Below are 115,343 nucleotides of genomic sequence, written 5' to 3'. Positions count from 1 at the left end.
GGCCGTGTAAAGCCATCTGCATCAACAGAATCTGGCGGGTGCGCCATGGCTGGGCGCCGGGGCTGACCCCGACAGCGTAGGCCTCATCGGACAGGGTGTAGCTGCTGTAGAGCTTGGCCGGCAGCCCCCGCACGCGGTGCAGCGGGAACGACAACGCGTAGAACACGTGCCGCGAGTTGACGATCAGCGTCGTCAGCGCCACGGTCGCGACGGGCGCCGCCGAGGCCGCCAGATGCACCATCAGGAATTCGAGAGACCCGGCGTAGATGACGGCGGCGAACACCGGAGCCCACCACCACGCCAGCCCCGCGTGTACGACGAGCAGGCCCAGCGCCGCGCCCAGCGGGATGAACGCCAACCCGACGGGCGCGGTGATCGCCAGGACGCGGCGGCTCGACCGGTCAGGCGGCAATGATCGACGTTGTTGTGCCCGCGACGATTCCGACGTCGTTGAAAGCCTTCTCGATCGCGGTGACCTGTGCGGCGGTGAAGTCGAGCGCCCGCGCGGTGTTGATCACCGCGACGCGTCCGTCGACGAACCGCGCGCCGGCACCGAGGCGGGCCAACGACTGGTAGAACTGCGCGGCCCACGTGTCATCGGCGATGCCGGCGGTCGCCGGATCAGTCATCATCCGGTAGGCGGCATGGCTGAAGATGGTGCTGTTGATGTGCTCGCCGTAGTCGTCAGCAGATCCGGTGTACCGGTCGTCGTAGTGTGCCCGATGCGGCCCGAGCGACGTACGGATCGAGCCCGGGTTGGCGAGATTGCGGATGGCCCCCAATTCGGAATCCTCCCCCATCAGCCACCGGTCCCGGCCCTGCTTACCCTCGATCAGCACCCCGAGGATGTCGGCGTAGGCTTCGTTGAGCGCCCCGGACTCCGCGAAATCGAGGACCGGTTCCCCGCCCCCGACGACGGAAGTCACGACTGCGTGGGCGAATTCGTGTGCGACGACGTCCAGTGCCGCCTGCAGGTAACCCTGGTTGCCGAACACGAACTGCGCCGCGATCGGATCCCAGAACGCGTTGGCGTAGCTGCGCGACAGCGCCGGCGCATATCTGACGCTGATCTCGATCGGCGCCCCGGCATCGTCGTATGAGGTGCGCCCCAGCACCGTAGCGAAGTAGTCGTAGACGACCGCGGCGTTGGCGTGCGCGGACACCGATCCTCTGTCCCAGCCGAACCAGCCCCGCTTGACGACGGTGCCGGGCAGGACCGGACCCAACAGCCCGAAGAAAGGATAGGACGTCCGGTAGGTCGTGATATTGCGCGCGTCGTCGAACAGTTCACGCACCTTGTACCAAGACACTTCACGGGTCTGGGTGGTGATGGCGCGGTAGTTGCCCAGCCAGTCCCTGGCGTAACCGGTTGCGCTGTAGGCCGATGCGCTGCCGGTGGTGACGATGACGTCACCCACGTACGGGCCGTCGGCATGAAACACCACCGTCGCAGCGGACGGGGCCAGCTCGCCGTTGTCGGGTCGTTCAACGACGACCCGCCATGCGAGCCGGGGGGTTTCGTCGTCGAGCGCGTAGACGATGAGATCGGCGTTCCGGAGCGAGTTGTCCGGGGACAGGGTGTAGACCGCTTGCCGGATCTCGTCGAGGTCGTCCAGCGTGACGTCGGGGGTAACGTCGAACGTGTCGTTCAGTGCCCGGTAGTTGTTGAACAGTCCCGTGACCGCGCCGTCGATGTCGGTAACCAGGATGATGTCGCTGCCGACGACCTCGACGCCGGCGACCGACTCGGTGAGGCGGTAAACGGTTTCGGCCGACGATCCGACACCCAGTCGCGTGGCGGTGATGGCCGACGGACGCGCGAACCCGCCCGCGATTCCCAGTGTCGCGGCCATCTCGTTGAGGACATCGGCGGCGTCGGCGGCGCTGGCGACCGTCCGGTCGGTGAAGCGTCCGTCGAGGGCTGCGACGCGGCCGCCGGAATCCTTGACGACGGTGACGTCGGACAGGTCGGTCGGTGCAGCCGACCCGGCTACGATCACCTCGACACGGGTCGGCCCGCTGCGCCCCAGCAGTCCCGCCAGGCCATGCACATGGAAGGGGTTGCCGACGGTGTCGTCGATGGCCACAGTGAAGCTGTCCGCGCGCCCCGATCCGTCCGGGGTGTAAGTGAACCCGCCGGCACCGTCCAGCACGACGGTGCCGTGTTCGGGCCCGGTGCGCAGCGTGTAGGTCAGGTCCGCGTCGTCATAGTCGACGGCGTTGAGATTGCCGGTGATCTCGCCGTCCGGACCGGGACCCGAAACGGTGACGTCGGCGCGGGGCCGCTGGTTGTTCCAGGTGTACTGGGTCTGACGCACTGCCAGCCACAGCGATTCCACGATCGAGGGCACCGGCGCCGCCGGCACCGGCAGGCCGTCGGTGAAACGTCCCAGCCCCACCCAGGTCAGCGTGTCGGTGAGGATGTCGGCCACGGTGACCGGACGTGCGCTGGCCACGGTGCGCAGCGTCACCGCACGGGTGGGCGCGATCGCTGCCGCAGCGCTGGTCTTCTCGGGTGCGGCGGGCTCCGGCGTCGCGGCGTCCGTGGTGAGTTCGGCGATGCGGGACTTCTCGGGCGCGGCACGCTTCGCGGGCGGCTCCGGTTCAGATTCCGCCGCGGTCGCGTCGACCATCTCCACGGGGTCGGCCTTCAGCTCGCGTGTGGGCGAACGCGACGGTTCCTCGCGGTCCGCCCCGCGCGCTGCCGCGCGGGCGCTTCTCCGGCGATCGATGCTGCGGGTGCCGTCGCTGACTCCGCGGTCCGCACGCGGCGTGCGCTCGGATCGCTCCGAGGCCCCTGAGGACTCGGACCCTGACGACTCGGATGCCGAGGACTCGGACGGCGACGCCGCCGCGGCCGGCGTGCCCGCGAGCACCGCTGCGCCGATACCTGCAGCGGCGAGGCCGGTGCTCCATGCCCGCCACGGATCACGCGGGTGTCGCACACCGCTGGCCACTCGTGACCCCCGTTCGCCGCGTCGCGCTCGTATGAAGAGTGCCGTAGCGAGGGAATCTACCTCAGGATTGGCCTCCCAGAAAGCGGCTACTCTGGATCGGTGAGTCTCCTTCTCGGGCCCGTCCTTCGCCACGTCGGCGACACCACCGCCACGATATGGGTCCAGACGGACGGCCCGGCTGAGGTGAGCGTGCTGGCTTGCTCGGCCCGCACGTTCGAGGTGCAGGGCCACCATTACGCGCTGGTGCCGGTGACCGGGTTGGCGCCCGACAGCACGACGGCCTACGAAGTTCTGATCGACGGTCAGAAATGCTGGCCTGCAGAGGATTCGGAGTTCCCCGCCAGTGTGATCAGGACCCGGGGCCCCGCCCGCGCGCACCGGTTGAAGATGGTGTTCGGGTCCTGCCGCTACCCGAAGACCGGCGATGCAAAGCTGGACAAGAAGCTCGGGCTCGACGCACTGGACTGCTTTGCCACCAGGCTCAACACCGCACCGGTCGACAAGTGGCCCGATGCGCTGCTGTTGCTCGGTGACCAGGTCTACGCCGACGAGCTGACCCCCGAAGCGCGGCGCCACCTGGCCGGCCGGCGCAGGAATCGTCGCCGCCCACCCGACGAAGTCGTCTCGTTCAGCGAGTACGAGGGCCTCTACCGTCACACCTGGGGCGACCCCGAGATCCGCTGGATCATGTCGACCATTCCGACCGCGATGATCTTCGACGACCATGACATCCGCGACGACTGGAACACCTCGGCGGCCTGGCGAGCCGAGGTCAACGCCAAGCCCTGGTGGCGCGACCGCATCCGCGCGGGGCTGAGCACGTACTGGGTCTACCAGCACCTCGGCAACCTCACTCCCGACGAACTCGCCGCCGACGAGGACTACCAGAAAGTACTGGCCGCCGAGGGTGACACCTGGAACCTGTTGGTGGAACTGGCCGACCGCGCCGACAGCGAGGTCGACGGCGAGAAGGGGCTGCGGTTCAGCTTCCGGTGGGACATCGGACGCACCCGCCTGATCATGGTCGACTCCCGCAACGCCAGGATCCTCGACGGCGGTGACCGCAAGATGGTCGGCGACTTGGAGTTCTCTTGGGTGGAGGACCAGGTCTCGCAGGATCTCGAGGACGTGGACCACGTGGTGATCGGCTCTTCGCTGCCGTGGCTGATGCCGCCGGTGATCGGCGACCTGCAGACCGTCAACGAGATCGCCGCCGAGAGACCCGGGTGGCGCGGACAGTTGGCCGAAAAGGTGCGCCAAGGCGTGGATTTCGAGCACTGGCCGGCATTCATGAACTCCTTCCTGCGGCTCAGCGAGATGATCCGGCGCACCGCGACCGGGCCCTCGCGTGGACCGGCGACGGTGTCGGTGCTCTCCGGCGACGTCCACCACAGCTATGCCGCGCGGGTGGACTTCGCCGAGCCGACCACCGCGCGGGTGCATCAGCTGGTCTGCTCACCGGTCCACAACTATGTGCCGTTCTTCGTCAAGCCGGTGTTCCAGTTGGGCTGGTCGACGCGGCTGGCCGCAGTGAGCCGGCGATGGGCCCGCCGTCAGGGTTCGCCTCCGGTGCCGGTGGGCTGGCGCAACCTGAGCGGACCGCTGTTCGGCAACACGATCGCCACGTTGTGCATGGACGGCCGGGACGCCGAGGTCTGCTTCGAGCAGCCCCGCGAAACCGGCGAGCTGACCGTCGCCGCGACCGTGCGCCTCACCGACTGAGCAGCCCGGCGCTTAGCCGGTGGCTTCCCGGGTGCCCGGAACCACGGTCAACAGGATCACCGAGTCCTCGAGCACCTCGAGGCTGTGGCGCTCCAGCGGAATCAGGATGTAGTCACCGGCGGACAGCTCGGCTGATCCCTGCTGTGCCTGCAGGCGGACCCGTCCGCGCAGCACCTGCAGCGTGGCCTCCCCCGGACTGGCGTGCTCGTCGAGCCCGTGACCGGCGGCCAGGGCCAGCAAAGTCTGCCGCAGGGAGTGTTCGTGGCCGCCGAAGACCGTGTGGCCGGACCGACCCGAGTTCGCCTTGCGCGCCTCCTCGAGTTGCTTGTCAGCGAGCTCGTTCAAAGAGATGACATCCACGTGCCGTTCCACCATCCTTCATCGTCGTTCCCTTGCCACCGGTGTCCTCACCGGTGTCACTGTGAGGCTGACCTGGCAGGCGCCTCCGCGCGGATCGGGAGTCACCTGGGCTTGATAGCTCCTCCCGAGCGCGTCTGCATTGATATCGATCACTTCCTGAATGAGTCCCTGCTGAATGCCGCGCACCACCTCCGGAGCGGTCGCTCCGATCTCGGCCAGCGGGCAGGTGCAGATCTCGATCATCACCTCACCGAACGAGGTCAGCACCGAGCTGACCTGAAATCCCAGCGCGTCGAGGGTGGCGAGCACCAGATCGACCACCGACGACCCGGGCCCCAGCCGGGGCAGGTGCACGCGGTGGGCGAGGTCGGCGCCGATGCGCAGCGAACGCTCTTCCCGCTCGCCGGCCGAGCCGCCGAGGTGTCGGGCGAACAGCGCGACGATATCGGCGTAGTCCAGCCGTGGCACCATCTCGTAGGTCACGCGGGGCCGGCCGGCGCCCTTCGCGCGGCGGTCACCACTGCGGCGGCGGACCAGCCCTCGGTCCTCGAGGGCGCCGAGGTGAAAGCGCGCCGTGGTGACGTGGATACCGAGAGTCGCCGCGACGCGCTGCGCGTCCAGAGGAGTTCCCGCCTCGCGCAGCAGCGTCAGGACCCGCTGCCGCTGCTGGCCCGCGGCGCGGTCCCGATCCGAGGTCGACGCGTCGGACTCGGTGCGGTGAAGTGGCACTCAACCCCCTCTGCGCGGCGCTGACGCGCGACGATGACGCGTCACCGTGTCACCTTATCGGTGACCGCGGGTACGACGCCCACAACCGCGACCGCGGCCAGCGAATCGCGGTGCCGCTGGAACACCGAACGCATCCCCAGGACGCGTTTGCGTGCCGCGGGATGGCGGATGACGTTGCCGACGATCTTCAGGGCCCCCAGCAGCCCTTCATCGGCGATCACCCGCTTCGGGTTGAGCAGCGCCATGTCGGCGTAGTCGACGTGCTCCACCTCGAAACCGGCCTCTGTGAGCAGCTGGGTCCACTCGGCGGCGGTCAGCGGCCGGGCATTGACCTTGATGGAGCGCGCAAGATTCTTGCGGATGTCGTCTTTGACGTCGACGGAGATGCTGTCGGGGCGCAGGCCGAGCTCGTGGATGGCGTAGCGGCCGCCGGGCCGTAGCACTCGGAACGCCTCCTCGACGATCGCGCGCTTGTTCTTATCGCCCTGCATGGTCAGCATCGCCTCACCGACCACGACGTCGGCGCTGTTGTCGGGCAGGCCGGTCTCGGCGGCGTTGGCGACCACCACGGTCCCGTTGACCGGTTCGACGACCTCCCGCACCGCCGCGGTCGCCGCGGCGGTGTCGTCGACACCGACGTAGCTGCGGGGCCGCAGCGCCACGATGTCGCGCGCGGTGCGACCCAGGCCGGGTCCGAGTTCGACGACGTCGGCGTCAGCGATGCGGGCCGCCCCCAGCAGCCGGGTCGTCAACTCCAGCCCGCCGGGACGCAGCACCCGCTTGCCCAGCCGGGCCAGCAGCCAGTGCCCGGGCAGGTCATCGAAAGACCTACTGGCCAGGGGAATTTCGTGTCCGGACATGTCAGTTCCTCCTCATCAGAACCGCAACCGTCAGCGGTGCGGTGAACAGTGCGCTGGCGTACAGCAGCGCGCCGTTGGGGCTCCAGGGCGGTTGCAGTGCGATGTCCTGCCCGGTGGCGTACACCGCGTTGAAGACAGGCAGATAGCGCTGCAAGGACGCGCCGTGCGGCAGGTAGCCCGCGGCGGTCTCGGCGACGAACGCCCACAGCAGGACCGCGGCGGTGGAGCCCACCGGCGTCGGGATCAGCGCCCCCACCCCGACGCCGGCCGCCGCGGCGAAGAACGCGTAGACCGGCACGGTCCACAGCAGGCGCACACCCACGGCATCGGTCAGCGAGACCGTGCCGTAGACCGTCGGGGCCACGGCGGGCAGCGCGACCACGACGACGACGAGCGCGACGACGCTGACGATCACCCCTAGCGTTCCGTAGAACATCCAGCGGCCCAACAGAACTGGAGCCCTACGGGATATCGCGAGCCGCACGTAGTCGCCGGTGCGGTAGCGGCCGTCGGCGGCCTGACCGTCCGCTGCGGCCACCGCGACGAGCACGACCGTGATGGTGATGACCCAGTAGGCACTGTTGGACGTCGAGACGGCCAGCACCGAGATCTGACCGGGGATGCGCGCGAAACGTTCGGCGATCGCAGCGATACCCAGAGTGATGACGACGGGTAGCAGCACCGCTGTCGGGATCAGCGCGATCCACAGCCTGCTCGCTCCGGAGGTGCGGATCAGTTCGGCGTGCGCGCTGCGGACCGGCGCCGGCCGTCGGGTCGCGGTCACGCCGCGGCCATCAACGTCTGCTCGAGCCACCGCTGGCGGTCGGTGTCGCCGGGCACCAGGTCGGCCAGCGAACCCGAGAACGCGATCCGGCCGTCGCGCAGGATGGTCGCCCGGTCGGCGGTGTGCACCACCTCGCCCAGCAGGTGGGTGGCCAGTACCACGCACCGGCCGTCATCGGCCAAGCAGCGCAACAGATCCCGGAACCACAGGATGCCGGGGACGTCGAGGCCGTTGAGCGGCTCGTCGAAGATCAGCGCGTCCGGGTCGCCGAGCAGGGCGCCGGCGATGGCGAGCCGTTGTCGCGCCCCGAGGGACAGATCGGCGATGCGCCGGTGCCGGTGGTCGAACATGCGGGCCTGCGTCAGAGCAGCGCGGACCGCGTCGGTGGGCAACCCGGTCAGCGCGGCGCGCCACGTCAGGTGACGCCAGACCGTGTGTCGCGGGTCCAGACCGGCGGGGTCGATGTGCACTCCGAGCGGCCCGGCGAGCGTCACCGTGCCGCGGTCGGGGCGCTCGAGCCCGGCGATCAGACGCAGCAGGGTGGTCTTTCCTGCACCGTTGAGTCCGAGCAGCGCGGTGACGGTGCCGGCCGGAAACGTGACGCTGATGTCGTCGACGGCGGGCCGGGTGCCGAAGCGCTTGCCGAGGCTACACACCTCGATCATCGGCGGTTCATTGGAAGTTGCACGGAATAGGCAGGCCGAGGGTGGAGATCCCGTTGCACAGCGATTTGTTGGCCAGCTTCCAGCGGCCGTCGATGCGCCGCCACTCCGCGACCACCTGGATCGTCGGTGAACCCTGACGGCTGGCGTTGATGACGGCGGTGTGGCGGTCGCCATCGTGGGTCTCGGGCCCGGTCACCTGGCTGTTGCCGCGCGGCGGGCGGAAGAAGCCGATGCGGTAGACCATCTTTGGCACGACGACCGCGCGGTCTCCACCTTCGAGCTGCGCGGCTTTGACGTGGTCGGGGGCCGGCGTACCGACCAGCAGCCGGATCTGCGAGTCGAGCTCCTCGAGGGTGGGCACGTCGGCGGTGATCGCGAAGTCCTGCTGAGCCTGGGCCGTCGGGGGTATCAGCACCGCGATCAGTGCCACCACACTGCCGGCTGCCAGGACACGCAGACGATTCGGCATGAAGCAGACTCCTAATTTAGAGGAAATGTGTCCGCTAATTTAGGAGGCTCACCTCATTTAGGCAAGGCTTACCGAGTTTGTGCTGGTGGTTGGCGGCGCGACGACGGGGTACCTCAGCGTGCAAAAGGAGGAATCCATGAACGTCCACTCGTTGCTCAGGTCCGCAGAATCGGTCCGTGCGCTGGACCCGCCGGCCGACCGCGCCGCCGAGACCGTCGAACGCGTCCTGGGCGGTCGCGCGGTCGGCAGGGCGTTGCGCGGGTCGTGGCTGGGCCACCCTGTGCACCCACTGCTGGTCTTTCTTCCACTGGGGTCGTGGATGACCGCGTTGCTGTTCGACATCGGCTTGCGCGACCGCACCACCGCCCGGCGCCTGCTGGCTGTCGGCTTGGCAGCGGCTCCGCCCACCGCGCTGGCCGGGTGGGCCGAGTTTCCCTTGCTCAACCGAGAGCAGCGCCGCGTCGGCTTGCTGCACGCCGTGGTCAACGGTGTGGCGATCGGGCTGTTCGCGCTGGCCTATCGCGCCCATGGAAAAGAGCACCATCGACGCGCCACGGTGCTGACAGTGCTCGCGCTGCTCATCGTCAGCGTCGGCGGTTCACTGGGCGGACACCTGTCGTACGCCCAGGGAGCGGGCGTGCATCGCTGGCAGGCCCCGCACCACGGCGGCGATCTGGCGTCCTACGCATTGGGCCGCGCGGCCTGACAACACAGAAACCGCCCCGCCGTGGCGGCGGGGCGGCTCCTGCTGCAACTCAGAGACGCACGAAGAGGTTGGCTTCGGCGTCCCAGACGCCCCAGGCATTGAGCTCGGGGTTCCAGACCACGGTCAGACCGTCAGCCCAGTCCGGCAGTTCGGGCAGCGGTGGTGCCCACTCCGGCGGGAGCACCGGCGTCAGCACCCAGCCCGGAACCTCGGGGAGGAAGATGCGGTCCTGCGGCATCGGGCCGCCATGTCCCGGAGGCGGCAGGTAGTTCAGCCCTGGAGGCGCCGGATTGCCCGGCTCACCGACGTTGACACCGGGTCCGGTGACCCAAGGCGGCCGGATCGTATCGCCATTGCCCGGGTTGCCATTGCCGTTACCGGGGTTGCCGTTGCCGTTGCCGGGGTTCGGCGAAGGCGGATCGGCCAGTGCGATCCCGGCGCCGAGGCCGAGTCCACCCATACCGAGCAGGCCCGCCGTGGCCGCACCTGCGGCGATCTTCTTGATATCCATAACGACCTCCTTCGTCGTTCGGCACTACGAGCCTTCGGCTACGCAGTGTCCGTACGTGCGGTGTGCACATGACCGTTGCCGCCATGTCGGCGCTCAACGATCCGACCCCCGTCGCTGACAATTATGGCCATCGATCTTGAGAGTTAAACGCCTCGGCGCCAATTGAATTCGTTAACCAAACTAGACAGTGCCGGCGCGGAAGCTGGCGCAGTGTGAATTTGCTGGACATTTCCCGAAACCTGTAACGATCTTGACCCGGCAATCGATAGGGGCCGCCGACAATAGAGCGCCGCCCGCACCCAGAGCGGGCGCGGGCGGCGACTGGGGAATTATCAGGCGCGACCCCTAGAGCTGACCGAGAATCCGGTTGAGCAGATTGACGATGTTCTGGACGACCCCGCTGAGGACTCCCTCAGGACCGGCCAGAGCGCACAGCAGTTGACCGAGCAGTCCATCGGCAGGAATCGCTGTGATGACCAGATCAACTTGATTCAGCTGGACCCTCAGGCCGAGCAGATTCAAGTCCAGCGGACCCAGCACCAGATTGAGCACCGAGCAGCTGGCCTGCTGGCTGGCCAACTGGAACTGGGCGTCTCCGGACGAGGACGAGGACGACGACGGCTGGGCCTCGGCCTGCGACGGGAACGTGATGGCGTTGACCGGCATCGCGAAGTTGTCGATGTTGACGTCCTGGGCGGCGCCCGGCGCACCGGCGGGCTGACCCCCGCCTGGGCTGACCAGCTTGCCCGTGAGGGTACCGACGAGGGCGACGCCGGTATTGGACGACGTCGCGCCGTTGTCGTCTGCCGTGGCCGGGCCGTCTTGCTTGGTGACCTCCTTGGCGCTGGTGGCCTGGAACTGCCCGTTGAATTTCACTCCGTCGGGCCCGGTGCCCTGCACCTGGACGACGTTGTCCTTGCCCACGCCCGGTGGCTGGGCAGAGGCGGTTCCGGTGACCAGTCCGAACAATCCGACCATCGCGACGCTGACTACCAAGGCTAGCAGTCTCGTAAGACGTGACGTCATGGGTTTTCTCCTTATTTGGTTCGGAAGAAGCAGTGTCCGGCCCCCGACATATCGGCCTGAGACGTCTACCCGGCGGCAGGATCCGCCTGCCTGACGTGACGCACGCCACTGTCTCCCGCCGCCAGGTTTTCCTCACCGAGCGAAGCTTGAAACCGTTCAGGGCTCATTAATTGTCGTCCGAGGCAAATACGCCCGCCGTAACGAGTTGGGCTAATTAGCTCTTCAGGTGGCTGGATAACCCCAGGACTGCTGCTGGCAGCTAATGCCCGCGGACCCGGGGCTGTGTCTGAGCGGTAACCACGCGTTGGACAGGGCGGGATCGGTCGTTGCGATCGCACACAAGTCTGTCGCCCGCGCGAGAACCAATCGGCGAGCGTGACCGCGATTCGCTGGGAACCACCGTTTCCGCACCAGAAGCAACGGCGAGCGTAGGGCCCGGCTGAGTGGGACACAGAACTCGACACGGTGGTCGGCGTCAACGCCGAAGCCCCATCTGGAGAACTCGGCCATGCCGCTGACGACAGTCGACGACGATCAGGAACCCGACCGAGGGACTCACCGCGAGTCGGAGAGCCCGCGTCTTCGGCCCCCGCCACTGGGAATCCGCCTCTGGCGAATTCCGTCGTGCGATTAGGGAAGCGTTGCCGCAGAATCCGATCGAAGGGTATTCGGCCATTCCCCGTGTTCACCGCTGACGCGAGGTAGATGCGGTGGGCCTACGAGCGCTGCGGCGTCAATTCCGCCGCTAGGAGTGGCGTTCGATGTAGTCGTCGGCATCAACGTCGTCGGTGCTGATGCCGGTGCCTGCCTGGTGCTCGGCGTAGAACCGCAACCACTGCATCCCCAACTCATGGCGCAATTGCAGGGATGCGCTCTTGATGAAGTCGGGCATGGCCTCGCGTTCTTCTTCGTCGAGGTGAGAGCCGTTCTCCTTGCGGGCGGCCAAGACGGCCTCGAACCACTCGTCGCTGCCCGGCTGATGCCGACGAGATCGGCGCACCGCATCACGGATCGCGTTGTGATCGGTGATGGCGTCCTCGGTTTCGTCCTCCGGGTCGCCTTCGGGATTGCCGGGATGCTCGCGCCCACCGTGCTTGAGCAGCACCGGATAGAAGACCGTCTCCTCAGCCTCGGCGTGGGTGTCCAGTCGTGCGCTCAGTACCTCCCAGATCGCCGCGAGCTCGCCGGGAGACGCTGCGTCGTCGAGGCGGAAGAACTGGCGTCGCAACCAGTCATGGTCGGCATAGATCAGCTCGATGATGTCGGCCATGATGCCAACCTACGCCTCGCGAATGCGGACACGAAGCCCCGACGGCCCTTTCGGCTCTCAACCGATACGGAGGGGCGGCGCTCGCACACAGCGGTTGGTACGCGCCCCACTTCTGGTCGAAGTCAGTCCCAGCCGAGCGAATCGAACAGCCGAGACGGCGTTCACAAATGTCGCGCCCTCGCCAAGATCGGGTGCTAGCGTTCCGCTCAACTGGGGGGATGCGGACGGGAGAATACGATGTCCACAACCGACCACGACTGGGCCAAACCCGCGATGATGGCCATCCCCAAAGAGGGATATTTCGAGCTCGAGCGTGGCCGGTATGGCCCCGTCTTCCCACGCACTCCGGCCTGCTACGGGTTCACCATCATCGCCAAGGTGAAGCCCGGCCAAGAAGAAGTGATTCGGCAGCACGGCCGCAATCTGGAAGCGGCGGTCACCGCTAATCCTGAAGTGCTGGCTCCGTTGAAACTGCACTATCTGCGATGGCAGTTGTTTCCCATCGGTTCGGATCTCTACTTCCAATACCAGGGCATCTTCGACACCGACTTCGACAAGTACACCGAGGACGCAGTCCAGCTGTTCAGTCAGACAGGCATCGACACGATTTTCACGACCCTCGAAGGGTTCCCGGAGGACTGGAAGGAGCGCCCAGAAGGCTTCGTGCAGTTCGTCCGGGAGCATCACGTCCCGAGCTTCGTCGAGTACGGCGAGTATCCCTACGTCACCGCCGATGAGATCAAGAAAGCTCTGCGGCTCAAAGCGGCGTTCTCCGACATGCTTGATCAAATGCAGTGACCGGTACCGAAGTCGGCGAACTCGAGTTCGACGATATCCAGCACATCCTCCTGACGCGTACGCCGGCGATCACCGGCCGATACGAGTTCCTGACCTTCGAGTCCGGCGAAGGCGGACGCACCTGGATCACCGCGCTGCTCGACAAGGTCCAGTCCGCCGCCGAGGTCCGCGCCACGGTGGATACCTCCGATCGCTGGGTCACGCTGGCCTTCACCTGGCACGGGTTACGCGCCCTGGGGGTGACCGAGGAGTCGCTGGCAACGTTTCCCGAGGCTTTCCGTGAGGGAATGGCCGCTCGCGCGGACATCCTCGGCGACACCGGCTCGGCGGCGCCGTCACACTGGCTCGGTCAGCTCGCCGGTGACGAGCTCCATGCCATCGCGATTCTGTTCGCCCGCAACGAAGAGCAGGCTCGTCTTTCCATCGCCAATCATGATGCTCTGCTCGCTCGCACCGACGGCGTCCGCAGCCTCTCGCACCTCGATCTGAATGCGAGCCCTCCGTTCAACTACGCCCACGACCACTTCGGTTTCCGAGACAGGCTGTCCCAACCGGTGATCAAAGGTTCCGGCGAGGACCCAACGCCCGGATCCGGGGAACCTCTCGCGCCCGGTGAGTTCATCCTCGGCTATCCCGATGAGAACGGCCCTGTCCCTGACCTCCCGCAGCCCGAAACCCTCTCCCGTAATGGCAGTTACATGGCCTATCGCCGCCTCGAGGAGCACGTCGGAGCGTTCCGGGACTATCTGCGGTCGAACTCGCAGAACGCAGAAGACGAGGAACTCCTGGCCGCCAAGTTCATGGGCCGCTGGCGCAGCGGCGCACCCCTGGTCCTCGCTCCCGACCGAGACGATCCAGAACTGGGCGCAGATCCGCAACGCAACAACGACTTCAACTACAAAGACATGGACCCGTTCGGCTACGCGTGCCCGCTGGGCTCACACGCCAGGCGACTCAACCCGCGCGACACCGCGCATTACATGAATCGGCGCCGGATGATCCGACGCGGCGCGACCTACGGTCCCGCGCTGCCCGAGGGAGCACCAGACGACGGTGTCGAGCGCGGCATCGCCGCCTTCATCATCTGCGCCGACCTGGTAAGGCAGTTCGAGTTCGCTCAAAACGTCTGGATCAACGACAGCACCTTCCACGAACTCCGTAACGAGCATGACCCCATCTGCGGAACGCAGGACGGCACCCTTGACTTCACGGTGCCCAAGCGACCGATACGAAAGGTTCACAAGGGCATACCGGCCTTCACGACTCTGCGCGGTGGGGCCTATTTCTTTCTTCCCGGCATCCGCGCCTTGAACTATTTGGCCACGCTGGGAGAAGCATCGTGAGCACCGCGGCTCGCACGTACAACCAAACGCACATCGGACGTGAGCACAACGGCCGGAGACGGGTCAGCATCTACTGGACGTGGAGCTACCCGTGGGAGGCTCAACGCAGCCCCGCCGAGATGTACAACCGTTTCTCGACCATCACTGAAGTCCGAAACGCGTTGTGGCCCGGCTACGAAAGCCGCGAGTACCACCAAGATCACTTCCTCCAGGGCATCGCGGGAACCTTGGAACTCTTCCACCGCTCGACGCTGGCGTTCCAGGACCTCGTGGGCGACGCGACCGGCCATCCGGTCGCGGTGTTCCAGCGCATCGATCAAGCCGGCTACCAACTGCCGATCGACGAGCGGATCCTCGAGGACACCGACACACTGATGGTCTTCGGCCTCGACCACCTCCTGTCCGACCAGCAGGCCACCAACGACGAAGTCGTGGCGATCAGGCAGTGGCTCCGGCGCGAGGGCACCTGTCTCCTGCTGGCGCCCCACCACGACGTCGGCTTCACCGACGACTTCGAGCAAAGGCAGATGGAGTACGCCCACCACGGCGATCCCCTGGTTCCGCGTCAGCAGCGGTTCGGCCAGTACACCCGATCGTTGATGACCGCGCTCGACGTCCCGGTGCACAACACCTGGGGGCTGCGTCCGGCCGTGGTGGAGGGGACGCGAGAGATCGCACCGCTGAACGGGTCGCGTGACCTCGACGCGATCGGACTGCTCGACAACGTGACCACCTTCAATTTTCACCCGCACCTCCCCCACTACGCATTGACGGCGCCGGAGAGCGGGTCACTGGTGGTGCTGGGCCGCCAACGGATCGATCCGAACCGGCCGCACCCGTTCACCAACGACGGCAACACCGAGTTCAACGCGCTCGTCTGGATGCCACCCGGCGGCGACCGGGCCGGCGACATCGTTCTCATCGACTCGACACACTTCACCACCCTTTTCGGCGGCACCGACAGCCTCCGAAACCTCTGGCACAACCTCGCCACGATGAGATGAGTCGCCACGCGGTGCGACGTACTTGCCCTCGGGACGGCCCAACGCAATATTGCCGCGACGCTGGTAGGAGGCGGCCAGAGCGTCGTCGTCATCGTGGTCGCCGTCGCGATCGTCGGTCTTCGACTTGCGGCATGTATTGCACCACACGATCCCTAGTGGGCTGTTTGGCTCCGGTTGATGCTTGACGGATCTGTTGCGGTTGATCCTTGACACTCGGTGTGTGGTTAAGGCTCTGCGCTGGTGCGCAGTGCCCGCTTGTTTCGTACCTCGCCGGCACTGGTACGCGCAGCAGTCTTGACCAGAATGTCGCCGATATAGAAACGCAGCAGCTCCCCGTCGACATGAACATCACACCGCGAACCGGCGTAGTGACGTCCCAGGCTGACCTGCTGCCAGGACACGCACACCACCCCGTTGGTGGTCACGCGGCGACTCACCCAGTCCACACCGGCGCGTTCCCCGCGCAATCCCTCCGGCGCCGGTGGCCGCGCCACCGGCCCGCCCGTGTCCGCGGCGACGGTGAACCGTGAGGCCGGGGTGCCCCATCTGAAGCGCCTGGTGTGGACGAGCAGTGTTGTAGAACGCCACCCATTCATCCAAAGCCTGCTGGGCAACCTTCAGATTCTCGAAAGGCGCTCTCCCGCTGAGGAACTCCGCTCGTAGGCTCCGATGAAAACGTTCGATCTTGCCGGTCGTGGTTGGTGACCGTGGCCGAGTCAACAAATGCTCAATACCGTGCTCGCGGCAGATCGCGTCAAAGAGCACCTCGACCGGCGGATGGTTGAACCGACCGGTGAACACCCTGCCGTTGTCGGTCAGGATCTGACTCGGCGCACCGAACGCCTCCAACGCGCCACGCAACCCGTCACACACTGAACCGCCCCGGCATGTCCGGAGACTCCACTTCTTGGGAAGGATGGAGTCATGTCAGGTGGTTCGTCGAGGAGGTATCCGCCGGAGCTTCGTGAGCGGGCGGTGCGCATGGTCGCCGAGATCAGCGATCAGCATGAGTCGGAGTGGGCAGCAATGGGCGAAGTCGCCCGGCTGCTCGGGATCGGCACAGCCGAGACCGTGCGTAAGTGGGTGCGCCAGGCCCAGGTCGATGCCGGCGCCCGGCCGGGGACCACGACCGAAGAGTCCGCTGAGCTCAAGAAGCTGCGCCGGGAGAACGCCGAGCTCAAGCGGGCCAACGCGATCTTGAAGACGGCGTCGGCTTTCTTCGCGGCCGAGCTGGACCGGCCACACCACTGATCTGTCGATTCATCGCTGAGCATCAGGGCCGCCGCGAGGGCCCTGATGGTCTGCGCTGGGGTGTCCAGTCGATCTGTAGCGAGCTCGTCGGGCTCGGTGTGCAGATCGCCCCCTCGACGTACTACGAGCATCTCGAGCGTGAGCCCACTCGTCGCGAGGTCCGCGACGAGGCGCTCAAAGCCCACGTCAACCGGGTGCACGGCGCGAACTACGGCGTCTACGGGGCGCGCAAGGTGTGGCTGGCGCTCAACCGGGAGGGCATTGAGGTGGCCCGCTGCACGGTGGAGCGGCTGATGGCCGAACTCGGTCTGCGCGGTGCGGTGCGCGGCAAGGCCATAGCCACCACGATCACTGACGCGGGCGCGGTGCGGCCGGCTGATCTGGTCGGGCGCCGCTTCGGCCCGGTCGCACCGAACCGGTTGTGGGTGGCTGATCTGACGTATGTGTCAACCTGGTCGGGGTTCGCCTACGTCGCGTTTGTCACCGATGCCTATGCCCGCCGAATCCTGGGCTGGCGGGTGGCATCGACGATGGCGACCACGATGGTGCTCGACTCGATCGAGCAGGCCATCTGGACACGTCAGCGAGACGGCATCCTCGATTTGAAAGATGTTGTCCACCATACGGATCGAGGATCACAATATACGTCCATCCGGTTCACCGAACGGCTCGCCGAGGCGCGTATTCAGCCGTCGGTCGGTGCGGTCGGAAGCTCCTATGACAACGCGCTCGCCGAGACCATCAACGGCCTCTACAAGACCGAGCTGATCAAACCAGGCAAGCCCTGGCGCACCGTCGAGGACGTCGAGCTGGCGACCGCCCGCTGGGTCGACTGGTTCAACCACCGCCGGCTCTACGAATACTGCGGCGACGTCCCACCAGCCGAGCTGGAGGCGGCCTACTACGCTCAACAAACGAGGCTAGCCGCCAGCTGAGTCGTCAAATCAAAAAGTCTCCGGACTCCCCGGGGCGGTTCACCACGCTCAACTCCCTCATCTAGGGAGTGTCAAGGATCAACCGAAGCAACTGACAAGCATCAGCCGAAACAACGTCAACCATCAGCCGGAGTAGAAAAGTCACCCATCAACCGAGGTAATACACCTCTCGAGGTGGGGCGGGCGGGGCTCGAACCCGCGACCAATGGATTATGAGTCCACGGCTCTAACCAACTGAGCTACCGCCCCAGCGCGTCAGCGCGGCACCCATGGTCGCATACGCACGCTGAAGCGGACGAGCACGAGGGCCTCAGCCGTCGACGATCAGCTAGCGGCGCCGGGACAGATACTCCTGGTACGCCTCGGCGGCGGTCGCCAACTCGGGGCGGGCGTCGAGCACGGGCTGCATCTTCTGGCGCGCCTGCTCTCGCTTGTACGGGAGGAACTCGGTCGGGAAATCACCGTCGTGCGGGGTGTAGTCGCGCAGTATGCGCCGAGCAACGGTGGCCTTGTGCACCTCGTCGACCCCGTCGGCGATCCCCATCGTCGGGGCACCCGCATACATTGCCTGGATCGGGGTGAGGTCTGTGGTGCCGAGCGAGCCGAGGATGTGCAGCGCGTTGAACGACACCTCACGCAGGACCTTGGCCATCGTGAACTTGACCGCGGCGATCTCGGTGCGCGTCTCCTGCGTCGACGTGTTGTCGATCTTCCACGCCGTCTCCAGCACGAACAGGCGCAGCATCCTGATCATCGCGTAGGACTCGGCGACCTTCTCCTGCACCATCTGGTGTTCGGCGATCACCTTGCCGTGCGATTGCCGGGACAACGCCCGCTCGCACATCATGTCGAACGCAAGGTTGCACTGGGCGATCGTGCGCATGGCGTGGTGGATGCGCCCGCCGCCGAGTCGCCGTTGCGCCAACACTTTTGCGCCGTTCTCCGGACCCAGCAGATGGTCGAGCGGGACCCGCACATCGCGGTAGACGATGTGATTGTGGTTGCGCGGCTCGGGCTTGATCTCGACGCCGCGCGTCTTGCGGGGGACGACGAACATTCCGTTGGTGCACATCACGAACAGGAGGTCGGCCACGCGACCGGCAGAGGTGAACCACTTCTCACCGTTGATCACCCATTCGTCGCCGTCGCGGACGGCGTGGGTCTTGAACAGATTCGGGTCGCTGCCACCCTGCGGCTCGGTCATCGAGTAGGCCGAGAAGATGTCCTGGTTGAGCAGCGGGGCGAGCCACCGTTGCTTCTGTTCCTCGGTGCCGTAGGCGGCCAGCATCTCCATGTTGCCGGTGTCGGGGGCCGACGCACCGAACATGTGCGGCGCGCCGGCGTAGCGCCCGATGATCTCGTTGAGGAGGCCCAGTTTGAGCTGCCCGTATCCCGGCCCGCCGAGCTGCTCGTCGAGAAAGATCGCCCACAGCCCCTGGTCCTTGACTTCCTGCTGGAGCTCACGGACGTAGGCCTTGACCGCCGGATCAGGCGAGCGGACCGCGTGCGGGAACACGTGGTCGAGTGGCTCGACTTTCTCCTCACAGAACTGCTGGACCCAGTCGAGCTTGCGCTGGAACTCCGGTTCGGTGCTGAAATCCCATGCCATGCTCGCAGTCTTTCACCGCACCGCCGACGCGACGGGGCAATGCCGATCTCGGTAACGCTCCCGTCTCGATCTGCGTCTGATGCTGCGCGCCGCGACCGGAACGGGTAATCAGGCGGTAAGAAGAGTGGGACATGATGATGCGTGCGCGACTTACTGCGCTGTTGATGGCCGTGGTCGGCTCGGTGTTGGCCGCACCGCCCGCTGCCGCCTCCCCTGAGGACGAGTTCTGCGGCAGTATGACCTCGATAGGTTTCACGGGTGACTGTGCGACCTTGACTCCCCTGGCCCGTGAGGTGTGCGCTCAATTCGAGCGCGGCGCTGACCCGAGCGCTGTGGCCGAGATGCTGGACATCGCGACGAGAGATCAAACACTCTCGAATTTCATCGTGGCCGGCGCCCGCCTGTACTTCTGTCCGCAGCCCGACGAAGCCTGAACCCCCGGGGCGCCCCGGTTCTCGGATTCAGGCTGCACCGGGATCGAGGCCCACGATGGTCCCCGGCCGCGGCTCAAAAGTTGGCTGCACCTCGGTGGCCGGCGGACCCACTACGGCCCCGGGCCGCGGCGTCGGTTGCGGTGCCGGCTCCACCACCGTCGCCGGTGGGCCCACCACCCCTTCTCGCGGCGGCGGTGTCGTCGGCAAGGGGGTACCGGGGTCGACCAGGTTGGTGTACGTATAGGTTCCATCGGTGTAGTGGTCGCAGTGCTGATTGTTATTCACGTCGCGATAGCAGCACCTCGAGTACCTCTTACCGTCGACAACAGTCGTGGTGTAGGTGCCGCCGGCTTCGTCGCATTCGGACTGGATGGTCGATTCCGGAATCGCGCTGCCCGGCGGCGCGGTCACCACCAGCGCCCCCACTGCGAGGGTGATCGCGAACACCGCGCGGACAGCAATGCGCAGCAGTCCTGCCGATGGGATGAATGCGGTACCTGTCATGGCAGTCCCATTCGCGTCTGGACCGAATACTCGGACCTGCGGACAGATCCGACCCCAATTGAACGCAGACTCCGATCTTCTCGCCTCGTGACCAGCAAGTCAACGCCCGGTCAAGCGAAGATGGTCTGGCCCGTCTCGTCGACTTCGTAGCGTTCGGTGCCCTCGGTGACCCGCGGAGCATCGGCGCCCAGCGACACCATGATCTTGTTCGCCGCATTGCGCATCACGTCGAGAGTGATCTCGAGCTGCTGGTCGCTGGTGAAGTGCGTGTGCATCCCGGCCACCACATCGTCGTCGATGCGCGAGGGCGACCAGACCAACGCGTCGACGTAGCGCAGGGCGGCCTTGTGCGCCTCCGACAGAGCATCGGCCGTCTCGAACTGTCCGATCTGGCCGTACAGCTCCTCGCTTCCGCCGGCGTCCAGCGCGTGCACCTCACGCAGCGACTTGCACAGCCGACAGTTGTGCGCGTCTGCTCCGCGCAGCCGCACCACTTCGGTGGTGACGGGATCCAGCGTGCGCAGTCGCGCGACCTCGGGCGCGAATTCGGCCAGCAGCACCGTGGCGGGGTCGGTGTCGGGCTCCCACGCCACGGTCGCCGTCGAGCCGGCCCGACCGATACCCAGCGCGTCGCAGCCCGCCCACACTCGCGGCACGAAATCGGCGATGAACACGGCGAGCACGAAGCGAAAAGCACTGTCGCCGAACGCCTCGAGGAATCGAGCTCGTTGGCCGTCACTGATGCCGGTGACGTCGACGCAGAATTGCTCGGCGAACGCCGCAAGCACCTGCTCGCGCTCGGTGAGCTCCTCGCCCACGTCGACCGGCATCGGCAGCGGCGGCAGCGCGAGAGTGCGTCCGCAGGTCAGACGGATCAGGGTGTCCGCGCGCCGGTCGCCCGACGACAGCGCGACGAGGCGGGCCAGCAACTCGGGCAATGCGGAGTCGATCACATGCCGATTATTGCGCCTGGCTGACCGAGGACATGTGGAAGTCGGGGATTCGCAACGTCGGCATCTGTGCGCGGGTGGCCCAGTCGCCCCACTCCCGGGGCAGCGTGACCTCACTGACACCGGCCTCGGTGGCACGGCGCAGCAGATCCAACGGGCTTTCGTTGAACCGGAAGTTGTTCACCGCCGCGGTCACCTCGCCGTCCTCGACCAGATACACCCCGTCGCGGGTCAGCCCGGTCATCAGCAGCACAGACGGATCGACCTCCCGCATGTACCAGAACGTGGTCAGCAGCAGGCCCCGCTCGGTGTTGGCGACCATGTCGGCCAGCGGGGCCGAGCCGCCGGTCATCAGCAGGTTGTCGGCTCCGACCGCGACCGGTGCGTCGAATTCCGCTGCGGCGGCGCGCGGATAGGCCAGCGCGTTGATCACCCCGTCGCGGATCCAGTCGACCCGCCCGATGTCCATACCGTTGTCGAACACCGAGGTCCGCTCCGAGGACGTCGGGACCGCGACGAACGGCGTGCACTCCAGACCGGCGGCCGTCGGGTCGGAGTACATGGTCAGCGGCAAGGAGGTGAGCTTCTCCCCCACCCGGGTACCGCCGCCCGGCGCCGACAGTGCCGTGCGGCCCTCCTCTGCTCCCCGGCCGCTCATGGTCCACGACAGGTAGATCATGATGTCGGCCACCGTCGACGGCGGCATGATCGTCTCGTACCGCCCGGCCGGCAGCTCGATGGTGCGCCGGGCCCAGGACAACCGGGTCGCGAGTTCGTCGAGCATCAGTTCCGTTGATACCCCGACGAAGTCGGGTGTGCTGCGGCCCACCCACGCGCTGGCGCCGTCACGTTTGGCGTTGATCTCCACCGAACCGGTGGGCTGGGTGTACCGGCGCCGGATTCCGGTGGAGGTGGCCACGAACGTGGTCTCCAGGATGTGCCGCGCATATCCGAAAAGGGCGTCAGCGCTGCGGAATCCACGCGCCAGTCCGTCGGCGACGCCGAGGAACACGTCGACCCCGGTGCGCGGGACAGGAGCGTCCCAGTCCACGGGCACATCGCCGCCGGGCAGCGGCGGCGCGGCGTCCCTGGCCGCGGTCGCGGTCGCGGCGGCCCGCTGTGAGGCCTCGACTAGCTCGTCGATCACCGACGGGGCCACCGCGCTCGATCGCACCGAACCGACATGCGCGTCGGCTCCACGGCGCACGACCGAGATGACGGTGATGGTCCGGCTGGTGGATTCGCCGTTGGTGGTCATGGTGTTGTTGGCCCAGCGCAGCGATGCGTCGATGCGGTCGGTGACCAGCACGATGGTCTCGTCGGCCTTCCCGCGCCGGCGCGCCGCGGCCAGCGCGAGGTCGACCACCTGCTGCGCGCCGATCATCGGCCGCCCTCTTCCCGGGTGTTGAGTACGTTGACACCGCGGAACAGCGCCGACGGGCAGCCGTGGCTGACCGGAGCGATCTGCCCGGGTTGGGCCTTGCCGCAGTTGAACGCGCCACCGAGGCGCCACGTGGACGGGCCACCGACGGCCTCGAGCGCACCCCAGAAATCCGTGGTGGTGGCCTGGTAGGCCACGTCACGCACCTGTCCCTCGAGCCTTCCGTTGCGGATCCGGAAAAAGCGCTGTCCGGTGAACTGGAAGTTGTACCGCTGCATGTCGATCGACCAGCTCTTGTCGCCGACGACATAGATGCCGTCGCCGACGCCGGCGATCAGGTCGTCGGTGGTGACCTCACCGGAGGCCGGCTGCAGGGACACGTTGGCCATCCGCTGAATCGGTACATGGTGGGCCGAGTCGGCGTAGGAACACCCGTTGGAGCGTTGCGCGCCCAACCGCGGCGCGAAGACCCGGTCGAGTTGGTATCCGACGAACAGTCCGTCGCGGACCAGGTCCCAGCTCTGCGCACGCACCCCCTCGTCGTCGAACCCGACTGTCGCCAAGCCGTGTTCGACAGTGCGGTCGGCGGTGACGTTCATCACCGGCGACCCGTAGCGCATGCTGCCGAGCTTGTCGGGGGTGGCGAAAGATGTTCCCGCGTAAGCTGCTTCGTACCCGATGGCCCGGTCGTATTCGGTGGCATGGCCGATCGACTCGTGAATGGTCAACCACAGGTTGGTCGGATCGATCACTAGGTCGGTCGGGCCCGCCACCACACTGGGCGCCTTGACCTTCTCGGCCAGCAGCGACGGCAGCTGGGCCAACTCGGCGCTCCAGTCCCACACGTCGTCTGCGGCGACGACCTCCCAACCGCGCGCCGACGGCGGGGCCAGCGTGCGCATGGTCTCGAATGTGCCGGCCGCGGCGTCCACCGCAACCGCCTCGATGGTGGGGTGGATGCGGACCCGCTGCTGGGTGATCGAGGATCCGAAGGTGTCGGCGTAGAACGTCTGCTCCTTGGCCGACTGGAATGCCGCCGTCACGTGGTCGACACCGTCGGAGGCCAGCAGGCGCCCCGAATACTCCTCCAGGACGGCGACCTTGTCCCCGCCGGGCACCCCGAATGGGTCGATCCGGTAGTCCGACACCCATGTCGCGTCCCGGTAGACAGGTTCGGCGGCCAACTCGATGCGCTCGGCGTTCAGCTGTGCCAGGGTCTTGGCCACCCGCACGGCCCGCCGGGCCGTGTCGGCCGCGGCGCCGGGGCTGAGTTCGGCGTGCGAGGCGAACCCCCAGGTGCCCTCGACGATCACCCGCACCGCGAGCCCGATCTCTCGGTCGACGACTGCGTTCTCCAGCGCACCGTCGCGCAGCTGCACGGTTTCGGTGGTGATCGCGTGCACGCGCAGGTCGGCGTATTCTGCTCCCGCTTGCTGCGCGGCGGTCAGCGCGGCATCGGCCAACGCGCTGCGTGGCACAGCCAGGAAGTCGGTGTCGATCGAGTGGGGGGCGCTCACGCACCCACCGTAACGGCTCGAGACCGGGTCAGCTCCGCATGCCGCTGGTGCCCAGCACAGTCAACTCCAGCGCCAGCGCGACCCCGCAAACCGCGATCACGACGGCGAACGCGCCCCAGTCGCGCCGCTGCGGACGCGACGGTGCCGCCGAGATCTGCCCGGCTCCGCCGCGGGCGGTGATCGCGTCGCCCATCTCGTCGGCGCGGCGCAGCGCCACAGTGATCGCTGCGGCCAGCAGGTCGATCAGTTCGGCCGCCCAGCGGCGCCATCGGGCGCGCCCGTCGCGGTCCACCTCGGGCGGCCGCAGACTTCGTGCCGCATAGAGCACCCGGAACTCGTCGATGAGCATCGGGAAGGCCCGCAGCGCCAACGCCAGTGTCACCGCCCAGTCGTTGACCGGGATGCGCAGCGGCCGCAGCGGACGGCCCAGCATCGCGACCGCGGGGGCGATCTCGGCGACGTTGGTCGTCCACGAGACCATCCCGCCCAACCCCAGCAGCACGATCGACAACGCGGTGATACGTAGGAAGTTCAGCAAGCCGCCCAGACCGAGCTCCACCGAGCCGACGCCCATCACCGGGTCACCGCCGGCGAACGCCGCGGTGACGCCACCGAGCACCAGCAGTACCCACAGCCAGCGCGGAATGGTGGGCAACACCCCACGCGGGATGCGGGCCAGCTTGGCGGCCATTACGATGAGCAGCGCCACCGCCGCGATCGGAACCCAGCCCGGATAGAAAGTCAGCAGCACGCCGATGCCGGCGACGATCAGCAGTTTCGAACCGGCCCACAGCTCGTGGATCACGGTGCGGCCCGGCACCGGTCGCAGCAGCACGATCTCGCGGCGCTGCTTGCGGGGCGCGGTCATGACATTCCCCCGGCGGAGGTGGGGGCCGGCGCGAGCATCCCGTCGGCCATGTGCAAGGTGCGCGGACACAGGTTCTCCAGCCCACCGAAGTCGTGGGAGATCACCACGACCGTCAGCCTCTTGCGCCGGCGCAGATCTTCGAGCAGCCCAACCAGGCCCTCCTGTGACTCGGCATCCAACCCGGCCAGCGGCTCGTCGAGGATCAGCGCCCGCGGGGAGCGGGCGAGCAGGCCGGCCAGCACCACGCGCCGCATCTGTCCACCGCTGAGCTGATCGATGCGCCGGGTCGCCAGCGCGGGATCCAGCCCGACCGTGCCCAGCGCCTCCTCGATGCGAGCGCGGTTGTGCCGGGAAAACCCTGCCGTGGAGGCGATCTCGTGGTCGACGCGGCTGCGCATCAGCTGCAGGCGGGCCGCCTGGAACGAGATCGCCACGGCGCCCACTTGATCGGAGACCGGTGCGCCGTCGAGCAGACACCTGCCGACGGTGGGGACCGTCAGCCCGGCCATGATCCAGGCCAGCGTCGACTTCCCCGACCCGTTGAGGCCGTGGATCAGGACGCCGTCACCCTCGTGCACGGCGAAGTCGATGCCGCTCAACGCCGTCTTGGCCCAGGGGGTTCCGCTGCCGTACTCGTGGCCGACGCCGACGAGCTCGAGCACCGGAGCCCCGCGCGGCGGCGCGGCGTCGGCCGGGACGGGCACCTCAGCGGTCTCCACCAGGTCCGGGCCGGCCTTCGCGGTCGCGGTGCCGCTCCCGCTCAGGTGCACGGTGCGGTCGGCGGCGTCGGCCTCGTCGTTGTAGTGGGTGATGTGCACCAGCGCGGTGCGGTGGCGCGTGGTCAGCCCGGACAGCACCGACATCAACGCGTCGCGGCCGTCCTGATCGACCATGCTGGTCACTTCGTCGGCGATCAACAAGGCCGGGTCGCGGGCCAGCGCCGCGGCCACCGACAGCCGCTGCAGTTCGCCACCGGACAGGCCGCCGGTGTCGCGCTCGGCCAGGCCGTCCAACCCGACCTCGGCCAGCAGCGCCTCGACGTCGATAGCTGCCCCCGGGGGCAACCCCCACACGACATCGTCGGCGACGCGCGTGCCCAGCACCTGACTTTCGGGGTGTTGCATAACCACCGCGGTGCCGCCCTGTTTACCGAGACCCACCGCGCCCGGCCGCTCGACCGTGCCCGACGTCGGTTCACGGCCCGCCAGCAGCAGCATCAACGTCGTCTTGCCCGACCCGTTGGCACCGGTGACCGCGACGTGCTCGCCCGGCTGCACCGACAACGACACCGGCCCGAGTGCGTCGTCGGTGGCCGACGGGTAGCGGAAGCGGACGTCGTGCAGCGTCAGCGGCACGGGGCCGATCTCACTGCTGTCGTCGGGGGTCTCCAGCTTGTGCACGTCGGGCACCCCGAGCAGCCGTGACATCACCCGGGACAGCGCCCACCAGCCGACGAGGCTGACCGAGGTGATGGAGAAGATGCCGGCGGCGAAGAACAGCAGCGGCCAGTAGTCCAGCACCGTGGCGAAGTCGCGGGTGAGACGGTCCGCGGCGCCCTCCATGCCAGGGATGCGGGAGAGCACGGCCGCGACGCCGTCGACGTTGGCCGTGACGGTGTCGAAGATCAGCATGCGCAGTCGGCTCAGGATCGTCAGCGCCACGACGATGACGGCGCCGAAGATCGCGCCGGCCACCAGCGCGGCGGCGATCACCGTCGGGGTGCCGCGACCGCGTCGTTTGACGGTGCCGGTCAGGCCGCCGATGTAGGCGCAGTTGACGACGGTCATGAAGCCGCCCATCCCGGCGATCAGGAACGCGATCAGACCGCCGGCCACCGTCGCGGTGAACAACACGCGCAGCCGATAGCGGTACGCCAACAGCGCCATCGGCACCGTGCCGAGAAAAGACAGCCCGGCCGCGAACGGCACCACGACCGCGATGATCGCGATGGCAGCGCACAGGGCCGCCATCACCGCCGCCTGCGCGAGTTCGACCGGTTGAAGAGAACCGGTCCGTCGCGAGGCGTTCGCCGGGCCGGCCGAGGTCATCTCACGATTCTGCCAGCCGCTCCGCCCACCGCTTCGGGCGCGGGCTGTGAGCAGCACCACCGCCGGCCGGATTGATATGCATAGTTTCTCTATGCAAATATGGCTGTCATGTCGTCCACACTCGGCGCCGACCTGCTCTCGGTCGTGGCCCGGCTCAACCGGCTGACCAATCAGCGCGTCCGGATGCCGCTGCCGTTCGCTCAGGCCCGGTTGCTCTCGACGATCGAAGACCAGGGCCAGGCCCGCATCTCCGACCTGGCCGCGTTGGACCACTGCTCCCAGCCGACGATGACCACCCAGGTGCGCCGGCTCGAGGACGCCGGCCTGGTCGCGCGCACCGGCGATCCCGAAGACGCCCGCGCGGTGCTGATCCGGATCACACCGGCCGGCGTGACGGCTCTGCAACAGGCCCGCGCCGACCGTGGCGCGGTCATCGACCCCTACCTCGAACGGCTCAGCGACCAGGACCGTGACTGCCTGGCCGCCGCGGTCGACGTGATGCGGCGGCTGATCGAGGACGCCAGCTCACCTCGCACCGCCTCTCGCTGACCCGTTCCCCCACCCGAAAGGAGTGTCACGTCCCATGTGGCGTCAACCCAAGGCCGTCTGGGCCGTCGCGTTCGCCTCGGTGGTCGCCTTCATGGGCATCGGCCTGGTCGACCCGATCCTCAAGCCGATCGCCGACAATCTCGACGCCACACCGTCGCAGGTGTCGCTGCTGTTCACCAGCTACATGGTCGTGATGGGCCTGGCCATGCTGATCACCGGCGTGGTCTCCAGCCGGATCGGCCCCAAACGAACGCTGTTGCTCGGACTGGTGATCATCATCGCCGGCGCCGGGCTGGCCGGGCTCAGCGAAACCGTCACCGAGATCGTGGGCTGGCGGGCGCTGTGGGGCTTGGGCAACGCCCTGTTCATCGCCACCGCGCTGGCCACCATCGTCAGCTCGGCCCGCGGATCGGTAGCCCAGGCCATCATCCTCTACGAGGCCGCACTCGGCGTCGGCATTGCGGTCGGACCGCTGGTCGGCGGCCTGCTCGGCTCGATCTCCTGGCGCGGGCCGTTCTTCGGGGTGTCGGCGCTGATGGTCGTCGCCGTGGTGGTGACGGCCGCGATGTTGCCGTCGACCCCGCCGGCGGCGCGGGCCACCACGCTGGCCGACCCGTTCCGCGCGCTGCGCCACCGCGGCCTGTTCGGCGTCGCACTCACCGCGCTGCTGTACAACTTCGGCTTCTTCACCCTGCTGGCGTTCACGCCGTTCCCGTTGGACATGAGCGCCTACGGGATCGGGCTGATCTTCTTCGGGTGGGGCGTGGCGCTGGCGTTCACCTCGGTATTCGCCGCCCCGCGGTTGCAGCGCCGCTTCGGCACCCTGCCCACGCTGATCGTGAACCTGCTGCTGATGACCGCGACACTGACCGCGATGGCAGTGTGGACCGATCACAAAGCGGTGCTGGCCGGCTGTGTCGTGGTGGCCGGCCTGTTCATCGGCGTGAACAACACGCTGATCACCGAGACGGTGATGAAGGCCGCTCCCGTCGAACGTGGAGTGGCTTCGGCGGCTTACAGTTTCGTGCGCTTCGGCGGTGCCGCGGTCGCGCCGTGGCTGGCCGGGTTCCTCGGCGAGCGGGTCAATGTGCACCTGCCGTTCTGGGTGGGCGCTGCGGCGGTGCTGCTGGCCGCGGTGGTTCTGCTGCGCACGCGTGCCCACCTGACGGGCATCGACGCCGAAGAGCCCGAACTCGACGAGCTCACCGACGAGGCCGTGCAGTCACCGCGGGCAACCAGAGCTGAGCGCTCAGGTCACCGAGACACCGATGAGATAACCCACGAGGTAGGTCACCGCGATCGCGACGCCTCCGAGCGCGAACTGGCGAAGTCCGCCAAGCAGCGGCGGCCGTTTGGTGAAGGTTGCCGCTACCCCGCCGACCAGAAGCAGACCCGCTCCGCCGCAAGCCAATCCGGCCCAGAGCGAGGCGTAGCCGAGTAGGTACGGGATGAGCGGGATGATCGCGCCGACCGCGAACAGCGCGAACGAGGACCCCGCTGCCAGCCACGGTGACGGCTTCTCCTCGGGGTGCACCCCCAGTTCCTGGACCAGGTGGAAGTTCAGGGCCTTGGCCTCGTCGCGGTGGATCTCCTCCGACGCCTTGGCGGCGGTGTCGGGGGAAAGGCCCATCTCGGTGAAGATGGCGACCAGTTCGGCCACTTCGGCGTCGGGCTGCCGGCGGAACGACTTCTTCTCGACGACCACTTCTGACTCGATCTGCTCGTTCGCGGTCGTCACCGACGTGTACTCCCCCAGCGCCATCGAGAACGCGCCGGCCAGCAGCCCGGCGACACCGCTGATCACCACGGTGTCGGCGCTGGCGGTGGCCGCAACGCCCGCGATCAGGGCGGTGTTGCTCACCAGGCCGTCCATGGCGCCGAAGGTCGCGGCGCGCAACCATCCGCCGGTGACATCGGCGTGCCGGTGGTTGCCGACATGGGGCAGCCCGGTGGGCGACAGCGGCGCATCACTTGACTCGGTCATGAGGCAATCTTGCGCCTGCGCTCTGAGACCGAATTATTAAGGATGTCCTCGGTTTGCCACATCACAGTTTGCACCGTCTTTTTGCGGGATACCGTCGTGGTATGACCACCACTGCCGAACATCTGCAGAACTCGTTGGACGGGCGCTTCCGCGACGTCAAGAACAGGATGCGGCACGAACTCGCCTCCGAGGTCTTCCGGCCCCACTACACGCCCAACACCGTCATCGCCCGCACCAAAGTGGCCGAGCAGATGCGGATCATGGCCGAGCGCGGTGCGGCCGAGGACGGCTTCAAGAAAGAACACGGCGGCAACGGTGACGTCGGTTCGGCCGTCACGCAGATCGAGATGCTGGCGATGAGCGACCTGTCGCTGATGGTCAAAGCCGGTGTGCAGTGGGGGTTGTTCGGCGGTGCGATCGAGAACCTGGGCACCGAGCGCCACCACGAGGCCTACGTCCAGAAGATCATCGACCTCGATCTGCTCGGCTGCTTCGCGATGACCGAGACCGGGCACGGCAGCGACGTGCAGTCGCTGGAGACCACCGCCACCTACGACCCAGAGGCCCAGGAGTTCGTCATCGACTCCCCGACGCCGACGTCGCGCAAGGACTACATCGGCGGTGCAGCCGAAACCGCCCGGGTGGCGGCGGTGTTCGCGCAGCTGATCACGCCCGACGGCGAAGGGCACGGCGTGCACTGCTTCGTCGTGCCGATCCGCGATGACGACGGCAACGACCTGCCCGGGGTGACCACATCAGACTGTCACTACAAGGGCGGGCTGCCGGGGGTGGACAACGGCCGCATCCAGTTCGACCACGTGCGGGTGCCGCGCGAGAATCTGCTCAACAAGTACGCCGACGTCGCACCCGACGGTACCTACAGCTCACCCATCGAGAACCAGAACCGCCGCTTCTTCACGATGCTCGGCACCCTGATCCGCGGTCGGGTCACCGTCGGCGGAAGCGCCGGCGCGGCCGCACGGGTGGCGCTCGACATCGCGACGCGGTATGCGTTGCAGCGCACGCAGTTCTCCGATCCCGACGGCGGCGAGGTGCTGCTGATGGACTACCTGGTCCACCAGCGTCGGCTGCTGCCGCTGATCGCGCGGTCCTACGCGCTGCAGTTCGCCCAGAACGAGTTGGTGGCCAAGTGCCACGAGCTGCAGACCGCCGACGACCCCGACCCGGAGGAGCAGCGCGAACTGGAATCCCGGGCGGCCGGACTCAAAGCCGCCAACACCTGGCATGCCACCCGGGCCATCCAGGAAGCCCGCGAGGCGTGCGGCGGTGCGGGCTACATGGCCGAGAACCGGCTGATCGCGCTGAAAGCCGACACCGACGTGTTCACCACCTTCGAGGGTGACAACCACGTGCTGACCCAGCTGGTCGCCAAGGAACTGCTGACCACCTACGCCGATGACATCAAGAGCATGAGCCCGGTCGAGTGGGTGCGCTTCGCGGCCAACTTCGCCGGCGAGCGCGTGCTCAAACGCACTGCGGCGCAAACGATCATGCAAACCATCCTCGACACCCGCCAGGACAACGAGGAAGAGGGCAGCCTGTTCAACCGCGGCACCCAGGTGAAGATGTTCGAGGACCGCGAGGAGTACATGCTGGCCTCGGTAGCGCGCCGGCTGCAGAGCAAGTCCAAGGAGGTCAGCGCGTTCGAGGCGTTCAACGAGGTGCAGGACCACGTGTTGCACACCGCGCAGGCGCACATCGACCGCATCATCCTGGAGGCGTTCGTGGCGGGCATCGACGCCTGCCCCGACGAAGAGACCTGCGAAATCCTCGGCATGGTGTGCGACCTGTATGCGTTGTCGGTGATCGAGGACGACAAGGCCTGGTTCGTCGAGCACCGCTTCCTGTCGACCGAGCGGGCCAAGGCGGTCACCCGGGGCATCAACGACCGGTGCCGGCGGCTACGCCCCTACGCCGAGTTGCTCGTCGACGGGTTCGGCATCCCCGAACAGCTGCGCTACGCCGAGATGCTGCACCCGGAGAACATCCCCGACGCCGACGAGCACACCCCGCAGAACGCCACCAGCGCAGGCGTGATCTAGGGCGGCGCTACGGCCCCGGGATCGGATCGAGCACCGTGAGCCGACCCTCCTCGAGGGTCACGCGCGCGCTGCCGATCCCGGTCGGGCAGCACGGCTGGTCCTGCTCCTGAAGCCACTGGTACTGCACCAGCGCGGTGTCGTTGCCCTGCGGGATCACCGTGATGTAGGGACGCGGTTCGGGCGTCGGTGACCCCACCGCCTCGGCGCCTCTGAAGAACAGCGCCTGCTGCGGGCTGCCGGGCGCCTGGCCATCGGTCACCACCACCCAGTACAGCGTGCAGTCCGGGGTGTTGCCACGGTCGGTGTCGCGCCACTGGCCGGGCGGCAGCATGGCGATCTCGGCGTCGATCGCCTCGGCGGCAGGGCCCGGGCCGCACGCCGCTGTGCTGGTGGGCGCCGGCCCCGAGGGGCTCCAGCCGCAGGCTGTCAGCACCGCGGCGAGCGCCAGTGCGGTGAACGGGGGTGCGACTCTTCGCCTGCCACCTCCCACGGGACCCTCCACCTCGACTCGGGCGCTTACCAGAACACGCTACTGTCCGCTGAGAGGATGAAGCCGTGTTCGCCACCAGTCTCGCAGCGTACGGTGTCGAATGCGGTGACCGCGCAGCTGCTGCCGATGATCTGCAACTGTTGTCCGACGGGCAGCACGTCGACGTCGGCCGTGAACGTGGCGGTGTCGGAGTAGCGATATTCGGCTGGGGCCCAGATGGCCACATAGGTCTGGTTGACATCCGGTGGGGCGTCGGCGGCCACCGCGTCGCAACCGACCGGGCCGCCATTCGCCGCCATGCCGCAGGACTTCCCGTCGGGCGTCGTGAAGTACATCCATCCGTAGCGGTCGGTGGTGTAGTCACCCTCGGCGATCGGATAGCTGTCGGTGTCCCCGGGTGGAGTGGAGCCCGGTGGCATCTCCGAATCGGTGGGGGGCACATCAGCTCCTGCCGGCCCGAACGGCAAACGGTCCTGCGCCAGTGACCACAATTGTTCTGCGACCGGTAGTGGATCGGCGGCACCACCGTACGTCGCGGCGTCGAACACCGTCGTTTCCACCGAGAACTGGTACTCGGGGTCATCGAACGAGCACCAGACGAATGACCGTTCGGACCACTTGTCGCCGGCCGGTCCTCGAGTCCAGGCGTCGTCTCCGTGAAATGTCGTGGCGACGACTCCTTCTTGGTTCGCCCACCACGGCGGACAACCGGCGAGGGAAGCCATGGCCGCCTTCAAGACCGTGCGTTTCAGCCCATCGTCGAACCGCACCGAGCATGACTCGTAGCCCTGGTCCGACACGATCGTGGACGAGCCCGAAACACCCGCCTGGTTGGCGGCGTCCAGCAGCAACGTCGCACATTCCCCCGCATCGTCGAACGCCGCGGCCTCGATGGGCGAGCCGACAACCGCCATCGAAGCGCCGACCGCAATGGCTGCGAGGATCGCCGCTCGGCGAACTGCTTGAGTGAACATTCTGCTGCGCCTCCACTGTCGGACCGGTCAAGAGCGTGACGGCATCTACCGCGGCCCTTGAGGATTCGGCGGCGGCCAGGCGAACGCGTCCACCCCGGTGTCGACCTGCCTGGCTGCGCGTCGGTCCACGTTCGTGACGATCAGGCGTCGTTGGGTGTCAAGGTAGGCCAGCGAATCGTCTGGCCCCCATACCGGCCCGGGGGCGTCGGCCGCCACATCGGCGAGCACCGTCCTCGGCGGTGCGGACGGTGTATCGAGAACCTTCAGCGTCTTCGACGCCCCGTCCGCACTGGTTTCGGTGTAGGCGATCGCGCCGGACTGCAAAGCCGCGACGTCGCCGAAGGCCGCCTGTCCGGTCACGAGGAGGCCCGGCATGGTCGGCGGCCCGGCGGGGCTGCCCTCGGGTGTGGCGACGGAATAGACGCCGCCGTCGCGTACAAGGAACGGGATCTCGGCGAACAGCGCGCCGGAGGCGTCGCCGTTGGCGAACAGGATCCTCTGTCCGTCCTCGCCGTAGGTCACCGAGGACGCGTGAGTGCCTGTGACGACGGCTGTCGTCGTGGTGTCTGTGACGTCGAGGACGTTCACGTCGATCGGGGACACGTCACTTCGTCCGCCGGTCCAGGCGATGTGTCTGCCGTCCGGCGCCCATGAGTACTCGGCGGCGAACACTCGTGGCTCGGGCGAGAGGATCCGACCGCTGTCGACGTCTGCGACGAAGAGAAACCCGCCCCCTTCTCCGGCTTGGAGGAAGGCGATCTGCTTCCCCGTCGGCGACCAGCGCGGCTGCAGGATCCGTCCGGGTCCATCCCCGAACTCGGAATCGCCGAACAGCGACGGAAGCGCAGCCGGTTCGATCAGGCGCCGCGGATCGCCCGCGGACCCGTGCTCGGCCGAGAGATTCACCACCCACAGCTCCCCGCCGTAGCTGGAGGCGTCCGGCTTCCGGATGTAGGCCACCCGGGTGAGGTCGGGTGAGGGGGCCGGTTCGGTGTCGGCCGGGCCGTCGGTGAGCTTGCGGCCCGGCGCGCCGGCAGGATCACTGGCGTAGAGCGCCCCGGCCTTGGTGTAGAAGAGCACCGGGAGGTTGTTCGCGACACCGGGCGCGGAGGTTGTCGTCGCGTCGGGGCTCGGCGACGGTGTGGAGGTGCACGCCGCCACCGTGCACACGGCGAGAAGAGCGGTGATCCAGCCAAAGGTGTTGTGCATCAGGTCATCTTCCCCTTGGCCCACTCGAACAGTCCGGCAGGGAACGCCTGGCCTTGATATCCGGTATAGGCCACACCGAGGAAGTGGTCAGCGTCATGGGTCCACGCCACGGCGCCGTCTCTGAGGAGCCAGTCAGCGCCGGTCCCGCGCCCGCACGCGATCCGGCCGTAGGGTTGCCCATCCGATCCCAGGACCACGACGGCGTCGGCCGACGGACTGCCCGGGCATGTGGTGGGCGCCCAGTCCGGACTCGCCAGTTGGGCGGTGAAAGCTGCGTGCATGCCGTAGTCGTCGGCGAAGAGCCAGTATGTCGCGAAAGTCGGACCGTCCGGTAGGGCGTTGTCCCGGCAGATGAGTGCGGCCAGCGCGCCGGCCGGATCGGCAGGTTCGCACGAGTCACTGTCGTATCCCGCCGGCAATTTGCTCAGCAGATCCGCCGACGGGTCGGCGACAGCCGGCGCAGCCGTACCGACGGCGGCAGTGACGAGGGCTGCGACGACCCGGGATGCGCGACGCACGCTAGTCAGCTTCCGCCCGCCGCGCCGATCGGTGTAGGGACTTTGGGCCTCCGCCAGCACGCCGGCGGGGAGGATGCCATGGCCGGCGCACACCCCCAGGGCGGCGGGATCGCAAAGAATCTGAGGCTCCCCCGGCTGGACTCGAACCAGCAACCCTTCGGTTAACAGCCGAATGCTCTGCCAATTGAGCTACAGGGGATTGCCCTCCCGCGACCACTGCGCCGCGGGCCAGAGAGCACTCTAGCCTACGTCCGAGCGCGGGTGCCAATGCGCTCCCGGCCCGGCGCGCACCGCGGGGTTTGAGGCAGGATGGACACTGACAGAACGTCCCCACCCCTCGGAAGGAGCCCCGTGATCGGGTATGCCGCCGTGCTGGCTGTCGGCTATGTGCTGGGCACCAAGGCCGGCCGACAACGCTACGAACAGCTCGCGGGAACCTACCGGGCGGTGACCGCCAGCCCGGCCGCCAAAGCCATGATCGACGCGGGACGTCGCAAGATCGCCGAGCGGGTCTCGCCGGACCCGTCGCTGGTACAGCTCACGCCGATCGACTCCGACACCGAGGTGCTGGAGCCGGAGATCAGGAAAACGCGCTAGCCGATGCCGCGCTGAATGGTCGTCCCGGGCAGCAGCGGCGGGGTCTGGACGTAGAAGCCGCCGTACCCGAGGCCGACCCGCGGCGTGCCGATGGTCGCCCCGCTGCCGTTGGAATACGACAGGCAGTTGCCGTCCTCGACGTTGCCGAACCACGCCAGGCACTTCGGACCCGCCGTCACCTTGGACGCATCAGTACTGGTCAACGAGGTATAGAGCGGGACGGCGACGGCCGCGGCCGCGAACACCCCGGCGATCAGCCGCGTTGCGTTGGTCCGCATCTTCTCCACCGGCATCTCCTGCTCGTTCTCTCCCCGACGAACCACATATCGTTCGAACGGGCTCAACTGTAACGCGGCCCGCCTGATCATGCAGTCATGTCGTTGCCGCTGGCCTGCTCGAGCAGGCTGCGCCGGTAGGCCTCCATCGCGACCAGGTCGCCGAACAGCGCGTGGTATTCGTCACCCTGCTCCACCGGCGACATGCGCTGCAGCTTCGATTTCACCTCGGCGATCTGCCGCCCGATCCACACCTCCTGCAGGCGGGCCAGCACACCGCCGATGTAGCGGGGCAGCTGCTCGTCCTCGGCGTTGATGGCGTCCACCCCGAGTTCGTTGACCAGGGTGGCCGACTCGGGCGTCGCCACCTGCGCGCGCACCGCCTCGATCCACTGCGCGCCGCCCAGCCCCGACGCGGTACCGCCCGCGGCCTCGATCGCCGCGCGCACCGCCGCGTAGCCGGGGTGGGTGAAGCTCTCTGCGGCCAGCGAGTCGAACACCGGCCCGGCCAGCGCCGGGTACTGCAGCGCAGATTTTAGCGCTTCGCGCTGCGGCCACAGCGTGGGATCGGCGGGGTCGGGCCGTGCCGGTGCAGTCGGTGCGGGGGTACCGCGCACGGCCTGCGGTCTGGCGGGCTCGGCCCGACGGCGCGATCGTTCCGGCATCCCGCGTTTGGTGGCTTCCTCCCGTACCCGGGTCAGCACCTGGGCCTCGTCGCGCCAGCCGGTCCACCCGGCCAGGCGCCGGGCGTACTCGTCCCGCAGGGCGTAGTCGCGGATCCGGGCGACCAACGGCACACACCGGCGCAGTGCGTCCACCTGCGCTGACGGGTCGTTGTCGAGGACGTCTCCGCTGGGGATCAGGCTGCGGATGGCGAACTCGAACATCGGGATGCGCCGGGCCACCAGGTCGCGCAACGCGCCGTCGCCCGATTTCAACCGCAGATCGCACGGGTCCATGCCGTCGGAGGCGATGGCCACGAACGACTTCCCGGCCACCTGCTGGTCGCCGTCGAACGCCTTGAGGGCCGCGGCCTGTCCGGCGGCGTCACCGTCGAAGACGAAGATCAGTTCACCGCGGTACCAGCTGTCGTCCATCATCAGCCGGCGCAGCAGCGCGAGGTGCCCGTCGCCGAACGCGGTGCCGCACGACGCCACGGCGGTGGTCTCGCCGGCCAGATGCATCGCCATCACGTCGGTGTAGCCCTCGACGACGACCGCGCGGTGCCCCTTGGCGATGTCGCGCTTGGCCAGGTCGAGGCCGAACAGCACCGCGGACTTCTTGTACAGCACCGTCTCCGGGGTGTTGACGTACTTGGCCTCCATCGGGTCGTCGTCGAAGATCCGACGCGCGCCGAAACCGATGACCTCGCCGCCCCCGGCCCGGATCGGCCACAGCAGCCGCCGGTGGAAGCGGTCCATCGGGCCGCGCCGCCCTTCCCGCGACAATCCCGCGGCCTCGAGTTCCTTGAACTCGAACCCCTTGCGCAGCAGGTGTTTTGTCAGCGAATCCCACCCGGACGGCGCGAACCCGCAGCCGAACCGGGCCGCGGCCTCGGCGTCGAAGTTGCGGTCGAGCAGGTACTGACGCGCCGGGGCGGCCTCACCGCTCTGCAACGCCTCGGCGTAGAACTCGGCTGCCGCGGCGTTGGCGGCCAGCAACCTGCTGCGGCTGCCGCGGTCGCGCTGCACGTTGGTCGTCGATCCGCCGGTGTAGGTGACGGTGTAGCCGACCCGGTCGGCCAGCAACTCGACGGCCTCGACGAAGCTGACGTGCTCGATCTTCTGCACGAACGCATAGACGTCACCGCCCTCGCCGCAGCCGAAGCAATGGAAGTGGCCGTGGTTGGGGCGCACGTGAAACGACGGCGACTTCTCGTCGTGGAACGGGCACAACCCCTTCAGCGAGTCGGCTCCGGCCCTGCGCAGCTGGACGTAGTCGCCGACGAGGTCCTCGATGTTGACGCGCTCGCGGATAGCGGCGATGTCTCGATCTGGAATCCGCCCGGCCACCGCGTCAGTCTAGAGGCCGGTTTCGAGGGGACGGGGCGAGCGGGCTTCATGGACGCGCTCCAACCGCCCTTCGGTGTAGCTGGCCAGTTGATCGACGACCACGCGTAGCCGCGCCCCGTCGTCGGCGGCCGCATCGAACTCCGCGGCGAACTGCGGATCGAGGCTGCCCGGGGCCTGGCCCCAGAGCGTCAGCGCCACCTCCTGGATCCGGGTGCGCTGGTCGGCCTGCAGCTCCAGGTGGCGGTGGTCGGACATGATGAACTGCAGGGCAAGAGTCTTGAGCACCGCGACCTCGGCGCGCACCAGTGTCGGCACCGCGAGGTCGGCGGTGAAGCGGCGCAGCCGGCCGGGACCCGCGGACTCCCGGGTGGCGCTCACGGCCGCGTTGGCGAAGCGTCCCACCAGCTCACTGGTCAGTGTCTTGAGCGCCACCGACGCGGCCAGGGTGCCGTCGAACTTGCCCACCGCCGCGACCACCGGGACCTGTGACAGCCGCCTGGCGGCCGCCATCAGGTCGTCGGGCGCCAGCGCGGGGAAGGACCGCGCCCCGACATGGGCCAGCGCCGCGGCGGCGTCGTCGTCGGCCAGCACCCGCAGATCGATGCGCCCGCTCATCACACCGTCCTCGACGTCGTGCACGGAGTACGCGACATCGTCGGCCCAGTCCATCACCTGGGCCTCCAGGCACGGCCGCTCCGGCGGCGCGCCGGCCCGTACCCAGTCGGCGGCGGCCATGTCGTCGCTGGAGAAACCGTCATAGAAGCCGAACTTGCGGCGCTCCCCCACCCGCGCCCACGGATACTTGGTCACCGCATCGAGTGCGGCCCGGGTCAGGTTCAGTCCGGCGCTGCGGCCCTGCCCGTCAACGACTTTGGGCTCCAGCCGGGTCAGGATCCGGAAGTTCTGCGCGTTGCCCTCGAAGCCGCCGAACGCTTTGGCGATCTCGTCGAGCGCGCGCTCCCCGTTGTGACCGTAGGGCGGGTGACCGATGTCGTGGGCCAAGCCGGCTAGGTCGACCAGGTCGGGGTCACAGCCCAGTTCCACCGCCATCCCGCGCCCGATCTGGGCGACCTCCAGGGAGTGGGTCAACCGGGTACGGGGGGTGTCGCCTTCGCGCGGACCGACCACTTGCGTCTTGTCGGCGAGGCGGCGCAGCGCCGCGCAGTGCAGCACCCGGGCGCGGTCGCGCGCGAAATCCGAGCGGTGCTCGGCTCCGGCGCCGGGCAGTCCGGCGCTCTTCGCCGGCTCGGCCACCAGACGTTCGCAGTCGAACGCGTCGTAGTCGTTGTGCAGTTGAGGGCTCACCGCCCCCTAGTCTGCCAGCACGCTCCCGCGGATTCGCGCACTACATTGGCCTCTATGCGCATGACCCGAATGCTCGGCCTGCTCGGCGCCCTGTTGGCCACCGCTGCGCTGCTGGCACCCAGCGTGGGGGCCACGCCGCCGATGCGGTTGGCGGGATACATCACCGACGAGGCCAACGCGCTCGACCCCACCGGACGCGCCGAGGTCCAACAGGCGGTCGACCGGCTCTACCAGCAGGACCGGGTCCGGCTCTGGGTGGTCTTCGTCGAGAGTTTTTCCGGGCAGAACGCGCAGAGCTGGGCGCAAGCGACGTATCGCGCCAGCGATCTGGGCAACCGGGACGCGATCCTGGCGGTGGCCACCGCCGACCGCGCCTATGCGTTGCTGGCGCCGAACGACACGCTGCGCGGAATCGACATCGACCAAGTCCGCACCGACGAGGTGGAACCGCTGCTGCGCGACGGCAACTGGGCCGGCGCCGCGGTGGCCGCCGCCGACGGGCTGGCCGGCGACAGCCGCACCGGCGGATCGACCAGCTGGACCGACGTGCTCATCTTCCTCGGGCTGATCGGGGTGGGGGTGCTGGTACTGGTGCTGTGGCAGCGCCGGCGTCGACGACAACGGCGGGAAGCCGAGATCGAGGCCGCGCAGCGCGTCGACCCGGCCGACCCGAACGCATTGGCGAGCGTGTCGCTCGACGCGCTCGACGACCTGTCGCGCCGGATCGTGGTGGAGGTGGACAACGAGGTCCGCACCAGCGAGAGCGAGTTGGTGCTGGCGGTCGAGGAGTTCGGGGAGCGCGACACCGCGGCCTTCACCCGGGCGGTGACGAACGCGAAGAACACGCTGGCCCAGGCCCTCAACGTGCGCCACATCCTCGATGATGCGATTCCGGAGACCCCGCAGCAGCGACGCGACCTGCTGACCCGCGTGGTCGTCTCGGCGGCCAAGGCGGACCGGGAACTCGAGGCCCAGCGCGAGGCGTTCGCGCAGCTGCGTGACCTGGTGATCAACGCACCCAGTCGACTCGACAAGCTGACCCAGCAGATGGTGGATCTGACCGCGCGGCTGACCCCCGCCGAGCAGACGCTGGCAGGGCTGCAGTCCCAGTTCTCCGCGTCGGCGCTGGCCTCGGTGTCGGACAACGTCGACGAGGCCCGCGAGCGCCTGGCGTTCGCCGAACGCAACATCGACACCGGTCGCGAACTGGTGGCGCGGCCGGCAAACCGGCAGACCGGGCTCGTCGACGCGATCCACGCCGCCGAGGCCGCGCTGGGCCAGGCGCGGACGTTGCTCGACGCGGTGGACAGCGCTGCCACCGACATCAACCGCGCGATCAGCAGCCTGCCGGGCGTCCTCACCGACGCGCAGCGGGGGATCAGCCAGGCCGGTGAGCAGCTCGCCAAAGGCCGGCTCGCGGTGGCCACCGAGTTGTCCGCGGCCCGCGACGCTGCGGTCGAGGCGGTCGCCCACGCACAGAGCGAGGGCAACGCCGATCCGCTCGGCGCATTCACCCGGCTGACCCAGGCCGACGCCGAGCTGGACCGGCTGCTCGCCGATGTGGAGCAGGAACGCGAAGCCCACGAACGGTTGACCCGGACCTACGACCAGGCGCTGTTCACCGCGCAATCACGCGTGCGCGCGGTCTCGGACTACATCGACACCCGCCGCGGTGTCGTCGGCCCGGAGGCCCGCACCCGGTTGTCCGAGGCGGTGCGACAGCTGCAGGCCGCGCGCGACAAGCGGGAGACCAACCTCAACGAGGCGCTGGCGCACGCCAACGGCGCCGCGATGCTGGCCGGACAGGCGCAGTCGCTGGCCAACGCCGACGTCACCGCCGCGCAACGCCAGTTCCGCGGCCCCTACGGCGGTGGTGGCGGAGGCGGCCAGATGGGTGCCGTGATCGGCGGCATCATCCTGGGCAACGTGCTGTCCGGGGCGATGCGCGGCGGCTTCGGCGGCTTTGGCGGCGGCGGCTTCGGCGGCGGCTTCGGCGGGGGCGGCGGCGGCCTGGGCGGCGGCGGCGGCCGCTTCTAGGCGCCCTTGAGACGGACGGCGAGGTAGTCGGACACCTGGTCGATCGCGACCCGCTCCTGGGTCATCGCGTCGCGCTCGCGGATGGTGACGGCACCGTCGTCGAGCGAATCGAAGTCCACGGTCACGCAGTACGGGGTGCCGATCTCGTCCTGGCGGCGGTAGCGCCGGCCGATCGCGCCGGCGTCGTCGAACTCCACGTTCCAGTTCCTGCGCAGTTCGGCGGCCAGGTCGCGGGCCTTGGGCGAGAGGTCGGCATGCCGGGACAGCGGCAACACCGCCGCCTTGACCGGGGCCAGCCGGGGGTCGAGCTTGAGCACGGTGCGCTTGTCCACGCCGCCCTTGGCGTTGGGTGCCTCGTCCTCGGTGTAGGCGTCGATCAGGAAGGCCATCAACGACCGGGTCAGCCCCGCCGCGGGTTCGATCACATAGGGAACGAACCGGGTGTCGTTGGCCTGATCGTAGAACGACAGGTCGACGCCGGAATGCTTGGCGTGCGTGGACAAGTCGAAATCGGTGCGGTTGGCCACGCCCTCCAGCTCGCCCCACGGGCTGCCCGCGAACCCGAACTTGTACTCGATGTCGACCGTGCGGTCGGAGTAATGCGACAGCTTTTCGGCGGGATGCTCGTAGAGCCGCAGGTTGTCGCGGTCGATGCCGAGATCCACGTACCACTGCAGGCGGGTGTCGATCCAGTACTGGTGCCACTCCGGCGCCGTGGACGGCTCGACGAAGAACTCCATCTCCATCTGCTCGAACTCACGCGTGCGGAAGATGAAGTTGCCGGGGGTGATCTCGTTGCGGAAGCTCTTGCCGATCTGACCGATCCCGAAGGGCGGCTTCTTGCGCGCGGTGGTGACCACGTTGGCGAAGTTGACGAAGATGCCCTGCGCGGTCTCGGGCCGCAGATAGTGCAGACCTTCCTCGGTCTCGATCGGGCCGAGGTAGGTCTTGAGCATCATGTTGAAGTCGCGCGGTTCGGTCCACTGCCCCTTGGTGCCGCAGTCCGGGCAGGTGATCTCGCCCATCGGCACGGCGTCGGCGTCGGCGAACCCCTCCTTAGCGCCCTTCTTCTCGAAATACGCCTCCTGCATGTGGTCCTGCCGGTGCCGCTTGTGGCAGTTCAGGCACTCCACCAGCGGGTCGTTGAACACGTCGACGTGGCCGGAGGCCACCCACACCTGGCGCGGCAGGATGATCGCGGAGTCCAGCCCCACCACGTCGTCGCGTCCGGTGACGACGGCCTTCCACCACTGCCGCTTGATGTTGTCCTTGAGCTCGACGCCCAACGGCCCGTAGTCCCAGGCGGATTTGGTGCCGCCGTAGATTTCGCCGGATTGGAACACCAGCCCACGACGCTTGGCCAGGTTCGCAACGGTGTCGATGATCGAAGACGGAGCCACGGGTCCACAGCGTAGCGACGCCGGCCCGCCGCCAGATCGGCGGTTGGACATGCACGAACGCGCATGTATCGTGGACTCTGATGAAAACGGTTCCCAGTACCGCGGATTCGGACGGCGCCCACGACCCGGAGGTGGAGGCCGCTACCCCACCGCCGGAGTTGCCGCCGCGCGCGGTCCTCGACACTGCCGGCGATCTGCTGCGCGCCCTGGCGGCTCCGGTCCGCATCGCGATCGTGCTGCAGCTGCGTGAGGACGCCCGCTGTGTGCACGAGCTCGTCGATGCGTTGGACGTGCCCCAGCCGCTGGTCAGTCAGCACCTGCGGATCCTCAAGGCGGCCGGCGTGGTCGAAGGGGAACGGTCGGGGCGGGAAGTGTTGTACCGCTTGGCCGATCACCACCTCGCCGACATCGTGATGGCAGCGGTGACCCACTCGGCCGAGGACATCCGGTGACCGGCGCCGTGCGCGCGACGCGCCAGCGCGCCGCGATCACCGCGCTGCTGGAGAATCTCGACGACTTCCGCTCCGCGCAGGAACTACACGACGAACTCCGACGCCGCGGCGAGAACATCGGCCTGACCACCGTGTACCGCACGCTGCAGCAGATGGCCTCCAGCGGCGCGGTCGACACGTTGCGCACCGACACCGGCGAGTCGGTGTACCGGCGCTGTTCCGAACACCACCATCACCACCTGGTGTGCCGGTCCTGCGGGTCGACGGTCGAGATCGGCGGCCGCCAGGTCGAGGCGTGGGCCGCCGACGTGGCACGCGAGCACGGCTTCTCCGACGTCAGCCACACCATCGAGATCTTCGGGCTGTGCGCCCGCTGCGCATCGTCAGCCGATTAGCGCGCGGCGCACATCGGAACCGGTGGCCAGCACCATCAGCAGCAGAGTGCGCAACGCGTCGTCGGTCAGCCCGGCGGCCGGGAAGTTGTACCGCAGCAGCACGTCGGCGATCTTCGATTTGCTCTTGGCCGCCCCGACCTTCTCCACCAGCGACACCGTGCCCAGCAGCGTGTCTCGGGTGAAGGCGGCGACCGCGGCACGGGTCGTGCTGTTCAGCGGCAGGTCCCAGGCCAGCACCTGTGTCAGCGACACCAGATCCAGGTCGGGGGCGACCGGCACCACCCGCAACGACGCGAAGGTGTCATCGTGCTGCACTGTCAGCGCGCCGTCATCCTCTTCGGTCACGGGCAGGATCTCGGTGAGGATGGCCGACAGGCGCTCGGACAGATCTGGCACGGTTCACGCCCTTCCGAAGCGTCGATTGCGGTTGACGTACTCCTCGCAGGCCGCCCACAGGTCGCGGCGGTCATAGTCCGGCCACAGTTTGTCCTGGAAGACGTATTCGGCATAGGCCGCCTGCCACAGCAGGAAATTGCTGGCGCGCTGCTCGCCGGAGGTCCGGATGAACAGGTCGACGTCGGGGATGTCGGCCCGGTGCAGATGTTTGGCGAACGCCGCCTCGCTGATCCGCGACGGGTTGATCTTGCCGTCGACCGCCTCCTGCGCGAGCTGCCGCGCGGCCTCGACGATCTCGGTGCGGCCGCCGTAGTTCACGCAGTAGTTGATGGTGATGACGTCGTTGCCGACCGTCATCTGCTCGGCGATGTCGAACTCCTTGATGACACTGCGCCACATCCGCGGCCGCGACCCCACCCAGCGCATCCGCACACCCATGTCGTTGAGGTTCTCGCGGCGCCGGCGCACCACCTCGCGGTTGAATCCCATCAGGAAGCGCACCTCCTCGGTGCTGCGCTTCCAGTTCTCGGTGGAGAACGCATACACCGTCAGGTGCTTGATCCCGATCTCGATGGCCCCGCAGGTGATGTCGATGAGCACCGCCTCCCCCATCTTGTGGCCCTCGGTGCGGTGCAGTCCGCGCTGGGTGGCCCAGCGGCCGTTGCCGTCCATCACCACCGCGACGTGCTGGGGCACCTGATCCGCGGGGATCTGCGGCGCGGCGGCCTTGGAGGTGTGCTGCGGCGGACGCGCGAACCTGCCGTTGGTGCCCGCGGGAATCTCGGGGAAGACGACAGGCCAGCTGGACTTGTCCGGAAAAGTCGGATAGTCGTCAGGCGCCGGGGGCAGCTGCGGGTAGCTGTGTTTCCCCGTCCGCTTGTTTGCCATGCGCCTCATCCTGCCTGATGGGTTGCCCACCGCTTCGTTCCACCCGTTCCACGAGGGGCAACGTCCGCAGCTTCCGTTCCAGATGCCATTGCAGGTGTGCCGCGATCAGCCCGCTGGCCTGGCTGCGATGCGACCCGGTCGAGGTCTGGGCGTGCTCCCAGTCCCCCTCGTAGAGCGCGGCCATCAGATCGAGCACCGGTTGCGGCGGGGTCACCGACCCGGACGGCCGGCAGTGCACGCACACACTCCCGCCCGCCCCGACGTGGAACGCGCGGTGCGGCCCGGGGGTGGCGCACCGGGCGCACTCGGTCAACGCGGGCGCCCAGCCGGCCACTCCCATCGCGCGCAGCAGGTAGGCGTCGAGGACGAGCTCCCGGGGCCGGCCGCCGTCGGCGACGGCGCGCAGGGCGGCGACGGTGAGTCGGTGCAGTGCAGGCGCCGGGGCCCGCTCTTCACCGGCGAGCCGTTCGGCGGTCTCGAGGATCGCGCAGGCACAGGTGTAGCGACCGTAGTCGCTGACGATGTCGGAGGCGAACGCGTCGATGGCAGCCACCTGGGTGACGATGTCCAGGTTGCGGCCGGGATGAAGCTGAACATCGATGTGCGCGAACGGTTCCAGCCGTGCCCCGAACTTGCTGCGGGTGCGCCGCACTCCCTTGGCCACCGCCCGCACCAGACCGTGGTCGCGAGTGAGCAGACTCACGATCCGGTCGGCTTCACCGAGCTTGTGCTGACGAAGCACCACCGCCCGGTCCCGGTACAGACGCATCCGACCAGTCTCCCACTGCCGGGGGACGAAATCGGTGGCGCAGCGCCGATAGTCTCGTAGGTGATGGTCGACACCCGCTCCTCCCGTTCCCTGTTCCCGACGCTGGGCAACCAGCTGTTCGCCCTGGCCGCCGGCACCACCACCTCGGTGGACCTGGTGCGCCGATCCCTCGACGCCATCGCGGCCAGCCAGCCGACCCTCAACGCGTTCCGGGTGGTGCTCACCGAATCGGCGCTGGCCGACGCCGCCGCAGCCGACCGCCGGCGCCGGGCCGGCGGGGATCTGTCACGGCAACCGCTGCTGGGCATCCCCATCGCGGTCAAGGACGACGTCGACATCGCCGGGGTGCCGACGCGGTTCGGCACCGACGCCGAGCTGCCGCCGGCCCCGGCCGACGCCGAGGTGGTGCGCCGGCTGCGTGCCGCCGGCGCGGTGATCGTCGGCAAGACCAACACCTGCGAACTGGGTCAGTGGCCGTTCACCAGCGGTCCCGGGTTCGGCCACAGCCGCAACCCGTGGTCGGCCGAGCACACGCCGGGCGGGTCCTCCGGCGGCAGCGCCGCCGCCGTCGCGGCCGGCCTGGTCGCCGCGGCCATCGGCTCCGACGGCGCCGGCAGTGTGCGGATCCCGGCCGCGTGGACACATCTGGTCGGCATCAAACCGCAGCGCGGCCGGATCTCCACCTGGCCGCTGCCCGAGGCGTTCAACGGCATCACCGTCAACGGCGTGCTGGCACGCACGGTGACCGACGCCGCGCTGGTGCTCGACGCCGCGTCGGGTAACGCCCCCGGCGACCTGCACACCCCGCCGCCGATCACGGTGTCGGACTACGTGTCCCGCGCCCCCGGACCGCTGCGGATCGCGCTGTCGACCAAGTTCGCGTTCAGCGGGTTCCGGGCGAACCTGCACCCGGAGATCCGCGCCGCGCTGCACGCCGTGGCAGAACAGCTCGAACAGCTCGGACACACGGTGCTCGCGGCCGACCCCGACTACCACCTGCGGATGTCGTGGAACTTCCTGTCGCGGTCGACCTCCGGCATCCCCGAGTGGATGGACCGGATGGGCCCCCGGGTCCGCTGGGACAAGCGGACCGTGGCCAACGCCCGCACCGGGCGGCTGCTGTCCCAGCACATCCTGCGCAAGGCCCGCGCCCACGAGGCCGCGACCGCGCGCCGCGTCGGCTGGATCTTCAACATCGCCGACGTGGTGCTCGCGCCGACGACGGCGCTCCCGCCGCCCAAGGCCGACGCGTTCGACCACCTCGGCGGGCTGGCCACCGACCGCACGATGATCCGCGCGTGCCCGGCCACCTGGCCGTGGAACCTGCTGGGCTGGCCGTCGATCAACGTGCCCGCGGGGTTCACCTCCGACGGCCTGCCGATCGGGGTGCAGTTGATGGGACCGGCCCACAGCGAACCACTGCTGGTGTCGCTGGCCGCGGCGCTCGAGGCGCTCAACGGCTGGGCGCAACACCAGCCCGAGCCGTGGTGGGACACCCGCCGGGCCGAACGCGACGAGTCACCCAATTCCAGCGCTCCGCACTCGGTCAAGGGCGAGGTCGCGTAATCTCCCCGCTGTGACCGTCAGCAAGACTGCGCGCATCGCGGCCGCGGCGGCCGCGGTCGGCGTAGCCGTCAGCGTCGTCGTCGCCGTGCCGACCGCGCACGCCGACAACCGGCGCCTCAACGAGAGCGTCGTCGTCAACGTCTACACGGTCCAGAAGCAGAACAACTGCGCCACCGAGATCGCGATCAACCCCAAACTGCGCTTGGCTGCGCAGTGGCACACGAACGACGTGCTGCACAATCGGGCCCTCAACGGCGACATCGGCTCCGACGGCTCGACGGTCGCCGATCGCGCCCGCAACGCCGGCTACCAGGGCACGGTCGCAGAGACGGTCGCGATCAACCCCGCGCTGGCGATCAGCGGCGTCGAGCTGATCAACCAGTGGTATCACCGGCCTGATTACTACGCGATCATGGCCGACTGTTCGAACATCGACATCGGCGTGTGGTCGGAGAACCTCATCGACCGCACCGTGGTCGTGGCGGTCTACGGCAAAGGTGACTTCGCGCCGCCGGTGCAAGCGCCGATCCGAGAGTTCGGGCAGCCGCCGGCCTGACCCCACGGGTGAACTCACCCGATCGTGTCACCTCGAGTCGGCATCGCTCTTAGGCTTTCGTCGTGCGGCTGTCGTGGCCGTTGACCGGCCGGTCCGAAGAGCTGCGGCGGATTCATGCCGCACTCACGAGCCCGGCTGTCACCGGCGTGGTCGTCTCCGGCGCGGAAGGCGTGGGCAAGAGCCGCCTCGCCGACGAGGTGCGGTCGACGCTCGCAACACGGGGATTCGTCGACCGATTCGTCGCCGCGACCTCGTCCGCCCGCGCGGTTCCGCTGGGCGCCTTCGCCGAGTGGGTGCCCTCAGGAGCCACCGCCACGGTCGATCTCGTCCGCGGCGTCGTGGCGTCGCTGACCTCAGCCCCGCCGGGCTCCCGAGTTCTCGTCGTCGTCGACGACGCGCATCTCCTCGATGACCTGTCGATCTTCGTCGTGCACCAGCTCGTGCAACGACGCGCAGCCGACGTCCTTCTCACCGTCCTGGATTCCGAACCCATTCCGGTGGGACTCCAGGAGGTGTGCAAGCTCGGCGGATTCGACCGGCTGCGCATCCAGCCGTTAGGGCTCGGCGATACCGCCGAGCTGGTGTCGGCCGCGCTGAACGGAGCGGTCGCCGCCGAGACGACGCGCCGCCTGTGGGAACTGACCCGGGGCAACCCGTTGTATCTGCGCACGATCGTCGAACAGGAAATCGACGATGGGCGGATCGAACAGCTGCACGGGCACTGGCGCTGGATCGGCGAGCCGGGCCTTCCGGCAGGTCTCATCGAACTGATCGAAGGCCGCCTCGGCGCCCTGCCCGAGGAGCTCACCGACGTTCTCGACGTGCTGGCGGTCTACGAACCGATCCCGCTACCCGCGCTGAACCGGCTCGCCGGACCGGCCGCGGTCGAGGACGCCGACACCCGCGGCCTCGTCACGGTCTCACACACCGCCACCGGGCTCGAGGTGCGAGTGGCCCACCCCGTTTACGGCGAGGTGCGCCGCAGACGGGCACCGGCGACCAAGCTGCGTCGCCTGCGCGGGCTGGTCGCCGACGGGCTCGCGACCTCCGCCGATGCCGATGCCGTCCCGCTCGTGGTCCGGCGTGCCGCGCTGCTCATCGATTCGGATCTTCCGCCCGACCCGCACCTGCTCACTCGAGCTGCCCACGGCGCGGTGGCACTGGCTGACCTGGCGCTGGCCGCGCGGCTCGCGAGGGCCGCGATGCACTCGGGCGCCGGCCCGGAAGCGCATTTCGTCTGCTCCCACGCGCTGTCCTGGTTGGGCGAAGGCACTGCGGCCGACGAGGTGCTCGCAGCGCTGGACACCGCCCGCCTCACCGACGCCCAGCGCGCCCGCCTCGCGTTTCTGCGCGCCAGCAACGCACTCTGGGCGCTGGCCGACCCGACCCGCGCGAAGGCACTCATCGACGCGGCCGCCGACACGGTGCCACCACAGCAGCACAACTACATCGATGCCTTCAACACCGTGTACTGGTTCGCGGTGGACCGGCCTGACGCGGTCCCACATTGGGAGACCACCACATTCGACGAGTTGCCCGCCATCGTCGGCGCGGAGACCGCCTGGGCGATGACGACGGTGCACGCCGATGCCGGTCGCACGTCGGCGGCGGTGCACGCCGCCGCGGCTGGGCGTCGTGCCGTGACCCGGTCGTCCGAGGCGCCACACATGGCTTTCAACATCGAGGACTCCCACGTCAGCGCTCTGTGGCGGGCCGGTGAGATCGACGCCATCGACGAGGTCACCGACCGCGTTCGACGCCAAGCCGCCGATCTCCCCGGCTCCGGACAGGCCCTCGGCGCCGCCATCGCGGGGCGGGCCGCTCTCGCCCGCGGCGATCTCGGACAGGCGTGCGCATTACTGAATGACGCCGCCGACGAACTGTGCGAAACCCACCCGCTCGGCTGGGGTTTCCGGTACAGCCTCCCGCGCGCTACGGGGTTGGCGATGCGCGGCGACGTCGACGCGGCGGCGACGGTCCTGGCCACGCTGACGGGTCTGGCGCGTCCGTTCCGATCGCTGGACGACGAGCTCAGCGTGGCCCGGGCCTGGGTGGCCGCGGGCCGCGGCACCGTCTCCACCGCCGTGGCGATCCTGCTTGCCGCAGCCGAAAGGGCCAGAGCAGTCGGTCGTTTCGCCGTCGAAGTGATGTGTCTTCAAACGGCGACCCAATTCGGGAACGACACGTGCGCCCCGCGGCTGGCCGAACTCACCTCCATCGTCGAAGGCCCGCGCGCCGCCCTCGCCGCCGACTTCGCGTTCGCGCTCGGTAACGGCGATGCGGCCCAACTAGCCGCGCTGGCAATGCGATTCGAGCAGATGGGTGACCTGGTGGCTGCGCTGGACGCCAGCGCGCACGCCGCCGTCAATTACCGAAAGCAGGATCGGCGCGGATCGGCACTGGCGTGTGCGGCTCGCGCCGAGGAGTTGGCGCGGCGGTGCGGCGGCGCCAGAACGCCGGCGCTTGACCTGGCAAGCGCGCCGGTACCGCTGACCGACCGCGAACGCGAGATCGTGACGCTCATCGGTCGCGGGATGTCCAACCGCGCGATCGCCGAGCAGTTGACTCTGTCCGTGCGCACCGTCGAGAGCCACATCTACCGGGCGATGGCTCGCTGCGGCGCCGCCAGCCGCGACGAGCTGGCCGCGCTGCTGCGACCGGGCGTTTGAGGGGTCGCGCCACCGTTGCATCCAGGTCGGCCACAGTGCAGTGGTGCACTACTGCAGCCGCCTGCCCGTCGCCGGATCACGATGATCTCGTCGTCACAACATCGGGAGGTCACGAAATGTCTGCTCTGTCTTTACACCCCGCGAGTCCGCTCGGCACCCATCGGCATCTGGTCAGCGCGCACGAGGTGGCGCACTGGATCTCAACCGCGGTGCACGCCACGTTCGCGCGGACCGTCGAGGACACCGGCCCCCGCGTGCCCCGGCATTATCCCGAGCGCCGCACAGCGTTCATGGAGCAAGCGGCCATGCAGCGCGAGATGTTTCGCCTGTGAGAGCGGCCTTCTGCCGACACGCGACGGTTCGTCGACGAGGGGTCGAACTGCTCACGCCATGTCCGCGATCCACGCCGGTTGGCTGTCGAGTCCGAGCGACTGGGCTTCGGTTCGGTACCGGGCCAGCAGGTCCCGAACATTCTGCTCATCACCCTCCGCGCGCGCCAGCAGTGCGCGTAACCGCACCAGGGTGATCCGTGGTATCGCCTCGTTCTCGTCGACGCAGCTCGCCCATGTTTCTGTCACGCGCCGCGCCTCATCGACGTCGTCGGCATGACCGCGCTCCAACAACGATTGCACGAAAAACGCTGCACCCCGAAGTCCGTAGTAGATTCGGCCGGCACGCCGGAGATCGTCGACGCTCCTTCTCATCGTTTCCAGGGATCGGTCGACGTCTCCGGTGCGGAACTGCTCCCGCGCCGTCCACAGATCGGCGACGGTGACCAGAAACGGCGCCGCAGCATCGAGGAACATCTCGCGCGCCTGCACCATGACGTGCAGCCCGCGCGCTCTACTCTCGGCGTCGTTCCGATTCAGCAACGCCACACCCAGGGTGAAGGTGATGAGCGTGATCCCCACGTTGCTCGATCCCTCGGCCGCCCGAACCGCCGCTTCTTCGATGAGTTCCAGCGTGGCGTCATCGGTGGACAGCACGCCGTAATAGAGTCCGGCGGCGGTCCAGGTGACCGCTGCCGCAAAGGTCGTCGGACCGCTCCTGCGGGCGATGTCGATCGCAGTCTCCCTGCATTCCCGCCATCCGGGCCGGCCCAGCCACCACAACGCGACGGCGCGCCACGCCAGCACGCCGGCCAGCGGCGACTCGAACCCGAACCCGGATCCCAGCGTGTGATCGTCGCCCGCCAAGTCGACGGCGGTCTGCGACCACCGCAGGATCTGACCGAAGTCACCGACGTCGAACCAGATGCAGATCGGGACGAGCATCAGCCCGACTGTCGCGCTGGGCTCACCGATGGACTCCAGCAGCGCCAACTGCTCGGTTGCCAACGGCGCGCCGTCGACAGATCTTCCCGTGTACAACATGTGAGTCAACGGCCCCGTCATCCCGACGGCCAGCGAGAACTTGTCTCCTGCCTGCGCGCACAGTTCCCGCAGTTCCTCGAATCGTCCGCGGCTCTCCCGGATCGCCTGCCATTCGGTCGCGCACAGCATCATGCGCGGAGCGATCCGCGTCGAGAGAGTGTCCGCTTCCTGCTCAGGCAGCTCGTCGGCGATCCTGCGGGCACGTTCCCAACTGGCACGGGCGGCGCCGAGATCGCGGCTGGCAGCCCACGTGGCCGCACGCATGTGCCACAGGTAGGCCATGGGCCCATCGCCGGCGGCCTGCAGATGTTCGGCGATGAGCGCCGCGTTCTCGTCGGCCGCGTTCCCGGCCGCCTCTTCGACAGCGGCCGCCACCCGTCGATGCCAGCCGGCCCTGTCGGCCTTCAACTGGGACTCGTAGGCCACTGCCCGGATCAGCGGGTGCCGGAAGGCGAACTCAGCGCTGGGGGTGAACCGGATCTGGTCGATGAGGTCGACACGGCGCAGTTCGTCGAGGTCCGGCTCGATGCCGAGCGCGACGAGCACGTCCTCGCGGAAGCGGGCCCCGACCACCGCGGCTGCACTAAGCGTCCGCTTGGCCGGCGCGCTGAGGCGGTCGATGCGTGCCTCGATAGCCGCCTGCACTGTCACCGGCACGCTGACGTCGTCGGTGCTCGTCAGGACTCGGTAACTGCCCCGCTCACCGGTCAGCACGTGGGTCTGAGCGAGCTCGCGCACCATTTCCTCGACGAAGAACGGGTTCCCCGCGGCGCGCTCGGCGATCGTGGCCGCGAGTCCGGCAACCGACGGGTCCGAACCCAGGAGCTCCGTCACCAGGGTGGCGACATCAGAATCTTCCAGGGGGCCGAGGGCGACGTGTTGAGCATCGGTCCGCACCGACAGGCTTCCGCTGTACTCGGGGCGTGACGTGATCAGCACCACCGCCGGGATGTGCGGCACGACCGCCAAGAAGTCGGCGAACATCGACTCGCTCACCGCGTCGATCCACTGCGCGTCCTCGACGATGTACACGGCCGGTTTCGTGCGGGCCAACGACGCCGTGTTGATCAGGCCGGTCAATCGGCGACGTCGCGCCTCCGGGTCGATCTGTGGGCGCGGAACGCCGGGATCAGCGATCCCGAGCAGGTCCTCCAACAACAGCAGATCCTGCGGGTCGGCGTCGGGAGGGACGGCATCGCGTAGTCGGCGCCGCGCGATATCGCCCTCGGTGTCGGCGACTCCACTGCTCGCCCGCAGGAGTTCGGCCACCGCGTGGAACGGGACGTCGACGGTGTGCGATTCGCAGTAGCTCCAGAACACCTCGACCCCCCGCGCCGCCGCCGAGGCCGCGGCTTCTCGAGCCACGCGACTCTTGCCGATCCCCGGCGCGCCAATGAGATTGACCACTCCCCCGCGTCCGCTGACGGCTCGGTCGATCATCGTGTCCAGCAAGGCCAGTTCCCAACGTCGCCCAACTATGTTGGCTTCCATCACCGTTTGCGGGTGCCGCCCGCTGATCCCGAGCAGCCGGTACGCGCAGACAGGGGATCCGGCGCCCTTGACCGTGACCCATTCCGGCTCCGAGAGCACCGTGACGCGCTCGACCAGCCGCGCGGTCGACTCGGAGATCATCACCCCGCCCGGCGGCGCGGCCGACTCCATCCGCTGGGCGAACCCGACGGTCCTTCCGGTCGTGGTGTAGCCCAAGGGAGCCGAACCGATGTCACCGGCGATCACCTGCCCGGAGTTCAGCCCTACCCGAAGCCGGAGCGATACCCCGTCACGCCGCTCGACGTCGGCGGCCAGCGCAGCAACCTCGCGTTGCACTTCCAGGGCTGCCATGCAGGCGTGAAAAGCATGATCTTCCATGGCAATCGGCGCCCCGAACACCGCCATCACGCCGTCGCCGGTGTAGTCCACCTGCCCGCCGCCGTAGCGCTGGACCGCCACAGCCGACCGGGTCACGAGTTCACCCATGACTTCGCGGTAGCGTTCCAACTCCAGTGCGTCGGCGATATCCATCGAGCGCACCACGTCGGCGAACAGCACGGTCACATACTTGAACTCGGCGGGCTCATCGGAGGTGTCCAGCGCGGATCCGCACTCGTCACAGAACTTGGCCCGCGCTCGTGACAGAGTGCCGCACGACCCACACCGCACGCTCATCCGCGCACCGCCGATCCGGGGCTCGCGACCACCCCAGTCCGCTCACTGTACGACGCACGGGGACCCGCGAAAAGAGCTCAGAAACCGAGTCGGCCCAGCTGTTTGGGATCCCGCTGCCAGTTCTTTGCCACCTTGACCCGCAGGTCCAGAAATACCTTGGTGCCCAGCAACTTCTCGATCTGGGTGCGGGCAACGGTGCCGACCTCTCGCAGGCGGGCACCGCCCTTGCCGATCACGATTCCCTTCTGCGAATCGCGTTCGACGTAGAGTACGGCACGCACGTCGATCAGGTCCTCCCGGTCAGGCCGGCGCTCGACCTCATCGATGACCACGGCCAGCGAGTGCGGTAGCTCGTCGCGCACACCTTCGAGCGCCGCTTCGCGGATGAGCTCGGCCATCAGCACCTCTTCGGGCTCGTCGGTCAGCTCCCCGTCGGGATAGAACGCCGGACCGGGCGGCAGCTGCGCGACCAGCACATCGACGAGCACATCGAGTTGCGCTCCCGAAGTCGCTGAGACGGGCACGATCTCGGTGTCGGGCCCCACGAGCTCGCTGACCGCGATCAGCTGTTCGGCGACCCGGTCTTTGGCGACCTTGTCGATCTTGGTGACGATGGCGATCAGAGTGGTCCGCGGCGCGACGGCGCGGATCTGCTCGTAGATCCACCGGTCCCCCGGCCCGATCCGCTCGTCGGCGGGGATGCACAGCCCGATCACGTCGACCTCGGAGTAGGTGTCCTTGACCAGGTCGTTGAGCCGCTGCCCGAGCAGCGTGCGCGGCCGGTGCAGACCGGGGGTGTCGACCAGCACGATCTGAAAATCGTCGCGGTGCACGATGCCGCGGATGGTGTGCCGGGTGGTCTGCGGCCGGTTCGACGTGATCGCGACCTTGCTGCCGACCAGCGCGTTGGTCAACGTCGACTTGCCGGTGTTGGGCCGGCCGACGAAACAGACGAAGCCCGAACGGAATTCGGTCACTGTACGACGCCCGCCCGGTCGGTGATGATGACGACGGCGTCCTCGGAGAGCTCCCGCACCGCGGCGACGCCCGCGTCGTCGGCGGTGCCGCCCACTACCACGGCGGCCTCCACCCCGGTCGCGCCGCTGGACACCGCCGCCGCGACCGCGGCCTGTAACGCGGTCAGCTCGAGGGTGTCGAGCGCCACCGGCGCGCCGGCGTAGGTTCGGCCGTCGCTGTCCCGTACCGCGGCCCCGCTGGCCGCGTCCGCGCGGCCCATGGCCCCGCGCGCCAGCACCACCAGCTTCGCGTCCTCGGCATCGAGCTCACTCATCGGTTGCCTTCTCTTCATCGTCGTCGGGAACGGGTTCGACACGGCTGACCAGCACGGTGCCGATCCTGACCCGGCCCCGCGGATCGGGACCGCCCTCGGCCCGCAGCAACAGACCGTCCCAGGCCACCTGGGCGCCCGGCAACGGCACCCGACCGAGCTCGAGGGCCAGCAGGCCGCCCACGGTGTCGACGTCGAGGTCCTCGTCGAACTCCACCCCGTAGAGCTCGCTGAGGTCCTCGATCGGCAGTCGGGCCGATACCCGGTACTGGTCGGTGCCCAGTTCCTCGACCGGCGCCACCTCATCGGTGTCGTACTCGTCGGCGATCTCACCGACGATCTCCTCGAGCACGTCCTCGATCGTGACCAACCCGGCGATCGCGCCGTACTCGTCGACCAACAGCACCATGTGCACCCGGTCGCGCTGCATGTCCCGCAGCAGCTCGTCGAGCGGCTTGGAATCGGGCACGAACTCCGCGGCGCGCATCACATCGGACACCCGGGTGTCCCGGCCACCGGTGGTCGAGTAGTACGTTCGCTGCACCAGGTCCTTGAGATACACCACGCCGACGACGTCGTCGACGTTCTCACCTATCACCGGGATGCGGGAATGCCCGCTGCGCACCGCCAGCGAGGTGGCCTGCCCGGCAGTCTTGTCACTCTCGATCCACACCATCTCGGTGCGCGGCACCATCACCTCACGAGCGGCCGTGTCACCGAGCTCGAACACCGACTGGATCATCCGGCGCTCGTCGTCGGCCACCACACCGCGCTGCTGGGCGAGGTCGACCACCTCGCGCAGTTCGATCTCCGAGGCGAACGGCCCGTTGCGGAAACCGCGTCCGGGGGTCAGGGCGTTGCCGAGCAGCACCAGCAGCCGGCTTACCGGCAGCAGCAGCACCGAAATAGCTTGCAGCGGAAGCGCTGTCAGCAGCGCGATGGTGTAGGCGTTCTGCCGGCCCAGCGTGCGCGGGCCGACGCCGATGGCGACGAAGCTGACGACGACCATGATCGCGGCGGCTGCGGCCAGCCCCCAGGTCACCCCGAGGTGGCCGTCCAGATACGCCGCGAGCAGCACGGTGGCACTGACCTCGCAGGTGATCCGCAGCAGCACGATCAGGTTGATGAAACGAGGCCGCTCGTCCATCACCCTGGCCAGGCGCACCGCGCCGGGACGTTCGTCGCGGACCATCTCCTCGACCCGCGCCATCGAGACCGTGCTCAGCGCGGCATCGATCGCGGCGAACAACCCTCCGAAAGCGACCAGCACCACCGCGCTGATCAGCTGACCGACACCGGTCACCGGTCGTCGGTCAATTCATCGAAATAGCGGGACTGGTCCAACAGCACGCGATCGCGCTGCAGCTGCCGCTCTTTGTGGTACGCCTCGACCTGTTCGGCCACCCATTCTTCGAGAAGTTCGCGCTGCAACGCGAACATCTCTTTCTCCTCGTCGGGCTCGGCGTGGTCGTAGCCCAGCAGATGAAGCACGCCGTGCACGGTCAGCAGCGCCAACTCCTGGCCGAGGGTGTGACCCGCGTCGGCGGCCTGCTTGGCGGCGAATTCCGGGCACAACACGATGTCGCCGAGCACCGACGGTCCTGGCTCGGGCGCGTCGGGGCGGCCCCCGGGCTCCAGTTCGTCCATCGGGAAACTCATCACGTCGGTGGGCCCGGGCAGGTCCATCCAGCGCATGTGCAGGTCGGCCATCGCCGAGGTGTCGAGCAACACCATCGACAGCTCGGCGGCCGGGTTGACGTCCATCTTGCGGATGACGAAGCGCGCGACGCTGATCAATTCCTCTTCGGATACGTCGATGCCCGACTCGTTGGACACCTCGATGCTCATCGGCCGCTACCGCCTCGGCCGGCTTCCCGTGCCGTGGGCACGCCGCTGGGCACGGTTCAGGAGCGAGTCGCCGCCGTACTTCCCCTCCGCCCGCTCATAGGCGTCCACGATCTCCGACACCAGCCGGTGCCGCACCACATCGGCGCTGGTGAGTTCGGCGAAGTGGATGTCGTCGACATTGTCGAGGATGCGCATGGCCGCGCGCAGCCCCGATGTCGCCCCGCCGGGCAGGTCCATCTGGGTGACGTCACCCGTGACGACGATCTTGGAGCCGAATCCCAACCGGGTCAGGAACATCTTCATCTGCTCGGCGGTGGTGTTCTGGGCCTCGTCGAGGATGATGAACGCGTCGTTCAACGTGCGACCCCGCATAAAGGCCAGCGGTGCCACCTCGATCACCCCGGCGCTCATCAGCTTCGGGATCAGTTCGGGGTCCATCATGTCGTGCAGCGCGTCGTAGAGCGGGCGCAGGTACGGGTCGATCTTCTCGTAGAGCGTGCCGGGCAGGAAGCCGAGACGCTCCCCGGCCTCGACCGCCGGGCGGGTCAGGATGATGCGGCTGACCTGCTTGCTCTGCAACGCGCTGACGGCCTTGGCCATCGCCAGGTAGGTCTTACCGGTGCCGGCGGGGCCGATGCCGAACACGATGGTGTGCTCGTCGATCGCGTCGACGTAGTGCTTCTGGTTCAGCGTCTTGGGCCGGATCGTCTTGCCGCGCCGCGACAGGATGTCCAGCGTCAGGACCTCGGCCGGTGACTCGTCGAGGGTGCCGGTCAGCATCGCGACGCTGTGCCGCACCGCGTCGGGGGTCAGTGCCTGTCCACTGCCGACGATCTCGGTCAACTCGGAGAGCGCGCGTTCGGCGAGCGCGACATCGGCGGGTTCACCGGCCAGCGTGATCTCATTGCCGCGCGCATGGATGTCGGCGGAGAGCAGGTCTTCCAGCACCCGCAGGTTCTCGTCGGATGAGCCCAGCAGGCCCACGACTAGGTCGGGCGGAACAGTGAGGCTGCTGCGGACTGTCTGGCCGGCGGTGTCCGAGCTTGCGTTCTCGCGAGGCGCCACGTGGAGTTTTCTGCCTGCTTCCTGGGTCGGTGATCGAAAGCCCCAGTTTAGCCCTGCTCGCCGCGCGCACCCAACGGTTGCGGCGGCGGGGGCACCCGCAGCGGTCGTGAGCGCACCACCTGCGGCCACCAGAACCAGCGACCCAACAACGTCGCGATCGACGGCATCATGAACGCACGCACGATGAAGGTGTCGAACAGCAGGCCCAACCCGATCGTGGTCCCGACCTGCGCGATCACCCGCAGATCGCTGACCACCATCGACGCCATGGTCAGCGCGAACACCACACCCGCGAGCGTGACGACGCTGCCGGTGCCGCCGATCGAGCGGATGATGCCGGTCTTGATGCCGGCGCCGATCTCCTCTTTGAACCGCGAGACCAGCAGCAGGTTGTAGTCCGATCCGACGGCGATCAGCGCGATGATCGACATCACCAGCACCATCCAGTGCAGTTCGATGCCGATGATGTGCTGCCAGATCAACACCGACACCCCGAACGACGCGCCCAGCGACAGGATCACGGTGCCGACGATGACCAGCGAGGCCACCAGGCTGCGGGTCAGCAGCAGCATGACCATCAGCACCAGGGTCAGCGCGGCGAGGATGGCGATCATCATGTCGTAGCGGGACCCGTCCGACATGTCCTTGAACGTCGCCGCCGTACCGCCGAGCTGGATGGTGGCGTCCTCGAGGGGAGTACCTTTGAGCGCCTCGATCGCGGCGATCTTGATGGGTTCCACGCGGGCCAGCGCCTCGGGCGCAGTCGGGTCACCGCGGTGTGACACCAGCATCCGCACCGTCTTGCCGTCGGGCGAGAAGAAGCTCTCCATCGCCCGCTGGAAGTCCTTGTTCTCGAACACCTCCGGGGGCAGATAGAACGAGTCGTCGTTGCGGGCCGCGTCGAACGACTTCCCCATCTCGGTCGAGTTCTCGCTCATCTCGTCCATCTGGTCATAGAAGCCGCCCATGGTGGCGTACGTCGTCAGCATCATGTGCCGCATGCTCTCCATGGTTTCGATCATCGGCGGGAACGTCGCCAGCATCTGGGGCAGCAACGCCCGCATCGTCTCCATGTTGACCAGCGCCTTGTCGAACGAGTCGGTCATGGTGCTGATGCCGTCCATCGAGTCGAACAGCGACCGGAACGTCCAGCACATCGGGATGTTGAAGCAGTGCGGTTCCCAGTAGAAGTAGTTCCTGATCGGTCGGAACTGGTCGTCGAAGTTGGCGATCATGTCGCGGATCTGATGCACGGTCTGCTGCATCTCGGTGAAGTCGTCGATCATCACGGTGGTGACGTTGGACAACTGCGTCATCAGGCCGTACATGGTGCGCATGGTCGCGATGGTGCGGCCCAGGTCGTCGGCCTGGGTGCGCATGTCGGCCATCCGGTCCTGCATCAGCTTCATGTTCTGCTGCTGACCGACACCCTGCATGCTGATCAGGAACGGGATCGAGGTGTTCTCGATGGGCGTGCCGTCCGGGCGCGTCGGCGCCTGCACGCGGGACACGCCCTCGACCGCGAAAACCCTTTTCGCGAGGCGGTCCAGGATCAGGAAGTCCGTCGGGTTGCGCAGGTCGTGGTCGGATTCGACGAGCAGGATCTCGGGGCTCATCCGTGACAGCGAGAAATGCTCGGTGGCGGCCTGTAGCCCGGCGTTGGCCGGTATCGACTCCGGCACGTATTTGGTGTCGTCGTAGCTGGTCTGGTAGCCGGGCAGCGCTGCCAGCCCGATGAACGACAGCGCCAGCGACGCCACCAGGATCGGCCCGGGCCAGCGGACCACCATGGTGCCGACGCGGCGCCAGGCACGAATTCTGATGGCGCGCTTGGGCTCGAGGAGACCGAACCGGCTGCCGACGGTCACCACCGCCGGTCCGAGGGTCAGCGCCACCGCCACCCCGGCCAGGGTGCCCACCCCGCAGGGCACACCCATGCTCTGGAAATACGGCATGCGGGTGAAGGACAGGCAGAACATCGCCCCGGCGATCGTCAGGCCGGAGCCCAGCACGACGGGCGCCGTGCCGTGGAACATCTCGTAGTAGGCCTCTTCGTGGGTGGCCCCGGAGGTCCGGGCTTCCTGGTACCGGCCGACCAAGAAGATCGCATAGTCGGTCCCCGCCGCCACGGCCAGCGAGATCAGCAGGTTGGTCGCGTAGGTCGACAGACCGATGAGCTCGAAATGGGCCAGGGCGGCGACCACGCCGCGGGCCAGCCCCAGCTGCACGACGACCACGACGAGCAGCAGCAGCACCGTCGAGATCGAGCGGTAGAAGAACAGCAGCAACACGATGATCACACCGAAGGTGACCAGCAGCACCAGCGCCATGCTGCTCTCGCCCGCGATGTTGACGTCGGCGATCATCGGCGCCGGGCCGGTGACATGGACCCGCACCCCGGGCGGGGGCGGCGAATTGGCCACGATGTCCCGGACCGCGGCGACCGCCTCGTTGGACTCGGCTTCCCCCATGTTGCCGGCGAGGTTGAGCGTCGCGTAGGCGGCCCGGCCGTCCGAACTCTGCGCGGCCGCCTCGGTCAGCGGGTCGCCCCACGTGTCCTGGATGTTGCGGACGTGCTCGTCGGCGGCCTCCAGGCTGGCGATGAGTCCGTCGTAGTAGTCGTGCGCGTCGTCACCGAGGGGCTGGTCGGTCTCGCTCTCCAGGACGATCAACGCGATCGAATCCGAGTCGGACTCCTCGAAGAGCCGGCCCATGTCGGACATGGCCTGCATCGACGGCGCGTTACTGGGGCTCATCGACACCGAGTGCTCGGCGGCCACGACCTCGAGTTGGGGCACCAGCACATTCAGCGCGACCAACAAGAGCGTCCAGCCCAGGATGATGGGTACGGCCAAGCGCCGGATCCACTGCGCGAGGAACTTCGGTCGGCGCAGCGTCTCGCTGCGGTTGCCGGCGACGCCCATCAGGCCGCCTTGGTGAAGCAGTAGATGTACGCGCTGACGTTGTTGATGGTGCGTTCGTCCTTGACCTCGCCGTCGGCGGTGATGCGGCACCCGATGAAGTTGCCGTTACCCTGCGCCACGATGTTGCCGCCCATGGCCACCGCATCGGTCTCGATGTCGATCGACCACGGCAGCGCTGCACCCACGATCTGGTTGGGGTCACCCTCGGCATCGACGTAGTTGATGTCGGCGACCGCGCCCGGCTCGCCCCAGACCTCGTAGCGCACGATCTTCGGATCGGACGTGTTCGAGTCCTCGGTAGCGCTTCCGGTGTAGACGGGCAACGGATCGGCCGCGAACATGTTCCGCAGCCGCCAGACGGCGAAGCCGCTGACAACGAGCACGATCACCAGGACGAGCGGTATCCAGGCTCGGGACAGACGGGTGAGAATCGGAAGTCCTTTGAGATCGGCGCAGCCCTCGGGCTTCTGACAGTTAGAGGGAAGGCTAACCTATCTAAATTCCGCTTGGCGGACTACCCCCTGGGGGTTTGTCAGGCCCAGCGCCGAGTGAGCACTCCGAGCGCTCCCAGCGCAACGGCGGCGGCCGTCGACGTGCGCAGCACCGTCGGGCCCAGCCGTACCGCGACGGCGCCGGCCCCGGTCAACGCCGCCAGCTCGTCGTCGGCGACGCCGCCTTCGGGTCCGACGATGAGCATCAGCGACTCGGCCTGTGCGGGCACCGCGCCGGCGAGTCCGCGGGTGGCCGACTCGTGCAGCACCAGTGCCGTTCCCGGGGCCGCGGCCCGGATTCGGTCCACCAGTTGCTGCGTGCCGATCACGCCGTCGATGTCGGGGATGTGCGGACGCCGTGACTGCCGCGCCGCGGACCTCGCGACGGCACGCCAGCGGCGCAGTCCTTTCTCGATCTTCGCGGTACCGTCCCAGCGGGCCACGCACCGCGCCGCCTGCCAGGCCAGCACAGCGTCGGCGCCGGCCTCGGTGGCCAACTCGACCGCCAACTCGGAGCGGTCGGACTTCGGCAGGGCCTGGACAACGGTGACCGAGGGCCCCGTGCGCGCGATGACGCGGCAATCGCGCACCCGCGCCGACAGGCTGTTCTTGGTGACCTCCTCGACGACGCAGTGCGCGACCGCGCCGCTGCCGTCGGACAGGTCCAGGTGCTCGCCGGGGCGGATCCGCCGAACCGTCGTGGCATGGAACCCGGCGTCACCGTCGACGACGGCGAGTTCACCGACACCGGGCAGCGCGTCGACGTAGAACAGGTCACGCACGCGACGAGCCTTTCTACCGGCCGGTGAACGTCTCCCGCAGCCGGGAGAACAGGCCCCCGCCCTGAGTGGAGTTGTTCCCGGAGGTGTTGCGTACCACCGCGGAGTCGCGGGTGCGTTCCCGGAAGGCCCGCAGCAGCTCGACGTTCTCGTGGTCCAGTCGCGTCGGGATCACCACGTCGATGTGGGCGTGCAGGTTGCCGCGCACACCGGAGCGCAGGTGGGGCATGCCGTGGCCGCGCAATGTGGTCACCGCTCCTGGCTGGGTACCGGCTTCGACCTGGATCTCGATCGGTCCGTCGAGGATCGCCTCGACGGTCACGGTGGTACCCAACGCGGCGTCGACCATCGGCACCGAGATCGTGCAGTGCAGGTCGTCTCCGTCGCGGACGAACACGTCGTGCGGCTTCTCGTGCACTTCCACATACAGGTCGCCGGCCGGACCGCCGCCGGGGCCGACCTCGCCCTGCGCGGCCAACCGCACCCGCATGCCGTCGCCGACACCGGCCGGGATCTTCACGCTGATCTCGCGGCGGGCCCGGACCCGACCGTCGCCGCCGCAGCGGTTGCAGGGGTCGGGGATGACCTCGCCGACGCCGCCGCAGACAGGGCACGGCCGCGACGTCATGACCTGGCCGAGCAGCGAGCGCTGCACGGTCTGGATCTCCCCGCGTCCGCCGCACGTGTCGCACGCGACCGGCGTGGAATTGCCGTTGGTGCCCTTGCCGTGGCAGAGGTCGCACAACACCGCGGTGTCGACGGTGACCTGCTTGGTCACCCCGGTCGCGCACTCCTCGAGGTCGAGCCGCATCCGCAGCAGCGAGTCCGAGCCCGGCCGCACGCGCCCGATCGGACCGCGCGACCCGCCGCCGCCACCGAAGAACGCCTCGAACACGTCCCCCAGTCCGCCGAAGCCGCCGAAGCCGCCCCCACCGGCGGCGGCGGATTCCAGCGGGTCGCCCCCGAGGTCGACGATGCGTCGCTTCTCCGGGTCGCTGAGCACCTCGTAGGCGGCGCTGATCTCCTTGAACCGGGCTTGCGCCTGTTCGTCGGGGTTGACGTCGGGGTGCAGTTCACGGGCCAGCTTGCGGTAGGCGCGCTTGATCTCCGTGTCGCTGGCGCCTTTGCTCACTCCGAGCATGCCGTAGTAATCGCGTGCCACGCTATACCTTTCCCACCCACTGACCGGCGATAAACCGTCCAGGTCAGCGGCTACCTAGAACCTCGCCAATATAAAGAGCAACTGCGGCGACATTGGCAATGGTTCCCGGATAGTCCATCCGGGTGGGCCCCAACACACCCATGCCGCCGAACACCTTGCCCGAACTGCCGTACGCGGTGGTGACCACCGAGGTACCGGCCATCTCCTCGGCCTCCGTCTCGTGGCCGATGCGCACGGTGACCCTACCCGCCTCCTGCTGCTTGGCCAGCAACCGCAGTACGACCACCTGTTCCTCGAGTGCCTCCAGCACCGAACGCAGCGAACCGCCGAAGTCGGCGGTGTTGCGCGTCAGATTCGCCGTGCCGCCGAGCAGCAGCCGCTCCTCGCTGTGTTCGACCAGCGTCTCGACCAGCACGGTCGCCGACCGGCCGACCGCGTCGGCCAGCCCGCCCTGGCCGGTGATGTGCGAGGCCAGGTCGCTGACCGCGATCGAGGCCGCCGACAACGGCTTGCCTTCGAGCGCTCCCCCGAGCAGGTCGCGCAGCTGTGTCAGCTGATGCTCGTCCAGACCGTCGCCGAGTTCGACGATGCGCTGATCCACCCGGCCGGAGTCGGTGATCACCACCAGCAGCAGGCGGGCCGGCGTGAGCGCCACCACCTCCAGCCGGCGCACCGTGGAGGTCGACAGCCGCGGGTACTGGACGATCGCGACCTGACGGGTGAGCTGGGCCAACAACCGCACCGCGCGGCGCAGCACGTCGTCGAGGTCCACGCCGGACTCCAGGAACTGCAGGATGGCCCGGCGTTCGGGGCCCGACATCGGCTTGACGTCGTCGAGTCGGTCGACGAACTCGCGGTATCCCTTCTCGGTGGGAACCCGACCGGAACTGGTGTGCGGCTGGGCGATGTAGCCCTCGGCTTCGAGTACCGCCATGTCGTTGCGCACCGTCGCGCTGGAGACTCCGAGGTTGTGCCGCTCCACGAGCGTCTTGGAACCGATGGGTTCCTTCGTGGCGACGAAATCGGCGACGATCGCACGAAGAACCTCGAACCTGCGTTCGTCGGCGCTGCCCATTGCTCACCCACCTTCCCTCACCCGTTCGGGACCTGTTCATTTTACGGGGATCGGCGCTGGTGCCAGCGACCATGCGGCGGGTTAATCTTGCAGAGCTAAGTATTACCGCGGGGGTACGGGGCAGACGAGGCGCGATGATCTTCAAGGGAGTCCGGGACGGCAGGCCTTACCCTGACCACGGGTTGACACACCGCCAATGGGCGCAGATCCCGCCGCGTCAGATCCGGCTCGACGAACTGGTGATGACCACCACGGTGCTCGCACTCGACCGATTGCTGTCCGAGGATTCGACGTTCTACGGGGATCTGTTCCCGCACGCGGTCCGGTGGAACGGCAACGTCTATCTGGAGGACGGTCTGCACCGGGCCGTACGCGCGGCCCTGCGCAACCGCACCGTGCTGCACGCGCGCGTCTTCGACATGGACGGACCGCTGCCCTGACCCGGCGGAGCGCGGCGCCCACCGGCTTCAGTCCGCGGCCATCGCCTCGCGCAGACTGCGCGGCCGCAGATCGGTCCAGTTCTGTTCGACGTAGGCCAGGCAGTCCGCACGGGAGCTCTCCCCGAACACCACCTGCCACCCGGCCGGCACGTCGGCGAAGACCGGCCACAGACTGTACTGTTCCTCGTCGTTGATCAGCACGTAGAAGCTCGCGTCGTCGTCATCGAATGGGTTGGCGCTCATCTTTTCTCCTCGTCACAGGTTGGTGCCCGGCGCCCAGGTCGGCGCCCAGGACACGGTCGGACAACAGCCCGAGGCAGGACAGGTTCGGAAATCCCGGCCCCTGATTCAATCCGGACAGCCCCGGCAGGAACAACTTCGGCGCCACGCCGGAGACCGCCAGGTCGTAGCCGATCGACTCCTCGAGCGCCTGCCCGGACAGCGGTCCGCCCAGACCCAGCTCCAGCAGGTCGCGTGCGTCCTGGCCGAACAGCGGCAGGAACCACAGGGCGTCCGCACCGGACCCGTCGATCACCAGGTCGAAGCCGTGCACGGTTTCCAGGGGCTCGCCACCACGATCGCTGTTGAGCGTCAACCGGATCCGGCCGTCGCGCGCGACCGCATGGGCGACCCGGCCACGCAGGTGCCGGATGCGGTCATCGGCGAGCAGCGCGTCCTGCACCCTCGCGGAGAAGACTCCGCGGTCGGTTCGGGCCATCGCGTCGCGGCGCTCCGGCAACGTCAGCCCGGTCCAGCCGGTGGGGTCGGAGAACAGAGTGTTCTCGAAGAAGCTCTCACCGCGGGTGAACAGGGTGACGGTTGGGGAGATGACGGTGATCGTCGAAACTCGGTGCCGGAACAGCTCGTTGAGCATCGAGGCGGCGGTCTCCCCTCCGCCGATGACCGCCACCCGCTCGGCGGCGATGCGTTCGTGTTCGGCGGCACGATGCCAGAACTGCGCGATCGAGAGCACCCGCGGGTGGCCCGGCAGGATCGACCGCTCGGCTTGGCCGGGGCCGGTGATCATCACACCGTCGGCGGCAAGCACCGTCTCGTGGGTGTGCAGCGCCCACCGGTCGTCGTCGACCGCGATGCGCTGCACCTCACCGGCGACCAGGTTCATCGAGACCCGGTCGGCGGCCCAGCGCAGATACTGGCCCCACCTCCGGTGGGTGGGGGCGGGACGACCGCGGTCCACCCATTCGGCGAATTGCCCGGTGGCGATCAGGTAGGACTGCCAGCTGTACCGGGTCATGCGCTCGTCGAGTTCGGCGTTGCGGCGGCGCACCAGCGCCGATCGATAGGGGAAGCCGATGTCCTTTTCCGGGTTGGTGCCCAGCCGGTGCTGCCCGTCGGTCCAGCCGCCCACCGAATCCCAGTTGGCGGCCACTCCGGCGCGCTCGAGCACCACCACCTCGGGGGTGTCGACGCCCATCTCACGCAGCACGGCAGCCTTGGCCGCCACGGCTACTGCCTTGGCTCCGGCACCGATCACCGCCAGGGTGGGGCTCATCGCAGCACCTCCCGCAGCTCGTCCTGCCAGATCGCCTGCAGCTCCGCGACATCGGCGGCGCCGAGGATATCGGGCAGTGTCCGCCACTGGGCCACCAGTGCCGGCGTCTCACCGTGCGCGACGATCGCGGCGACGATCGTGAGCTCGTGCCTGACCGCTGCATCGGGTTCCGGCACGGTCGACAGGCCGGTCAGCAGCAGCCGGTCCGCGGCCACGGCGCCACCAGTCGGTCCAAAGTCATTGCGTCCCAAATAGTTCAACAGCACCTGCGGCTCCGGGTGGACTTTCAGGGTCTCGGCGGTGTCGGCGCGCCAGTACCGCAGCAGCCCGTAGTCGACACCGCCGAACGGCACCTCGGCCAGGTCCGCCGCCACCGCGCCGGGATCCTCACCGCGCAAACGCAGCGGGTAGATGGCCGAGAGCAGACCGACGGTATCGGAGGTGTCGGCTTCGGCGAGGTCGACGCGGCCGTGGGTCTCCAAGGCGACCAGCGGTGGCGGGGCGGGCTGTCCCCGACGTTGGCGCCACCTGGTGATCGTGCGGCTCAGCACGGCGACGAGTACCTCGAACACCGACTGCTGCGCCGACAGCAGATGCGACGTCACGTCGGGGTCGGTGACGGTCACGGTGAGCTGCAGCTCGCCGGCGCGGTCGGTCGCGGGCCGCAGTCGGCGCGTTCCCAGCGCAGGGTCGGCACCGTCGAGTTGAGCCACCCAGAAGCCGGCGTCGCCGAGTTGTTCAGCTCGCGCTCGCAGCAGCGTCGCCCACTGCCGGAAGCTGGTGTGCTCACCCCGCGTACCCGGCCGGCGCCCGGCCGCCAGGGCGTGCCAGGCGGCGTCGAGTTCACCGATGACGATCTGCCACGACACCGGATCGAGGGCCAGCACGTGCGCGGTCAGCAGCAGCACACCGGGGCCGCTGCCGGGAACCCGCAGCCATACCGCGTCGAACAGCGGGCCCCGGTGCGGATCGAGGCGCTCGAGCGCCGCCGCGGTGTGCCGGGCCACCTCCGCGGCCAGGTCCCCGCTCACCTGCTCCTCGGTGAACAACTTTTCGAGCGGATGCTCCACCAGCGTCATGGTCGCGCGGTCGAGACGGGTGCGCAGCACCGGATGGGCCGCGACAAGGTCCCGCAGCAGGGTGTCGAGTTGGTCGCCGGTGATGCCCGCGGGCAGCCGCAGCGCTTCGGTCGAGGCCAACCTGCGCGGCTCACCGTACTCGAAGAGCCAGTACGCGTTGGGCAACAACGGAATCGGTCCGCCATCGTCGTCGGTGCCATCAGGGGGCCGGGCGGCGTCGGCGTCGATCGCAGCGGCGAGCTCCCGGATGGTGCCGCATTCGAGCATCAGCTTCGCCCGCATCGCCAAGCCCCGGCGACGGGCGGCCTGCACCACCGACAGCGCGACGATGCTGTCCAGACCGAGCTCCAGGAAGTCGGCGGTGACGTCGACGGTTCCGGCCTCGTCGACGCCGAGCACTTCGCCGAGCACGCCCGCCAGTTCGAGCTCGGTCGGAGTCTGCGGCGCGGCCGCGACGCCGTCTCCGGGCGGCTCCGATGCGGCCAGCGCGGGCTCGTCGATCTTGCCGTGCGAGGTCAACGGGAACTCGTCGACCGCCACGATCCGATGCGGCATCAGGTAGCGGGGCAGCCGGACGCTCAGCCAGGTCCGCAGCTCGCCGACCGGCGGGCACCCGGTCACGTAGGCCGTCAGCCGGGGGCCGCGGCGGTGCGCCCGCACCGCGACGTGCGCCTGCGCCACCGCGGGGTGGCCGCTGAGCACCGCGGCTACCTCTGCGGGCTCCACCCGGAAACCCCGGATCTTGACCTGGGTGTCGGACCGGCCCAGGTAGCACAGGGTGTCGTCGAGGTCACGGCGCACCACGTCACCGGTGCGGTACATCCGGCCCCCCGCGACGAACGGGTCGGCGACGAAGCGGGCCGCGCTCTCCGCGGATCGGCCCAGGTACCCGCGGGTGAGCTGGCCGCCGGCCAGGTACAGTTCACCGACCGCGCCGGCGGGCACCGGACGCAGCCAGGAGTCCAGCACGTAGGCGCGGGTGGTGGCGGTGGGCCGACCGATGGTGGGACGCTCGTGGGCGGCGATCTCCGCCACCACGGCTTCGACCGTGGTCTCGGTCGGGCCGTAACAGTTGTAGGCCGACATGCCGGTACGAGCGCACTCCCGGCCGATCTGCTGCCACAGGCCGGACCCGATGTTCTCACCGCCGAGGGCGAGGACAGCCAGCGGCACAGTCGAGGTCAGCCCGGCATCGCGCAGCGCGCCGAACATCGACGGCGTCGTGTCGATCATGTCGATGCCGAATCGGGCGATGGTTTCGACCAGACCCACCGCGTCGCGCTGAATCGTGTCGTCGATGATGTGCACCGCATGGCCGTCCAGCAGCGCCGCCAAAGGCTGCCACGCCGCGTCGAAGGTGAAGGACCACGCGTGGGCGATGCGCAGAGGCCGTCGCACCCGTTCGGCGGCCGGTCGCAGGATCGCGGCGATGTGGTCCTCGGCATAGGCCAGCAGTGCCTGGTGAGTTCCGATGACGCCCTTGGGTTCTCCGGTGGTACCGGAGGTGAACACCACATAGGCGCCCTGCCCGGCCCGGGGCCGCGCCGGCCGGTAGCCGGTAGGTGGGTCGGCGGTGGCCGACGCCATCAGTTCCTCGTCGACGACGACCCCGGCACCGGAACGGCGCAGGATGACCTCGAGACGGTCGGCGGGCAGCGCCGGGTCCAGCGGGACGATCATTCCGCCGGCCTTGAGCACCGCCACCATCGCCACGACATAGTCGGGGCCCCGGCACAACCGGATCGCCACCGGGCTCTCCGCGCCGACGCCGCGGCTGCGCAACAGCGCGGCCAACCGATCGGCGGCTTCGTCGAGCTGCCGGTAGGTGAGCTCTCCGTCGTGCCAGCTCAGGGCGACTGAACCCATTCTGGCGGAAACGGTTTCGGCGAACCGCAGATGAAACCCGAGACCAGCCGGCGGTGCCACACTGTCACCGGGCCGAAGGTGATCGCCGGGCAGCACACTGACCTCGCGCAGCGGACGATCCCATCCGTCGACCAGTCGCTGCGTGGTCTCGAGCAGGCGGGCGCCCAACGACTCGGGCGTGATCCTGCCGAGCGCGCCGTCCTTGACCTCGACCAGCACGGTCAGCCGACCGTCGGTGAGGTGTGCGGCGATCGTCACGGGAAAATGAGCCAGGCTCTGCAGCGCCACCGGGGTGAACACCGCGCCGTTGGCTTCCAGCGCACCGGCCCCGGCCACGGCCCCCGGCGGGAAGTTCTCATACACCAGCAGCGTGTCGAACATCTCGCCGATGCCGCCCAGGGCCCGCAGCTCCGCGTGGCCGAGATAGCTGTGGTCGCGCAGCGCGGCAGCCTCGTGCTGCAGGGCAAGGCATTGCGCGCCGACCGGGGCGCGCGGGTCCAGCCGAACCCGCAGCGGCACCGTGTTGACGAACAGACCGACCATCGATTCCACGCCGGCGAGGTCGTCGGGCCGGCCCGACACCGTGACCCCGAAGGTGATGTCGGCGCGGTCGGTGAGCGAGGACAAGATGACGGCCCACGCGAGCTGGACCAATGAGTTCAGGGTGACACCGCGAGCCCGCGCGGTTGCCACCAGGGCCGCGGTGGTGTCCGAATCCGCCTGCAGCTCCGTGATGTCCGGTAGCCCGTCACCCGGGGTGACCGCGCCCAGCGCCGGCGCCAGCAGCGTCGGGCTCTCCAGGCCGGCCAGGTGTGCGCGCCACAACGCCCGGGCGTGGGCCTGATCGCGGGAGGCCAGCCAGCCGATGTAATCGCGGTACGGTCGCGGCGGCGCGGGCAGCGCCGAGGTGTCACCAGTGCAGCGGTAGAGCGTGAGCAATTCGGAGACCAGCAACGACAACGACCAACCGTCGATCACGATGTGGTGGGCGGTGATGACGAAACGCCAACGCTGTTGCGGTGATTCGATGAGCAGGAACCGGATCACCGGCCCGCGTGCCAGATCGAAGCGGCGGCCACGCTCGTCGGCCTCCACCGCGCCCACCTCGGCAGCCTCGCAGCGGACGTGCCGCCACGGTGTGGGCACCTCGTCCGGGACGACCTGCACCGGTCGGGTCAGGCTGCCCTGAAAGAAGCTGGCCCGCAGGTTCGGGTGTCGGACCAGCATCTCCGCCGCGCAGTCGCGCAACAGAGCCACGTCGAGTGCGCCCGAGACGTCGGCGCTCATCCCGATCACGTACGGGTCAGCCCCGTCGGTCATGGCCGTCAGCGAGTACAGGCCCTGCTGAAGCGGACTCAACGCCAGTACGTCGGCGATGGCGCTCTTGCTCGGTGCACCGGTGCGGGCTGTCGTCACGGGGATTCGTCCCGTGCGGCCCACGATGCCGTCAGCGTGGCCAGGTCCTCCGGCGAGAGGCCCGACGCGGTCATCGGCTCGTGCCGGACATCGTCGGCAACCGGCGCCGCATCGGCAGCGTCGACCGCCGCGGCCAGATCGTGCACCACCGGGTGTTCGAACACCATCCGCCCGGTCAGGCGCAGCCCTGACTGCTTGGCCCGGGCGGCCAGTTGCACCGCGAGGATGCTGTCCCCGCCCAGCTCGAAGAAGTCGTCGTAGCGTCCGATGTCGGCACCGTCGTGGACCTCGACCAACACCTCGGCGAGCATCGCCACCAGGGCCTTCTCGGTCTCGGTGCGGGCCGGCTCACTCGGGCCCGCCGCGCGGGGTGCCGGCAGGTCCCGACGGTGGGCGGGTAGCGCGTCGAGCACCATGATCGACGCCGGCGCGGTCTCGGGCGCCAGCGCGGCGCGCACGGTCTCGGCGAAGACCGCCGCGTCGTCGACGGGACGGTCGGGCACGACGTAACCGACAACTACCGTCCTGGCACCGAGGTCCCAGCTGCGGACTGCCGCGGCGGCTACGCCGCTGACCGCGCGCAGCGCCGCCTCCAGCTCGTGGTCGACACGTTCGACGTATTCCAGTCGCCCGTCCTCGGTCCAGCGCCCGCGGTCACCGCGCCGACCGGCATCACCGCTGTAGTGGACATCGGCGACGACACCGACCGGAACCGGGTTCCCCGCGGCATCGAGCAGGACAGCGGCCGCCCCCGGCTCCGGGTGCACGGCCGGCGCGATCTGCACGTCGTCCACGGCCCGGTCCGGATCATCGGCGAACGCGGTGACGACCCGGCTCAGCCAGCCGGCGAACCGCTCGGCGGTGGCGCGGGTGTAGAGCTCGGTGCGGTAGATCACGTGACCGCGGTAGCCGGCGTCCCCGGCGAAGAAGTTGACCGACAGGTCGGCGTGGGCCATGTCGAACGTCGGTTCCAGCGCGGTGAACACGGTGTCGCCGTCGGCCCCGGTGCTGATGACCCTGGCCTCGGGGAGTTGTTCTCGCACGTGGACGACGACACCGAACAGCGGGTTGCGCGACAGTGAGCGCACCGGGCTCACGGCGTCGACCACCTGGTCGAACGGGAGATCCTGATGGGCGTAGGCGGCCAGCGCCATCTCCCGCGACCGGCGGGCCACCTCACGCAGGGTGGGGTTGGCGCGAAGGTCGTTGCGCAGCACCAGGATGTTGATGAAGAAGCCGATCAGCTGGTCGAGTTCGGACTCGGTGCGCCCGGCCACCGGAGTGCCCAGCGGCACGTCGGCGCCCTCACCGGCTTTGTACAGCGTCACGGCGACCGCGGCCTGCAGCAGCATGAACTCCGTGGCACCGGTCTCCCGGCTCAGCGCCACCAGTTTCTCGCGGGTCGCCGAGTCGATGGTGAACTCCACGGCGTCGGCCGCACCGCTGGGGACCGCGGGCCGGGCGAAGTCGGGTTGCAACCCCGTCTCGGCCGCCAGCCCGTCGAGCTGCTGGGTCCAGTACTCCCGTTGGGCAGCAATGATTCCGGATTCGTCGGCCAGCAGCGCCGACTGCCACGCCGCGAAATCGGCGTATTGCACCGGCAGTGGAGCCCACGTGGGAGCGTGCCCGGCGGCGCGGGCGCGGTAGGCGACGAGCAGTTCGGTGAACAGCACGCCGGCCGACCAGTGATCGGCCGCGATGTGGTGGATGACGATGGACAAGGCGTGCTCGCCGGGCGTGGACAGTACCGCCGCACGGATCGGCCACTGGTTCTCCAGGTCGAACTCGTGCAGCCGTTCGGCGTCGAGTTCGGCGGTCAGCCAGGCGTCGTCACCGCCGCGGCTGCGCCGCACCGGAAACTCCGGATCGGGAGCGTTGACCAACTGATACGGCACACCATCGATCTCACAGAATGTGGTGCGCAGGCTCTCGTGGCGGTTGACCACGTCACGCACCGCCGCTACCAGAGCGTCGGTGTCACAGGGGCCGGTGAACCGGGCGGCGAACGGCACGTTGTTGACCGGCCCCGGACCTTCGATGCGGTACTGAAACCATTGCCGCAGCTGCGACGCCGACATCGCCGCCGGGCCGTCGTGCGGGATGGCCGTCAGCCGGGGACGGAGCGGTGCCGACTCCCCCGCGGCCAGCGCCTCGACCCGCTCGGCGAGCCGGGCCACGGAGCCCAGCTCGAAGATCTCCCGGATCTCGATCTCGACTCCGCACCGATCGCGCACCGCGGTGACGAGCTTGGTGGCCAGCAAGGAGTGGCCACCAAGCTCGAAGAACGAGTCGTCGACACCCACGCGCTCGGTGCCCAGCAGTTCGGAGAACAGCTGCGCGAGTTGGCGTTCGACGTCGGTGGCAGGTTCGCGGTACTCGGTCGCGGTGCTGATCTCGGGCAGGGGCAGCAGGGCGCGGTCGATCTTGCCGTGCGCGGTGATCGGGATCTCGTCGAGCACCACATAGGCCACCGGTGTCATGTAGTCCGGCAGCGCCGCAGCCACGCGGTCACGCACCCGGGCAAGGTCGACGTCGGCGCCGGCGGCAGGGGTGAGGTAGCCGACCAGGCTCTTGCCCAGCCCCGGCAGATCCTGGCCGAGCACCACCGCCTGACCGACCGACGGGTCGACGCCGATCGCGGCCGCCACTTCGCCGAGCTCGATGCGGAAGCCGCGAATCTTGACCTGTTCGTCTGCCCGTCCCACGAACTCGAGGTCTCCGTTCGCGGTGCGCCGGGCCAGGTCACCGGACCGATAGAGCCGTCCACCGGGTTGGAACGGATCGGCGACGAACCGTTCCGCGGTCAGCGCCGGCCGGCGGTGGTAGCCGCGTGCCACGTGGTCGCCGCCGATGTAGATCTCGCCGATCACTCCGACCGGGACCGGTTGCAGCGCGTCGTCGAGCAGGTGCACCGTGGTGTTGATCTTCGGCTTGCCGATCGGCACGATCCGCGCACCTTGCGCGCCTTCGACCTTATAGCGGGTGGTGTTGATGATGGTTTCGGTGGGGCCGTAGAAATTGTGCAGCAGCGCGTCGAAGGTGGCGTGGAACTTGTCGGCAAGCTCGCCGGGCAACGCCTCTCCACCGATCGGCACCCGCTCCAGCGTGCGCCAATGGTTGACCCCGGGCAGCGACAGGAACAACCCCAGCAGTGACGGCACGAAGTGCATCGCCGTGATGCGCTCCCGCTGCAGCAGGTCGGTCAGGTAGCCGATGTCGGTCAACCCATCGGGCCGCGGAATGACCAGGCGCCCACCGCAGGACAGGGTCCCGAAGATCTCGCCGATCGACACGTCGAAGCTCGGTGAGGCGACCTGCAGCAGGCGGTCGGCTTCACTGATCTCGTATTCGTCGGCGAACCAGACGAAGTACTGCGACACCGGCCGGTGCGGCACCGGCACGCCCTTAGGCAGACCGGTCGAACCGGAGGTGTAGATCAGATAGGCGGCGTTGTCCGGTCGCAGCGGGCGCACCCGGACCTCGTCTGTGGGATTGTCGGCGCGGTAGGTGTCCAGAGCGGTGACGGGCTCGGAGATCACCAGAGCGGGGTCGGAGTCGCTCAGCACGAACGAGAGCCGGTCCTCGGGGTAGCTCGGGTCGACGGGAAGATAGACCGCGCCGGCCTTGACGATTCCCAGCGCGGTGATCACCAGCTCCGGTGACCGGTCCAGCAGCACCGCCACGCGGTCCTCGCTGCCGATCCCCTGGCCGATCAGCCAGTGCGCGAGGCGGTTCGCCGCTTCGTTGATCTCCCGGTAGGTGTACTGACGGCCCTCGTAGACCACCGCGACCGCGTCGGGTATCTGTGCGACACGTGCTTCGATCTGTTCGCCGATGGTGACGGCCGGCACGTCGAAATCTTCACCCCGTGACGCCGCGCGCAGCCAGTCGGCCTCGGCGCCGTCCATCAGGTTCAGCCGCGTCAGAGGTGTGTCGGGATGCGCCAGCGCCGAATCCAGCAGGACCGCGTAGTGGTGCAGCATCTGGCGGGCGAGCCCGTCGTCGAGCACCTCGACCTGGTACTCGGCCTCCAGCACCGCCCCCGACTCGTCCAGTTCCACCATCAATTCCAGCGGCAGCTGGGTGAACTGGCCGCGTAGTTCGGCCCGTCGGCAGGTCACACCCGGCGGGCTGAAGCCGCCACCGTCGGGTTCGCGGAATCCGAAGCTGACCCGGGTCATCCGCTCGGCGCCGTGCCTGCGGTCCAGGTCGAGTTCGCGAACCACCCGGTCGAGGTTGACCTGCTGGTGAGCGAACGCGTCGAGCGCGAAATCCCTGGTCTGAGCGAGTAGTTCGGCGAAGCTCTGCATGGCGTCGGGGCGCAGGCGCATCACCGCGGTGTTGCCGTGGTAGCCGATGACGTCCCCGCTGTCCGGGCCGCGCAGCAGCACCGGGCTGGCGACGAGGATGTCGTCGGCGTGGGTGTAGCGGTGCAGGAGTGCGCCGAAGGCGGCCAACATCACCATGTACGGGGTGGCGCCGGCGGCGCGGGCCGTCGCGCGCACACGCTCGACCGTGTCGGTCGACAGTGCCACCGTGGTGCGTCGCGACCGCCACGTCGAGGGCACCGCCGATCCGTTGGGTCCGGGCAGTTCGAGGGGTTCGGGCAGATCCGTCATGGCCGCGCGCCAGAAGTCGAGATCCTCGTCGCGGGCCATGGGTTCCGGTACCGGCGCGGGTGTCGGGTCGAGAGGGTGACCGAGGTAGGCGCGCGTCAGGTCGGCGAAGAAGACGCGCCAGCACCCGTCGTCCCACGCGATGTGGTGCACCACGAGCAGCATCACGTACTCGTCGGGGGCGGTGCGTGCCACGGTGATCCGCAATGGGGATTCAGTGGCTAGGTCGAAGGGCGTGCCGAACTCACGCTGCGCCAACACCTCCAGGCGCAGGCTCCGCGCATTCTCGGAGAGCTCGGAGATGTCCTGCACCGCCCATCCCGGCTGCAGGTCGTCGTGCACGGTGGACCGCGGCTCACCGTCGCCGGTCACGCGAAAGGTCGTGCGCAGCACCGGGTGACGGCGGGCCACCGCGTTGACTGCCTCGTGCAGCCGGCCGAGGTCGACTGCTCCGGTGAGGCGGTAGGACAGGCAGACATTGAGCAGCGCCCCGCTGGGGTCGACCGAGTGCACGAACCACATACGCTGCTGCCCGTCGGACAGGGTGCCGTCGACACGTACCGCTTCGATGGTCTCCTGCTCACGCAGGCCGTGTCCGGCCAGCCGACGGCGCAGCAGTTCCAGCCGCCGGGCATCGAGGTCAATGTCAGTCACGCGGGGATCTCATTCCTTTGTGGTGTGTCGTCCAGGCCGGCGATCAGTTCGGTGCCGGTCATCCCGCCGAGCATCGCGGCCAGGGGTACCGAGCGGCCGGTGGCTCGGCGCAGTCGCTTTCGGAGGTCGAGGGCGAGGAGCGAATCCACCCCGATGTCGAGCAGTGAGGCGGCGAGATCGACGTCGGCGGAATCGATGCCGAGCACCGCGGTCAATTCGGCGAGCACCACCGCGGTCGTGTCACCGGCGGCCGCCGCCGGTGCCGGTGACTCCGGCACCGGGGCCGCCCGGAAGACCTGCAGACGGCTCTGGTCGGCGCTGTAGATCACCGGATCTGCCGGGTGGTCCAACAGGCTCGCTTCGATCGCGGCATCGGGTTCCAGCGGCACCAGCCCGGAGCGGCCGATCTTGGCCACCGCCTCGTCGTCGACGATGCCGGTACCGAACAGCCCGAATCGCACTGCACAGCAGCGTATTCCGGCACCGCGCAGCTGTGCTGCGAGCACGTCGAGCATGCGGTTGGCCGCTGCGTAGGCGGCGTGCCCGCGCCCGCCCCACAGTCCCGACACCGAACTGCACACCACCATTCGGGCGTCCGCGCGCAGCGGCCAGAGTTCGGCGAAGCGGGCCAGCCCGCTGATCTTGGCCGCGGTGGTGCCCAGGAAATCGGCATCGGTCAGGTCGCGATGGTCGGCGAAGCGGGCGGTGGCCGCGGCGTGGATCACCAGCGAAGCTCCATCTCCGGCGAACTCGGCGGCCGCGGCGGCCAGCTGTGCGGGCTCGGTGATGTCGCAGCGCACCGCGTGCACTGGAAGGTCGGCCAAGGCGTCGGGGATTACACCGCTGCGGCTGAGCAGCAGGATCCGGCGGGCGCCCCGGTCGGCGAGGTGCCGGGCGTAGTGCTGACCGACCGTGCCGCTGCCGCCGGTGATCACCACGCTGTCGAGGACTCCGGGGTCGGTGACCCACGACTCGGGCATCGACACCGCCTCGTGCTCGACACGTGTGAAGATGGTCAACCCGGCGTCGGATTCACGTAGCGCCAACTCGTCTGCGTCGCCGAGTGCCGCGTCGAGCGCGGCGGCGGCAGTCCCCTCGTCGATGGTTCGCGACGGGAGATCCAGGTGACGGAAGGTCAGGTCGGGGTACTCGAACCCGATGCTGCGGTGCATCGCCGCCATCGCGGCCTGTGCCGGCAGCGGGGCGGCGGGGTCGCCGTCCAGCTGTTCGGCGGCGACGGTGATCAGCCACACGTCACGGCAGTCGGGACCGACGGTGTCGGCATAGCCGAGCAGGTCGGCCCCGATCAGCTCGGTCAACTCGGCGACCGCCTGCACCGCGTCGCACCCGTCGAGGGCCGGGGCGACCGCCAGCACCAGGTCGGCCTCACTCGCCGACGCCGACTGCATCCCCCGGTGTCGCGCCACGGCGTCCCGCAGCAAGTCACTGACGTCGCTGCGGGGCCCGGCGAGGTCGACAACAGCGGTGCGCCGCAACGCCAATCCCGGTGTGCCGGGCCGGTGAGGCTCCCACTGGTGCGTGGCGATGGTGAGCAGCGGCGGTGGCGGCAGGGGCTGCGGCAGCGCCCACAGGTGCACCTCGCGCATCGGGGTGTTGGGAAACCCCGGCAGCGCGGCGGCGGTGGTGACGGTCTCGGCCCACGGGAAGCCGGTGTCGTGGGCCGCGACCGCGGCGACACCGGCTGACAGTGTGTCCACGATCGGCGCGTCGCGCCGGCCCGATCCGACGGTCAGTGCGTCATCGGCGCTCTGGCCGAGCGCGAACAGCAGTGCCGGGTGGGCCGACATCTCGATGAACACGTCCGCGCCACGCTGCACCGCCGAGGCGGCGGCCCGATCGAAGCGAACGGTGTTGCGAAGGTTGGCGAACCAGTAGTCGGCGAAGTCCGTCCGGTGGTCCACGGCCGCTCCGGTGGCCGACCCGATGAACGGGATGTCCGTCTCCCGGAACCGGGAGCGCGGCAGCCGGCCGCTCAGCTCGTCGCGCAGCCCGTCCAGGAGGCTGGTGTGCGCGGGGAAAGCCATCGTGACCGCACGGGCGAAGATGCCACGTGCGGTGGCCGCCGCCAGCAGTTCGGCGACCGCGTCGCGCTCACCCGACACCGCCACCGACGAGTCGGCGTTGACCACGGCCAGTTCCAGCCAGCCCGGGATGGATTCGATCAGCGACTGCGCCTCGTCCGGCCCGACGCCGAGCACCACCATCCCGTAGCCCTCGGACAGGCTCTCCAGGACGGTCGCCCGGGCGATGACCACCGCGGCGGCGTCCGCGCGGGTGATCGCCCCCGCGGCGTAGGCGGCTGCCACCTCGCCGAGACTGTGTCCGACAGTCAACTCCGGCGTGACTCCGCAGTCCCGCCACACCGCGGCCAGCCCTGCCGCGTGCGTGAATTGCGCCGACTGCGCGGCGACCTGGGACCAGTCCTCAGCGCCGCCGGCGTCGCCGACAAGGTAGGTCAGCGGTGACGGGGCTCCGGCTGCGACGAATGCCGCCGAACACGCGTCGGCCTCGGCGCGGTAGGCGTCGAGCAGCCGGTAAGCCTCAGCGCCCATCGACGGCCACTGGTTGCCCTGACCCGGGAAGACGAACGTGCATCGGCGGGCGTCGGCGTCGCTGGACCGCGTCACCAGTGCGTGCTCGTCCCCGTCGGCCACCGCGCGCAGTGCGTCGGTGAGTTCGTGCACGTCTGCGGCACGCACCACCACTCGGTGCCGGCTGCGCCGGCGTATCCGCAGCAAGGTGGCCGCCACCTCGTCGACACGCGGTCCCCGCTGCAGGAAACGTCCGATGCGCCGCGCGTCCTCGGCGATCAGCCCCTCGGTATGCGCGGTCAACAGCACCGGAGTTCGGCCATCGGGCAGCATCACGACCCCCCGGTGGCCGGCACCGCCACGACGGCGTGGGCGTTGGCCCCGCTCATCCCGAAGGCCGACACCGCGGCCACTCTGCGCCCGATGACCGCGGGCCACTGCGTCAGTTTGGTGGCCAACCGCAATCCTTGTTCTTCCCAATCGATCTCGCGGCTGGGCTCGTCGGTGTGCAGACTCTTCGGGATCGCAGCATGTTCGGCGGCGACCAGGACCTTGGCCAGACCGAGCGGGCCGGCGGCCGATTGTGCGTGCCCGATGTTCGACTTCACCGATCCGAGCACCGCACCGTCTCCCGGACGGGTTGCACCGTATGTCGCGGCCAGCGACTGCAATTCGGTGCGGTCGCCGAGTCGGGTACCCGTCCCGTGACCCTCGATCATGCCCACCTCGTCGGGCCGCACGCCGGAGATGTCGAGGGCGCGCTGGAACAGCCTCGCCTGTGCCTGGCCGCTCGGCGCGGTCATGCCCTTGGTCCGGCCGTCGGAGTTCACCGCGGTGGCCAGTACCTCGGCCAGCACCGGGTGCCCCGCGCGTTCGGCCACCGAACGACGCATCAGCACGAACATCGCGGCGCCTTCGGCCCATACCGTGCCGCTGGCGTGCGCGCTGTAGGGCCGGCAGTGGCCGTCGTCGGACAGCGCGTGCTGTTTGGAGAACTCCACGAAATACCCCGGGGAACCCAGCACGCAGACCCCGCCGGTGAGGGCGATGTCGCAATCCCGCGCCCGGATGGCCGACACCGCGACGTGCAACGCCGCCAGTCCGCCCGTGCAGCTCGCGTCGATGGTCAGAGCGGGCCCGCCCAGGCCGAGCACGTAGGCGATCCGGCCGGAGATCGCCCCCAGGGTGGTGCCGGTCAGCAAATGCCCACTGTAGGCGGAGAACTCGGCGAGGTCGCCGCCGTAGCCGAGGTAGGACGCGCCCACATAGCAGCCGACCTCCTGGCCGGCCAGCGTGTCGGGGTTGATGCCGGCGTTCTCCAACGCGCGCCACCCCACCCGAAGCGCGACCCGCTGTTGCGGATCGATCGCGACCGCCTCCCGTGGGGAGATGCCGAAGAACTCCGGATCGAACGTCGTCGCGCCGGCGAGGAAGCCGCCCATGTCGTGGATGCGCTTGAAACCCTCGCGCCGGGAGCCGTTCAGCAGGTCGTGCACCGACCAGCCGCGGTCGGTGGGAAACGGACCGAGCACTTCCCGCTCCTCGGCGAGCATCGTCCAGTACGCCTCGGCGGTGTCGATCCCGCCGGGCGCCTCCAGTGCCATGCCGGCGATGACGACCGGATCGTCGCTAGCCGTCATGAACCAGCTCCGCGACCGCGGCCGACTGCTCAGTGACATAGAAGTGCCCGCCGTCGAACAGATTTCGGGAGAAGGAGCCGCGAGTGTGATCCTGCCAGCCCGTCAGCATGTCCGGCTTGATCCGGTGGTCGTCGTGTCCGCCCAGGGTACGGATGTCGGCGCCGATGCGGACATCCCGCTCACACGAGTAACGGTTGAACGCGTGGTAATCGGCCAGCACCGCCATCAGCAGTAACTCGACGAAGTCCTCGTCGGCCAGCAACCGGGGGTCGGTCCCGCCGAGGTCGACCATGTGGGCCAGCACCTCACGGTCGGTGGTCGGCAGTCGCGGCGAGGCCGCGACCGCGGACGGGGCCTCACTGGCCGAGACCCACAGCCGTTGCACGTCCACTCCGCGGCTTTCGGCGATTCGCGCGAACTCGAAGGCCACGACTGCACCCAGGCAGTGACCGAACAACTGCAGCGGTCCGACCGCGGCCCAGTCGCCGGCGTCGAACAAATCCTGCGCCAACTCCTCGACCGTCTCTGCGGCCGGGTGGGCGAGCCGCTCGGCGCGGCGCGGGTACTGCATCACGTAGGTGTCGATGCCCTGCCCACCGACCGCGGTCGCCAGCCCGCGGTAGGTGGCCGCGGCGCCGCCGGCATGCGGGAACAGCAGCATGGCACCCGCGACCGTGGGGGTGCCGGCGGGATATCGCTTGATCCAGGGCTTGAAGCGGACGGAGTTGCTCACCGGGTCGCGACCGCTTCCAGCGTTGAGTCCACCTGGGCGGCGTCCATCGCGACGACCTCCAGATACATCGCGGCCACCTTCTCCAGCCGGCCGTCGCGTCCGGCCAGGCGAGCCGCCAGTGCAGACACGGTACGGGCGGCGAAGATGTCGGCGACGGCCACCGACGAGGTGTCCAACCAGGTCCGGATGCGGGCGACCGCCTGCGTCGCCAACACCGAATCCCCGCCGCTGGCGAAGAAATCGTCGTCGACCCCGAGGTCGGTCCGGTTGAGCACCCCGCCGAGGATCAGCGACAACGCCGCCTCCAGCGACGTGGCCGGCGCCCGATGGGAGCCGCTCGCGGGCGCCTGCGCCCGACACAGCATCCTCGCCACCGCCGGACGGTCGATCTTGCCTCCCAGGGTGAACGGAATCTGCTCGGTGACGTCAATGATCTTCGGGATCATGTGCGGTGCAACCACTTCCGACAGGCCCGCGACGATGTCGGCGACATCGGCGGTCTGCCCGGGGACCGGTTCGATCAGGGCACCCAGCACATCGCGCCCACCGTCGACGGCGACCATCGCCGCCACCGCCGCCTCCACGCCGGGGATCCGGCGCAGCGCGGACTCGACCTCGCCGAGTTCGACCCGGTAGCCGCTGATCTTCACCCGGTGGTCGACGCGGCCGACGAACTCGATGACGCCTCCGGGACGGTAGCGGACCAGATCGCCGGTGCGGTACCAGCGCGTGCCCTGGTGGGACGTGAACCGCTCGGCGGTGAGGTCGGGTCGCGCGCAGTAGCCGCGGGCGACACCGCGACCGCCGACCCAAAGCTCGCCCGGAACCCAGTCGGGGCAATCCAGGCCGTCGGGTCCGACGACCCGGCATGCGTTGTTGGGCAACGGTACTCCCAGTGGCACCGAAGTCCAGTCCGGCGGTATGTCGCCGACGACTTCGCAGATCGTGTTGTGGGTCGCCGTCTCGGTGGCACCGCCCAATCCGGCGAACCGCATGCGCGGTGCACGGCCCCGCAAGGCGCGAACCAACTCCGGACGTACCCAGTCACCGCCGGTGGGCACCACCCTGACCGAGGACAGATCACCCTCGACCGCGGCGAGCATCTCCAGCCAGCCGGGCATGAAGTGCAGCACGCTCACGTCGTGCGCCGCGATCAGACGGGCCCACGCTTCGGGGTCGCGGCGCTGCTCCTCGTCCACGACCACGATCGATCCTCCGGCCCGCAGCATGCCGAAGACGTCCAACACCGACAGGTCGCATTCCAGCGTGGACAGCGCCAGGCAGCGGTCGTCGGCGCCGATGTCGAAGTGCGCGTTGATGAACTCGACGGTGTTCATGGCCGCGTCGTGGGTCATCTCCACGCCCTTGGGCTCACCGGTGGAACCGGAGGTGAACAGGATGTAGGCCAGATCTGTCGGGTCCACTGCGGGCACGGTGAAGGCGGTTTCGCGGCGACCGACCCGCAACGCCTCGGCGACCGTCAGGGCCGGCATCGTGGTCGGCGGCTCGTCCCCGCAGACCAGCGCCATCCGCGCGCCGGCGTTGGCCAGCATGCGCGCGGCGCGCTCGGCCGGGTGATCCACCCCGACCGGGGCGTAGGCCGCACCGACGGCCGAGATCGCCAGCAGGGCGATAACCTGCTCGTGGTTCTTCGGGCCCAGCACCGCCACGGTGTCGCCGGCGCGGATGCCGGCGACGTGCAGCGCGGAGGCGACCGCGAGCACCCGCTCCCGCAGTTGTCCGTAGGTGAGGTCACCGGCGCGACTGAACACGGCCGGCGCGTCGGGCCGGGCCTGCGCCCGGCGGAAGAAGCCCTCGTGCAGCACGTCCCCGCTCAGTGCGGAGGTGACGGTGTTCACCGCGTCGCGACCTGCCCGCTGCTCGGGTGTCACGGCCGCGGAATCGCTTCTTTCCCATGCTGATTCGTCGGTCGCCAACCGTTGCAGCTCGGCGAGGTGGTGGGCGAACATGGCGTCGGCGACTCCCGGCCGGAACGCGTCCTCGCGGGTGTCCCAGTTGATCATCAGCCCTTCGGCGACCGGGGTGGCCTGCGCGTCGAGCAGCACCTGGGGGCCCTGGGAGATCGTCCACACCGGCCTGCCGAAGTGTTCGGTCACCGTGCCCGCGAACAGGTCACCGAGGCCGATCGCACTGGTGTAGACGATCGGGGCCAGCACCGGGGTGCCGTGATGGCGGGTCAGGTCCCGCAGCACCGACAGCCCGGAGTAACTGGAATGCCGTGCGGTCGCGTGCAGGGTCTCCTGCAGCACGCGGCAGCGCGCAAGCGGGGTGTCGGCGCCGGTGAGATCCACGTCGAGCATCAGCGACGAGGTGAAGTCACCGACCAGCTTGTCGACGTCGGGGTGGAACTGTTCGCGGCCGAACATCGGCAGGTTCAGCAGGAACCGCCGGCTTGTCGACCACCGGGCCAATGTGCCGGCGTAGGAGGCGGCGACGGCCATCGCCGGGGTGATCCCGCGCCGTTGCGCCGCGGCGAACAACGCGTCGCGGGTGGCGACGTCGAGGACGTGCCAGCGTCGTCGGGACCGTTTGGGGTCGGCCTGCTCGGAGCGCGGCACCAGCGGCAGCGCCGGCCCCTCCGGCAGGTCCGCGATCCGCTGCGCCCACCACTGCCGGTTCTCCTCGGACTCGGTGACCGTCGCCGTGTGGGCCGCACGGTACTCGCGGTAGGTGTACCCGAGCTCGGGAAGGTCTGCGCCGGCGTAGAATTCGGCGAGGTCGGCCATGAAGTTGCGGTAACTCACCGCGTCGGCGGCCTGCATGTCCATGTCCACGTGCAGCCGGGTCCGGCCGTCGGCCAGCAGCGACAGCGCGAATTGCACCACTTCGCCGTGCATCATCTGATGCGACTTCGTGTCGCGGATCTCCTCGAGCCGCCGCTGTGCCGCCGCGTCGTCGAGGTCGCGCAGGTCGTACACGGTGACCGGCAGTCCGCGGTCACCGATCCGCTGGGTGCCGTCGGGCAGGATGTCCACCCGCAGCATCGGGTGCCGCGCTGCGAGTTTGGCCGCGGCGGCGCGGAGCCGGTCGGGATCGACTCCGGCGCCGTCGAATTCGACGTACAGATGAGCTGCGACGCCGCCGAGTTGCTGGTCGTCGTTGCGCCCGATCCACATCGCGTGCTGAATCGGCGCCAGCGGGAACGGATCGTTGTCGTCGGTCACCGAGGCCGGGTCGGCCGCGCGAGCCTCGACATCGGCGGCCGGCGCATGGCCTTCGAGCAACTTCGTCCACGCGGCGACGGTCGGCTGTGCCGCCAGGGCGGCAAATCCGACGTCGACGCCTCTGCGGCGCCAGCGGCCGGACAGCGTCATCATCCGGATGGAATCCAGCCCCGAGGCGATCAGGTCGGCCTCGGGTTGGAGATCGGCCGGATCCACGCCGAGCAGTTCGGCAACCTCGTCGCGGACAGACTGGGCAGTCGTCGACGCCAAACTCACCGAACCTCCTCGAGCGACTGTGGAATTAAGTGCAGGCTGTCCTAACTTAGAGGAGGCTACCTTATATTCGGATGACCGAAAACTCCTACCCAGAGCGGCGATTTTGACTGATGAGCAGTGGATTCTCGATCGAACAGGCCGATGACCTGGCACGCGGCTTCGTGCCCTTCCCCGCCGACCGGGCCGCGCAGTACCGGAAGGCCGGATACTGGACCGACCGCCCCCTCGACTCGATCCTGACCGACGCGGCCGCCGCATGGCCGGACCGGCCGGCAATCATCGACGCGGCACAGCGCTACACGTTCGCCGAGCTCGATGCCGCCGCCGATCGGGCGGCTGGCGGTCTGACCCGGCTGGGCATCGGGCCCGGAGATCGGGTGCTCCTGCAGCTGCCGAACTCCTGTCAGTTCGCCGTTGCCCTGTTCGGCCTGCTGCGCGCCGGAGCGGTGCCCGTGATGTGCCTGACCGGGCACCGGACCGCAGAGCTCGGCCACTTCGCCGAGGTCAGTGGCGCCGTGGCGCTCATCGTCGCCGACCGGGCAGGCGGGTTCGACTACCGGGACATGGCGGCCACGCTGGTCGCGCAGCACCCGACGCTGCGCCACGTGCTCGTCGACGGCGAGCCGGGACCATTCGTCGCATGGTCGTCGATCCGCGACGGCGCCGGTCCGCCGGTGCACCGCGGACCGGCGGACCCGGACCTGCCCGCGCTGCTCTTGGTCTCCGGCGGCACCACCGGACTGCCCAAGCTGATCGCGCGCACCCACAACGACTACGTGTACAACGCCACCGCGTGCGCCCAGGCCTGCCGCCTGACCGGCGACGACGCCTATCTGGTCGCGCTGCCCGCCGGGCACAACTTCCCGCTGGCGTGCCCGGGCCTGCTCGGCTCGATGAGCGTCGGCGCGCCGACGGTGTTCACCGACGACCCCAGCCCGGAGAACGCGTTCGCGTTGATCGACAGGTACCGGATCACCGTCACCGGTCTGGTGAACGCGCTGGCCAAAGTCTGGGCCCAAGCCTGCGAATGGGAGCCGGTGCTGCCGACGACGTTGCGCTTCGTTCAGGTGGGCGGGTCCCGCATGAGCCCCGAGGAGGCGCGATTCATCCTCGAACGGCTGACCCCGGGCCTGTCGCAGATCTTCGGGATGGCCGAAGGAATGCTGAACTTCACCCGTCCCGGCGATCCGGAAGACGTCGTGGTGCACACCCAGGGGCGTCGAATGTCCGTGCACGACGAGATGCGGGTGGTCGACGAGGACGGCCACGACGTGGCGCCCGGCGAGGAAGGGGAACTGCTGGTGCGCGGTCCGTACACCCTCAACGGGTACTACCGTGACGACGACGCCAACGCGCGCGCCTTCTCCCCCGACGGGTTCTACCGCACCGGGGACCGGGTCCGGGTTTTCACCGCGGGTGCACGCGCCGGCTACGTCGAAGTCACCGGCCGGATCAAAGATGTGATCCACCGGGGCGGGGAGACCGTCTCGGCGACCGACCTGGAAGACCATCTGCACACCCACCCGGGCATCTATGCCGCCGCCGCGGTGGCACTGCCCGACCCGTATCTCGGTGAGAAGATCTGCGCCGCTGTGGTTTTCCGCGGCAGACCGATCACGCTGGCCGAGCTCAACACGTTCCTCGACGAGCGCGGAGCCGCCAAACACGCCCGGCCCGACGTGCTGACAGCGGTTCCGTCGCTGCCGATGACGGCGGTCGGCAAGGTCGACAAGAAACAGTTGGTCGCCCGGCTGGTGTGACACCCGCGGATGCGGCACGGTTTCCCGCGTGCCCTATGGCGCCCCGACGCGGCCACGATCAGCGATGCCTGATGCGGCATCCCCGGGCGCACCGAGCATCTCGACGATCCGGGCACTGACCGCGGCTGCGCTGGGATGCTCCCACAGCAAGGTGGGCGGAAGGCTCAGGCCGGTGCGCTTCTCCAGGGCCCGTCGCACCGCGACCGTCATGATGGAGTCGACCCCGGTCTCGATCAGCGGCACCCGCGGATCGACATCGGTGTGGTCGCAACCGAGCTCGGCGGCCACCACGTCGATGACCTGGTCGGCCACCCATCGTTCGACGTCCTGGTCGCCAGGCCCGACGATGCCGCCTGCCCCGTCGGCGTCGTCGTCCGCCGCCGGAGCCACGTCGGCCAGCATCGGCACTGCGGCAGCCTGCGGAAGCACCGGCAACACCACGGCGTTCGGATCGCCGGAACGCATCGCGGCGTCGAGTGCCCGGAGCGCGTCCTCGGCGGCGACGGTGCCCATGCCCAGCGCCTCGAGCTGGGCGGCCACATAGCCCGACGTCGATCCCATACCCAGTCCGCGCCAGGCGGTCCACGCGACGCTGACAGTGCGGTCCCCGAGCGCTTGCCGGCGGCGCGCGAACGCGTCGAGGTACGCGTTGGCGCAGGCATAGGCGCCCTGCCCGGGGAAACCGGCCAGGTATCCGCACGACGAGAACAACACCATCCAGTCCAGCTGCCCCGGCGGGAACAACCCGTGCAGCGTCTGCACCCCGTCGACTTTCGGCCCCATCGCGGCCCGCAGGTCATCCGAGGTCGTGTTCACCAGCAGCGCACCGGCTTCCACGCCCGCGGCGTGCACGACACCGCGCACCGGCGGCAGCGCCGCCAGCAGCTCACGCAGCTGCTCCCCGGCTTCCGGGGCCGCCATGTCGACGGCGGCGACCTGCACGCTCACGCCGCGTTCCTCCAAGGCCGAGACCGCCGCGACCGACGCGCTGTCCAGACGCGGCCATTGCCGGCGCGGCGGCAGACCGCTGCGCGACACCAAGACCAGGCGACGCGCCCCGAGATCGGCCAGCCGCGCCGCGATGCGCAATCCCAGCGCGCCGGTGCCTCCGGTGATCAGATAGGTCCCACCCGGCGTGCAGGTGAAGGGGAACGCCGCGGCGCCAGGATCGGGGTGGGCCAGCCGGGCGGTCAGCGCGACGCCGTCGCGCACGACCACCACGCCGTGACCCGCCAGTCCGGCCAGCACCGCGACGGGCACGGTGTCCTCGGCCAGGTCCACCACGCCGCCCCACAGGTCGGGATGCTCGGCGGCCGCGACCCGGGTCAGCCCCCACAGCGGCGCATGCGCAAGGTTGTCGCCTTCGTGCACGCCGCTCGTCCGCACCCACAGACGAGCACCGGACGTGACGCGGCGCATCTGTTGGCATGCGCGTAGCGCCAGGTCGGCGGTGGCCTCGGGAGTCGCGGACGGTGAAGGCGTCAGCAGTATCACGGCGCCGGGCGCGGTGTCGGCCGGGATCTGCGTCACGTCCCGGAAGCACCGGGTCCGCACCCCATCAGTGCCGAATACCGTTGCAAACGACGATGTCTCGGGCTCCTCACCGATGAGGATCACCTCGTCCGGTCGCCGGTCGGGGTCGAACGGGGTCGGGTGCCATGCCATCCGGTGCAGCATCCGCGCCGGGTCGCTGCCGCCGGGGTTCTCGAGTTCCTCGAAGGTCATCGCGTTGATCGATGCGCACACCAGGCCGGACTGGTCGGCGATCGCGACGTCGGCGGTGGTTCCCGCCCGGTGCCGGATGTGCAGCACCGCCACCGCGGGCGGCGGAGCACTGATCCGGATGGCGCCGATGCGGGCGGGCATCCGTAGTCGGGCCGGTCCGTCGAACACTGTCGACGCGGCCGAGGTCGCCGCGTCGAGCAGACCCGCCCAGGTCGCCGGCAGCGAACCGTCGGCGTGTGCCGATACCCGCACCAGCATGTCGGTGTCACCGCAGCGGATGTCCAGGATCTGCCAGTCGAAGCCCATCGCCGCGACTCCGACACCGGCCAGGGTGTCCACGACGTGTTCGGCCGGCAGTGTGCGGGGGCAGCGCTGCCATACCGCGTCGTCGAGCCGGTCTGGGAGCGTCTCGTGGCGGTCTGCGGCCGTGGCCACCACCGCGCTGCTGTGCGTCAGCCACCCGCTTGCCTCCGGGCCGCCGTCGGGTTCGACGACGCGGGAGGCCAGGCGCAGTACGCCGTCCTGCAGCACCACCTGGATGTCGCGGGGACGTCCCGGCGCCACCGGGGTGCGCAACCGGATGTCGTTGAGGCCGCTTTGGGCAGCGTTCAGGAATGTGTTGAGAAGTACTGCGGCGGGAACGATCTCGGTGTGCTGCACCGGATGGTCACCGGGGTAGGGCCGGTTGGTGAGATCGAGTCGGGTCTGCCAAACGCGGGCCGGGACCGGGCCGGTGACCTCGGTCGCCCCCCCGAGCAGAGTATGCGATGTGACGTCGTGCATAGCCCCGGTACCGGGCGGGGCGCTCGGGGTGCGCCAGAACCGGCGGTGCCGCCACTGGGTGCCGGGCAGCCCCGACGTCCACGGACTGGTCCGGGTGTAACCGTGGGCCACCGGCGCACCGTGGCAGTACAGCCCGGCGACCGCGGCTCCGACGGCGCGCCGTTCCGGCTGGTCGCGGCGCAGCACCGGGACCACCGCGTGCTCGTCGTGTCCGAGATGCGCCATCGTCTCGGCGATGGAATGGGCCACCACCGGGTGTGCGGACACCTCGAGGAAGAGCCGATGGCCGTCCTGGGCGGCGGCGGTCACTGCCTCGGCGAAACGCACCCGGTCGCGCAGGTTGGTGGCCCAGTACTGCGGCCCGCGCGCCGCCATCGACCGCGGATCGGTCAATGCGGTGCTGTACAACGGGATTCGCGGGTCCGCCGGTTCGGGCAGCCCAGCTACCAGCCGGGCCAGGTCGTCAGCCAGCGGGTCCATCGCGGGACTGTGGAATGCGACGTCGGTGTTGACCCGGCGCACCATCATGCCCTCAGCGCTCCACCGCGCCGCCACGTCGCCGACCTCGGCGACGGTGCCCGAGATCACCGTGGATTGCGGTGACGCGCTGATGGCCGCCACCACATCCGGGCGTCCGGCCAGCGCACGGGCGGTCTCGTCGAACGGCAGCCGCACCAATGCCATCGCTCCACTGCCGGCGACCCGGCGGAAGCCGCGGGCGCGGTAGCAGGCCACCGCCGCGCCGTGGGCGAGGTCGAAGACGCCGGTGACCACGCACGCGGCGACCTCACCGACGGAGTGCCCGATCACCGCCGACGGGGTGACTCCGCGCGCGGTCAGCACCGCGGCCAGCCCGACCTGCATCGCGAAGGTCAGCGCCTGCACCTGGTCGGTACCTCCGAGGTCTTCGGCGGTCAGCGCCTCCCGGGCGCTGAAGCCCAGCTCGCGGTGGAACACCTCGTCCACCTCGTCGACCGTCGCCGCGAAAAGCGGTTCGGTGACCAGCAATTCGCGGCCCATGCCGGCCCAATGGGAGCCGTGGCCGGAGAACACCCAGACCGCGCCGTCCCCGGCACCCGGGAGAACGTGTCCGGTCACGACCCGCGGGTCCCGGCCCTGCGCGGCCAGGGTGTCAAGCGCGGTGACGACGGCTTCCGCACGGTGGGTCGGCTGTAGACCATCGAGCACCACCGCGGCGCGCACCGGTTCGTGCGGCCGGCGGGTCCACAACGTCGCGGCCAGCCGTTCGGTGTCGACGCCCGTGCCGCGCAGATGGTCGGCCAGTACAGCGGCGTGGCGAGCCAGGCGGTCATCGGCGCGCGCCGACAACGGCAGGAAAACTGCTGTGGACGTCGGCTTCTCGGGTGAAGGTATAGCAGGTGACTCTTCGAGCAGGACGTGCGCGATGGTGCCGCCGTAGCCGTAACTGCACACCGCGGCGCGGCGCGGTGTGGTGCCACGCGGCCAGGGTTCGGCCGCGATGGGCACCCGCAACCCGCTGGCGGCCCAGTCGATGGCCGGGTTGAGCGTGCGCACCCCGGCGGTCGGCGGCAACGTCTCGTGATGCAGCGCCAGCACGGTCTTGATCAGACCGATCACCCCGGCACCGCCCTCGAGATGTCCGGTGTTCGGCTTGACCGATCCGAGGGCGCAGGGCGCTTCGGCGCGGCCGGCGCCGTACACCGCCGACAACGCGGCGACCTCGACCGGGTCGCCTGTGGGGGTGCCGGTGCCGTGGGCCTCGATGTAGCCGACGCTGTCGGGTGCGATGCCCGAACTCCGGCAGGCGAGCCGGAACAGATCCTGCTGCGCTTGGCCGTTCGGTGACATGATGCCGACGGTGCGGCCGTCCTGGGCGACGGCACCGCCGCGAACCACCGCGAGCACGCAGTCGCCGTCGCGGGTCGCGTCGGTGAGTCGTTTGAGCACGACGACGCCGGCCCCCTCGCCCCGTCCGTAGCCGTCGGCGGAGGCATCGAACGTCTTGCACCTGCCGTCGGGCGCGGTGGCACCTGCGACGTCGAGCACCCGGGTCAGTCCGGGCCCGATCAGCGCGCTGACCCCACCAGCGAGTACCAGCGACGTCTCACCGTCGCGCAGCAACTGGCAGCCCTGGTGCACGGCGACCAGCGACGCCGCACAGGCGGCGTCGAGTGCCACACTCGGACCGCGCAGGTCGAGCAGATGCGACACGCGGTTGGCCACCCCGCACAGCGAGGTGCCGATCCCGGTCCAGGCCTCGATGCCGTCGAGGTCCTCCATCAGCAGCTTGCCGTAGTCATCGGAATTGACGCCCATCAGCACCGCGGTGTCGGTGCCGGCCAGCGCACGCGGGTCGATTCCGGCGTGCTCCAACGCTTCCCACGACACCTCGAGCGCGAGCCGCTGCTGAGGATCCATCAACTCGGCCTCCCGCGGGGAGACCCCGAAGAAGTCCGCGTCGAAACCGGGCAGGTCGTCAAGGAAGGTGCCCCACCGGGTGGTCTCGCGCAGCACCGCGGCGTTGCGCGGGTCGCGGTGCAGATAGGGCTCCCAGCGGTCGGCCGGCACCTGGCGCACCGCGCTGCCGCCCTCGAGCAGGAACGACCAGAACTGCTCGACGGTGCCGACGCCGCCCGCCACCCGACACCCGATGCCGACGACGGCGATCGGCTCGGGGGCTCGGGTCGGTGTCACGTCGGCAGGCACGCCCGGGGCACCCGCGGTGCCGGCGAACTATGTTTAGGCTGCCCTAACTGACGCATGCGCGACATCTTGGCACAAGTGCCGGGCGATCAGGAATCTACCCTCGCGGCAGACGTTTGCTCAGCGGTGCGGCGGGGGTTGTGCACCGGCGTCGTCGGGGTCGACTTCCACGGCGTAGGACGTGATCGTCGTGATCTTCTCACCCTCGAACTCGTAGATGGTGCAGCTTGCCACCGCGGTGAGCCCGTCCGGGCGCACGTAGCGCACCAGGGTGTCGACGGCCACCACCTCGCGGCCCGCCGCGGTCACACTACGGTCGAACTCCACCCTCGCGCCCCGCAGGCTCTCCAACGTGTCCCGGCAGGTGCGCCGCACCGCGTCGGCCCCTTCGAGGACCATCCCGCCCACGATGGTCCACTTCACGTCGGCGGCGAGGTGATCCAGCGCGTCGTCGAACCGATGCTCGGAGAAGGCGCGGGCCACCGCCGCCGGGTCGAATGCCATGGACCGACCGTAGCGCCAGTGCCCGTCGGCACGGTATGAGTAGACCCATGGAGCTGTCTGGAATCGGGTTGTGGAGTTCGCAGTTGCGCTACGGGAACCCGGAGGAGGCAGCCGAAGCGGCCGCCGAGCTCGATGACCTCGGCTTCACCGCGCTGTGGATTCCCGACGTCGGTGGACCGGTGCTCGACTCGGTGGAGAACCTGCTCTCCGCCACCAAGCAGACGGTCATCGCCACCGGCATCCTCAACCTCTGGATGCATGAACCCGCCGACGTGGCACACCGGTACGCCGCGCTGACCCAGGCCCACGGCGAACGTTTCCTGCTCGGCATCGGCTGCAGTCACGCCCCGCTGATCGACGCCGGCGAGCCGGGCCGCTACCGCAAGCCGCTGGCCGCCACCAGGGCCTTCCTCGACGGTCTGGACAGCGCGGCGCAGCCGGTGCCGAAGGACAACCGGGTGCTGGCCGCGCTGGGACCGAAGATGCTGCAGCTGTCGGCCGACCGCGGGCGCGGCGCCCATCCGTATCTGACCACGCCCGAGCACACCCGGCAGGCGCGCGAGGTGCTCGGCGAGGGACCACTGCTCCTGCCCGAACAGGGCGTGTTGCTCACCGAGGACCGTGACCAGGCACGGGCCATCGGCACCGAGTGGCTCAAGTCGTATCTCGCGCTGCCGAATTACGCCAACAACCTGCTGCGCCTCGGCTTCACCGAAGAGGACCTGAGCACCGTCAGCGACCGCGTCTTCGACGCCCTGCTGGCCTGGGGGGACGAGGAGACCGTGCGGCGCCGCATCGACGAGCATCGGCAGGCCGGCGCCGACCACGTCTGTGTGCAGGTGCTGACCACCGATCCGCGCGAGTTTCCGCGCGAGCAGTGGCGTCGGCTCGCCGCGGCGCTGCTCTGAGTCGGCTCGCCGACGTGCTGCTCTGAGTCGGCTCGCCGACGTGCTGCTGTAGTCAGTCCAGCAGCGAGCGGACCACCGCATCGGCCAGCAGCCGACCGCGGTCGGTGAGCACCACCGCGCCGCCGTCGGCGCGCAGGAGACCGTCGTCGATCGCGATCGCGGCTCGGGTCCGTTCGGCCGCGGACAACGCCGCGAGCGGAAGCCCGGCGCGCATCCGCACCCGCAGCATCACGTCTTCGACGTGGGCGGTGCCTTCGGAGAGATTCTCGAAGTCGGCGACCGGCAGCCGCCGGCCGGCCAGCACCGCCGCATAGGTCGCCGGGTGCTTGACGTTCCACCATCGCGTCGCCGCCACGTAGCCGTGCGCGCCGGGCCCCGCGCCCCACCACTGACCGCCGTTCCAGTACCCCATGTTGTGTCGGCACTCCCCGCCGGGCCGGCTCCAGTTGGACACCTCGTACCAGGCGAAACCGGCCCCGCCGAGGTGGCGGTCGATCAGCTCGTAGCGGCGGGCCAGCACATCGTCGTCCGGGGCGGGCAGCTCGCCGCGTCGCACCCGACGGGCCAGCGCGGTGCCCTCCTCGACGATCAGCGCGTAGGCCGACACGTGGTCGACACCGGCGGCCAGCACCGCATCCAGCGACCCGCGCAGGTCGTCGTCGCGCTCCCCCGGCGTGCCGTAGATCAGGTCGAGGTTGACGTGGTCGAACCCGGCGCGGCGTGCTTCCCGGGCGGCGTCGACGGCACGTCCGGGCGAATGCATCCGGTCCAGGGCCTTGAGCACATGTGCAGCCGTGGACTGCATGCCCAGCGAGACCCGGGTGTAGCCGGCGGTGCGCAGGGCCGCGAAGAACTCCGGCGAGGTCGACTCCGGGTTGGCCTCGGTGGTCACTTCGGCATCGGCGGCCAGCTGGAACCGGGCCCGGACCGCGTCGAGCACGCCGGCCAGCCCGGCGGCGCCCAGCAGCGACGGGGTGCCGCCGCCGACGAACACCGTCGACACCTCCGGCACCTCGCCCAGGTGGGCGGCGGCCAGCTCGAGTTCGGTGCGCAGCGCCGCCAGCCAGCCGTCCGGGCTGGAGTCCCCGAGTTCGGCGGCAGTGTAGGTGTTGAAATCACAGTAGCCGCAGCGTGTCGCACAGAACGGCACGTGGATGTAGACGCCGAAGGGGCGCCCCGCCGGAGCCGTCAGCGCAGGCAGGTCGGCGGCCGCCTCAGAGACCGGCACGGACACGTCCATCCCACCGATTGTTCCAGCCGGCCGACCAGGACGGTTCCCCCGTGCCGAGGTTCCGCCGGCGGCCCCCCTTCCGCGCAGCCTGCGCGCATATTTGGGCCGGTTAGGGCCGATGCCGCCATTCGTGGCACAATGGCCGACGTGATCGACGCCCGCATTCTGCCCACCCGTGTTGTGCTGGTGGCCCGGCGTCATGTCGACTTCAAGCGCGTCTGTACTTGTTGCTGTCTTTCTTGTCGCGCCTGATCCAGGACCCAGCCCACCCCTTGCTCATCAGCTGGCCGCCGGATCTGCGCCGCCGGACAGCCCCCCGGTGAGAACGCGCGGTCCGTACGCCGGCTCCGACCGAGAGCCATTTCATGACCACAGCCAAGACACCCCCCGCCAAGCCCGCCAAACGCCCCCGCGGCGAAGGTCAGTGGGCCCTGGGGTACCGCGAGCCGCTCAACGCCAACGAGCAGGCCAAGAAGGACGACAACCCGCTCAACGTGCGGGCGCGCATCGAGAACATCTACGCCAAGAACGGTTTCGAGTCGATCGACAAGGGCGACCTGCGCGGCCGGTTCCGGTGGTGGGGTCTGTACACCCAGCGCAAGCCCGGCTTCGACGGGACGTGGACCGGTGACGAGAACACCGACATGCTCGAAGACGAGTTCTTCATGCTGCGGGTGCGCTCCGACGGTGGCGCGCTGAGCAGCGCCGCTCTGCGCACCCTGGGGCAGATCTCCACCGAGTTCGCCCGCGACACCGCCGACATCTCCGACCGGCAGAACGTGCAGTACCACTGGATCCGGGTCGAGGACATGCCCGAGATCTGGCGTCGCCTCGACGAGGTCGGCCTGCAGACCACCGAGGCCTGCGGTGACTGCCCCCGCGTCGTGCTCGGCTCCCCGCTGGCCGGTGAGTCGCTCGACGAGGTGATCGACGCCACCCCCGCGGTGAACGAGATCGTCAAGCGCTATATCGGCAAGCCCGAGTACTCGAACCTGCCGCGTAAGTTCAAGACGGCGATCTCCGGTCTGCAGGACGTGGTCCACGAGGTCAACGACGTCGCGTTCATCGGCGTCCACCACCCCGAGCACGGACCCGGTTTCGACCTGTGGGTCGGCGGCGGCCTGTCGACCAACCCGATGCTGGCTCAGCGGGTCGGGGTGTGGGTGCCGCTCGACGAGGTGCCCGATGTGTGGGAGGCCGTGGTCAGCGTGTTCCGCGACTACGGTTACCGCCGGCTGCGCAGCAAGGCCCGGATGAAGTTCCTGATCAAGGACTGGGGCGTTGAGAAATTCCGCGAAGTTCTCGAAACGGAGTACCTGAAGCGTCCACTGCTCGACGGTCCCGCGCCGGAGCCGGTGACCCGGCCCATCGACCATGTGGGCGTGCAGAAGCTCAAGAACGGGCTCAATGCGGTCGGTGTCGCACCCATCGCCGGCCGGGTTACGGGCACCATCCTCAGCAAGGTCGCCGACCTTGCCGAAGCCGCGGGTTCGGACCGGGTGCGGTTCACGCCGTATCAGAAACTGATCATCCTCGACGTCCCCGACGAAAAGCTCGACGATCTGCGGGCCGGGCTGGATGCCCTCGGGCTGCCGTCGACACCGTCGCACTGGCGGCGGAACCTGATGGCCTGCACCGGAATCGAGTTCTGCAAGCTCAGTTTCGCCGAAACGCGCAGCCGCTCGCAGGTGCTGGTGCCGGAGCTGGAGCGGCGCCTGGAGGACATCAACGCCCAGCTCGACGTGCCGATCACGATCAACATCAACGGCTGCCCGAACTCGTGCGCGCGGATTCAGGTCGCCGACATCGGTTTCAAGGGGCAGATGGTCGACGATGGTGAAGGTCCCGAAGAGGGATTCCAGGTCCATCTGGGCGGGAGCCTGGGTCTGGACAGCGGCTTTGGTCGCAAGTTGCGCCAGCACAAGGTGCTGGCCAGCGAGCTCGGTGACTACATCGAGCGGGTGGTCCGCAACTTCGTGAAACAACGCGAGCAGGGTGAGCGTTTCGCTACGTGGGCACTACGAGCCGATGACGCGGACCTGAGGTGAACACGTGACTGAGACGCTGACCGATACCGACCTGCAGCAGCTTGCCGAACGCGGCGCCGCCGAGCTCGGTCCGAACGCCACTGCCGAGCAGCTGCTGGCATGGACCGACGAGAACTTCGGCGGGCTGCCGAGCGGATCCGGGTACATCGTGGCCTCGAACATGCAGGATGCGGTGCTGGTACATATGGCCGCGCAGGTGCGGCCGGGTGTGGACGTGTTGTTCCTCGACACCGGCTACCACTTCGCCGAGACCATCGGCACGCGCGACGCCGTCGAAGCCGTCTACGACGTCAACGTCGTCAACGTGCGTCCCGAGCACACGGTCACCGAGCAGGACGCTGCGCTGGGCCGCAACCTGTTCGAGCGCAACCCGAACGAATGCTGCCGGCTGCGCAAGGTCGAACCGCTGTCCAAGGCCCTGCACGGATACTCGGCCTGGGTCACCGGCATCCGTCGGGTCGAGGCGCCGACTCGGGCCAACGCACCATTGATCAGCTGGGACGCGGGGTTCGGCCTGGTCAAGATCAACCCGCTGGCGGCGTGGACCGACGAGGACATGCAGACCTACATCGACACCCACGGGGTGCTGGTGAATCCGCTTGTCGACGAAGGTTATCCGTCGATCGGCTGCGCACCGTGCACCCGTAAGCCGGCAGCCGGCGCCGATCCGCGCAGCGGACGGTGGGCCGGTCAGGGCAAGATCGAATGCGGGCTGCACGCCTCGTGACCACCCTGGTGCTCACCGCGCACGGAAGCGCCGACCCCCGCTCGGCGCGCACCGTCGCGGCGATCGCGGAGTGTGCGCGCCGGCTGCGACCCGGGCTGGACATCCGAGTGGCGTTCTGCGAGAAGAGTTCACCGAACCTGCGGGACGTCCTGGGGGCAGTGCGGCCAGGCCACGCGGTGGTGGTGCCTCTGCTGCTGGCCGACGCGTACCACGCCCGCGTCGACATTCCCACGATGATCGCCGAATCCGGAGTGGTCGCCCGGCAGTCCGAGGTGCTCGGCGAGGACGACCGGTTGATTCACGTACTGCGGCAGCGGCTCGAGCACGCGGGGGTGCCTCGCCTGGACTCGCGGGTCGGGGTGCTGGTGACCGCGGTGGGATCGTCGCGTCCGGAGGCCAACGCCCGCACCGCCGCCGTCGCCCGGGAACTGACCCTGACCACACACTGGACAGCCACGACCGCGTTCGCCACCGGCCCGCAGCCGAGCCTCGCGCAGGCCGCGGCCGCCCTGCGTCAGCGCGGCGCCACCCGGCTGGTCATCGCGCCGTGGTTCCTGGCGCACGGCCGGATCACCGACCGCGTCGCGGAATTCGCCGCGGCACAAAATATTCCGATGTCGGCACCACTGGGGGCACACCGCCAGGTCGCCGAGACCGTGCTGGATCGCTTCGATGCGGCGCTCGCGCTGCCCGCCGCCGCGTAGCGGCGAATCCGGCTCAGGCCGCGTAGCGGCGAACCCGGCTCAGGCCGGCCGCGGGTTGGTCAGGGACTCGACTGTGACCCCGTCGGGCAGCGACGGTACCCGCGTGGCGCGCACGTACACCGTGTCTCCCTCCTTGAGCCCCAGCGCCTCGGCGTCGCCGCGCGTGATCTGCGCGGTGAACGGAGTGGCGGTGGCGGCGTTGGTCAGCTCCACCCGCACCTCGAAGCCCAGCATGACGATGCGGTCGACCCTGGCCCGGGTCACCCCGGTGGCCTGCACCGAGTCGTCGCTGGTGGCCACGGCCATCTCGGGGGTGCGTCCCACGCGGATGTCGTGTGGGCGCACGAGTGCGCCGTTCAGCGCGGACACCGCACCGAGGAATGACATCACGAACGCGTTGGCCGGTGTGTCGTACACATCACCGGGAGCGCCCACCTGCTCGATGCGGCCCTTGTTGAGCACCGCGATCCGGTCGGCCACGTCGAGCGCCTCCTGCTGGTCGTGAGTCACGAGAACCGTGGTGACATGCACCTCGTCGTGCAAGCGGCGCAGCCACGCGCGCAGGTCCTCGCGGACCTTCGCGTCCAGCGCGCCGAACGGCTCGTCGAGCAGCAACACCTCCGGGCTGACCGCCAACGCGCGCGCCAGCGCCATCCGTTGACGCTGACCACCGGAGAGCTGGTTGGGGTACCGGGTCTGAAAACCGGCCAGCCCCACCACCTCCAGAAGGTTGTCGACCTTTTCGGTGATCTCAGCCTTCGGCCGCTTGCGGATCTTCAGGCCGAACGCGACGTTCTCCCGGACGGTGAGGTGCTTGAACGCGGCGTAGTGCTGGAACACGAAGCCGATCCCGCGCTTCTGCGGCGGCACGTTGGTGACGTCGCGGCCGTTGATCGTGATCGTGCCGGTGTCGGGCTGGTCCAGCCCGGCGATCGCGCGCAGCAGCGTCGACTTGCCCGACCCGCTCGGACCCAGCAGTGCGGTCAACGACCCGGCCGGAACCTCGAAGTCGACGTCGTCGAGCGCGGCGAAATCGCCGTAGCGCTTGTTGGCACCGCGGACGGTGATCATCGCATCGGTCACGGGCCCTGCGCTCCCCACGTTTCGAGACTCCTCATTCTGTCCGCCGGCTGCTGCGGGCGTCGAGCACCACCTGGGCGACGAGCACCAACACGGCGACCGTCATCAACAGGGTGGAGATGGAATAGGCGCCGTATTCGGCGCCGCGGGTGTAGCGGTCGTGCACCAGCAGGGTCAGGGTCTGCGACGAACCCGGCAGGTTCGCCGCGACCATCAGGACCGCACCGAACTCGCCGAGGGTGCGGGCCACGGTCAGCACCACACCGTAGGTCAGGCCCCACCGGATCGAGGGCAGCGTGATCCGCCAGAACGTCTGCCACCACTGGGCGCCCAGCGTCGCCGAAGCCTCCTCCTGGTCGGTGCCGATCTCGTGCAGCACCGGCTCCACCTCGCGGATCACGAACGGGACGGTGACGAAGATGCTGGCCAGGACGATGCCGGGAAGACCGAAGATGATGCGCAACCCGAGGCTGTTCTCGACGAACCCGAACAATCCGGCCGAACCCCACAACAGGATCAACGCCACACCGACGACCACCGGCGATACCGCGAACGGCAGGTCGATGACGGCCTGCAGCACGCTCTTACCGCGGAACCTGTTGCGCGCCAGGACCAAAGCCGTGGGCACCCCGAAAAGCACATTGAGCGGCACGACGATCGCGACCACCAGCAGCGACAGGTTCAATGCCGAGATCGCCGCGGGGGTGGAGATGGATTCGACGAACGCGCCGATCCCGGGTGCGAAGGTGCGCCACAGAATCAGCCCGACGGGCACCGCCACCAGGATCGCGACGTAGGCCAAGGCCACCCACCGAACCAGGTGGCGCATCACGGGGGACAGCGTCACTCTTGCGTCTGCTCCCTTCGGGCGGCCCGCGAACCGATGGCGCGCAGAATGAACAGGATCGTGAACGAGATCGCCAGCAGCACGATCGATATCGCCGCGGCACCGACGCGGTCGTCATTCTCAATGAGGGTTCGGATCCACTGCGACGACACCTCGGTTTCGCCGGGTATCGCTCCGCCGATGAGCACCACCGACCCGAACTCGCCGATCGCCCGGGAGAACGCCAGACCGGCTCCGGACAGCAGCGACGGCAGCAGCGCCGGCAGGATCACCTTGGTCAGGATCGTGAAGTTGTTGGCGCCCAACGACGCCGCGGCCTCCTCGACCTCGCGGTCGAGTTCAAGCAGCACCGGTTGCACCGAGCGCACCACGAACGGCAACGTGACGAACAGCAGTGCGATCCCGACCCCCCAGCGGGTGTGCTGCAAGTGGATGCCGACCGGGCTGCTCGGGCCGTACAGCGCCAGCATGACCAGGCTCGCGACGATCGTGGGCAACGCGAACGGGAGGTCGATCACCGCGTCGACCAGACGCTTGCCCGGAAATTCGTCGCGGGTCAGGACCCAGGCGACCAGCAACCCGAAGAACGCGTTGACCACGGTGACCCCGACCGAGATGATCAGCGTCACCCGCAGTGAGGCGATCGCAGACGGGGACGAGACCGCCGACCAGAACGCGTCGACGCCGCCGCCGGCGGACTGCCACAGGATGGCCGCCAGCGGCAACAGCACGATCAGCGACAGCCACATGGTGGCGGCCCCGACCCGCAGTGAGGTGTTGCCGTACCGGCCGCGCCGGAGGCCCGGCGACGGCCCCACGGCCGGCTCGAGCCCCGAGGTCATCCCGTGGCCTGCTTGTAGATCTTGGTGATGGTGCCGTTGTCCTTGTCGAACAGTTCGGTGTCGACCTGCTCCCAGCCGCCCAGGTCGTCGATCGTCCACAGCTTCTCCGGTGCCGGGAACTTGTCGGCGAAGTCCGCGAGCACGGCGGGATCGACCGGGCGGAAGTTGGCCTCGGCCCACAACCTCTGCGCTTCGGCGGTGTACTGGTAATTCAGGAAATCGGTCGCCGTGTCCGGGTGCTTGCTGGTGTTGACCACCGCAACCGGGTTCTCGATCTTGAAGGTCTGCGGCGGGTTGACGTAGTCCAGGTCGAAGTTGAGCGCCTCGTTCTCGTAGGCCAGCAGTACGTCGCCGGTGCCCTGTTTGAACACATCGGTGGCCTCCCTGCCGGAGCCGGGACGCAACCGGACATGCTCGGTGACCAATCTGGTGACGAAGTCGATTCCGGCCTGACGGTCCTGCCCGCCCTTGGACGCCCAGGCGTACGGCGCGAGCAGGTTCCACTTGGCCGCACCGGAACTCAGCGGGCTCGGCGTGATGATCTCCAGACCCGGCTGCAGCAGGTCATTCCAGTCCCTGATGTTCTTCGGATTGCCCGGCCGCACCGCGAAGCTGACCACCGAGCCGAACGGGATGCCCTTGGTCACCCCCGCGTTCCAGTTCTGGTCGACCTTGCCGGCCTCGACCAGGCGCGTGATGTCGGGTTCGACGGAGAAGTTCACGATGTCGGCAGGTTTGCCCGACTCCACGGCACGGGACTGATCGCCCGAGGCGCCGTAGGAGCCGGTGACCGCGACCCCCTCGCCGTCCCCGGTGGCGGCGAAGGCCGGGCCCACTTTGGACCAGCCGGGCTCCGGCACGGCGAACGCCACCAACGTCAGCGTGGTGTCTGCGGCACCGGTGCCGTCGCCGCCCGGTTCGTCGCTGGCGCCGCCGGCGCAGCCGGCCACCAGCGTGGCCGACAGCACGAGCGCGGCCACGGACCGCCAACGCTTCGGGAATTTCACGAAAGTGTGCATGCAGAACCTCTCGACGTTCGGACGGGTGTGAATCCGTTCGCCGGGAGGGCCGGAAGGTATGCCGGGCTGCAAGCGGTCATCACGCCACAGCCGTCACCGACACCGGAACCGCGAACGGGCGGGGATCAGCGACAACAGCAGACATCAGCAACGGCAGACAAACCCACGGCGATGAGGGCCACGATGTGGCCGCTCTTGTTGCCGGACGCCGATTGCATGGCGCGAACAATAACAGAACCGTCGCTGATCTCTCACCGCGTGAACAGCCACATCACGATGACCAGGACGATCAATGCCACCAGCACCAGCGTCACCCGCGACCGCGGCATCCCGCTCATCGATCCCCTCCGGTTGTCTCGGTCCTCGCACGCGCACCGCTGCGGCGTGCCTGTCGACGCAGCCGGATTCCGTGTCCCAACACGATGTCGAGCAGCACGGCCACCCCGTAGGCCAGGGCCAGCACCACCGGCATCACCACGGCGGTCTGCGCCACGAACGGCAGACCCGAGAGCCACAGCTCGACTCCGTCCCACCAACTGAGCAACCCGTCCACCCGGCCAGCCTATGCGCCGGCCCGATGGCGATGCCGCTACCGCCGCTTTCTCAGCTTCGCAGCACCCCGCGGTAGACGCCACGGCGGTCGGCAGTCGATGATGAGCAAATGGTTGTGCAGCAGTCCGAGATGTCAGGCGACACGTCCCACAACGGTGGTCGGGCCGGCGGGTCCGCGCTGACCCTGGCCACCCCGACGCCCTATCACTCGGCCGGTCCGCTGCGGAACCCGTTCCCGCCGATCGCCGACTACGCGTTTTTGTCCGACTGCGAGACGACGTGTCTGATCTCGTCCGCGGGATCGGTGGAGTGGATGTGCGTCCCGCGGCCGGATTCGCCGAGCGTGTTCGGCGCGATCCTGGACCGCGGCGCCGGGCACTTCCGGCTCGGGCCGTATGGGGTGTCGGTGCCCGCGGCCCGCCGCTACCTGCCCGGCAGCCTGATCCTGGAGACAACGTGGCAAACCCACACCGGCTGGTTGATCGTGCGCGACGCGCTGGTGATGGGGCCGTGGCACGACCTGGAAACCCGGTCGCGGACGCACCGGCGCACGCCGATGGACTGGGACGCCGAGCACATCCTGCTGCGCACGGTGCGCTGTGTCAGCGGCACCGTGGAGCTCGTGATGAGCTGCGAGCCGTCGTTCGACTACCACCGCACCAGCGCCGGCTGGGAGTACTCCGCGCAGGCCTACGGCGAGGCGATCGCGCGGGCGACCAAGAACCCGGACTCCCACCCGACGCTGCGGCTGACCACCAACCTGCGGATCGGGCTGGAGGGCCGCGAGGCCCGCGCCCGCACACGCCTGAAAGAGGGCGACAACGTGTTCGTCGCGTTGAGCTGGTCCAAACACCCGGCCCCGCAGAACTACGAAGAAGCCGCCGACAAGATGTGGAAGACCAGCGAAGCGTGGCGCCAGTGGATCAACGTCGGCGATTTCCCCGACCACCCCTGGCGGGCCTATCTGCAGCGCAGCGCGCTGACGCTGAAGGGGCTGACCTACTCCCCGACCGGCGCGCTGCTGGCTGCCCCGACCACGTCGCTGCCGGAAACCCCGCAGGGCGAACGCAACTGGGACTACCGCTATGCGTGGGTGCGGGATTCGACGTTCGCGCTGTGGGGGCTCTACACGTTGGGCCTCGACCGCGAGGCCGACGACTTCTTCGCGTTCATCGCCGACGTCTCGGGGGCCAACAACGGTCAACGTCACCCGCTGCAGGTGATGTACGGCGTGGGCGGTGAACGCAGCCTGGTCGAAGAGGAACTCAACCACCTGTCGGGCTACGACAACTCCCGTCCGGTACGGATCGGCAACGGCGCCTACAACCAGATGCAGCACGACATCTGGGGCACCATGCTCGACTCGGTGTACCTGCACACCAAGTCTCGGGAACAGATTCCCGAGACCCTGTGGCCGGTTCTCAAGGAACAGGTCGAAGAGGCGATCAAGCATTGGCGCGAGCCCGACCGCGGAATCTGGGAGGTGCGCGGCGAACCCCAGCACTTCACGTCCAGCAAGATCATGTGCTGGGTTGCGCTGGACCGCGGCGCCAAGCTGGCCGAACTGGAGGGCGAGAAGTCCTACGCGCAGCAGTGGAGGGCGGTCGCCGACGAGATCAAGGACAACGTACTCACCCACGGCGTGGACGCCCGCGGTGTGCTGACCCAGCGGTACGGCGACGACGCGCTGGACGCGTCGCTGCTGCTGGCGGTGCTGACGCGGTTCCTGCCGCCCGATGATCCGCGGATCCGGGCGACGGTGCTGGCCATCGCCGAGGAGCTCACCGAGGACGGCCTGGTGCTGCGTTACCGCGTGGAGGAAACCGACGACGGACTCTCCGGCGAGGAGGGCACCTTCACCATCTGTTCGTTCTGGCTGGTGTCGGCGCTGGTGGAGATCGGCGAGATCGAACGGGCCAAGCACCTGTGCGAACGGCTGCTGGGCTTCGCGAGCCCGCTGCACCTCTACGCCGAGGAGATCGAGCCGCGCACCGGCCGCCACCTGGGCAATTTCCCGCAGGCGTTCACCCATCTGGCCTTGATCAACGCGGTGGTGCACGTGATCCGCGCCGAGGAGGAAGCCGACAGCTCCGGCAACTTCCAGCCGGCCAACGCCCCGGTCTGATCAGCGGTGCGCGGCGATCTTGTCGAGCATCAGGTCCGCGACACCCACCGCACCGCGCGGGTCGCCGGTGGGGCGCGGGTCGGTGAGCTCGACCTCGACGATGCAGTCTCCGGCCAGCCCGACCGCACGCCGCCCGTCCGGAGCCGCCGCACCGCGTGAGGCGTGCAGGATGCTGGCCGACACCACCCGCCGGTCGAAAGTGACGTCGGTGATCCGGCTCAGTTCCTCGAGCTGGTGCCGGGCCAGCGTCTGACCGTTGCACCGCCGCCAGGCCTCGGTCAGGGTGGCGAAGAATTCCTGTGCCGCGCTCGCCGAGGCCATCTGCACGATGCCGAAATAGCCCGTCACGGGCGGACCGTCGAATCCGCCGCCGGCCCAGGTGTTGGTGGCCACCGACTGCACCGGGCTGTCGTCGTAAACGACGTTCTGCAACCGGTAGGCGGCGCTGACGCAGTCGGCGGGGACAACGTCGGCGTCACCGACACTGCGCAGCAACATGGCGGCGTCCCCCTCGACCGGGCGTCCCAGCAGTCCCGCGACCCCGGTGCCCAGTTCTGCTGCCAGCTCCTGCGCGCTGGGCAGGAAGGTGCCCAGCGGGAGCGCCGGGGAGGGCTGGGCGGCCTCGGCGATTCGAACGGTCGGCCGGTGATCGACGGGGGCGCCTGCGCAACCCGCGGTGGCCAGGCACACGGCGGCGGTGGCGGCCACGGCCGCGAGCTTCCCCGACATATGACTTCAGTAGCACGCCCGGCCGCACCGCGCGACCGGTTCGGTCGGAGTCCGCTATTTCTTGGCGGGCTTGTCCGACGCGGCCTCGGTCGACAGCGCCGCGACGAACGCCTCCTGCGGGACGTCGACCCGGCCGATGGTCTTCATCCGCTTCTTGCCTTCCTTCTGCTTCTCGAGCAGCTTGCGCTTGCGGGTGATGTCACCGCCGTAGCACTTGGACAGCACATCCTTGCGGATGGCCCGGATGTTCTCGCGCGCAATGATTTTCGAGCCGATGGCGGCCTGCACCGGCACCTCGAACTGCTGGCGCGGAATGAGTTCTTTGAGTTTGGTGGTCATCTTGTTGCCGTATGCCGCGGCACTGTCTTTGTGGACGATCGCGCTGAACGCGTCGACCGCTTCGCCCTGCAGCAGGATGTCGACTTTGACCAGCGCCGCCTCCTGCTCGCCGGCCTCCTCGTAGTCGAGGCTGGCGTAGCCGCGGGTGCGCGACTTCAGCGAGTCGAAGAAGTCGAAGATGATCTCGCCGAGCGGCAACGTGTAGCGCAGCTCGACGCGTTCAGGTGACAGGTAGTCCATGCCGCCGAGCTCGCCGCGCCGGGACTGGCAGAGTTCCATGATGGTGCCGATGAATTCGCTGGGCGCGATGATCGTCGTCTTCACGATGGGCTCGAAGACGCTGCGCACCTTGCCTTCCGGCCAGTCCGACGGGTTGGTGACGGTCAGCTCGGTTCCATCGTCCTTGATGACGCGGTAGACGACGTTCGGCGAGGTGGAGATCAGGTCCAGGTTGAATTCGCGCTCGAGGCGTTCGCGGGTGATCTCCATGTGCAGCAGGCCCAGGAAGCCGCATCGGAACCCGAAGCCGAGCGCCACCGACGTCTCCGGCTCATAGGTCAGGGCGGCGTCGTTGAGCTGCAGTTTGTCGAGCGCGTCGCGCAGCACCGGGTAGTCCGACCCGTCGACCGGATACAGGCCGGAGTACACCATCGGTCTGGGTTCGCGGTATCCGGTCAGCGGCTCGGCGGCGCCGTGGCGGGCGGTGGTGACGGTGTCGCCGACTTTGGACTGACGGACGTCTTTCACCCCGGTGATCAGGTAGCCGACCTCGCCGACGCCCAGACCGTCGGAGGCCTTCGGCTCGGGCGAGACGATGCCCACCTCGAGCAGTTCGTGGGTCGCCCCGGTGGACATCATCTTGATGCGCTCGCGCGGCGTGATCTTGCCGTCCACCACGCGGACGTAGGTGACGACGCCGCGGTAGATGTCGTAGACGGAGTCGAAGATCATCGCGCGGGCAGGGGCGTCGGCGTCCCCGGTCGGCGCCGGCACCTGCCGTACGACCTCGTCGAGCAGCTCGGCCACGCCGGCGCCGGTCTTACCCGACACCCGCAGCACGTCCGACGGCTCGCAGCCGATGATGTGGGCAAGCTCACCGGCGTAGCGCTCGGGGTCGGCGGCGGGCAGGTCGATCTTGTTGAGCACCGGGATGATGGTCAGATCGCGGTCCAGCGCCAGATACAGGTTCGCCAGCGTCTGCGCCTCGATGCCCTGCGCGGCGTCGACGAGCAGGACCGCGCCTTCGCAGGCCTCCAGGGCGCGGGAGACCTCGTAGGTGAAGTCGACGTGGCCGGGGGTGTCGATCAGGTGCAGGACGAACTCTTCGTCCCCGACTTTCCACGGCAATCGCACGTTCTGCGCCTTGATGGTGATGCCGCGTTCGCGTTCGATGTCCATCCGGTCGAGGTACTGAGCCCGCATCGAGCGTTCGTCGACCACCCCGGTGAGCTGCAGCATCCGGTCGGCCAACGTCGACTTGCCGTGGTCGATGTGGGCGATGATGCAGAAGTTCCGAATCTGCGCCGGCGCAGTGAACGTCTTGTCGGCGAAGCTGCTGATGGGAATCTCCTGGTGAACGTGGTTTCCGCGGCCTGGTCAGGCTCATCCAGCCTAGCGAGCCGGTCCGCTCGCGACACAATCGAGCGGGCCGGGCACCCCTATGCTTGGCGGGTATGGCGCCATCATCGGGCTATCTGAAGTCGTTTCAGCGTTTCCTGTTGAAGAACACCGAGAACCTCGTGTTCAACGAGGCGCCCAAGCTCGTCCGTCAGCTGCAGCGCTCGGAGACGCTGCAGCGCGGCATCGCCCAGGGCATCCGGCTCGGTCTCGACGTCCTCGCCGCCGGCCAGGCCCCGGCCGCGCAACCGGCGCTGCCCGCGGGCCGACCGGTGTCGCGCAACTTCGTCCCGACCGCACACCGTGCTCGCCGCGTCACCTACTCCCCCGACCTCGACGGCCGCGCTGACCCCGGCGAGGTGGTGTGGACCTGGGTGGTCTACGAAGACGATCCCAGCCAGGGAAAGGACCGGCCGGTGTTGGTGGTCGGCCGCGACCGCCACATCCTGCTTGGCCTGATGCTGTCCAGCCGTGAGCATCACGACGGTGAGCCGAACTGGGTCGGCATCGGCGCGGGCAACTGGGACTACGACGGGCGGCCCAGCTGGGTGCGGTTGGACCGGGTGCTCGATGTGCCCGAGGAGGGGATTCGGCGCGAAGGTGCCATCCTGGCCCGCGAGGTGTTCGAGGTGGTCGCCGCGAGATTGCGGGCCGACTACTCGTGGAGCTGACGGGCTGCGCCGGCCCCGCGGTAGGGCGCCCCGTCAGCCGGTGAGCACCGTCCACGCCGCGCCGGCGCCGACGCCCAGCGCCAGGCTCAGCCCCGCCGCGCCGACCGCTGTGGGCGCCGACCACCGTCGGGCCGCGAACACCTCGACGCGGTCACCGGCGCGCCGGAACGCCGGGATGATCCAGCGCAGGTAGTAGAACAGGCTGGCCAGGGTGTTGACGAATACCGCAACCGCCAGCCACGCGAGGGCGCCCTCCCACGCGGCGCCGGCGATGGTCAGCTTTCCGACGAACACCGCGGTCGGCGGCGTGCCGAGCAGACCGAGCAGGGCCACCGCCAGCGCGACGGCCAACCACGGCCGCGCCGACACCAGCCCGCGGTAGGCGTCCAATTCGCGCCGGTCGGGGAGCGCCGTGGACACCGCGAACGCAGCGCTGTTGGTGACGGTGTAAGCAGCGAGATAGAACAGCAGCGCCGGCACCGCCAGATCGCTTCGCCCGACGACTGCGAGCGGCACCAACAAGTAGCCGACCTGGCTGACCGTCGACCAGCCCAGCAGCCGCCGCGGGTCGTTCTGCCAGTACGCGGCGAGGTTGCCCAGTGTCATGCTCACCACGGCGAACAGCGCGATCAGCAACGACCAGGCGATGGTGTCGGGCAGCACAGTCACCAGCCGGTACAGCGCCAGCACAGCGCCGATCTTGGGGACCGTGGTGACGAACATCGCCACCGTGCCCGACGCGGCCTGCGCGGCGTCGGGCACCCAGAAGTGCGCCGGCACTCCACCGGCCTTGAACAGCAGGCCGCCGAGCACACCGATCGCCCCCGCCGCCACCGGGCCCGCCGGGGCGGCATCGAGTTCGGCGGCCACCGCCGGATACCAGCTGCTGCCGGTGACGGCGTACAGAACAGTGACACCGAGCAGCAGCAGGATCCCGAACAGGGCACCCAACAGGTAGGTCTTCATCGCGGCCTCGGCGCCGGCGGGGGTGCGGGCCAGCCCGATCAGCGCATACAGCGGGATGCTGGCGAGCAGGTAGCCGGCCGCCAGCACGAGCAGGTCGTCGGCGCCGGCCAGCACCAGGACACCCGCGGTGGCGAACAACACCAGCGCGTAGGTCTCGCTTTCCCGTTCCGCGCCGCTGATCTCGTCACCCGCCACGGCCAGCACCAGCAGCGCCCCCACGGCCGCGACGATGCGCGCCACCCCGGTCGGCGTGTCCACCGCGAACGTGCTGTCGAACGCGGTCCGGTCCGGTCCGGCGAGCTGAACCGCGGCCACGACGGCCGCCCCGCACAGCGCCGCCGCGGCGACGACCCGCCCCCACCACTGGTGTGCGCGCGCCAGGAACGAACCGCCGATGAGCACCGCCAGACCCGCACCGAACACCAGGATTTCGGGCAGCATCAGCACCAGGTGCATTCCGGAGTGGGGGTTCACGTCACCTCCCGACAAGCGCGATGAGCGCATCGGAGGCGGGTTCGATGGTGTCAAGCAGCACGCGGGGCAGCAGCCCGATCACGACGGACAGCGTCAACAAGGAAGCCACCGGCCACAATTCGCTACCACGCAGGTCGACGAAGCCGGCGGAGCGGCCCTGCGGCGCACCGGTGAACACCCGCTGAAAGGCACGCAGGAACAGCGCGGCAGTGATCACGATCCCCGGCAGGGCGACTGCGGTGACGGGGGCCGCGGCGATACTGCCCGTGAAGATCTGGAACTCGGCAATGAAGCCGGAGAACCCCGGCAGCCCCAGCGACGCGAACGCCCCGACCGCGAACAGAGCCGCGAGTTTGGGTGCGCGGCTGGACAATCCACCGTAGTCGGAGATCGAGTAGCTGCCGGTGCGGGCATGGAAGACCCCCGCCAACAGAAACAGTGCGCCGGTGATCAGCCCGTGGCTGACCATCTGGGTCACCGCGCCGGTGACGGCGATCTCCCGCGCCTGGGTGGTGCCCGCCGCGGTCAGACCGGCGGCGCCGACCGCGAGCACGATGTAGCCCATGTGGTTGACCGAGGTGTAGGCGATCATCCGTTTGAGGTCATCCTGGGCCAGCGCGACGAGGGCCCCGTAGAGCACCGACACCACCCCGACGCCGATGATCACCGGCGCCCAGTCCTGCCATGCCTGCGGCAGCATCGGCATCGCGATGCGCACGAAGCCGTAGGTGCCCATCTTCAGCAGCACGCCGGCCAGTACCGCCGAACCGATCGCCGGGGCATCGGTGTGCGCGGGCGGCAGCCAGGTGTGGAACGGGAACGTGGGGGTTTTGACGGCCAGCCCGAGCAGGATCGCGGCCAGCACCAGCGCGCCGACCAGTGGGCTGTCGGCCAGCGGCGTGGCCGCGGTCAGTTCCACCATGTCGAACGTGTGCGGGTCGGCCGCGACGTAGAGGCCGATGAATCCGACCAGCAACGCCAGCGAACCCAGGAACGTGTAGAGGAAGAACTTCATCGCCGAGCGGCCCTGGTTGCCGTGGCCCCACCCCGCGATGACGAAATACATGGCGACGATGGACAAGTCGAAGAACAGGAAGAACAGGATCAGGTCCGCGGACACGAACAGGCCCAGACTCACCGTCTGCAGGAAGCAGAAGAGCGCCGCCTGCGGCCGCGGTCGGTCGGTGTCGCGCAGGCTGTAGCCGGCGCAGGCCGCGAAGATCACGGCGGTCATCGCGATCAGCGGCAGTGACAACCCGTCCACGCCGATGTGGTAGCTGCTGTTGACGCCGGGGATCCAGGGCACCTGCTCCTCGAAGGCCAACGCGTTGGGGCCGGGGGCGTCGAACCGCGCCCACAGCCATGCGATCAGCGCGACCTCGACGACGGTGACCGCCAGCCACGCCCAGCGCACCGCGGTGTCGGTCAGCGCGGGCACCGCCAGCAGCACCAGCGCGGCGGCCAGCGGGAGGAACACGACGACACTGAGCACAGGTCACCTCACGACGATCAGGAACAGGACGGCAAGCAGGAAGACAACGAAGGCGCCCGCGTAGTACTGATGCAGCAGGCCCGTCTGCGGCTTTCGGGCCGACGCACCGAGCCGCCGCGTCAGCGCGGCGCTCCGTTCGACGGCCCCGTCGACGGCCGCGGTGTCGATCCGCGCCGCCCAGCGGCTGGTGGCCACGGTGCCCGCCGCGCAGGCCTGGAGCGCCCGGTCGAGGAATCGGTCGTCGAACGCTTCGGCGACCTCGGACAGTCGCCGCGTCGCCCCGGTGACTGCCGAGGGGGCGCGGTCGAGGACCCGGTCGTCGAACGCGGCGAGTAGATGCGCGAGCCGCAGGACCTTGGTCACGACGACAAGGTGGGCCAGCTTCTCCATCCCCAGCCAGCCCGCCGCCCACCGCGGTTCGGGCGCCCCCCAGCGCAGCACGGCCAGCACCACCACGGCGGCGAGCACGGCCGAGGCGGTCAACTCGGCGACCCCCGCATGCGAGGCTCGGCCACCGACGAACTCGGCCAGCCGTGGACCGACCGGCGGTAGCGCCAGCCCACCGGCGAGTGCGGCACCGGCAGCCAGGACGATCAGCGGGATCCGTTCGAACATGCTCAGCGAACCGGGTTCTGGTGGTCCCACAGCGCCGGGTGCGGGACGCCAGATCACCAGCAGAATCTTGGCGGCGTAGGCGGCTGACAGCGCCGCGGCGGCCAACCCCGCCGCATACAGCCACGGTGAGTGTTCGAGCGCGACGGCCAGCACGGCGTCCTTGGTCGCCCACAGCGACAGCGGCGCAACCCCCGCCAGGGCCAGAGCGCTGACACCCGCGGTGACGCCGACGAGCGGCCAGCGTCGCCCCGCCCCGCGCAGGTCGTTGAGCCGCTTGCTCCCCAGCAACGCCAACCAGGCACCGGCGGCCAAGAAGAGGCCGGCCTTGGTGAAGGCGTGCGCGAGGAGTTGGGCGGCGCCGCCGGCCACGGCCGTCAGACCCGCGGCCATCACGACGAAGCCCAGTTGCGCCGCAGTGGACGCGGCGAGCAGCTGTTTGAAGTCGGATTGAGCGAGCGCGACCACCCCGAGCAGCAGCGCTGTCGTCGCGCCCAGCCACGCCGCCGCGGTGTCAGCCCACCCGGTGGCCTCGAGCAGCGGGCCCACCCGCAGCAGCAGATAGGCCCCCATCGCCACCATCGCCGCCGAGTGCAGCAACGCGCTGACCGGGCTCGGGCCCTCCATCGCGCGGGCGAGCCAGAACGAGAACGGCAGCTGCGCGGCCTTGCCGAGCGCGGCCACCAACACACCCGCCGCGATCACATGCCGCCAGCCGGGCGACGCCTCCGGCAGATCCGCCAGCACCAGGCCGGCGCCGCCCGCCAACGCGGCACCCGCAGCCAGATAGAGCCCCAGGTCCGCAGTGCGGGTCGTCACGAATGCCGTCAACCCCGCGGCGACGCGGTGCTCATCTCGCCAGCGGTAGCCGATCAACGCGTAGGACGCTGCGCCCATCACCTCCCAGGCCAGCAGCAGCGCCGGCAGCGTCGCAGCGGTTGCGGTCACCATCGCCGCGGCGGCGAACACCAGCATGAGGCCGTGAAATCGGCCGCCCGCCACGGCGCGGTCACCTGCGGCGAAGATCAGCACCAGCAACGTCGTCACCGCGACTGCCGGTACGACGACCGCGGCCAGGCCGTCGACGCGCACCGCGAAGTCGGCCCCCGCGATGAACGGCGCGCTCACCGCCGGCCGGGTCACGGCCACCACGACCGCCAACGCGCTCACCGCCGTCGACACCGCGATCGAGACCGCCGCGGGGACCCGCTCGGCACCCGGCCGGCCCAGATGGGCGAGCAACAGTCCGGCACCCGCGACGGCCGGGAGACACAGCAGCGCCCACAGCGACCATTGCCCGATTGATGACATCGTGGTCAGCCCGACAGATCCGTGGCCATGTCGGTCATGTCGGCCTGCCGGTCGCGGTGCAGCAGCGTAGCGACCGCGAAACCCATCGCCATCTCGACAGTCATCGCCGCGATGATCACCATCAGCAGCACCTGACCGGTTGGGTCGGGGGCCAGAAACCACCAGAACGCCGCGGCGGCGAGGATGACGGCGTTGATCATCAACTCCAGACCCATCATCACCATCACGACGACCTGCTGGGACAACGCTCCGTAGAGGCCGACGCAGAACACGGCCGCGGCCACGAGCAGAATCGTCTGCAGCGTCATCGGCCCACACCGCCAGGCTGCGGATCACGCGCGGGACGCTGTTTGAGGTCGTCACCGAACCGGTCGTAGCGGGTGCGCCGGGTGGCGAGCACCACCCCGCCGACGATGGTCGCGACCATCACCGGGCTAATCACCACCATCGCCAGCATCTTGGGACCCATCAGCGCATCGCCGAGCGCGGCGGTGACGTCGGCCGGCGGCGAACCCCGGCGCTGCGGCCAGTCGACAAGCAGGATGCCAATCGCCAGTGCCACGAAGGTGCCGATCGCGATGCCCAGGGACAGCAGCTTGCCGTGCACCATGCTCATCGGCATCAGCGCCGGGTTCATTCCCATGAACATGACCATGTAGACGGCCATCACGGCCATCTCCATGACCATCATCAAGATGACGATGACCCCGACGTAGTTCTGCTGCAGCAACAGCACCGCGACTCCGACCGCGACGAACGACGCCGCCAGCGCATAGGTGGCGCGCGCCATCGAGTCGACGATGAACACGGCGGCGCCGGCGGCCACCGCGATGACCGCGGTCACCCAGAAGACGATGTCGGACACGTCGACGCTCATCTCAACTCCTCCCCACAGCGACGGCGGCGACCACCAGGTCCTGCACCAGCACCAGGGGCAGCAGCACCAGCCATCCGAACTCCATGAACTTGTCCGGCCGCAGCAACGGGATGCGTCGCCGCACCCAGACCAGAACAGTCAGCAGCGCAAGAGTTTTCACGATCACCCACAGCCAGCCTGGCAACGCCGGTCCGGCTCCGCCACCCAGAAACAGCGGGACTGCGAACGCGGCGCCCGCGGCGAGCAGCGCGTAACGGCCGGCGGCGAACAGCAGCCGGTCCACACCGGAGAGTTCGGCGCCGGCGCCCCCGGCGACGTCGGCACCCAACGCCGCCGCCATCGGGCCCCACACCGAGAAGCCGGCCACGGTCAGGCAGTACACGCCGAACGCGACCGGCATCCACACCGCGAACCAGAGCCCCTGCTGGGCGGCCGCGACGGTGCCGACGTGCAGGCTTTGCGCGGCGATCACCGGTGCCACCAGGGCGAACATCAACGGCAGCTCGTAGCCGAGGGCCTGCGCCAGGAACCGGTAGCCGCCGACGAGGGAGTAGACGGAATTTGCGCCCCACCCGGCCAGCCACACCAAGGCCCACACCATGACGTCCAGCGCGTTGAACCACACGACACCGACGTCGACGTCGAACAACGTCCACGCCCCGAGCGGCACCACGGTGATCATCAGCAGTGCAACGACGAGCAGCCCCGCTCCCCCGACGCGCCACAGCAGCCGGTCCGCCGCAGGGGTGACCCGGCGGCGTTGTCGCAGCAACCGTGCGGTCTCCAGCAGCGGCGCCGACAGCGCCGAGGTCGCGGTGCGACGGACGCTCATGCCCCCGTCGAGCGCCGCGGCGTAATAGCCGAACGCGGCGAGCAGGGCCGCGGCGGCCACCACCCACACGGCAGGCACCTGCGTGACCGGGTCCGCCGTCATGACGCACCGGCCTCGGCTGGCACCGCCGTCTCGACGCCCAGACCGGCGACGGCCAGTCGCGCAGTGGCCAGGTCCAGGCCCCGCACCATCTCGGGCAGCACCTCGAGAAGACGCTGAGGCTCCACCGTCGACGCGGTGGCCGGCGTTCGGTGCGAGGCATGCTCGGCGGTGATCCGAAGCCGGGTCAGCATCCGGGTGTGGGTGTCGCCGGCAAGGTCGGCCGGCAACCCCCGCGCCTCGAGATAGTCCGCCGTCAACGGTGCGATGTCGCGTAACACCCACCGGAGCGGCCGGGACCGCCGCACCCTGCGGTGCATCTCCGACAGCAGCCGCGCCGCGGTGTCGTCGCCGTGCTCGTCGAGCAACAGATCACGGCAGCGTCGCGCGGCGGCGGCGTCGCGGGGCATGCCGGCCAGGGCGAAGAGATCGTCGAGATGGTCACACTGGCGCGCGGCAGTGTTCAGGCCGGCTGCACCGGCCACGGGGCTGCGGGCGATGCCGTCGACGACCCAGCCATCGGCGGCGGTCACGACGTCACCGCTGAGGGTGCAGCGCAGCACCAGACCCGCCGGCCAGTGGGAGAGCACGGGACCCAGCCGGACATGCAGCACGTCCATCTCCAGCCCGTCGCGGTCATCGTCGCCCTGGGCGAGCGGGATGCCTTCCGGCGCCATCTCCATGTCGCCGTGATCCATGTCCTCGTGGTCCATGTCCTCGTGGTCCTCGTTCGCGTCGCCGAGGTCGGGACGCTGCAGCCGGTTCCGGGCGTCACGGCGCTGTTCGGCGCTGCCCAGCAACTCGGCGGTGGCGCGGTCCAGAGCCGCATCGACGTGACTGGCTTCGGCGACGTCGATGCGGCACCGAGGACCGGGCAGCTGCTCCCACACCGCGTCGATCAGTTCGGACAGTTCGGGGCCGGGCGCTCCGCACACCGCGAGGACGTCGGCGTCGGCCGGGGCGGTCGCCTCCCGCCAGCCGCGGGTCGATAGACGTCGTTGTAGCGCAGCGCGGGTGCTCCAGTGCCCGGGCACCTCCACGATCAGCACGTGGGCCCGCCGCACCGCCAGCTGCGCCAGCGCCCGCCTCACACCCACCGCAACGCTCCCTCGCGCCAGGCCCACGCCACCGCGACGAACAGGGCACCGAGGAACATGAACATCTCGACCACGGCGCCGGCGCCGCGTTCGGCGACCACAACCGCCCACGGGTACATGAACAGCATCTCGACGTCGAAGGCCAGAAACACCAGCGTCGCCGGATACCAGCGGACGTGGTACCGCGACAGGGCGTGCTCCTCGGGTCGCCAGCCCGACTGAAACGGCAGCGACACCAGCGCCGCCGGCGCTACCGCGGTGATCCGGTGCAGCCCGTAGAGGGTGAGGATGCCGAGCAGAGATACGCCGAGCATCGCTGCGATGCCGGTGTACATCCGGGCGGCTCCTGTCTACTCGGGGACCGGCACAAGGTTCCCCGGCCGGCTGTTTCTAAACGGTCGGTCGGGCCGCTCCTCCGCGCGCCCGCAACTGCCGCAGCCCACTGCCTACCGCGGCGCCCGCCACATCGGCCAGATGGGCGGGCCGTCGTCGGGCATCCTGATCTCGCCGGTCACCTCGAACCCGAACCGCATGTAGTAGCCGATGTTGGATTCCTTCGTCGACTCCAGGTAGGCGGGGGCGCCCTCGGCGTCGCAGCGATCCAGCCGGGAACGCATCAGTGCCTGTCCGAACCCCGCCCCGCGGACTGTCGGGTCGCTGCCGATCACGGCGAGGTACCAGTGCGGCTCTTCGGGGTGGTTCTTCTTCATCAGGTCCGCCATCGCCTGACCTCGGCCCACC

General features: G+C 69.0%; 93 protein-coding genes, 2 tRNA genes and 4 pseudogenes (2 of these 99 cut by a window edge). 26 read left to right on the top strand and 73 right to left on the bottom strand.

Features of this window, described 5'->3' with window-relative positions:
• Together G6N31_RS03855 and G6N31_RS03850 are read right to left on the bottom strand one after the other, a co-directional pair.
• A protein-coding gene (locus G6N31_RS03855) for an AzlC family ABC transporter permease (protein ID WP_098006597.1) crosses the window boundary here: on the bottom strand, positions 1-412 show its 5' portion. 266 nt of this gene lie to the left of the window's left edge; the window shows 412 of its 678 coding nt (coding positions 1-412); it begins with the start codon at positions 410-412; its stop codon lies off the left edge, out of view.
• The gene (locus G6N31_RS03850) at positions 402-2,945 is read right to left on the bottom strand and encodes a M4 family metallopeptidase (protein ID WP_234815497.1); all 2,544 of its coding nucleotides are present in this window, start codon (positions 2,943-2,945) and stop codon (positions 402-404) included. Before G6N31_RS03850 ends, G6N31_RS03855 begins: the two co-directional genes overlap by 11 nt.
• 111 nt (positions 2,946-3,056) lie before the next feature.
• Here G6N31_RS03850 and G6N31_RS03845 point away from each other — a divergent pair, with 111 nt between their 5' ends.
• Entirely contained in the window at positions 3,057-4,679 is a 1,623-nt protein-coding gene (locus tag G6N31_RS03845; protein WP_098006592.1) for an alkaline phosphatase D family protein, read from the top strand.
• A 12-nt stretch (positions 4,680-4,691) separates the two neighbouring features.
• On the opposite strand, the gene G6N31_RS03840 is transcribed toward G6N31_RS03845, so the two are convergent.
• From G6N31_RS03840 to G6N31_RS03815, 6 genes are read right to left on the bottom strand one after another with little or no spacing between them, the layout of a single operon-like run.
• A complete protein-coding gene (locus G6N31_RS03840) occupies positions 4,692-5,039 on the bottom strand; it encodes a cupin domain-containing protein (RefSeq protein ID WP_098006610.1) in 348 nt (115 codons plus the stop codon).
• A gap of 18 nt (positions 5,040-5,057) precedes the next feature.
• Positions 5,058-5,768 carry a helix-turn-helix transcriptional regulator gene (locus G6N31_RS03835; protein ID WP_098006590.1) on the bottom strand — a complete coding sequence of 237 codons (711 nt, stop codon included), beginning with the start codon at positions 5,766-5,768 and terminating at the stop codon, positions 5,058-5,060.
• Positions 5,769-5,809: 41 nt separating this feature from the next.
• A complete protein-coding gene (locus tag G6N31_RS03830) occupies positions 5,810-6,628 on the bottom strand; it encodes a methyltransferase domain-containing protein (protein ID WP_098006588.1) in 819 nt (272 codons plus the stop codon).
• 1 nt (position 6,629) lies between these two features.
• Positions 6,630-7,412: an ABC transporter permease gene (locus tag G6N31_RS03825; protein WP_098006586.1), complete on the bottom strand. Its 783-nt coding sequence runs from the start codon at positions 7,410-7,412 to the stop codon at positions 6,630-6,632.
• Positions 7,409-8,077 carry an ABC transporter ATP-binding protein gene (locus G6N31_RS03820; protein ID WP_098006585.1) on the bottom strand — a complete coding sequence of 223 codons (669 nt, stop codon included), beginning with the start codon at positions 8,075-8,077 and terminating at the stop codon, positions 7,409-7,411. Before G6N31_RS03820 ends, G6N31_RS03825 begins: the two co-directional genes overlap by 4 nt.
• Before the next feature lie 7 nt (positions 8,078-8,084).
• A complete protein-coding gene (locus G6N31_RS03815; protein WP_098006582.1) occupies positions 8,085-8,546 on the bottom strand; it encodes an MTB12 C-terminal domain-containing protein in 462 nt (153 codons plus the stop codon).
• Positions 8,547-8,682: 136 nt separating this feature from the next.
• Here G6N31_RS03815 and G6N31_RS03810 point away from each other — a divergent pair, with 136 nt between their 5' ends.
• Positions 8,683-9,252, top strand: coding sequence for a DUF2231 domain-containing protein (locus G6N31_RS03810; RefSeq protein ID WP_098006580.1), 570 nt, complete (start codon positions 8,683-8,685; stop codon positions 9,250-9,252).
• 49 nt (positions 9,253-9,301) lie between these two features.
• Here G6N31_RS03810 and G6N31_RS03805 read toward each other — a convergent pair whose 3' ends face one another.
• The 3 genes from G6N31_RS03805 to G6N31_RS03795 form a co-directional block, all read right to left on the bottom strand.
• Positions 9,302-9,763 (bottom strand): hypothetical protein, encoded by a 462-nt coding sequence (locus G6N31_RS03805; protein ID WP_098006578.1) that lies wholly within the window; start codon positions 9,761-9,763, stop codon positions 9,302-9,304.
• 345 nt (positions 9,764-10,108) lie between these two features.
• Positions 10,109-10,759 carry a hypothetical protein gene (locus G6N31_RS03800; protein ID WP_133117729.1) on the bottom strand — a complete coding sequence of 217 codons (651 nt, stop codon included), beginning with the start codon at positions 10,757-10,759 and terminating at the stop codon, positions 10,109-10,111.
• 775 nt (positions 10,760-11,534) lie between these two features.
• Positions 11,535-12,059 (bottom strand): hemerythrin domain-containing protein, encoded by a 525-nt coding sequence (locus tag G6N31_RS03795; protein WP_098006575.1) that lies wholly within the window; start codon positions 12,057-12,059, stop codon positions 11,535-11,537.
• A gap of 237 nt (positions 12,060-12,296) precedes the next feature.
• Here G6N31_RS03795 and G6N31_RS03790 point away from each other — a divergent pair, with 237 nt between their 5' ends.
• The 3 genes from G6N31_RS03790 to G6N31_RS03780 are packed head-to-tail and all read left to right on the top strand — an operon-like array spanning position 12,297 to position 15,204.
• Positions 12,297-12,857 carry a hypothetical protein gene (locus G6N31_RS03790; RefSeq protein ID WP_098006573.1) on the top strand — a complete coding sequence of 187 codons (561 nt, stop codon included), beginning with the start codon at positions 12,297-12,299 and terminating at the stop codon, positions 12,855-12,857.
• Entirely contained in the window at positions 12,854-14,200 is a 1,347-nt protein-coding gene (locus tag G6N31_RS03785; RefSeq protein WP_098006570.1) for a Dyp-type peroxidase, read from the top strand. The genes G6N31_RS03790 and G6N31_RS03785 overlap by 4 nt, the downstream gene beginning before the upstream one ends.
• Complete coding sequence (locus G6N31_RS03780; protein WP_098006568.1) at positions 14,197-15,204, top strand: hypothetical protein; 1,008 nt, start codon at positions 14,197-14,199, stop codon at positions 15,202-15,204. Before G6N31_RS03785 ends, G6N31_RS03780 begins: the two co-directional genes overlap by 4 nt.
• A gap of 224 nt (positions 15,205-15,428) precedes the next feature.
• Here G6N31_RS03780 and G6N31_RS03775 read toward each other — a convergent pair.
• A pseudogene (locus G6N31_RS03775) lies at positions 15,429-16,089 on the bottom strand (integrase core domain-containing protein); the annotation flags it as partial.
• Between the two features lie 39 nt (positions 16,090-16,128).
• Between G6N31_RS03775 and G6N31_RS03770 the strand changes: the two are divergent.
• Positions 16,129-17,390 (top strand): IS3 family transposase gene (locus G6N31_RS03770; RefSeq protein ID WP_098006771.1). Its coding sequence is split into 2 segments (ribosomal slippage): positions 16,129-16,417 and positions 16,417-17,390, totalling 1,263 coding nucleotides; the frame shifts between segments, so codons are not numbered across the junction.
• 175 nt (positions 17,391-17,565) lie between these two features.
• On the opposite strand, the gene G6N31_RS03765 is transcribed toward G6N31_RS03770, so the two are convergent.
• Together G6N31_RS03765 and G6N31_RS03760 are read right to left on the bottom strand one after the other, a co-directional pair.
• Positions 17,566-17,639 (bottom strand) — tRNA-Ile (locus tag G6N31_RS03765).
• 79 nt (positions 17,640-17,718) lie between these two features.
• Positions 17,719-18,999: an acyl-CoA dehydrogenase family protein gene (locus tag G6N31_RS03760; protein WP_098003529.1), complete on the bottom strand. Its 1,281-nt coding sequence runs from the start codon at positions 18,997-18,999 to the stop codon at positions 17,719-17,721.
• Positions 19,000-19,130: 131 nt separating this feature from the next.
• Between G6N31_RS03760 and G6N31_RS03755 the strand changes: the two genes are divergently transcribed.
• Positions 19,131-19,433 (top strand): DUF732 domain-containing protein, encoded by a 303-nt coding sequence (locus tag G6N31_RS03755; protein WP_165776241.1) that lies wholly within the window; start codon positions 19,131-19,133, stop codon positions 19,431-19,433.
• Between the two features lie 27 nt (positions 19,434-19,460).
• Here G6N31_RS03755 and G6N31_RS03750 read toward each other — a convergent pair whose 3' ends face one another.
• From G6N31_RS03750 to G6N31_RS03725, 6 genes are all read right to left on the bottom strand, one after another.
• Positions 19,461-19,937, bottom strand: coding sequence for a hypothetical protein (locus G6N31_RS03750; RefSeq protein ID WP_098003530.1), 477 nt, complete (start codon positions 19,935-19,937; stop codon positions 19,461-19,463).
• 110 nt (positions 19,938-20,047) lie between these two features.
• On the bottom strand, positions 20,048-20,890 hold the full coding sequence (locus G6N31_RS03745; RefSeq protein ID WP_179964264.1) for a carboxymuconolactone decarboxylase family protein: 843 nt from the start codon (positions 20,888-20,890) through the stop codon (positions 20,048-20,050).
• A 7-nt stretch (positions 20,891-20,897) separates the two neighbouring features.
• On the bottom strand, positions 20,898-22,271 hold the full coding sequence (locus tag G6N31_RS03740; protein WP_098003531.1) for a metallopeptidase TldD-related protein: 1,374 nt from the start codon (positions 22,269-22,271) through the stop codon (positions 20,898-20,900).
• Complete coding sequence (locus tag G6N31_RS03735) at positions 22,268-23,785, bottom strand: TldD/PmbA family protein (protein ID WP_098003532.1); 1,518 nt, start codon at positions 23,783-23,785, stop codon at positions 22,268-22,270. Before G6N31_RS03735 ends, G6N31_RS03740 begins: the two co-directional genes overlap by 4 nt.
• A gap of 28 nt (positions 23,786-23,813) precedes the next feature.
• Positions 23,814-24,653, bottom strand: a complete 840-nt coding sequence (locus G6N31_RS03730) for a CbiQ family ECF transporter T component (protein WP_098003533.1) — start codon at positions 24,651-24,653, stop codon at positions 23,814-23,816.
• On the bottom strand, positions 24,650-26,701 hold the full coding sequence (locus tag G6N31_RS03725) for an ABC transporter ATP-binding protein (RefSeq protein WP_098003534.1): 2,052 nt from the start codon (positions 26,699-26,701) through the stop codon (positions 24,650-24,652). Before G6N31_RS03725 ends, G6N31_RS03730 begins: the two co-directional genes overlap by 4 nt.
• Positions 26,702-26,809: 108 nt before the next feature.
• On the opposite strand from G6N31_RS03725, the gene G6N31_RS03720 reads away from it, so the two are divergent.
• Entirely contained in the window at positions 26,810-27,250 is a 441-nt protein-coding gene (locus G6N31_RS03720; protein WP_098003535.1) for a MarR family winged helix-turn-helix transcriptional regulator, read from the top strand.
• 34 nt (positions 27,251-27,284) lie between these two features.
• Positions 27,285-28,495 (top strand): annotated as a pseudogene (locus G6N31_RS03715) (MFS transporter).
• 4 nt (positions 28,496-28,499) lie between these two features.
• On the opposite strand, the gene G6N31_RS03710 reads toward G6N31_RS03715, so the two are convergent.
• Entirely contained in the window at positions 28,500-29,234 is a 735-nt protein-coding gene (locus tag G6N31_RS03710; RefSeq protein WP_098003536.1) for a VIT1/CCC1 transporter family protein, read from the bottom strand.
• A gap of 101 nt (positions 29,235-29,335) precedes the next feature.
• On the opposite strand from G6N31_RS03710, the gene G6N31_RS03705 reads away from it, so the two are divergent.
• Entirely contained in the window at positions 29,336-31,297 is a 1,962-nt protein-coding gene (locus G6N31_RS03705) for an acyl-CoA dehydrogenase family protein (RefSeq protein ID WP_098003537.1), read from the top strand.
• Between the two features lie 7 nt (positions 31,298-31,304).
• Here G6N31_RS03705 and G6N31_RS03700 read toward each other — a convergent pair whose 3' ends face one another.
• From G6N31_RS03700 to G6N31_RS03680, 5 genes are all read right to left on the bottom strand, one after another.
• Positions 31,305-31,787, bottom strand: a complete 483-nt coding sequence (locus tag G6N31_RS03700; RefSeq protein WP_098003538.1) for an LppP/LprE family lipoprotein — start codon at positions 31,785-31,787, stop codon at positions 31,305-31,307.
• Positions 31,788-31,813: 26 nt separating this feature from the next.
• Positions 31,814-32,701: a hypothetical protein gene (locus tag G6N31_RS27300; RefSeq protein WP_234815295.1), complete on the bottom strand. Its 888-nt coding sequence runs from the start codon at positions 32,699-32,701 to the stop codon at positions 31,814-31,816.
• Between the two features lie 105 nt (positions 32,702-32,806).
• The gene (locus G6N31_RS03690; RefSeq protein WP_098003539.1) at positions 32,807-33,970 is read right to left on the bottom strand and encodes a TolB family protein; all 1,164 of its coding nucleotides are present in this window, start codon (positions 33,968-33,970) and stop codon (positions 32,807-32,809) included.
• Positions 33,970-34,488 (bottom strand): hypothetical protein, encoded by a 519-nt coding sequence (locus tag G6N31_RS03685; RefSeq protein WP_098003540.1) that lies wholly within the window; start codon positions 34,486-34,488, stop codon positions 33,970-33,972. Before G6N31_RS03685 ends, G6N31_RS03690 begins: the two co-directional genes overlap by 1 nt.
• Before the next feature lie 126 nt (positions 34,489-34,614).
• Positions 34,615-34,687, bottom strand: a tRNA-Asn gene (locus tag G6N31_RS03680).
• A gap of 152 nt (positions 34,688-34,839) precedes the next feature.
• Here G6N31_RS03680 and G6N31_RS03675 point away from each other — a divergent pair.
• Complete coding sequence (locus G6N31_RS03675) at positions 34,840-35,085, top strand: hypothetical protein (protein WP_098003541.1); 246 nt, start codon at positions 34,840-34,842, stop codon at positions 35,083-35,085.
• Here G6N31_RS03675 and G6N31_RS03670 read toward each other — a convergent pair.
• From G6N31_RS03670 to G6N31_RS03660, 3 genes are all read right to left on the bottom strand, one after another.
• Entirely contained in the window at positions 35,082-35,378 is a 297-nt protein-coding gene (locus tag G6N31_RS03670; RefSeq protein WP_098003623.1) for a DUF7155 family protein, read from the bottom strand. The genes G6N31_RS03675 and G6N31_RS03670 overlap by 4 nt on opposite strands.
• 71 nt (positions 35,379-35,449) lie before the next feature.
• On the bottom strand, positions 35,450-37,372 hold the full coding sequence (gene dnaG / locus G6N31_RS03665) for a DNA primase (protein ID WP_098003542.1): 1,923 nt from the start codon (positions 37,370-37,372) through the stop codon (positions 35,450-35,452).
• Between the two features lie 9 nt (positions 37,373-37,381).
• The gene (locus G6N31_RS03660; protein ID WP_098003543.1) at positions 37,382-38,677 is read right to left on the bottom strand and encodes a deoxyguanosinetriphosphate triphosphohydrolase; all 1,296 of its coding nucleotides are present in this window, start codon (positions 38,675-38,677) and stop codon (positions 37,382-37,384) included.
• A 54-nt stretch (positions 38,678-38,731) separates the two neighbouring features.
• Between G6N31_RS03660 and G6N31_RS03655 the strand changes: the two genes are divergently transcribed.
• On the top strand, positions 38,732-40,714 hold the full coding sequence (locus tag G6N31_RS03655; RefSeq protein ID WP_163722022.1) for a TPM domain-containing protein: 1,983 nt from the start codon (positions 38,732-38,734) through the stop codon (positions 40,712-40,714).
• Here the strand turns inward: G6N31_RS03655 and G6N31_RS03650 are convergent.
• Positions 40,711-42,114 carry a glycine--tRNA ligase gene (locus tag G6N31_RS03650; protein WP_163722020.1) on the bottom strand — a complete coding sequence of 468 codons (1,404 nt, stop codon included), beginning with the start codon at positions 42,112-42,114 and terminating at the stop codon, positions 40,711-40,713. The two genes, G6N31_RS03655 and G6N31_RS03650, sit on opposite strands and share 4 nt — an antisense overlap.
• A gap of 80 nt (positions 42,115-42,194) precedes the next feature.
• Here G6N31_RS03650 and G6N31_RS03645 point away from each other — a divergent pair, with 80 nt between their 5' ends.
• Together G6N31_RS03645 and G6N31_RS03640 are read left to right on the top strand one after the other, a co-directional pair.
• The gene (locus G6N31_RS03645; RefSeq protein WP_098003546.1) at positions 42,195-42,566 is read left to right on the top strand and encodes an ArsR/SmtB family transcription factor; all 372 of its coding nucleotides are present in this window, start codon (positions 42,195-42,197) and stop codon (positions 42,564-42,566) included.
• Positions 42,563-42,961, top strand: a complete 399-nt coding sequence (locus G6N31_RS03640; RefSeq protein WP_098003547.1) for a Fur family transcriptional regulator — start codon at positions 42,563-42,565, stop codon at positions 42,959-42,961. Before G6N31_RS03645 ends, G6N31_RS03640 begins: the two co-directional genes overlap by 4 nt.
• Here the strand turns inward: G6N31_RS03640 and G6N31_RS03635 are convergent.
• The 3 genes from G6N31_RS03635 to recO are packed head-to-tail and all read right to left on the bottom strand — an operon-like array spanning position 42,950 to position 45,014.
• Positions 42,950-43,357, bottom strand: a complete 408-nt coding sequence (locus G6N31_RS03635; protein WP_098003548.1) for a hypothetical protein — start codon at positions 43,355-43,357, stop codon at positions 42,950-42,952. The genes G6N31_RS03640 and G6N31_RS03635 overlap by 12 nt on opposite strands.
• A gap of 3 nt (positions 43,358-43,360) precedes the next feature.
• Entirely contained in the window at positions 43,361-44,245 is an 885-nt protein-coding gene (locus G6N31_RS03630; protein WP_098003549.1) for a decaprenyl diphosphate synthase, read from the bottom strand.
• Positions 44,190-45,014, bottom strand: coding sequence for a DNA repair protein RecO (gene recO / locus G6N31_RS03625; protein WP_098003550.1), 825 nt, complete (start codon positions 45,012-45,014; stop codon positions 44,190-44,192). The genes G6N31_RS03630 and recO overlap by 56 nt, the downstream gene beginning before the upstream one ends.
• Before the next feature lie 63 nt (positions 45,015-45,077).
• Between recO and G6N31_RS03620 the strand changes: the two genes are divergently transcribed.
• From G6N31_RS03620 to G6N31_RS03605, 4 genes are all read left to right on the top strand, one after another.
• Complete coding sequence (locus G6N31_RS03620) at positions 45,078-46,580, top strand: amidase (RefSeq protein WP_098003551.1); 1,503 nt, start codon at positions 45,078-45,080, stop codon at positions 46,578-46,580.
• A gap of 34 nt (positions 46,581-46,614) precedes the next feature.
• Complete coding sequence (locus G6N31_RS03615; RefSeq protein WP_179964315.1) at positions 46,615-47,136, top strand: CAP domain-containing protein; 522 nt, start codon at positions 46,615-46,617, stop codon at positions 47,134-47,136.
• Between the two features lie 62 nt (positions 47,137-47,198).
• Entirely contained in the window at positions 47,199-49,805 is a 2,607-nt protein-coding gene (locus tag G6N31_RS03610) for a helix-turn-helix transcriptional regulator (protein ID WP_098003552.1), read from the top strand.
• A 116-nt stretch (positions 49,806-49,921) separates the two neighbouring features.
• Entirely contained in the window at positions 49,922-50,137 is a 216-nt protein-coding gene (locus G6N31_RS03605; RefSeq protein ID WP_098003553.1) for a hypothetical protein, read from the top strand.
• Between the two features lie 51 nt (positions 50,138-50,188).
• On the opposite strand, the gene G6N31_RS03600 is transcribed toward G6N31_RS03605, so the two are convergent.
• The 11 genes from G6N31_RS03600 to hrcA all read right to left on the bottom strand — a co-directional run bounded on the left by G6N31_RS03600 (position 50,189) and on the right by hrcA (position 63,976).
• Positions 50,189-53,344: an ATP-binding protein gene (locus tag G6N31_RS03600; protein ID WP_098003554.1), complete on the bottom strand. Its 3,156-nt coding sequence runs from the start codon at positions 53,342-53,344 to the stop codon at positions 50,189-50,191.
• 77 nt (positions 53,345-53,421) lie between these two features.
• Positions 53,422-54,321, bottom strand: coding sequence for a GTPase Era (gene era, locus G6N31_RS03595; RefSeq protein WP_098003555.1), 900 nt, complete (start codon positions 54,319-54,321; stop codon positions 53,422-53,424).
• Positions 54,318-54,635, bottom strand: coding sequence for a cytidine deaminase-like protein (locus tag G6N31_RS03590; protein ID WP_098003556.1), 318 nt, complete (start codon positions 54,633-54,635; stop codon positions 54,318-54,320). Before G6N31_RS03590 ends, era begins: the two co-directional genes overlap by 4 nt.
• Positions 54,628-55,935, bottom strand: coding sequence for a hemolysin family protein (locus G6N31_RS03585; RefSeq protein ID WP_098003557.1), 1,308 nt, complete (start codon positions 55,933-55,935; stop codon positions 54,628-54,630). The genes G6N31_RS03590 and G6N31_RS03585 overlap by 8 nt, the downstream gene beginning before the upstream one ends.
• Complete coding sequence (gene ybeY / locus G6N31_RS03580) at positions 55,932-56,480, bottom strand: rRNA maturation RNase YbeY (protein ID WP_098003558.1); 549 nt, start codon at positions 56,478-56,480, stop codon at positions 55,932-55,934. The genes G6N31_RS03585 and ybeY overlap by 4 nt, the downstream gene beginning before the upstream one ends.
• Before the next feature lie 6 nt (positions 56,481-56,486).
• A complete protein-coding gene (locus tag G6N31_RS03575; protein WP_098003559.1) occupies positions 56,487-57,545 on the bottom strand; it encodes a PhoH family protein in 1,059 nt (352 codons plus the stop codon).
• 47 nt (positions 57,546-57,592) lie between these two features.
• Entirely contained in the window at positions 57,593-60,469 is a 2,877-nt protein-coding gene (locus G6N31_RS03570; RefSeq protein ID WP_098003560.1) for an MMPL/RND family transporter, read from the bottom strand.
• Positions 60,469-60,888, bottom strand: coding sequence for an MmpS family transport accessory protein (locus tag G6N31_RS03565; protein ID WP_098003561.1), 420 nt, complete (start codon positions 60,886-60,888; stop codon positions 60,469-60,471). The genes G6N31_RS03570 and G6N31_RS03565 overlap by 1 nt, the downstream gene beginning before the upstream one ends.
• Positions 60,889-61,001: 113 nt before the next feature.
• Positions 61,002-61,742: a 16S rRNA (uracil(1498)-N(3))-methyltransferase gene (locus G6N31_RS03560; RefSeq protein WP_098003562.1), complete on the bottom strand. Its 741-nt coding sequence runs from the start codon at positions 61,740-61,742 to the stop codon at positions 61,002-61,004.
• Positions 61,743-61,755: 13 nt separating this feature from the next.
• A complete protein-coding gene (gene dnaJ, locus G6N31_RS03555; protein ID WP_098003563.1) occupies positions 61,756-62,901 on the bottom strand; it encodes a molecular chaperone DnaJ in 1,146 nt (381 codons plus the stop codon).
• 43 nt (positions 62,902-62,944) lie between these two features.
• Positions 62,945-63,976 carry a heat-inducible transcriptional repressor HrcA gene (hrcA, locus tag G6N31_RS03550; protein ID WP_098003564.1) on the bottom strand — a complete coding sequence of 344 codons (1,032 nt, stop codon included), beginning with the start codon at positions 63,974-63,976 and terminating at the stop codon, positions 62,945-62,947.
• A 134-nt stretch (positions 63,977-64,110) separates the two neighbouring features.
• Between hrcA and G6N31_RS03545 the strand changes: the two genes are divergently transcribed.
• The gene (locus tag G6N31_RS03545) at positions 64,111-64,416 is read left to right on the top strand and encodes a type II toxin-antitoxin system VapB family antitoxin (RefSeq protein ID WP_098003565.1); all 306 of its coding nucleotides are present in this window, start codon (positions 64,111-64,113) and stop codon (positions 64,414-64,416) included.
• Between the two features lie 27 nt (positions 64,417-64,443).
• Here G6N31_RS03545 and G6N31_RS03540 read toward each other — a convergent pair whose 3' ends face one another.
• The 8 genes from G6N31_RS03540 to G6N31_RS03505 form a co-directional block, all read right to left on the bottom strand.
• On the bottom strand, positions 64,444-64,659 hold the full coding sequence (locus G6N31_RS03540; RefSeq protein WP_098003566.1) for an MbtH family protein: 216 nt from the start codon (positions 64,657-64,659) through the stop codon (positions 64,444-64,446).
• The gene (gene mbtG, locus G6N31_RS03535; protein ID WP_098003567.1) at positions 64,637-65,929 is read right to left on the bottom strand and encodes an NADPH-dependent L-lysine N(6)-monooxygenase MbtG; all 1,293 of its coding nucleotides are present in this window, start codon (positions 65,927-65,929) and stop codon (positions 64,637-64,639) included. The genes G6N31_RS03540 and mbtG overlap by 23 nt, the downstream gene beginning before the upstream one ends.
• Complete coding sequence (locus G6N31_RS03530; RefSeq protein ID WP_098003568.1) at positions 65,926-70,290, bottom strand: non-ribosomal peptide synthetase; 4,365 nt, start codon at positions 70,288-70,290, stop codon at positions 65,926-65,928. Before G6N31_RS03530 ends, mbtG begins: the two co-directional genes overlap by 4 nt.
• On the bottom strand, positions 70,287-75,560 hold the full coding sequence (locus tag G6N31_RS03525) for a non-ribosomal peptide synthetase (RefSeq protein WP_098003569.1): 5,274 nt from the start codon (positions 75,558-75,560) through the stop codon (positions 70,287-70,289). Before G6N31_RS03525 ends, G6N31_RS03530 begins: the two co-directional genes overlap by 4 nt.
• A complete protein-coding gene (gene mbtD / locus G6N31_RS03520) occupies positions 75,557-78,445 on the bottom strand; it encodes a mycobactin polyketide synthase MbtD (protein WP_098003625.1) in 2,889 nt (962 codons plus the stop codon). The genes G6N31_RS03525 and mbtD overlap by 4 nt, the downstream gene beginning before the upstream one ends.
• Positions 78,445-79,752: a beta-ketoacyl [acyl carrier protein] synthase domain-containing protein gene (locus G6N31_RS03515; RefSeq protein ID WP_098003570.1), complete on the bottom strand. Its 1,308-nt coding sequence runs from the start codon at positions 79,750-79,752 to the stop codon at positions 78,445-78,447. Before G6N31_RS03515 ends, mbtD begins: the two co-directional genes overlap by 1 nt.
• Positions 79,742-80,413, bottom strand: a complete 672-nt coding sequence (locus G6N31_RS03510) for a thioesterase II family protein (protein WP_098003626.1) — start codon at positions 80,411-80,413, stop codon at positions 79,742-79,744. Before G6N31_RS03510 ends, G6N31_RS03515 begins: the two co-directional genes overlap by 11 nt.
• A 68-nt stretch (positions 80,414-80,481) precedes the next feature.
• Positions 80,482-83,946, bottom strand: a complete 3,465-nt coding sequence (locus G6N31_RS03505) for a non-ribosomal peptide synthetase (protein WP_098003571.1) — start codon at positions 83,944-83,946, stop codon at positions 80,482-80,484.
• Between the two features lie 110 nt (positions 83,947-84,056).
• Here G6N31_RS03505 and G6N31_RS03500 point away from each other — a divergent pair, with 110 nt between their 5' ends.
• Positions 84,057-85,706, top strand: a complete 1,650-nt coding sequence (locus G6N31_RS03500) for a (2,3-dihydroxybenzoyl)adenylate synthase (RefSeq protein ID WP_098003572.1) — start codon at positions 84,057-84,059, stop codon at positions 85,704-85,706.
• 33 nt (positions 85,707-85,739) lie between these two features.
• Here G6N31_RS03500 and G6N31_RS03495 read toward each other — a convergent pair whose 3' ends face one another.
• Positions 85,740-90,902, bottom strand: a complete 5,163-nt coding sequence (locus G6N31_RS03495) for a type I polyketide synthase (RefSeq protein WP_179964263.1) — start codon at positions 90,900-90,902, stop codon at positions 85,740-85,742.
• A 117-nt stretch (positions 90,903-91,019) separates the two neighbouring features.
• Positions 91,020-91,403 (bottom strand): nuclear transport factor 2 family protein, encoded by a 384-nt coding sequence (locus G6N31_RS03490; RefSeq protein WP_098003574.1) that lies wholly within the window; start codon positions 91,401-91,403, stop codon positions 91,020-91,022.
• Positions 91,404-91,450: 47 nt separating this feature from the next.
• Between G6N31_RS03490 and G6N31_RS03485 the strand changes: the two genes are divergently transcribed.
• Positions 91,451-92,311: an LLM class F420-dependent oxidoreductase gene (locus G6N31_RS03485; protein WP_098003575.1), complete on the top strand. Its 861-nt coding sequence runs from the start codon at positions 91,451-91,453 to the stop codon at positions 92,309-92,311.
• 52 nt (positions 92,312-92,363) lie between these two features.
• Here the strand turns inward: G6N31_RS03485 and hemW are convergent, their stop codons facing one another.
• A complete protein-coding gene (gene hemW, locus G6N31_RS03480) occupies positions 92,364-93,551 on the bottom strand; it encodes a radical SAM family heme chaperone HemW (protein ID WP_179964262.1) in 1,188 nt (395 codons plus the stop codon).
• Between the two features lie 356 nt (positions 93,552-93,907).
• On the opposite strand from hemW, the gene G6N31_RS03475 reads away from it, so the two are divergent.
• Genes G6N31_RS03475 through G6N31_RS03465 form a run of 3 tightly spaced genes read left to right on the top strand, consistent with a single transcriptional unit; the run spans position 93,908 to position 97,021 of the window.
• The gene (locus G6N31_RS03475) at positions 93,908-95,590 is read left to right on the top strand and encodes a nitrite/sulfite reductase (protein WP_098003576.1); all 1,683 of its coding nucleotides are present in this window, start codon (positions 93,908-93,910) and stop codon (positions 95,588-95,590) included.
• Between the two features lie 16 nt (positions 95,591-95,606).
• On the top strand, positions 95,607-96,317 hold the full coding sequence (locus tag G6N31_RS03470) for a phosphoadenylyl-sulfate reductase (protein ID WP_276057433.1): 711 nt from the start codon (positions 95,607-95,609) through the stop codon (positions 96,315-96,317).
• Entirely contained in the window at positions 96,296-97,021 is a 726-nt protein-coding gene (locus tag G6N31_RS03465) for a sirohydrochlorin chelatase (RefSeq protein WP_098003578.1), read from the top strand. The genes G6N31_RS03470 and G6N31_RS03465 overlap by 22 nt, the downstream gene beginning before the upstream one ends.
• Before the next feature lie 39 nt (positions 97,022-97,060).
• Here G6N31_RS03465 and G6N31_RS27810 read toward each other — a convergent pair whose 3' ends face one another.
• The 7 genes and pseudogenes from G6N31_RS27810 to G6N31_RS03440 form a co-directional block, all read right to left on the bottom strand.
• Entirely contained in the window at positions 97,061-97,255 is a 195-nt protein-coding gene (locus G6N31_RS27810) for a TOBE-like domain-containing protein (protein WP_435404848.1), read from the bottom strand.
• 183 nt (positions 97,256-97,438) lie between these two features.
• Positions 97,439-98,092, bottom strand: a pseudogene (locus G6N31_RS27805) (sulfate/molybdate ABC transporter ATP-binding protein); the annotation flags it as partial.
• Between the two features lie 43 nt (positions 98,093-98,135).
• Positions 98,136-98,948, bottom strand: a complete 813-nt coding sequence (cysW, locus tag G6N31_RS03455) for a sulfate ABC transporter permease subunit CysW (protein ID WP_098003580.1) — start codon at positions 98,946-98,948, stop codon at positions 98,136-98,138.
• On the bottom strand, positions 98,945-99,790 hold the full coding sequence (gene cysT, locus G6N31_RS03450; RefSeq protein ID WP_098003581.1) for a sulfate ABC transporter permease subunit CysT: 846 nt from the start codon (positions 99,788-99,790) through the stop codon (positions 98,945-98,947). Before cysT ends, cysW begins: the two co-directional genes overlap by 4 nt.
• Positions 99,787-100,809: a sulfate ABC transporter substrate-binding protein gene (locus tag G6N31_RS03445; RefSeq protein WP_098003582.1), complete on the bottom strand. Its 1,023-nt coding sequence runs from the start codon at positions 100,807-100,809 to the stop codon at positions 99,787-99,789. Before G6N31_RS03445 ends, cysT begins: the two co-directional genes overlap by 4 nt.
• Before the next feature lie 125 nt (positions 100,810-100,934).
• Positions 100,935-101,027 carry an Ms4533A family Cys-rich leader peptide gene (locus G6N31_RS27760; RefSeq protein ID WP_353961769.1) on the bottom strand — a complete coding sequence of 31 codons (93 nt, stop codon included), beginning with the start codon at positions 101,025-101,027 and terminating at the stop codon, positions 100,935-100,937.
• Between the two features lie 116 nt (positions 101,028-101,143).
• Positions 101,144-101,362, bottom strand: a complete 219-nt coding sequence (locus G6N31_RS03440; RefSeq protein ID WP_098003583.1) for a hypothetical protein — start codon at positions 101,360-101,362, stop codon at positions 101,144-101,146.
• Between the two features lie 171 nt (positions 101,363-101,533).
• Here G6N31_RS03440 and G6N31_RS03435 point away from each other — a divergent pair.
• Positions 101,534-103,486: pseudogene (locus tag G6N31_RS03435) on the top strand (glycoside hydrolase family 15 protein); the annotation flags it as partial.
• Here G6N31_RS03435 and G6N31_RS03430 read toward each other — a convergent pair.
• Together G6N31_RS03430 and lepA are read right to left on the bottom strand one after the other, a co-directional pair.
• Positions 103,487-104,215 (bottom strand): sensor domain-containing protein, encoded by a 729-nt coding sequence (locus tag G6N31_RS03430; RefSeq protein WP_179964261.1) that lies wholly within the window; start codon positions 104,213-104,215, stop codon positions 103,487-103,489.
• Between the two features lie 54 nt (positions 104,216-104,269).
• Complete coding sequence (lepA, locus tag G6N31_RS03425; protein ID WP_098003585.1) at positions 104,270-106,120, bottom strand: translation elongation factor 4; 1,851 nt, start codon at positions 106,118-106,120, stop codon at positions 104,270-104,272.
• A gap of 107 nt (positions 106,121-106,227) precedes the next feature.
• Here lepA and G6N31_RS03420 point away from each other — a divergent pair, with 107 nt between their 5' ends.
• Positions 106,228-106,842, top strand: coding sequence for a type II toxin-antitoxin system PemK/MazF family toxin (locus G6N31_RS03420; RefSeq protein WP_098003586.1), 615 nt, complete (start codon positions 106,228-106,230; stop codon positions 106,840-106,842).
• A gap of 33 nt (positions 106,843-106,875) precedes the next feature.
• Here G6N31_RS03420 and G6N31_RS03415 read toward each other — a convergent pair whose 3' ends face one another.
• From G6N31_RS03415 to G6N31_RS03375, 9 genes are all read right to left on the bottom strand, one after another.
• Entirely contained in the window at positions 106,876-108,264 is a 1,389-nt protein-coding gene (locus G6N31_RS03415) for an NADH-quinone oxidoreductase subunit N (RefSeq protein ID WP_098003629.1), read from the bottom strand.
• Positions 108,265-108,283: 19 nt separating this feature from the next.
• On the bottom strand, positions 108,284-109,774 hold the full coding sequence (locus tag G6N31_RS03410) for a complex I subunit 4 family protein (protein WP_098003587.1): 1,491 nt from the start codon (positions 109,772-109,774) through the stop codon (positions 108,284-108,286).
• A gap of 3 nt (positions 109,775-109,777) precedes the next feature.
• Entirely contained in the window at positions 109,778-111,697 is a 1,920-nt protein-coding gene (locus tag G6N31_RS03405) for a proton-conducting transporter transmembrane domain-containing protein (protein ID WP_098003588.1), read from the bottom strand.
• Positions 111,698-111,702: 5 nt separating this feature from the next.
• Positions 111,703-112,005 (bottom strand): NADH-quinone oxidoreductase subunit NuoK, encoded by a 303-nt coding sequence (locus tag G6N31_RS03400; protein WP_098003589.1) that lies wholly within the window; start codon positions 112,003-112,005, stop codon positions 111,703-111,705.
• Positions 112,002-112,574, bottom strand: a complete 573-nt coding sequence (locus G6N31_RS03395; RefSeq protein WP_098003590.1) for an NADH-quinone oxidoreductase subunit J — start codon at positions 112,572-112,574, stop codon at positions 112,002-112,004. Before G6N31_RS03395 ends, G6N31_RS03400 begins: the two co-directional genes overlap by 4 nt.
• 1 nt (position 112,575) lies before the next feature.
• The gene (locus G6N31_RS03390) at positions 112,576-113,508 is read right to left on the bottom strand and encodes an NADH-quinone oxidoreductase subunit H (RefSeq protein ID WP_098003591.1); all 933 of its coding nucleotides are present in this window, start codon (positions 113,506-113,508) and stop codon (positions 112,576-112,578) included.
• Positions 113,505-114,602 carry a hypothetical protein gene (locus G6N31_RS27295; protein WP_098003592.1) on the bottom strand — a complete coding sequence of 366 codons (1,098 nt, stop codon included), beginning with the start codon at positions 114,600-114,602 and terminating at the stop codon, positions 113,505-113,507. The genes G6N31_RS03390 and G6N31_RS27295 overlap by 4 nt, the downstream gene beginning before the upstream one ends.
• Positions 114,593-114,937, bottom strand: coding sequence for an NADH-quinone oxidoreductase subunit A (locus tag G6N31_RS03380; protein WP_098003593.1), 345 nt, complete (start codon positions 114,935-114,937; stop codon positions 114,593-114,595). Before G6N31_RS03380 ends, G6N31_RS27295 begins: the two co-directional genes overlap by 10 nt.
• Positions 114,938-115,048: 111 nt before the next feature.
• Positions 115,049-115,343, bottom strand: the final stretch of a protein-coding gene (locus tag G6N31_RS03375; protein WP_179964260.1) for a GNAT family N-acetyltransferase. It continues 311 nt past the right edge of the window; the window shows 295 of its 606 coding nt (coding positions 312-606); its start codon lies off the right edge, out of view; its stop codon occupies positions 115,049-115,051.

It is taken from the genome of Mycolicibacterium duvalii, from assembly GCF_010726645.1.
GTDB lineage: Bacteria > Actinomycetota > Actinomycetes > Mycobacteriales > Mycobacteriaceae > Mycobacterium > Mycobacterium duvalii.
The sequence above is the reverse complement of the archived record's forward strand: the minus strand, read 5'-3'. Positions and strand labels throughout refer to the sequence as shown.

Bases quoted from the DNA above. Each gene is read 5' to 3' on its own strand.
- G6N31_RS03830 (WP_098006588.1), bottom strand. From the start codon at position 6,628: ATGTCCGGACACGAAATTCCCCTGGCCAGTAGGTCTTTCGATGACCTG.
- G6N31_RS03820 (WP_098006585.1), bottom strand. From the start codon at position 8,077: ATGATCGAGGTGTGTAGCCTCGGCAAGCGCTTCGGCACCCGGCCCGCC.
- G6N31_RS03815 (WP_098006582.1), bottom strand. From the start codon at position 8,546: ATGCCGAATCGTCTGCGTGTCCTGGCAGCCGGCAGTGTGGTGGCACTG.
- G6N31_RS03810 (WP_098006580.1), top strand. From the start codon at position 8,683: ATGAACGTCCACTCGTTGCTCAGGTCCGCAGAATCGGTCCGTGCGCTG.
- G6N31_RS03805 (WP_098006578.1), bottom strand. From the start codon at position 9,763: ATGGATATCAAGAAGATCGCCGCAGGTGCGGCCACGGCGGGCCTGCTC.
- G6N31_RS03795 (WP_098006575.1), bottom strand. From the start codon at position 12,059: ATGGCCGACATCATCGAGCTGATCTATGCCGACCATGACTGGTTGCGA.
- G6N31_RS03790 (WP_098006573.1), top strand. From the start codon at position 12,297: ATGTCCACAACCGACCACGACTGGGCCAAACCCGCGATGATGGCCATC.
- G6N31_RS03760 (WP_098003529.1), bottom strand. From the start codon at position 18,999: ATGGCATGGGATTTCAGCACCGAACCGGAGTTCCAGCGCAAGCTCGAC.
- G6N31_RS03755 (WP_165776241.1), top strand. From the start codon at position 19,131: ATGATGATGCGTGCGCGACTTACTGCGCTGTTGATGGCCGTGGTCGGC.
- G6N31_RS03750 (WP_098003530.1), bottom strand. From the start codon at position 19,937: ATGACAGGTACCGCATTCATCCCATCGGCAGGACTGCTGCGCATTGCT.
- G6N31_RS03740 (WP_098003531.1), bottom strand. From the start codon at position 22,271: ATGATCGGCGCGCAGCAGGTGGTCGACCTCGCGCTGGCCGCGGCGCGC.
- G6N31_RS03730 (WP_098003533.1), bottom strand. From the start codon at position 24,653: ATGACCGCGCCCCGCAAGCAGCGCCGCGAGATCGTGCTGCTGCGACCG.
- G6N31_RS03725 (WP_098003534.1), bottom strand. From the start codon at position 26,701: ATGACCTCGGCCGGCCCGGCGAACGCCTCGCGACGGACCGGTTCTCTT.
- G6N31_RS03720 (WP_098003535.1), top strand. From the start codon at position 26,810: ATGTCGTCCACACTCGGCGCCGACCTGCTCTCGGTCGTGGCCCGGCTC.
- G6N31_RS03710 (WP_098003536.1), bottom strand. From the start codon at position 29,234: ATGACCGAGTCAAGTGATGCGCCGCTGTCGCCCACCGGGCTGCCCCAT.
- G6N31_RS03705 (WP_098003537.1), top strand. From the start codon at position 29,336: ATGACCACCACTGCCGAACATCTGCAGAACTCGTTGGACGGGCGCTTC.
- G6N31_RS27300 (WP_234815295.1), bottom strand. From the start codon at position 32,701: ATGGCGGTTGTCGGCTCGCCCATCGAGGCCGCGGCGTTCGACGATGCG.
- G6N31_RS03690 (WP_098003539.1), bottom strand. From the start codon at position 33,970: ATGCACAACACCTTTGGCTGGATCACCGCTCTTCTCGCCGTGTGCACG.
- G6N31_RS03670 (WP_098003623.1), bottom strand. From the start codon at position 35,378: ATGCCGGTGGAGAAGATGCGGACCAACGCAACGCGGCTGATCGCCGGG.
- G6N31_RS03655 (WP_163722022.1), top strand. From the start codon at position 38,732: ATGCGCATGACCCGAATGCTCGGCCTGCTCGGCGCCCTGTTGGCCACC.
- G6N31_RS03645 (WP_098003546.1), top strand. From the start codon at position 42,195: ATGAAAACGGTTCCCAGTACCGCGGATTCGGACGGCGCCCACGACCCG.
- G6N31_RS03630 (WP_098003549.1), bottom strand. From the start codon at position 44,245: ATGGCAAACAAGCGGACGGGGAAACACAGCTACCCGCAGCTGCCCCCG.
- recO (WP_098003550.1), bottom strand. From the start codon at position 45,014: ATGCGTCTGTACCGGGACCGGGCGGTGGTGCTTCGTCAGCACAAGCTC.
- G6N31_RS03620 (WP_098003551.1), top strand. From the start codon at position 45,078: ATGGTCGACACCCGCTCCTCCCGTTCCCTGTTCCCGACGCTGGGCAAC.
- G6N31_RS03605 (WP_098003553.1), top strand. From the start codon at position 49,922: ATGTCTGCTCTGTCTTTACACCCCGCGAGTCCGCTCGGCACCCATCGG.
- G6N31_RS03600 (WP_098003554.1), bottom strand. From the start codon at position 53,344: ATGAGCGTGCGGTGTGGGTCGTGCGGCACTCTGTCACGAGCGCGGGCC.
- G6N31_RS03590 (WP_098003556.1), bottom strand. From the start codon at position 54,635: ATGAGTGAGCTCGATGCCGAGGACGCGAAGCTGGTGGTGCTGGCGCGC.
- ybeY (WP_098003558.1), bottom strand. From the start codon at position 56,480: ATGAGCATCGAGGTGTCCAACGAGTCGGGCATCGACGTATCCGAAGAG.
- G6N31_RS03570 (WP_098003560.1), bottom strand. From the start codon at position 60,469: ATGGGCGTCGCCGGCAACCGCAGCGAGACGCTGCGCCGACCGAAGTTC.
- hrcA (WP_098003564.1), bottom strand. From the start codon at position 63,976: ATGGGCAGCGCCGACGAACGCAGGTTCGAGGTTCTTCGTGCGATCGTC.
- G6N31_RS03545 (WP_098003565.1), top strand. From the start codon at position 64,111: ATGATCTTCAAGGGAGTCCGGGACGGCAGGCCTTACCCTGACCACGGG.
- G6N31_RS03540 (WP_098003566.1), bottom strand. From the start codon at position 64,659: ATGAGCGCCAACCCATTCGATGACGACGACGCGAGCTTCTACGTGCTG.
- mbtG (WP_098003567.1), bottom strand. From the start codon at position 65,929: ATGAGCCCCACCCTGGCGGTGATCGGTGCCGGAGCCAAGGCAGTAGCC.
- mbtD (WP_098003625.1), bottom strand. From the start codon at position 78,445: ATGCTGCCCGATGGCCGAACTCCGGTGCTGTTGACCGCGCATACCGAG.
- G6N31_RS03515 (WP_098003570.1), bottom strand. From the start codon at position 79,752: ATGACGGCTAGCGACGATCCGGTCGTCATCGCCGGCATGGCACTGGAG.
- G6N31_RS03510 (WP_098003626.1), bottom strand. From the start codon at position 80,413: ATGCTGCTGTTCCCGCATGCCGGCGGCGCCGCGGCCACCTACCGCGGG.
- G6N31_RS03500 (WP_098003572.1), top strand. From the start codon at position 84,057: ATGAGCAGTGGATTCTCGATCGAACAGGCCGATGACCTGGCACGCGGC.
- G6N31_RS03490 (WP_098003574.1), bottom strand. From the start codon at position 91,403: ATGGCATTCGACCCGGCGGCGGTGGCCCGCGCCTTCTCCGAGCATCGG.
- G6N31_RS03485 (WP_098003575.1), top strand. From the start codon at position 91,451: ATGGAGCTGTCTGGAATCGGGTTGTGGAGTTCGCAGTTGCGCTACGGG.
- hemW (WP_179964262.1), bottom strand. From the start codon at position 93,551: ATGGACGTGTCCGTGCCGGTCTCTGAGGCGGCCGCCGACCTGCCTGCG.
- G6N31_RS03475 (WP_098003576.1), top strand. From the start codon at position 93,908: ATGACCACAGCCAAGACACCCCCCGCCAAGCCCGCCAAACGCCCCCGC.
- G6N31_RS03465 (WP_098003578.1), top strand. From the start codon at position 96,296: ATGCGGGCTGCACGCCTCGTGACCACCCTGGTGCTCACCGCGCACGGA.
- G6N31_RS27810 (WP_435404848.1), bottom strand. From the start codon at position 97,255: ATGCTGGGCTTCGAGGTGCGGGTGGAGCTGACCAACGCCGCCACCGCC.
- cysT (WP_098003581.1), bottom strand. From the start codon at position 99,790: ATGACCTCGGGGCTCGAGCCGGCCGTGGGGCCGTCGCCGGGCCTCCGG.
- G6N31_RS03445 (WP_098003582.1), bottom strand. From the start codon at position 100,809: ATGCACACTTTCGTGAAATTCCCGAAGCGTTGGCGGTCCGTGGCCGCG.
- G6N31_RS27760 (WP_353961769.1), bottom strand. From the start codon at position 101,027: ATGCAATCGGCGTCCGGCAACAAGAGCGGCCACATCGTGGCCCTCATC.
- G6N31_RS03430 (WP_179964261.1), bottom strand. From the start codon at position 104,215: ATGTCGGGGAAGCTCGCGGCCGTGGCCGCCACCGCCGCCGTGTGCCTG.
- G6N31_RS03420 (WP_098003586.1), top strand. From the start codon at position 106,228: ATGGCGCCATCATCGGGCTATCTGAAGTCGTTTCAGCGTTTCCTGTTG.
- G6N31_RS03415 (WP_098003629.1), bottom strand. From the start codon at position 108,264: ATGCACCTGGTGCTGATGCTGCCCGAAATCCTGGTGTTCGGTGCGGGT.
- G6N31_RS03405 (WP_098003588.1), bottom strand. From the start codon at position 111,697: ATGTCATCAATCGGGCAATGGTCGCTGTGGGCGCTGCTGTGTCTCCCG.
- G6N31_RS03400 (WP_098003589.1), bottom strand. From the start codon at position 112,005: ATGACGCTGCAGACGATTCTGCTCGTGGCCGCGGCCGTGTTCTGCGTC.
- G6N31_RS03395 (WP_098003590.1), bottom strand. From the start codon at position 112,574: ATGAGCGTCGACGTGTCCGACATCGTCTTCTGGGTGACCGCGGTCATC.
- G6N31_RS03390 (WP_098003591.1), bottom strand. From the start codon at position 113,508: ATGACGGCGGACCCGGTCACGCAGGTGCCTGCCGTGTGGGTGGTGGCC.
- G6N31_RS03380 (WP_098003593.1), bottom strand. From the start codon at position 114,937: ATGTACACCGGCATCGCAGCGATGCTCGGCGTATCTCTGCTCGGCATC.